Source organism: Modestobacter muralis, assembly GCF_010682105.1.
Taxonomy (GTDB): Bacteria; Actinomycetota; Actinomycetes; order Mycobacteriales; family Geodermatophilaceae; genus Modestobacter; species Modestobacter muralis.
Genome location: NZ_JAAGWH010000033.1, coordinates 57672 through 169294 on the forward strand (window position 1 = coordinate 57672; position 111623 = coordinate 169294).

Here is a 111623-nt window from a genome sequence, read left to right on the forward strand (position 1 = left end):
GCATCCCCGGGGTGCTGGCCGGGCGCAGCAGCCGGCCGTACTTGACTCTCCCGTCGAACTCCCCGAGGAGTCCGTGCTCGCGCCAGCCGAAGTCGCACCGGCCGACCAGCGTCCCGTCGGACCGGCGGACCTCGACCTGCAGGTCCGGGAGCGGCAGGCCGGCGTCCAGCATGAGCGCACGGCTACGGCTCTCACCCACGCTCTCGCTCCGCCGGTCAGCGGCCAGGACGACGCGGCGCGCCGACCGGCTGCCCCTGGTGCCGGCCGCGGCATCGAGTGCGGTGCGCAGCTCCTCGGGCGACGTCAGGTCGGCTGCCAGGGCAGCGTCCGCGACGGCCAGGGCGGCCGGGAAGGGAACGGCTCGGGCGATGTCCAGCACCGTCCGGGCGACGCTGGTGACCGCGGTCCCGTCGACCAGGACGACGTCGTGGGGTGCCAGACGAGCGACGTGTGACCGGAGCCTGCCCTCATCGCCACTGCGGGCCGGTGGCTGGCGGGTCACGTGCACCTGGCGGAGGGGCAGCCCCCAGAGCGGCAGGCCGTGCAGGACCGCGGCCGACGCGTGGCTGACCACGCCCGGGACCCGGAGCCCGGCGAGGGTCGCCCGGACCATCAGCTGGTGCCGCTGCCTGGGGTCCGGCTGAGCTGACCCGACCAGGTAGGCGCCGCGTTGCAGTACCGACCAGTCGCCCCGCCGTCGTCGCCGGCGGATCTCGTCGTCGACCAGACCGGCGTCGAGGGCCTGCCGGCGCAGGACGAGGAACGGGGGCTCGGCGGAGGGGCTCACCACCGCAGCCTCGCCGGACAGCCGGCGTAGCAGGCCCGCGGACGACGGTCTGTGGACGGCAGGTCGAGCTGTGGTCGGCGCATTGCTCGCCGTTCGTGTGCACTGCACGTGCTGCAGCGCGGGCAATGAGGCAGAAAGCCGTGCAGTGCGGCCGGCAGACGCGGAGCCGGCAGAGCGGGCGCGCGCGGGGGTGTCGGGTCAGGCGGTGCTGGCGGGTTCGCCGTCGGTCGGGGCGGCGGTGGGGTGGGTGTCCGTGCGGCTGGGCTTGACCGGGGGCGGCGGGGTGCTCGCCCAGCGCACCAGGGCGACCACCGCCCAGCCGGCGGCCAGACACCACGGCAGCCGGGTCACGACGTCGTCGGCGGTGAAGTCGCCGCGCAGTGCCAGCAGGAGGACCGGGACGGCCAGCACGAAGCCGGTCACCACGACGTCCGGCCGGAACGGGCTGATCATGCGTCCATCTCCTCCAGGCGCTCGCACAGCAGCGAGGCCCAGCGGTGGGCGGTGGCGCGGGCGCCGTCGACCAGCGCGACCGGCACGTCCACGTGACCGAGCACGGAGGCCGGGTCGGAGGTAGCGTCGGTGTCCTGCACGATCACGGCGTCGACGCGGGGCAGCGCCTCCAGCCACGGCACGAGGTCCTCGGGCTTGCGGGTGGAGTCCATGACCGCCCACACGGTGGCCGGGTTCCACACCGAGAGCATGTGCTCCAGCCACGGACCGCCGGAGGTCCGCAGCGGGGCGTCGACGGCGACGATGGTGACGGTGTCGGTCGTGACGGTGCGGCGGCGCTCGAGGGCGGTCTCCAGCGAGGTGATGCGGCTGGTGGCCTGGGCCATGCCGGCGAGCGCACCGGCGGCGGCCCACTGCACGTCCTCGGGCTCCAGGCGCAGCGACAGCGCGAGCGAGCGGGCCGCGGCGAAGGTCTCCGCGCCCGGGCCGACGACCATGATCACGTCGCCGGGCTCGGCCACCACGTAGGGCGCGGGGGCCAGGTGCTGGGTGAGCGTCCGGGTCAGCGCCGCGTAGACCCCGCGGGCGGCGGCGTCGGCGGAGAAGTCCGGGCCGAGCATGACGTCGGGGACGCCGAGGGTCAGCAGCTGGAGCTCGAGCTCCTCCGGGCCGGTCATCGCGAAGGGGGCCAGCGCGGTGGACGGCGCCGGGACCAGCCGGGTGACGGTGGCCAGCTTGGTGCCGGTCCCCTCCGCGGAGGGCCGGGCGGTCGCCGGACGGGACGCCGAGGCGATGGACACCGGGGCGATGGACACCGGGGCGGTCGCCTGGTGCGGACGGCCGGTCACCGCGGGCCGGGTGGCGGCGGGGACCGGGGGCCGGCCGCGGCGCACCGGGGGGACGCCGGGACGCCCCAGCAGCGCCGGGCGGTCCGAGCCGCCGGACGCCTGCGGCGGCATGAGGGACAGCCGCGGGAGGACCATGGTCGCGTCCAGGGGCAGCGGTGCCGGGTCGCTGGCGGTCCGGGCCAGCGTCACCGGGACGGCGGACCGCTGCTGCTCGGGCGTGTGGGCGTCCACGTGGCGGACCTCCTCGGCCGGGGACTCGTCGACGACGACGGCGTCCACGACCATGGTCTGGGCAGCGGCCACCTGGGCGGCGCGCTGGGCGACGCGGGCGTCGCTGGCGTAGGCGGTGCCGCGCTGGGCGGTGACCCGGTGGGAACCGGTGTCGTAGGCGCTGGGCACGGTGGTGGCGCAGGCCCACGGCTCGGGGACGTCGCGGACGCGGTCCTCGGCGAGGGCGTCGGGGAACCGGTGGCGCCCGCGGCCGGAACCGTTGGCCGCCAGCACCTCCTCGAGCAGGTCGGCGAGCTCCTGGTCGGCGGTGCGCACCGACTCGACCATCGACAGCGCCGGCAGCTCCGCCTCGACACGCGCGGCCAGGGCCGCCTCCACGCGAGCAGCCTGGATGCGCGCTGCCTCGACACGAGCGGCCTCGATGCGGACGGCCTCGGCGGCCTCCGCCTCGGCCCGCAGTCGGGCGGCCTCGACGCGCACGGCCTCGAGGTGAGCAGCTTCGAGGCGGACGGCCTCGATGCGGACGGCCTCGAGTCGGGCGGCCTGGATGCGGGCTGCCTCGATCCGGACGGCCTCGGCCTCGGCCTCACGGCGAGCTGCCTCGGCGGCCGCCTCGGCCTGGAGACGCGCCGCCTCGATGCGGGCGGCCTCGGCGGCCTCCGCTTCGGCCCGCAGCCGGGCGGCCTCGATGCGGACGGCCTCGGCACGCGCGGCCTCGATGCGGGCGGCCTCGGCGGCCTCCGCCTCGGCCTGGCGGCGAGCAGCCTCAGCAGCCTGGGCCTCGGCCTGGAGCCGGGCGGCCTCGAGACGCTCGGCCTCGACCCGGGCAGCCTCCAACCGAGCAGCCTCGACGCGGGCAGCTTCGACACGAGCGGCTTCGATGCGGGCGGCCTCGGCGGCCTCCGCCTCGGCCTGCACCCGTGCAGCCTCCAGACGCTCGGCCTCGACGCTCTCGGCCTCCAGGCGAGCAGCCTCGACCCGGGCAGCCTCCAGCCGGGCGGCCTCGAGCCGGGCGGCCTCGAGCCGGGCGGCCTCGATGCGGGCGGCCTCGGCGGCCTCCGCCTCGGCCTGCAGCCGGGCGGCCTCGACGCGGGCAGCCTCCAGCCGAGCAGCCTCGGCACGGGCGGCTTCGGCACGGGCGGCCTCGAGCCGGGCGGCCTCCTCGGCCTCGGCCTGCACCTGGGCAGCCTCCGCCGCGACGGCGGCAGCAGCGGCGGCCTCGGCGGCGGCGCGGGTCCGGGCGGCCTCGGTGCGGGCAGCGTCCACGCGGGCGGACTCCACGCGGGCGGACTCCATGGCAGCGGCCTGGGCCTGCTGGCGTGCGGCCTCGGCGGCGGCCTCGACCCGGGCAGCGGCGGTCCGGGCGGCCCCGGCAGCGGCTGCCTCGACGGCGGCGGCCTCGGCGAGGGCGGCGGACTCCTCGGCGGCCGCGGCCTCGGCGGCCACCTCCGCGGCTGCCTCGGCGGCGGCCTGGACGGGGCTGGAGGCCACCATCCGGGTGAGCGCGGCGGCGAAGGGGGAGGGGCGCGCGGGCTCCTCGACGGCCGGCTCGGCCGCCGCGCGCGGGGCGCGCAGCTCCTCGGCCGACAGCATCAGGCTCGCCTTGGCGGGGGCGAACGGCTTGGGCTCGGCGGCACCGCGCCGGCCGGCAGCGGCAGCGGCAGCGGCAGTCCGGCCCGGGGAGCGGGGTGCGGACCGGACCGGTGCCGGCTCGTCGATCCACTCGTCGACCCACTCGGGGGTGGCGGCGCGGGCGGCGGCGACGGCGCGGGCCGGGGTGGCGACCCGGTCGGTGGCGATCCGGTCGGCGGCGATCCGGTCGGCGGCGAGGGCGCGGGCGGTCACCGGGCGGCGGGCCGGCTCGGCCGGGGCGGCGGTGGCGCCGGCCCGGTCGTACAGCGCGACCTCCGGTGCCTGCGGGGCGGCCGCACCGAGCAGCTCGGCGAGCTCGGTCATCCGGTCGTCCAGGGACGGCGCGGCGGCCGGTCGGGGGGGGCGGGCGGCGGCCTGGGGCAGGCCGGACGCGGCGGGGGCACCGGCGTCCGTGGCCTTGGGGACCTCCACCTCGGCGATGAACCGCTCGTTGGTGAAGAAGCCGAACATCCCGCCGGAACGGATGCGACGCACCCCGACGACGCGGGCCGACGGCCCGAACTGCTCTCGCGCGGCGGCGATGGCCTCGTCACGCGTGGCGGCCTCAACGGACTGCGTAGGCACCGCTCACCACTCCCAGGGACTCGATCTGTGCTGTGCGGGACACCTCGTTGTAGGAGATGACCGACAGCCGGGGCAGGACCTGGCGGACCAGGCGGGACAGTGCAGCGCGGACCTGCGGGGAGCAGACCAGCACGGGGGAGAGGTTGAGCCGTTCGGCGTCCTCGAGGAGGTCGGTGCAGCCGCGGACCAGGACGTCGACGGTGTTGCCGTCGAGCGCCAGCACCTGACCGCCCTCGGTCTGCCGCACCGACTCCAGGAGCCGCTGCTCGAACGAGGGGTCCAGGGTGATCACGTGCAGCCGCTCGTCCTCGGTGACGTAGGGGTGGCTGATCGCCGCACCCAGCGCGTTGCGCACGGCCTCGACCAGGCCGTCGAGGTCGGTGGAGACCTTGGCCCGCAGCGAGAGCGCCTCGAAGATGCGCACCAGGTCGCGGATGGAGACGTTCTCCTCCAGCAGCGCCTGGAGCACCTGCTGCACCTGGCCGAGGCTGAGCAGCGCGGGGGTGAGCTCGTCGGCGACGGCCGGGTGCGAGCGGCGGACCATCTCCACCAGCACCTTGACGTCCTCGCGGCCCAGCAGGGCGGAGGCGTTCTGCCGGACGACCTCGGCGAGGTGCGTGGTGATGACCGAGGACCGGTCGACCACCGTCGCGCCGGCCATCTCGGCCTGCCGCTGCAGCTCGGCGGGCACCCACTTGGCGGCCAGCCCGAAGACCGGCTCGCGGGTGGCCTTGCCGGGCAGCCCGTCGAGGTGGTCGCCGATGGCGAGCACGGTGCCGGCGGGCGAGGAGCCCTTGGCCGCCGGGACGCCGTTGAGCCAGATCACGTACTGCGAGGCGGGCAGGTCGAGGTTGTCGCGGGTGCGGACCAGCGGGATGACCAGGCCGGTCTCCATGGCGACCTTGCGGCGCAGCGCCTTGACGCGGTCCAGCAGGTCACCGCCCCGGGCGGTGTCGACCAGCTCGACGAGGTCGAAGGCGACCTCGAGCTCCAGCGGGTCGACCCGCATGCGGTCGGCGATGGCCTCGGGGGAGTCCGGCTGCGCCTCGGCGGCCTCGGCCGCGTCGGGCGTGGCCTCGTCCTCGTCGGTCTCGGGCTTCTCCGTCAGCCTGCTGGCGGCGAGGAGGAAGACCCCGCCGATGAGCAGGAACGGCAGCTTGGGCAGGCCGGGGATCAGGACCAGTGCGATCGAGGCGATGCCGGCGATCCGCACCGGCTGCTTGTTGCGGCCCAGCTGGGCGAGCAGGTCGCTGCCCATGTCGCCCTGGGCTGCCGAGCGGGTGACGATCAGGCCGGTCGCGGTGGAGATGAGCAGCGCGGGGATCTGGGAGACCAGGCCGTCGCCGACGCTGAGCAGCGAGTAGGTGGAGACCGCCTCGCCGGGGGACATGCCCTTCTGCATGACCCCGATGGCGAACCCGCCGATCAGGTTGATCAGGGTCACGATGATGGCAGCGATGGCGTCGCCCTTGACGAACTTGCTGGCACCGTCCATCGAGCCGTAGAAGTCGGCCTCGGCGGTGACCTCGGTCCGGCGCCTGCGCGCCTGCGCCTCGTTGATCAGGCCGGCGTTGAGGTCGGCGTCGATGGCCATCTGCTTGCCGGGCATCGCGTCGAGGGTGAAGCGGGCCCCGACCTCGGCGACGCGGCCGGCACCGTTGGTGATGACGACGAACTGGATGATCGTCAGGATGATGAAGATGACCAGGCCGACGATCAGCGAGCCGCCGATCACGAAGTGACCGAAGGCCTCGATGACCTTGCCGGCGTAGCCGTCGCTGAGCACCAGGCGGGTGGAGGAGACGTTCAGCGCCAGCCGCAGCAGGGTGGCGATGAGCACCAGCGAGGGGAAGATCGCGAAGTCCAGCGGCCGCTTGATGTTCATCGACACCAGCAGGATCAGCAGCGACGCGGCGATGTTGAAGCCCAGGAGCAGGTCCAGGAGCGGGGCCGGCAGCGGGACGACGAGCATCAGCACGATCGACACGACGCCGACGGGCACGGCTGCCTTGGTCAGCTTGCCCACGAGACCTCGTTCCTGTGCGGATGGCGTTCCGGCGCTGAGGTGGTGCGCCGGTGCGCGCCTCAGGGACCTTCTCGGCAGCCGTGGGAACGGTCCGTACCGCTGTGCCGTGCGCGGGCAGCCCGCTGGCCCCGCTGGTCACATCCGCCCCCGGCGACGCAGCGGGAGGGTGTGGGCGGGGTGGGTGGGACCGGTGGGTTCAACGGCGGCGGCCCGCCTTGGGCAGGTCGGCGACGGCGGGGGCCTCGAAGCCGGGGCGGTGGATGCCGCCGCGCACCCCCTTGGCGGACAGGTGCATGACGAAGGCCAGCACCCGGGCGACGGCGGTGAACAGCTGGGCGGGCACCTCCTGGCCGATCTCGCAGGACCCGTGCAGGGCCCGGGCCAGCGGGATGTCCTGCACCATCGGCACCCGGCACTCCTCGGCCCGGGCGCGGAGCTTCGCCGCCACCTCGCCGGCGCCCTTGGCGACCACGCGGGGAGCGCCGCGGAGCGGGTCGTACTTTAGCGCCACCGCGACGTGCGTGGGGTTGACCAGCAGGACGTCGGCGTCGGCGACCTCGGACATCATCCGGTTGCGCGACATCGCCATCTGGGTCGCCCGTCGCTGGGCCTTCACGTGCGGGTCGCCCTCGGACTGCTTGTGCTCCTGCTTGATCTCGGCGTGGCTCATCTTGAGCTGCTTCATCATCTTCTTGCGGACGACGACGTAGTCGGCGATCGCGATGGCCAGGCCGGTGATGCCGACGACCCGGAACATCAGCACCGCCGAGTCGCCGAAGGTGCGGGTGACCTCCGACAGCGGGAGGGCGCCGGAGGCGGCGACCAGCTCCTGCGCCTTGTCGGAGGTGACGACGATGACGACGGTCAGCGCGATCGTCTTGATGATCGCCTTGGCCGCCTCCCACAGGCCCTGGGTGCCGAACATCCGCTTGATCCCCGGGAAGGGGTTCAGCTTCTTCAGCGTCGGCTTCATGCTCTTGGTCGCGAAGGTGACCCCGCCCTGGGCCGCCGAGGACAGCGTGCCGATCAGCATCATGGTCAGTGCCGTGGGCAGCAGGGCGAGCAGGAAGACGCTCAGCGCCTGGCCGAGCAGTGCCGAGATGGCGGCCGGCTCGGGGTTGCCGGCGATGGCGCCGATCTGGACGAACAGGGTCTGGACCTCGCCGAAGCCCCGCTCGACCATCATCGGCAGCAGCACGCTGGCCGCCGCCGTCCCCAGCCAGGTGCCCAGCTCCTGGGTGCGGGGGATCTGGCCTTCCTTGCGGGCCTTCTTGAGCTTCTCGGGTGTCGGCTTCTCTGTCTTCTCACCGCCCGGTCCGTCCTTGGACATCAGTCACCTCCTCTCAGGTGGTCGAGCACGTCAGCCGCTGCGCAGCGAGGTGATGGCCTCGAGCGCGGTGTCCATCAGGCCGTCGAGGGCGGGGGGCAGGAGCGGGAAGGTCAGCCCGAGCATGGTCAGGGTGATCATGATCTTGACCGGGAACCCGAGCGAGAAGATGTTCAGCGCGGGGGCGGCCTTGGACAGCAGCGCCAGGGCGACGTCGGCCAGCATCAGGACGGCGACCATCGGCCCGGCGATCTGCAGGGCGGCCAGGAACATCATCGAGAACGCGGTCAGCATCATCGGCCCGAGCTGTTCGGCCGGCAGCGAGCCGCCGAGGGGGAGCCCCTGGTAGGACGTGACGAACCCGCGCACCAGCAGCAGGTGCGCGCCGCTGGTGAACAGCAAGGTGATCGCCAGCAGGTAGTGCAGCCGGCCGATCACGCCGTGCGAGCTCAGCGACAGCGGGTCGTAGGCCGGTTGCAGCGAGAAGCCGCCGGTGACGTCGATGAGGTCACCGGCCAGCTGCACGGCGGTGAAGAACACCTGGACGATGAAGCCCAGCGCCGCGCCGATGACCGCCTCGGTGATCGCCGTGACGACCAGGAACCCGGCGGTCACCTCCGGCACGGTGCCGACGATGTGCGGGAAGGCGACCAGCGACAGCGCCAGGGCGAGCGCGGCCTTGGCCGGCTTGGGGATGCTGCCGGAGTTGAACGGCGGTGCCATGACGATGAACCCGGTGGCCCGCGCGCTGGCGAGCAGCAGCGCCGCAAGCGTGGCCGAGGGGACAGACAGGTCCATCGTGACCTCAGGTCCGGCCGAGCAACCGCGGCAGTGACTCGAACAGCTGGTTGGTGAAGGAGACCAGCTCCGCCAGCACCCAGTTGCCGGTCACCAGCAGCGCGATGGCCACCGCGATCATCTTCGGCACGAAGGAGAGGGTCGGTTCCTGGATCTGGGTGGCCGCCTGGAACAGCGAGATCATGAAGCCGACGAGCAACGCGGTCAGCAGGACCGGGGCAGCCACCTTGGCCCCGACGATCATGGTCTTCACGGCGATGTCGGTGACGTCCGCGTCGCTCATGCGTACGACCCCACCAGGGCCGTGGCGATCAGCGACCACCCGTCGACCACCACGAACAGCAGCAGCTTGAACGGCAGCGACACGACCGTCGGCGGGACCATCATCATGCCCATGGCCATCAGTGCGGCGCTGACCAGCATGTCCAGCACCAGGAACGGGATGAACACGACCAGCCCGATGATGAAGGCGCTCTTGAGCTCGGAGAACACGAACGCCGGCACCAGGGTCAGCATGCTCACCGACGCCTCGTCGGCCGGCTTCTCCTCACCCGACAGCCCGATCATCAGCGTGAGCTCGTCGTCGCGGGTGTTGTCCAGCAGGAAGGTCTTCAGCGGCGCCACACCGGTGTCGTAGGCGGCCGAGGCCGAGATGGAGCCGTCGAGGTAGGGCTGCACGGCGACCTCGTTGATGTCGCCGAACACCGGCCCCATCACGAAGATCGTCAGGAACAGCGCGATCCCGGTCAGCACCTGGTTCGGCGGCGAGGTGGGCAGGCCGAGCGCGTTGCGGGTCAGCGCCAGCACCACGAGGATCTTGGTGAACGAGGTCACCAGCAGCAGCGCGGACGGCGCGATCGACAGCACGGTGATCGCCAGGATCAGGGTGACCGCGCTGCTGGGGCTGTCCCCGCCGATCGAGATGTCCAGCCCGCCGCCGTCGACGACCGGGGCGACCGGAGCGCTCGGCGCCACCGGTGCCACCGGGGCGGCCAGGGCGGGTCCGGCGAGCATGAACAGGGCGCCGGTGACGGCCAGCATCAGCAGCGGCATCAGCCAGCCGAGGCGACGGAGGCGGTGGCCGGCGACCGGCATGCGCAGGGACGTGGCCATCAGTGACGCACCGTCCGCTCGCGCAGCTCCTGTACGACCGACGTCCAGGTGCCCTTGTCCAGGACCGAGCCGGCCAGCGCGCTCGGGCCCGAGGGCACCGGGATGCGCCGGGTCATCGGCACGGGCTCGCCGTCCGCGGTGACCTCGGCCGGCCCGAGTTGGGCGGCCAGCGCGGCCTGCAGCTCCTCGTCCTCGACCTCGGCCAGCAGGGTGACCTGCTCCTCGGTCGAGCCGACGACCAGCACCCGGCCGGCCACGCGCAGCACCGAGACGGTGCTGGCGCGGCCCATCCGCTGCCGGGCGACGACCTCGATGACGCCGGTGGCGCCGCCGAGTCCGCGCTTCTTCGCCAGCTTGCTCGCGTAGAGCAGGACCGCGGCGATGAAGCCGAGGCACAGCACCAGGCGGATCACCATCCAGGTCATGCGCCCGGCGCCCCGTACTCGCCGGAGTCGGTCACGATCTCGCTGATCCGCAGTCCGAAGTCCTCGTCGACGACGACGATCTCGCCGCGGGCGATGAGCGTGCCGTTGACCAGCAGGTCGGCCGGTGCGCCGGCGGCCCGGTCCAGCTCGATGACCTCACCGGGGTGCAGCGAGAGCAGCTCGGCGACCGTCATCCGGGTGCGGCCGATCTCGACGGTGACCTCCATGGCCACGTTGCGCAGCAGGTCCAGGCTGCCGCGCCGCTCGCGCGGGCGGGGCAGGGTGACCTGCAGGGCGAGGGTCGCGCAGATCTCGCTGCCCTGCAGCAGCGGGACGGCGAGGAAGACGCCCTTGTCGCGCAGGCCGTCCAGCGCCGGGACGACGTCCTCGACCCGCTCGGCGGCGACCCGGACCTTGCCCAGGGCCGCGGCGGCGGCCTCGAGCGCGGGGCGCAGCGCGGTCGCGACGTCCATGGCGCCGACGGGGGAGTTGGTCAGCGCGCTGACGATCTCCTCCGAGAGCACCAGCACGATGTCGCCGCTGACCTCACCGCCCAGTGCGGCGGTGACGGCCGCGCCGGGGGCCAGCGGCAGCGGGACCGCGTCCGGGTCGGCGACGGTGTCCCCGGCGCGCAGGTCCAGCTCGGCGGGCATGGCTGCCGCCGCGGCCTGCGCGGCGGCGGAGACCGCGGCGGCGATGGTGTCGGAGTCGGACGGGGTGGTGAAGGCGGTGGTCATCTGTGGTCCTGTTCGCCGGTGCCGGTCTCGGGGACGATCTCGGCGGCCAGACGGCGCCGGTGGTTGCTGGGGAGTGCCTGGGCGAAGACGACGTCGTTGGTCGTGACCTCCAGCGGGGTGTCCTGCGAGTGCCGGAGCAGCAGGACGTCGCCCTCGGCCAGCGACAGCAGGTCGCCGGAGGGCACCACGATCGGGTTGAACCGCACGCTGACGTCGACGGGCACGTCGTTGAGCCGCTCGGTCAGCGCCTCGAACGCGCGCTGCCGCTTGTGCCGCGCGGACTCCGACAGCTGCGGGGACGCCGCGTTGGTCAGCGCCGGCGCGAAGGCGGCGAAGGGGAGCACGAGGGTGGCCTCGGGCTCGCGCTCGCCGATGCGCAGGCTGTAGGTGCCGACCATGACCGTCTCGGACCCCGAGGCGGCCTGGGCCAGCTGGGGGTTGTACTCGACACCGTCGATGACCGGCTGCAGCGGCGTGATGTGCGCGAAGGCCTCGGCCAGCTCGCCGAGCAGGCGGTCGAGGAGGTGGCCGGTGATGGCGCTCTCCATGCCGGTCATCGGCCGGACGGGCTGCTCGCCCTCGCCGGACCCGCCGAGCATGTGGTCGACGATCGCCATCGCCGTCTCCAGCGGATAGGCCAGCAGGCCCTTGCCGGGCAGCGGCTCCAGGGTGAAGACGGCGAGGAAGTAGGACGGCGGCAGGGTGGCGATGTAGTCGTCGTAGGAGAACTGCTCGATGCCGACGAGCTCCATCCGGGCCCCGGTGCGCAGCATCGAGGTGAGGGTGGTGGTCGCCTGGCGGGCGAAGTTCTCCTGCGCGATCTGCAGGATGCGGACGTGCTCACGGGAGAGCTTCGTCGGGCGTCGGAAGTCGTACGTGCGCGGTACGCGACGGCGCGAGCGCCCCTGGCCCTCCGGGCTCCGGGGGGCAGGGACGCTGGGCGCGTCGGCCGCGATGTCGGACAGGCTCACGCATGTCCTCATCGGCGGGGCCCGGGGGGACCCTGACCGCCGGGGACCAGCCGGCGCCGGAGAACCGGCACCGGCTGGTACGGGAGCGCCCGGGTGGGGACGCTGGGGGTGGAGCGTCAGGAGAGGTGCGGGTCGGCCTCCTCGCAGGGTCCCGGCACGAGCCTGCGAGTGTCGGGGGGCGAGGAGGTCCTTCTACTGGGTGACGTACTCCGTGTACCAGAGCTCGTAGACATTCCCGTGGTAGGCCTCGATGACCGCCGCCTCGAAGGCGGCCTTCATCGCCTCCCGGTTGTTCTGCACGTCGGCCAGTGCGGCGCCGGAGAACTGCGAGATCGCGATGTCCATCGCCTTCGAGCCGTCCGGGGTGCCCCCTGCGCCGTGTCCGCCGGCGGCGGCCTCCTCGTCGTAGGCGAGGGAGAACTGCAGCGTGAAGCCGAGCTTCAGGTAGCTGCCCCCGGCGAGGTTGATCGCCACCGGGTCGACGGCGAGCACCACGGTGCCGGCCTCGGGGGCCGGCTCGGCCTCGGCCTCACCACTCCCGCTGAAGACGAAGAAGTACGCCGCTGCACCGATCGCCAGGACGGCGACCAGCGCGATGATCAGCAGCTTCTTCTTGCCGCCCTTCGCGCCCTCCTCGTCCGCGGGTTTGTCGTCCTTCTTGCTCTTGTCCTTGTTCATCCGTGTCCTCCCTCGGAGTCGGTGGTGCCCTGACCGGCGTCAGCGGTGGTGCCGTGACCGGCGTCTTCGGTGGTGCTGACCGTGGTGGCCTCCTGCGTGCCCGCGGCCGGTGCGGCGGCGCCGTCCTGCGCAGCAGCCTCCAGTCCGGGGAGCAGGGCGTTGGCCTCGGGCGAGGCGGTGGACGCCACGACGATGTCGACCCGCCGGTTGACGGTGACGAAGCTGGGGTCGCTGTCGGGGACGAGCGGCCGGGTGCTGCCGTACCCGGCTGCCGACATCCGGTCCTCGGCCACCCCGTCGGCCTCGGACAGGTGTCGCAGCACCGTCGTCGCTCGGATCGCCGAGAGTTCCCAGTTCGACGGCCATGGGCCGTCGTGGGTGACCGGCAGCGAGTTGGCGTGTCCCTCGACCCGCAGCGGGTTGGGCAGTGCGGACAGCTCCGGGGCCAGCGCGTCGAGCACCCTCTTGCCGGCCGGCAGCAGCACGGCGGACTCCGGGTCGAAGAGCACCGGGTCGGAGACCACCCGCACGACCAGGCCCCGCTCGTCGATGGCGAACTCTGCTGCGCCGGCCTGGCCGGCCGCGGCGACTGCGGCCTCCAGGATCTCGCGCGCCCTGGCCAACTGCTCGTAGGCGGCATTCGCCTCGGCAGCGGTCCGCTGCGCCTCCTGAGCGGCGGCCGCCTCGACCGCGGCCGCCTCGGCTGCGGTCTGCGCGGTGCCGTCGATCGCGGCCTCCTGCGCGACCTGGACCGGCTTGAGCGGGCTGTCGTTCTCCGTCGGCGCGTCGATGGCGGCACCGTCGTTGAGGATGGTGACCGGCGCGCCGTCTCCGGTGCGAGCGCCGTCGGCGAAGGCGTTGAACTTCGCGACGTCGATCGAGCTCATCGCGTAGAGCACCACGAACAGCACGAACAGCAGTGTCATCATGTCGAAGCCGGACACGAGCCACCGTTCGTGGTTCTCGTGCTCCTCGTGCTCCTCGTGCTTCTTGGCCCGGCCGCCGCCGTGGCCGCCGTGGGCGCTGCTCCTGCTGCTCTTGCTCATGCCGCGTCGCGTTCCTGCTCACTGGGCGGCACGAGCGAGGTGAGCTTGGCCCGGACGGTGCGCGGGCTGGTGCCGGCCTGGATCTCGGCGATGCCCTCGACCAGCAGCTCCATCTGTGCGGCCTGGAGCGCGCTGACGCGGAGGATCTTGGCGCCCATCGGCAGGAACCAGAAGTTGGCGGCCATGACGCCCCACAGCGTGGCGATGAACGCCGCGGAGACCTTGGGGCCGAGCGACTCGGGGTCCGACAGGCTGCCCATGACGTTCATCAGGCCGACGATGCAGCCCAGGATGCCGATGGTCGGCGCGTAGCCGCCCATGTTGTTCATGAACTTCGCGGCGACCTTGTCCTCGGTCTTCTTGGCCGTGATCTCGCCCTCGAGGATGGTGCGCAGGTCCTCGGGGTCGGTGCCGTCGATGCTCATCTGCAGGCCGCGCTTGAGGAACGGGGACTCGATCTTCTTGACCTCGGCCTCCAGCGCGAGCAGGCCCTCCTTGCGGGCCTTCTCGGCCAGGCTGACCAGGATCTGGATCTGCTCGGTCGTCGACGGGACCTTGCCCGGGATCAGCGCCATCTTGAACCACTGCGGCAGCTTCTTGAGGTCGGCCATCGTCTGGCTGGCCGCGGCCGCCCCGAAGGTCGCGACGATGACCAGGATGATCGCCGGCAGGAAGAGCAGTGCAGCGGGGCTGACGCCCTCCATCGTCATGAAGATGAAGAAGGCGATCAAGGAGATGACGAACCCGATCAGGGTGGCGGGGTCCATGGCTCAGCGCTCGTCTCGGCTCGGGAAGGGCACGACCGAGGCGTTCTCGGGGCCCCGCAGGTCGGTGGTCGGGTGCGGGCGGTGCTCACCGCGGTCCATCTGGAAGGCGACCGCCTGGATGCTCGCCCGGTAGTCGCGGACCTCCCGGACGACCTGGTCGACGGTCTCGGTGACGACGTACTTGGTGTCGTCCCGGAGCGTGACCACGGTGTCGGGGTGGCCCTCCACGCGCTGGATCAGCTCGGCGTTGAGCACGAAGTGCTCACCGTTGAGGCGCGTCAGACGGATCACGGGGGAGCTCCTGGGGTCGGGGGCGACGACTGCCGGTGCGGGCGTCGTCGCCGGCGCACTGGTGTCATCGGGCGGTGGTGCGGGGTGCTTGAGCGGGGCGGCCCGATCCCCCCGGTGGGGTGAGCGGGCCACCCTGGCCTGCCTCCGGAGGCCCGCGGCGAGCCGGCGGGCGGTGGGGAGGAGGCAGGCCGGACGTCAGCGCTTGAGCTGGACCAGGTCCTGCAGGATCTCGTCGGAGGTGGTGATGACGCGGCTGTTGGCCTGGAAGCCGCGCTGGGCGACGATCAGGCCGGTGAACTCCTCGGCCAGGTCGACGTTGGACATCTCCAGCGCGCCGGCGGACAGCGAGCCGCGCCCGCCGGTGCCGGCCGCCCCGATCAGCGGGTTGCCGGCGTTGCCGGCCGCGCGGAAGGAGCTGTTGCCGGCCTTCTCCAGCCCACCGGGGTTGGTGAAGGTGGCCAGGGCGAGCTTGCCGAGGGACTGCTTGAGCCCGTTGGAGTAGCTGCCCACGATCGTGCCGTCGTTGCTGAGGGAGTAGCCCTGCAGGACGCCCATCGCCGAGCCGCTGTCCTCGGTTGTCTTCGCCGCGGCGTCGTTCTTGCCGCCGAACTGGGTGAGCTTGGTCAGGTCGACGGTCACGTCACCGGCCGGGCCGGCCAGGGTGATGGGGGCCTGACCGGCGGGCAGCGTGCCGTCCGCGCCGAAGGTGATCGTGCCCGGGGCGGAGGTCATCGGCACCGGCGTGCCGGAGATGGCGTCGGCGAACTCCACCGACCAGGTGTTCGCGCCGGCCTGCTTGGTCATGGTGACGCTGACCGGGTGGGCGTTGCCCAGGTCGTCGTACACGCTGATCTGCGAGGTGACCGGGGTCGTCGACCCCGCCGCGGACAGGTTGCCGCCGATCGCGAAGCCCGTGGTGGCGACCGGCGCGAGCACCTGGCCGGAGGGGATCCGGAGGTCGCCGATCGGGCCGTTGACGTCGACGGTGCCGTCGGCGCCCGCCGTCCAGCCCTGCAGCTTGGCCCCGTCGGGGGTGACCAGGTTGCCGACGCCGTCCAGGTCGAAGGAGCCGGCGCGGGTGAAGAGGTCCTCGTTGCCCTGCTTGGTGACGAAGAAGCCGTCGCCGCTGATCATGAAGTCGCTGGCGCGGCCGGTGTTCTGGGTCGAGCCCTGACCGAAGTTGGTGGTGATGCCGGCGACCTTGACACCCAGGCCGACCTGCGCCGGGTTGGTGCCGGCGGTGTCACCCTGCGGCGAGGAGCCGTTGCGCAGCACCTGCGACAGGGTGTCCTCGAAGACGGTCTGGCTGCCCTTGAAGCCGACGGTGTTGACGTTGGCGATGTTGTTGCCGGCGACGTCGAGCTTGGTCTGGTGGGCGCGCAGGCCGGAGATGGCCGAGAACATGGAACGCAGCATGGGGAGGACTCCTCGCGATCGGTGATCGGTGTGTGGTCGGGCGCGACGGCGCCGGGGTCAGCTGGCGGGTGGCGTGGTGCTGGTCGCCGGCGTGCTCGCCGGGGGAGTGGTCGCAGGGGTGTCGACCTCGGCGACGGTGATCTCGGTGATCCGGCCCAGCGGGACCGCCTTGTCCCCGACGATCGCCCGGGGCTCGGTGCCGGCGGCGACGAGCACGGAGGAGACCGCGCCGGTGATGGTGGCCCCGGTGTCGTCGGTGTAGGCGACGTGCTTGCCGACCAGGGCACCGGCGCTCAGCGAGCGCTGCAGGGTGAGCAGCTCGGCGTTCTGCGAGGCGATCTCCTCCAGCTTCTCCACCTGGGTGAAGGTCGCCGTCTGGGCCATGAACTCGCTGCTGCTGGTCGGGTTGCTGGGGTCCTGGTAGCGCATCTGGGCGACCAGGAGCTTGAGGAAGGTGTCCTTGCCCATCTGGTCGGCGCGGTCGGCCGTGGGGCTGGCGGTCTGCGTCGGGGTGCCGACGGTGCCGGCGATCGGGGTGGTCATCGGGCGGCCTCCTGGTCAGACGCGGACGTCCACGCCGGACGACGTGGACGTGTCGGTGGTCGGGGTGCCGGTGGTCAGGTGCTCGGGGGCGGCGCCCCAGGCGCGGCCGCGCGGGGCCTGCTGGCCGGGCTGGCCGGAGCCCTGCTGGCCGGCGCGGGCGTCCAGCAGCTGTTGCTGGGCCGACCGTGAACCGGGACCGGCGTCGCCACTGGTGGTGTCCACCTCGAGGGAGCTGAGCGAGAGGCCGGCGCCCTCGAGGTCGCGGCGCAGGTCGGGCAGGGCGTCGAGCAGGGCGCGCCGGCTCGCGTCGTGCGCGCCCTGCAGCGTGAGGTCCAGCGTGCCGTCGCTGACGGTCACCGCGATGGTGACCGGACCCAGGTCGTCGGGGGTGACGACGACGGTCATCGTCTGGCTGCCGTCGGGGGCGCTGCGCAGCACGGCGAGGTGCCGGCCCAGCTGCTCGGCGACGGGCGGCTGCGGGACGGGGCTGGCGGTCGCCGCGGCGGCCTGTGCGGTGGACGCGGTCGGCGCCGCACCGCCCAGGGTGAACGCCGGGTCGGTGTCGATGGCGGCCGCGGGTGCCTCGGCCGCGGCTGCAGTCGGAGTCGCGGGCTCACCCGACGAGCCGTCGGGGGTGCCGGCGGAGGTGCCCGCCCAGGCCGGCGGCGGGAGCAGCAGCGGGGTCTGCCCGGCGGCCGGCGGGGCCGGCGCGGGAGCGGGCCCGGTGGCCGGGCCGGGGACGTCGGCCGGGGCCGGGTCGAGGACGACGGTGAGGCCGGTGAGCGCGGTCGCGGCGGTGGTCGCGGCGGTCGTGACGTCCGGTGCGGCGGCGGCCGGGAGACCGGCCGCGGGTGCTCCCGCGGCCGGGCCCGTCGACGGGGCCCCGGTGACGGGCAGCCCGTCGACCAGCGGGTCGGTGGCGGCGGCGGGCGCCGCGGCCGGGACGACGGCGGCGGTGAGGACCGCGGCCGGGTCGGCGGCGTCCCCGGCCGGCGCGGTGGCCACCGGGGTCGCGGCGGCCAGCAGCGCCCACAGGCCCGGCGGCAGCGGGACCGCCACGGCGGGCTCGGCCGCGGGCTCGGTGCCCTCCGCGGGCCGGTCGCCGTCCGCGGGCTCGGTGGTGGCCGCGTCGGTGGCGGTCGTGGGGGTCGTCACGTCGTCCCGGGCCGGCGTCCGGTCGGAGGCATCGGCCCGGGGCCGGTCGCTGCGCGGGCGGTTGCCGACGGCGTCGTCGGACCGGGTGTCGCGCGCGGTGTCGCGGGTGGTCTGGAGTGCGCTGCCGAGGGCGCTGGCGAAGGCCGGGGCGCTGTCCGGGGACGAGGACGCCGTGGGACGGGAGCCGGCGCGGCTCGTCGTCGGGACCGAGGGCAGTACCGAGGGTGCGGTCATGAGTAGGCCTCCGCGGCGCTGGTCACCTTCGTGACGTAGGACTGCGTCTCGTTGTACGGCGGGATGCCGCCGGCGCGTTGCACGGCGCCGGGACCGGCGTTGTAGGCGGCCAGGGCCAGCTCGGTCGAGCCGAACTGCTTGGTCAGGTCGCTCAGGTAGCGGGCGGCACCGTCGATCGAGGACGCCGGGTCGCCGGCGTCAACGCCCAGCCCCTTGGCTGTGGCGGGCATGAACTGCATCAGCCCGGTGGCGCCGGCAGAGGAGACGGCCGAGCTGTTGAAGCCGGACTCGATCTTCGCCACCGCGGCGAGCAGGGCGGGGGAGACCCCGTGCTTGGCGCCGGCCTGGGTGAACAGGTCGGCGTAGGGGACGCCGGCGAGACTGCTGCCGGAGGCGGCCGAGACCGGCGCGGCGCTCGCGCCGTCGGGCAACAGCCGCCGGATGACGATCGGGTTGCCCACGGACTGGACCTTGACCACCTCCCCGTCCTGAGGGGCGGCGATCATCTTGCCGCCGCCGATGTAGACGCCGACGTGGTCGATGCCAGGTCGGCTCGACGAGTAGTCGTTGAAGACCAGGTCGCCGGGCTGCGCCTCGGCGAGGGAGGCGACCGGGCGGCCGGCGGTGGCCTGCTGCGCGGCGGTGCGCGGCAGGTCGATGCCCAGGTCGGCGTACACCCGCTGGGTCAGTCCCGAGCAGTCCAGGCCGGAGGCGTCGGTACCCCCCCACTTGTAGGGGACGCCGAGGTACTTGGTCGCTGCGCCCACCACCTCCGCACCGGTCCCGGTGGCGCCGGCGCTGGCGCTGGCGCCGGTGGTGGCGGTGGTGGTCGTCGCGGTGCCGGCGGTGAGCCCGGCGGCGGTGGCGGCGCTGGTCCACGAGGTGGCGGGCGCAGCGGGTGCCGGCGGCAGGAAGCGGGCATGGATCTGGCTGATCCGGCTCTGGACCGAAGCTAGTCCGTCCACGTCTCCTCCTTCTTCTTCGTCCGGGTGCTGTGCGCGCCGGTGACCAGGTCGTCGATCGCCCGGGCCTCGGCCGCGTCGGCGGCTGTCTGCAGTGCGGACACGTGCCGCTCCCGCAGGCGTTCCAGGGCCTTCGTGCGCTGCGCGGCGGCTGTCCACCGTGCGCGCACCAGTTCGGCCTGCTCCGCCTGGGCGAGTGCGAGTGCCCGTGCAGCAGACACATCGGCAGCCGCGGCGGCCGATGCGACCATCGCGGCGATGAACGCACCGCCGGAGGGGTGCGCGGGCAGCGCTCGGGAGGTCAGGGCGACGGCGTCACGCTCGGCCCGCTCGGCCGCCTCGGCGGCCTCCTGGGCCGCCTGGGCGGCCGCGAGGGCGGCGGTCCGCTCCTCGGTGCGGCGCAGCCGCAGCACCGGCTCCAGGCGGAAGGCGGGCTGCTTCACGACGCGGTCCCGGGGTCGCCGGTGGTCCCGCGACGGGGGCTCATGCTGCGGTGGCGATGGCGTGCAGTCGGGCGAACGCCTCCGGCGGCGGGGTGGCGTCCTCGACGGACTGCCGCAGGAAGGCGTCGATCGCCGGCACCAGCCGGCGGGCGCGGTCCACGAGCGGGTCCGAGCCGGTCTGGTACGCGCCGATCTCGATGAGCTCCCGCACGTCGCGCAGGGCGGCCATCATCCGGCGCACCTCGCGGGCGTCGGTCATCTGTGCGCCCGGCACGATCGTGGTGGCCACGCGGCTGATCGACTCCAGGACGTCGATGGCCGGGAAGTGCCCCTGGGTGGCCAGCTTGCGGGTGAGCACCACGTGCCCGTCCAGGATCGAGCGGGCGGTGTCGGCGATCGGCTCGTTGTGGTCGTCGCCCTCCACCAGCACGGTGTAGAGCCCGGTGATCGACCCCGTGGTCGACGTCCCGGCCTTCTCCAGCAGCTTGGGCATCATCGCGAAGACGCTGGGCGGGTAGCCGCGGGTGGCCGGCGGCTCGCCCGCGGACAGGCCGACCTCGCGCTGGGCCATCGCGGTGCGGGTGATCGAGTCCATCATGAGCAGGACGTCGCGGCCCTGGTCGCGGAAGCCCTCGGCGATCCGGGTGGCCACGAACGCGGCCTTGAGCCGCACCAGCGGCGGCTCGTCGGAGGTGGCGACGACGACGACGGTGCGCGCCATGCCCTCGGGTCCCAGGTCCTCCTCGAGGAACTCCCGGACCTCCCGCCCGCGCTCGCCGATCAGCCCGATGACCCGGATGTCGGCGTCGGTGCCGCGGGTGATCTGGCTCATCAGCGTCGACTTGCCCACGCCGGAGCCGGCGAAGATGCCCAGGCGCTGGCCGCGCCCGATCGGGACCAGGGTGTCCAGTGCGCGGACCCCGGTGGCCAGCTGCCGGTCGACCCGGGCGCGGGTCAGCGCGTTGGGCGTCTCGCTGGTGAGGTCGACGAAGCGGGTGGCGCCGCCCAGGGGCGGTCCGCCGTCCATCGGCCGGCCCAGGCCGTCGAGCACGCGGCCGAGCAACTGCTCCCCGACGGGGACCTGCAGCGGCATGCCGGTGGCCCGGACGCGGGCGCCGGCGCGCACGCCGGACAGGTCACCCAGCGGCATGCAGGTCAGCCGGTCCCTGCTCAGGGCGACGACCTCGGCCAGCAGCGGCCGCGGCCCGGTGGCCACCTCCACGAGGTCACCGACCGCGGCGGCGACGCCCTCGACGGTCAGGGTGAGCCCCATCGCGCCGGTCACCATGCCGGTGAGCTGTGGTCGGGCGGCCGCGCGGGCGCGCGTCAGGATCTCGGCGGCGGTCACGGGCGGAGCACCTCGCGGACGCGCTGGAAGGCCGCCGACAGCTGGGCGTCGACCCGCTGGGTGCCGGCCTCGGCCAGCGCCCCGGCGCGCTCGACGGTCTCGTCGCCGACGACGGTGACCGAGCCGGGCAGCGCGGCGAGCGCCTCGGCGGGGACCTCGGCGAGGTCGTCGGGGTGCAGCCGCACGCGGACCGGCACGTCGGTGGGGCAGAGGACGAGGGCGCGGCGGACGGCGTCCAGGCCGGCGCTGTCGGCGAGGGTGACCTCGCGGCCGAGCAGGTCGCCGACGAGCAGCACGACCATGTCCAGCACGTCCTCGCGCAGGGAGTCCACGACCGGGACGGCGGTGGCGTCGAGGCGCTCGACCGCGGCGCCCATCGCGGCGGTGGCCGAGGCCAGGCGCCGCTCCCAGCGGGCCTGCACCGCAGCCAGCCGCTCCTCGGCGGCCTGCTCGGCGGCCCGGACGACGGCCTCGGCGGCGACCAGGCCCTCGGCGTGACCGGCGGCCCAGCCGGCGCGGCGGGCCTCCTCGCGCAGCTTGGCCAGCTGCTCGGCGTAGACCTCGCCCAGCCGCAGCCCGACGCGGGTGGTGGAGGCGGCGTCGGCGCGGGCGGCGTCGTCGGGGACGGGGACCGGGACCGGGGCGACCCGGACCGGCGGGACGGGCACCCGGGGTGCGGTGACCGGGGGGACCTCGCCGCGGGGGGCCGGCACCGGCTCGGCGGCCGGGGCCGGCGCGACGGCGCCGTCGGTCGCGCCGCGGGGGCCCGAGCGCCGGCCCCACGTCGGTGCGCCGTCCGCCCGCTGGTACGGGACGGCGTCGGCGGCCGAGGCCCCGCGCAGCAGCAACGTCTCACGCGACGAAGTCATCGTCCCCGCCACGCGAGATGGTCAGCACGCCCTGCTCCTCGAGCACGCGGATGACCGCGACGATCTTGGCCTGGGCCTCCTCGACGGTGCGGGTGCGCACCGGGCCGAGCAGCTCGATCTCCTCCAGGAGGTTCTCCCCGGCGCGCTCGGAGAGGTTGCGGACCACCTTGTCCCTGACGTCCTGCTTGACGCCCTTGAGCGCGGTGGCGAGGTCGTTGGCCTCGACGTCGCGCAGCACCAGCTGCAGCGACCGGTCGTCGATGGTGACGATGTCCTCGAAGACGAACATCTGGGAGCGGATGCGCTCGGCGAGCTCGGGGTCGCTCTTCTCCAGCCACTCCAGGATCGAGCGCTCGGTGGGCCGGGAGGAGCGGTTGATGATCTCGACCAGGGTCTCGACACCGCCGACGGTGGCCATGTCCTGGTAGGCCAGCAGTGACCCCATCCGGCGGCCGAGCTCCTCCTCGACCATCCTGACCATCTCCGGGGCGGTGCGGTCCATCATCGCGATCCGGTAGGCCACGTCGGCCTGCTGGTCCGGCGGGAAGCCCGACAGCACCTCGGCCGACTGCGGGGCCGGGAGGTGGGCGAGCACGAGGGCGACCACCTGCGGGTGCTCGTCCTTGAGGAAGGTGACCAGCTGGCGGACGTCGCTGTTGCGCAGCGAGGCGAAGGGCAGCTCGGTGTAGACGACGTTGAGCCGGGACAGGATGCCGTCGGCCCGCTCCTCGCCCAGCCCGGCGGCGAGCACCTCGCGGGCGAACTCGACGCCGCCGGTGCCGACGAAGCGGCGGGCGTTCATCAGCGTGTGGAACTCGGTCAGGACGTCGTCGACGTCCCCGCCGTCCACGCCCTGCAGCCGCATCAGCTCGCCGGTCAGCGTCTCGACCTCCGAGGGGCGCAGCTGCGCGAGGACGGCGCCGGCCTCCTCCTTGGACAGCTGGGCGAGGAACACCGCCGCCTTGCGCAGCCCGGGCAGCTCCCTGCGGGGGACCGCGATCTGTGCGGTCTGGGCCGGCACCCCGACGAGCTGTTCGACGCTGGCGATGCTCACTGGTCAGTCCTCCTGTCACCGGACGCCGTCGACGTCCCCTTCTTCATCGGCAGTCCGGGACGCAGACGGGCCGGGTCCTGTCGGACCCGGCCCGTCTGCGTCCGCTCTCACTTCGACTCGGCGAACCAGCCCCGCAGCATCGTGGCGACCTCGTCGGGACGGTCGCTGACCATCTCGGAGATCTCGCCGCGGACCTTCTCCCGCTGTGCGGCGGCCAGCTGGGCCGCGCGGTCGTCGAGCTCGGGGTCGCGGATGCTCTGGACCTGGAGGCGCTCGTAGTCCAGGGGCTCGTCCTCGAGCTCCTCGTACTCCTCGCGGTTGCGGCGGGAGCGGAGCCAGACGACGAGCACCAGCAGGGCGATGCCCAGCGCGATGCCGCCGGTCTTGATCATCGACCACATCTGGGCGGTCTTCTCCGCCTCGCGCTCGGCGGCGAGGTCGGCGGCGGCCTGCTCGGCGGCGGAGGTGTCGAAGGCCATCGTGGCCACCGTGATCGCGTCGCCACGGGCGATGTCCAGCCCGATGGCCGTGCTCACCAGGTCCTGCACCTGCTGCTGGTTCAGCCCGCCGGCCGCGGCGGAGTCCATGGCCACCGACACGGTCAGCCGCTGCACGTCGCCGGGGGCGTTCTGCACCGTCTCCACCGTCTTGTCGACGGGGTTGTTCGTGGTCGTCGACTCCTTCTTGTAGGCGGAGTCGCCGCCGGTCGTGCCGGCCGTGTCCTCGGCGCCCAGCACGCCACCGACGGCACCGCCGGTGCCGGTGTAGTCCTCGGTGGTCCGCGTCTCCGAGGTCGGGACGTTGTCCGGGTTGTACTGGTAGCTCTCCTTGGTGGTGTCGCGCTTGGAGAAGTCCAGGTCGGCCCGGACGGAGACCACGGACCTCCCAGGTCCGGCGACCCGGTCCAGGATCTGCTGCGCGTTGGCCGCCAGCCGCCCCTCGTAGCTCTGCTCGGCCTCGGCCTGGGCGTCGCCCACGCCACCGGTCACACCCTCGCCGGCGGCCGACAGCACGGCGCCGGTGGAGTCCGCGACGGTCACCGCGTCCGGGGCCATGCCCTGGATGCTGGAGGAGACCAGGTGGGTGACGGCGGTGATCTGCTCGCCGCCCAGCTTCGTGCCGGGGGCCAGGTCCAGCAGGACCGAGGCGGTGGGCTTGCCCTCGTCGGTGGCGAAGACGTCGTCCTTGGGCATCGCGACGTGCACGACCGCGGACCGCACGCCGTCCAGCGCCTTGAGGGTGGTCGACAACTCGCCCTCCAGCGCCCGCTGGTAGCTCACCTGCTGCTGGAACTCGCTGGTGGTGATGCCCTGCTTGTCCAGCAGCGCGTAGCCGGTCTCGTTGCCCTCGGGCAGGCCCTTGCCGCTCATCGCCAGGCGCAGGTCGTAGACCGCGTCCTGGGCGACCATGATCGTCCCGCCGCCGTCGGCCAGCTCGTAGGGCACGCCCTGGGCGGTGAGCTCCTCGACGATCGCCGAGGCGTCGGCCGAGGCCAGGTTGCTGAACAGCGGCGACAGGGTCGGCGCGGTGATCCAGCGCGTGAAGACGAAGCCACCGAGCAGCAGACCGGTCAGCAGCAGGCCGATCACGATCTTCTGCCCGACGCTGATCGTCGACAGCAGCGTCCTGACCCGGGTCAGCGGGCCGGCGAGGGCGGGAGGCATCAGACCGGCATCCTCATGATCTCGGTGAAGGCGGCGACGGCGGAGTTCTTCAGCGTGACCACGGTGTCGGTGGCGAGCCGGGCCTCAGTGCTGGCGATCATGTAGTCGTGGGCGTCCTGCAGGTCGCCAGTGGCCGCCTGCAGCGCCAGGGTGTCCACGTTGCCCTGCACGGCGTTGAGCTGGTCGATCTGGCCGGTCAGGATGTCGGCGAAGCCGCCGTCGCCGACGGCGGAGGTGGCCGACGGGCTCATCGAGACGCCGGTGACACCCGACGTCCCGTCGATGTTCGGCGTGGGCATCGCGGCGGTGAACGCGGGGATGGCGGAGATCGGCGAGGTCATGGTCAGCCCTTCCCGAGCTGCAGGGCCATCTGATAGGCCTCAGTGGCGCTCTTGATGGTGGCGAGGTTCGCCTGGTAGCCACGCTGGGCCATGAGCAGCTGGGTCATCTGGTCGCCGAGGTCGATGTCGGGGTACCGGACGTAGCCCTCGGCGTCGGCCATCGGGTTGTCCGGCTCGAACACCATCCGGCCCTCGGCCGAGCCGAGCTCGGTCCGCGCGACGCGGACGCCGCCCTCGCCGGAGCCGTAGTCGACCGCCTGGGCGACGACCATCCGCTCCTGGAAGGCGTCCTCCCCGGCCGGGTTGACGGTGTTGATGTTGGCGATGTTGTCCGAGACGGCGTCCATCCACTTGCGGTGGACGAACAGCGAGGACCCGGCGATGCCCAGGGTGTCGAAGGCGGCCACGTCACTGCGTCCGGAGTGCGGAGCGGAGGAGGGCGTACTTGCCGTCGAGGGCGCTGAGCGACAGCTGGTAGCGCAGGCCGGTCTCCGTGGCGATCACCGTCTCGGTGTCCAGGTTGACGTTGTTGCCGTCGGTGCGGGTCGGGTCCAGCGAACGGCTCGTCGCCGACCGGCCGACCACGGGGGTCTCGCCGTTGGCAATCTCGTTCTGCAGGGCCGACTCGAAGTCGACCCGGCCGGCCAGGAAGCCCGGCGTCTGGACGTTGGCGATGTTGTCGGCGGTCACGCGCTGACGCTGCTGGAGTCCGGTCAGGGACGCGTGCAGCGCAGTCATGGTCGAGTCGGTGATGATCACCGGGCGCTCGGCAGGGAGCGACGGAGCACGGGGGGTTCCTCCGGGTACGGCGGGACGCACGCCCAGGAGGTTCCTGGGAGTGAGGGGGCCGCCGATCCGTGGCGAGTGCTGCGTTGCGTTCCGTGCTCCTGCTCTCTCGGCAGGGCGGGCGCCGATCATGACCACATGCACCCGATCGGACGCTCGCAGTCACACAACGCACACGTCCCCCGGGGCAGAAGTGGCCACTTCTGCCCCGGGGGACGGGGGAGTTCGATGAGGCTGGTGTGACGGCCCCCTCCGGTCGTGCCCTGAGCCGGCGAAGGGCTCGTGGGAGGGGGTCCTTCTTCTACAGCGCGCGGTCGATGAAGGAGGCGACGGGGCGGGTCGGCGCGTAGGACATCCGGGCGGCGACGTCGCGCTGCTTCTGCGACTGGGTGATCCGCTCGACCAGGGCCTCGGCGACGGCCAACTGGTGCTGGAGCAGCCGGGCGGCGCGCTCGCGCAGGTCGTCGGGCAGCGGGCCCAGGTTGCTCGGCGGGATCCAGTCGGTGGACCGGCGGCCCCACGCGGCGATCTCCTCGGCCCGGCCGCGGGCCAGGGTCGCCTCGGCCTCGAAGACGTCGCCCTCGAGCGCGTCGAGGACGGCCGGCCAGTTCCGCGCCCCACCGCGGGCGACGGGGGAGTCCCCGGCCCGGTTGCGGGAGGCGTGGCCGGCGGTCACGCCGGGCTCGAGGCGAGGGAGGCCGCGGCCTCCCGCCACGCGTCGCGCAGCGGCTCGACGATCTTGCGGCAGTCGCCCACGCGGCGCAGGTCGCCCTTGACGTTGGCGCGCACCAGCTCACCGTGCAGCCAGGTGTAGAGCGCGGACAGGCGGGGACCGCCCTCCCACGAGTCGACCTGCAGGCTGGAGTGGAGTTCGAGCACGATGTCCTGGGCGTGCTGCAGCAGGGCGTTGCTCTGCTCGCGGTCGCCGGTGGCCAGGGCGGACTCGGCGCGCTCGAGGTCGAGGGCGAGCCGGTCGTAGAGCATGACCAGCAGGCGCTGGGGCGAGGCGGTGCTCACGGCATCGCCGAGGTAGCGGTTCCGCAGGGTGGCGGCACTCATCGGGTTTCCTCCGGGGGAGCGGTGGGTCAGGAGCTCTTCGACAGGGACGCGAGCTGGGAGGACAGCCAGGACGACTTGCTCTGCAGGGTGCCCAGAGCGGTCTCCATGGCGTTGAACCGTGCGGTGATGCTGGCCTCGCGCAGCTGCAGCCGGCGGTCCCAGTCCTCGATCTGGCTGGTCAGGCCCAGCGCCTCGTCGTCCTCGCCCTTGGCGCGCAGGACCAGGATGCCGGTGGTCGCGTTGCTGGCCTGCTTGGACAGCTCCAGCAGTCGCTGGGCGACCCCCTTGACGGCGGGGGTGACGGTGCCGTCGGGCGCGGTGACGGCGTCGGAGCCGTTGACCAGGGCCTGCGCCTTCGCCGGGTCGGCGGCGAGCGCGGCGGTGAACTTCTCGGAGTCGAAGGAGAACCGGCCGTCGCGGGTCAGCGAGATGCCCACCGACGACGTCGAGGCGCCGCCGATGGCCGTGGAGATGGTCGACAGCACCGAGCTGGTCAGCGAGCGCAGCGTGCTGTCGCCCTTGAGCGCGGCCTTGCTGCCGCTGCTGGTGTCGGTCTGGGCGGCGATCGCCGACAGGACGGCGTTCGCGGCGTCCACCATCGTCTTGACCGCGGTGGACACCGCCGTCGGGTCGCTGGCCACCGAGACGGTGGTCGTCGTCCCGGTGGTGTCGGCCTTGCCGACGGTGAAGGTGACGCCGGGGACGAGGTCGGTGAAGGTGTTGGTCGCGGACTTCGCGATCAGGCCTGGGCCGCCCAGGTCGAGGGTGGCGTCCTGGCCCTGCGCGAGGAGGGTGAAGCCGCCGGTCATGGCGCCGTCGGTCCGTGGGGTCTCGCTGACGGTGAAGACGCCGTCCTCGCCGCTGGTCGTGGAGGTCAGCTGCAGCCGAAACCGGTCCGCGGCCAGCTGCACCACGGTCGCCCTCACGCCGAGCCCGGCGGAGTTGATCGCGGAGGCGGCGTCGGTGAGGGTGCCGTCGGCGGGCAGGGACACCGTGGCGCTCTTGCCGGCGCCGTCGGTGATGGTCAGCGGCCAGCCGGGGCCTCCGGTGGCGGCCGCCGCGGTCCGCGAGCCCCACTCGCCGGAGGTGACCTCGGCGTGGGTCCTCGCGACGCTGAGGACCGAGAAGCTGACCTGAGAACCGGGCTGGGCGGTGGGGGAGGCGGTCGCGACGACGTCGGTGCTGGTGCTGCTGGCCTTGGCGGCGGCGAACGTGACCGACTTGGTGAGCGCCTCGGCCGCGCTGCGCAGCGCGTCGAACTTCGTGTTGACGGCGCGGTAGGCGGCGGCGTCGGCCTTGGTGTCGACCAGCTTGTTCTGCAGCAGCTTCTGCGGGTTCGCCTCGACCTGCATCAGCTGGCCGATCATCGTGTCGTAGTTGATGCCCGAGATCAGGCCCGTGCTCACGCTCATGCCGGCCATGTCGGTTCCTCTGCTCTCGGGCTCGCGGTGGTGACCTGCGGTGGAGGGAGTACGCCGATGAGGGGGGAGGCCGTGGGGCCTCCCCCCTCACCGGGTGGTGCTCAGGTGGTGCGGGTCGATCAGCCGCGCAGGAGCGACAGGAGGCTCTGCGTGGACTGGTTCGCCTGGGCCAGCATGGCCGTGCCGGCCTGGCTCAGGATCTGGGTCCGGGAGAAGTTGGTCATCTCCTGGGCCATGTCGGTGTCGCGGATGCGGCTCTCCGACGCCGACAGGTTCTCGACGGTGGCGTTCAGGTTGTTGATCTTGTGCTCGAGGCGGTTCTGGGTGGCACCCAGCTTGGCGCGCTCGGTGGAGACGGTGCCGATGGCGGTGTTGACGGCGGTGATGGCCGCCGAGGCGCCGGAGGCGGTGCCGACGGCCGAGGCGTTGACCGACAGGCCGGAGGCGCCCATGTTGCCGATGGACAGCGACAGGGTCTCGCCGGCGTTGGAGCCGACCTGGAAGTTCTTGGCCGTGTAGGTGCCGTTGAGCAGGTTGGTGCCGTTGAAGGTGGTCTTCGTGGCGATGTCGTCCAGCTCGGACTTGAGGGCGGTGAACTCCTCGTTGGCCTTCGCCTTGTCGGTGTCGGACAGCGAGCCGTCGTTGCTGGCCTGCACCGCGAGGTCACGCATGCGCTGCAGGATGGAGTGCGTCTCGGTCAGGGCGCCTTCTGCGGTCTGCACGACCGAGATGCCGTCCTGGGCGTTGCGGGAGGCGACCTTGAGGCCACCGATCTGCGAGCGGAGACCCTCGGAGATGGCCAGGCCGGCCGCGTCGTCGGCGGCCCGGTTGATCCGGAAGCCAGAGGACAGCTTCTCCAGGGACTTGCTCATCTGGCCGTCCGTCACCGACAGGTTGCGGTAAGCGTTCATGGCGGCGACGTTGGTGTTGACGCTGAGACCCATGGTGTTCCTCCGTGGAAGTGGGTTTTCTGGGTGGTACCCGCTGCATCCGTGCTGCGGGGCGTTGCCTCACCTGTAACGGCGGGTGCAGGGCGGTCCTTGAGCCGAAGCGGAGAAGTTTTCTCGGCTCCTCCCTCCGGGTCAGTCGGAGTCGAGGCGCGGGGGTGCGCGTGGTGCCACCCGGACCCGATCGTGCCGATACCCGGACCGATGTCTCCGGCGCCGCCTGGCGCGGGTCCGTCTCGACAGGCAGCAGCTGCGGCCGCCGTCGACGGACCGGAGCCTGATCCGTGGAGGACCCGTCGACGTGAACGTCCTGATGTGCACCACCGTCTTCACCGGCTCGAAGTACCACCGGATGACCGAACCCGCCCGGGCCGTGGTGGAGGCCGACCTCGGGATCGACGTCGAGGTCCGCCACGGGATCGCCACCACCATGGTCCAGCGCCCGGGCGAGGCCGAGCTCAGCGTCGGCTCGGTCGACGCCCGGGGCGCGGACGTCGTCGTGCTGCAGCTGCCCAAGACGGTGGCGATGCTGCAGGTGCTGCGGCTCCTGCAGGCCCAAGGCGTCGCCGTGGTGGTGGAGATGGACGACCTCTTCTCCGCGGTGCCCTACGGCCACGGCGGCCATGACTCACTGGTGCGCGGCGGCATGGCCAAGCTGGCGCTGGCCTGCGCCCGGGAGGCCGACCTGGTCACGGTGTCCACGCCCGCCCTGCTGCAGGAGTACGCCCCCCGTGGCCGGGGTGTGGTCGTGCCGAACGCCATCCCGCGCCGGATCGCCGCGCTGCCGCCGGCCTACGAACGGGAGCCGGAGACCGTGACCATCGGCTGGACCGGGGCGGTCTCCGTGCACCCCTACGACCTGCAGGTGATGGAGTCCGGTCTCCAGCAGGCGCTGGAGCGCACCCGCGGGCAGTCCAGGTTCCTCGTGCTGGGGCAGGCGGGGGAGTCGCGCACCCACCTCCGGCTGGCCGACGAGCCGGAGGTCCTCCCGTGGGTCCAGGACGTCGACGAGTACGCCGCGCTGGTGGGCGAGACGTTCGACATCGGCATCGCCCCGCTGCGTGACGACCGCTTCAACGCGTGCAAGAGCTGGCTGAAGGTCCTCGAGTACGCCGCCCGAGGGGTCTACTCCGTGCGGTCCCCGAGCGCGGAGTACGAGCGGCTCGGGTTGGGTCGGCGAGCGAAGGCCCCCCGCGACTGGGCGACCCTCCTCACCGCCGCCGTGAAGGACCCCGACCGGCGACGGGAGCTCGCCGAGGCCGACCGGACGGCGGTGCTGGCCGGCCACCTGACCGAGCACACCGCGTCCCGCTGGGCCGACGCCTGGCGGCAGGCCCGGGAGAACCGGACCCGCAGCCAGCGTCTCAGCGCCTGACGGCACGACGACGACGAAGGCCCTCTCGCCCGCACCGGGGGAGAGGGCCTTCGTCGTCGTCGTGCCCGGGCTGGATCCGGACGTGCGCGGGCCCCCGGCCGACGTCGCCGTCGGCCGGGGGCCCGGTGGTACGGGGTGCGGGGGCTCAGGCAGACTGCACGGCCGCGTCCCGCTCGGGGAGGATCCAGCGCTGCCGCGAGCGGGGCCGCGGCTGCGGCACGGTCGCAGCGGGCGGGGCTGCCGCGTCGCGGCCGGCCGACTGCCCGGTGGTCACCCGGTCGACGTAGGCCCGCTGCTGGTTGCGGGCCCGCACCCCGCCGGTGGGGGGCACGACGGTGCCGTCCCAGATCTCGCTCATGGCGGCGTGCAGCAGGGTCAGCGCCCGAGCCCGCATCTGCGAGACCCGCGACAGGGTGACCCCGAGGGAGTCCGCGATGTCGGTCAGCGACTCGTCACCGAAGAAGTTGCGCTCGACGACCTCGTCGAGGCGGTCGGGCAGTGCCCGGATCGCCTCGTGCAGGTGCCGGGCCCGCTCGCCGCGCAGCAGGGCGCGCTCGGGGGAGTCGCCGGTGTCGGGCAGGTCCAGGCTGCCGCCCTCGGTGCCGGTCTCGGCGTCGATGCTCACCATCACGGCCCGGTGCACGTCGATCTGCAGCGAGTCCAGCTCCGAGCGCGGGACGCCGAGGCTGGTGGCCAGTTCCTCCCGGGTCGGCGGCCGGCCCAGGGTGAGGGTGAGGGCGTCGGCGGCGGCGTCGGTGCGCCGCGCCGCGGCCCGCACCGACCGGCTCGCCCAGTCGCCGGAGCGGAGCTCGTCGAGGACGGCGCCCTGCAGGCGGGGGAGGGCGTAGGTGGCGAACGTGGCACCGGCGTCCGGGTCGAAGCGCCGGGCGACCTCGACCAGCGCGATGCTCGCGCAGGAGAGCAGGTCGTCCCGGCTCACGTGGCTGGGCAGGGAGATGCGGGAGGCCACCGCGTTCACCGCGAACTGAGCCAGCGGGAGATGGGTGGTCACCAGCGCGTCGACGTCGGTCGGTCGGCGGTCGAGCACGGCGGAGCGGGCTGGGGTCACGGCTCTGTCCTCGGCTGTCCCGGGCCTGGACGAGACCGGGCTGCGCCACATTTCTCCACCGGGCAGATCTCGACTTGACCACGCCCGGCGCGATGCCGATGCCACATCGACAGCGCCCGCCGGACCCGGTGGGCCCGGCCTGCACCAGGGCTGCACATGACCACGGAAGGCGGCCGGCATGGACCACCAGCACCTGTCGACGTTGCTCTGGCGGGAGCAGGAGCTGCTCGACCTCCTGCTCTTCAAGGCCGAGGAGAAGCAGTACCTGATCCTCACCGGCAAGAGCCGGTGGCTCGCGCGCATCGCCCACGAGATCGAGGTGGTCCTGGAGCAGCTGCGGACCCTCGAGGTGGAGCGCGCCGCGGCCACCGAGCAGATCGCCGGCCGGCTCGGCCTGGAGGCCAACCCATCGCTGCGCACCCTCGCGGACTGCGCGCCGGCCCCCTGGAACGACCTCTACGCCAAGCACCACGAGGCGCTGCTCGTGCTGGTCTCGGAGCTGCGCGGGCTGTCGGACGCCAACAAGGAGCTCATCGAGAGCGGCCTGGCGGTCATCAACGACGCGCTCGCGACCAGCCGGCCCGCCGCGTCGGCCGGCACGTACACGCAGTCCGGCCGGGCCTCCGGCAACGCCTACCGCTCGGTCACCCTGGACGGCTCCCTGTGACCACCGCCCGCCCCGCCGCGTCCCCCACCCGCCAGTCCCACCCCCGCGAGGAGTCGAAGTGAGCACCTTCTCGGGTCTCAACACCGCGACCACCGCCCTCTGGGCCCAGCAGCGCGGCCTGGACGTCACCGGGCAGAACATCGCCAACGTCAACACCCCCGGCTACACCCGGCAGCGCGCCGAGCTGCAGTCGGTGGGCGGCAACGTCGTCCCGGCGGTCTACGCCACCAGCAACCAGGTCGGCCAGGGCGTCGACGCCGACACCGTCATCCGGATCCGGGACGCCTTCCTGGAGGGGCGCGCGCAGCTGGAGAGCGGCGGCACCGCGCGGCTGACGGTCGCCGACGCCACCCTCGCCCAGGTGGAGCAGGCCTTCCGCGAGCCGGGCACGACCGGCATCCAGGCCAAGCTGACCGCCGTCTACACCGCCTGGCAGGACGTCGCCAACCACCCGAACGACAACACCAGCTCCGGTGCCCGCACCGCGGTCCTGCAGTCGACGGCCAGCCTCGTCGGCGAGCTGCGCACCACCAGCGCCACGCTGGACAAGCAGTGGACCCAGACGCGCGAGAGCCTGGCCGTGCTGTCCGAGGACGTCAACGCCACCGCCGCCTCGATCGCCGACCTCAACACCGCGATCAAGCGCGGCGTCCAGGCCGGCCTGCCGGTCAACGAGCTGGCGGACAAGCGCGACGGCCTGGTCCTCCAGCTGTCGGCCGCGATCGGCGCGACCTCCCGGCCCGGCGACGACGGCCAGGTCGACGTCGTCGTCGCCGGTGCGACGCTCGTCTCGGGCGGCACGTCCGTGGGTCTGGCGTTCCGGGGTGGGCTGGACCGGGCGGCCGCCACCACCGACCCGCCGCGTTTCGTCACGGACCCGGGCGGCACCACCGTGAACGTGGGCGGCACCGCCGGCGGCAAGACGGCCGCGCTCACCACGACGATCCCCAAGTACCTGACCCAGCTCGACCAGGTCGCCCAGCGGATCGCCGACGAGTTCAACACCGCCCAGACCGCCGGCTACGACCAGGCCGGCGTCCGTGGGCTGGCGGTCCTGGGCGGCCCCGGCGGGTCGGCCACGGTCACCGCGGCCACGATCGAGGTGCTGCTCAGCGACCCGGCGCAGCTCGCCGCGGCCACGGTCGGCCCCGGGCCGACCTCGGACGGCAGCAACGCCGCCGCGATCGGCAAGCTGCAGAACAAGGCGGGCGGGGCGATGAGCGCCTACCGGCAGCTGATCGTGGGCCTGGGCGTCGAGGCGTCGGTCGCCACCAGCAGCCTGGCCACCCAGGCCGTGGTCAGCAGCCAGGTGGACGCCGCCCGCGACTCGGTCTCCGGGGTCAACCTGGACGAGGAGATGACGAACATGATGCAGTTCCAGCACGCCTACTCCGCTGCCGCACGCATGATCACCACCATCGACGAGACGCTCGACGTGCTGATCAACCGCACCGGCCGCGTGGGGCTGTGACCTGATGCGGATCACCCAGCGCTCGATCGCGCTCACCAGCCTGCAGGGCCTCAACCGCAACATGGAGGCCATCGGCAAGCTGCAGCAGCAGCTGACGTCGGGGCGGTCGATCAACAAGCCCTCCGACGACCCGACCGGCACCAACACGGCCATGCAGACCCGCCAGGAGCTCGCCGGTGCCATGCAGCACGCGCGCAACATCTCCGACGGGATCAGCGTCCTCAACGCCACGGACTCGGTCCTGCAGAGCATGATCGCCCAGGTCCACACCGCCAAGGAGCGCGCGCTCAGCGGGACCAACAGCGGGTCGATGTCCGACGCCGGCCGCGCGGCCGTCGCCGCCGAGCTCACCGGCATCCGGGAGAGCCTGCTCGGCCAGGCCAACACGGTCGTGCAGGGTCACCCGCTGTTCGGCGGGGTCACCAGCGGCACGACCGCCTACGACGTGACCACCGGTGCCTACCAGGGCTTCCGGGCTCCCGCGGGCCCGGCGGACACCGCGGTCATGGTGACCCGGCAGGTGTCCGACGCCGAGGCCGTCCGCGTGGACATCACCGGGCCGGAGGCCTTCGGCGTCACCTCGGCGGCCGGCGTCACCCCGGCGACGCGGGACCTCTTCACGATCATCGGCGACCTGGCCGACAACGTGGTGAACGACCCGGCCGCGGTGGCCGCCGACCTCGACGCGCTGGACGCCGCGCTCAACTCGATGCTGACGGCCGCCACGGACATCGGCAGCCGGACCAACCGGATCGAGACGGCCAAGCAGGTCAACAGCGACCTCCAGCTGACGCTGACCACCCGCTCGGGCGAGATAGAGAACATCGACCTGGCCAAGACGATCATGAACCTGGAGATGCAGCGGACCGGCTACCAGGCCGCGCTGGGCGCCACGGCCAAGGCCATCCAGCCCACTCTGCTGGACTTCCTCCGCTGATCGCCGCCAGGGGCGCCCGTTTCGCGCCCGCCCCTGCCGAGAAGAGTGTCAGGACCGCACCACCCGGTGGTGCGGTCCTGCGTCCCGCCGCAGCGGCGGGGCATGCCACGGATGGCCCACACGAACCCATGGAGGGGTACCCATGCTCACTCTCACCCGCAGCGTCGGCGAGAGCATCCGGATCGGCGAGGACATCGAGGTCTATGTCGTCGAGGTGCGCGGCGGCACCGTGCGGCTGGGCTTCAAGGCCCCCCGCGAGGTCGCCATCCACCGCGAAGAGGTCTACCGCCAGATCGCCGAGGCGAACAGCCTGGCGGCCGAGGTGGCAGCCGACGCGCTGGGTGCCTTGGCAGCATTCGCACCATCCCTAGAGCGCTCGACTAGCAAAGAGTGACATAGCCGTGACCTGTTCCGCTCAATAGTCGTTCACCTCAGTTGTCACACTGGCACCAGGACGGCGAGTCTCGCCGTCGGACCGTCTCTGACTGCGCAACTCTTCCCCCACAGCGCCACCGCTACTGGGGGAGATCGACATGGCACTCAGCGCACTCGCACCGAACACGACCGCCGGCATCGACCTGCGGATCGACCCGTCTGCTGCCGACGGCCTGCGCCTCGTCGAGGCCGTCGGCAGCGACGTGGACGCGGTCGGCCCTGCCTGCGCGGAGTCCGCCGACACGACCTGGTCCGAGACCGTGGTCGTCCACGTCCAGCTGCGCCCCCGGCGCACGGGCACCCGCCGCTGCCTGGCCGCGCTCACCGCGCTGGCCGCCCGGCACGAGCAGGTCTCCTTCTCCCTGACCGGCCTGTCCGGCGACGACCGCGTCGTCCGGGTCACCGTCGGCGTCGAGCTCGGCCCGCGTGAGCTGATCGCCAAGTTCTCCGACGAGGCCCAGACCGCCTACGCCTTCGTCGACGGTCTCTTCACCGACCTCTACGACTTCATGCCGGTGTACGTCGCCGAGCCCAGCGCCGTCGAGCGCAGCGCCGCCGCCGGCGTCCTCGAGGCAGCCGTCGCCCCCCGCGCCGCCGACCCGCTCGCCGTCGCCCCCCGCGCTGTCGCCCCGCGCATCCCCTCGCCGCGCACGCCCGTCGGCGAGTCGCTGCGCCACGCCGTGCCCGTGCCCGCCTGATCGACCGCCTCCGGCGCGCCGCACCGGCTCGCGCCACCGGCTTCTGCACCCTCACCTCTTCCACCTGCACTTCCCCTCAGGAGGACCCGGTGTCCGATCTCGTCACCGCCCCGACCGCCGCCCCGACGACGTCCACCCGCCCCGCGGGGCTCGCCCCGGCGAGCGCCCCCGAGGAGCGCCGCACCCGCGAGCCGCTGGTCTTCGGTGGCGTGCCCGAGGCCGACGGCTGGCTGCTGGCCCCCATCACGCCGCGCGACCGGGTGCACTTCCGCACCGACCGGGAACTGCCGCTGGCCGAGTTCCGCGCCGCCTTCCCCGCCGACGTGACGGTCACCTACGACGAGGGGGACGGGCTCTACCGGGTCGACGGCACGCCGGGCACCGGTGACGAGATGGCCGCGACGACCCGCGCCTGGTGCGCCACCCACGGGTACGCCACCGTCGGGCTGCGCCCGGAGACCGGCGTCCGCCGCCGCGCCCCCCGTGACCTGCCCCCCGCCTTCCTCGACGGGCTGTGCCGCCACTACTGCCGGGTCAGCCTCAAGCGGCTGCAGCGGAACATGAGCACGATCCGCCTGCACCTGCCCGACAACGACGACGTCGACCAGCAGGTCGCCGAGTGGGTGCTGAAGGCGGTCTCCCAGTACGACGAGGCCAAGGGCGTGCCGTTCGGCGCGTTTCTCGCCACGCAGCTGTCCAAGTGGGTGCACGACCTCGGGCGCAACGCCTACGGGCGCACCGCGGCCGACACCGAGAACAAGCAGCAGAAGGCCATCGCCGCCTTCACCGCCGAGCACCAGCGCCGGCCCAGCGAGAAGGAACTGGCCGCCTACATGGGCCAGAGCGTCGCCACCCTGCGCCGCAACTCCCAGACCGTCGCCACCCTCAACGGGCTGCGCAACCTGCAGTCGCTGGACGGCGGGGCCGACGCGGTCGAGTTCGTCGTCCCCGACAGCGCCGAGGTGCCCGACGAGATCATGGGGGAGGCCGAGCAGACCCTGCTCTCCCACGCCCTCACCGCCGCCTGCGCGCCCGACCCGACGGCCCGCCGCGACCAGCGCGCCGCGCAGCCGAACGTGCTCGGCTGGGCCACCTGGTACCTGACCACCTGGGGTGGGCAGACCAAGACCCAGCTGTCGGCCGACCTCAACACCTCCGTGCGCAACATGAACGTCCACGCCGACCGCGCGGAGCAGGCGCTCAAGACACGCCTGTCCGAGCTCGGCGGCTGAAGAGTCGGGGGACCCCCTCCCTCCCCGGGAAGGGGGCCGCTCCAGCAGGTCACCTGCGCGCAGCGGCTCTGTGACGGAGGCCGCGTCAGTACGTCACCTGCGCCCCGGACCGCTTCGGCGGGCCGGGGCGCAGTCGTGTCGAGAGGTGCCGGGAAACTGGGTCGTTGCACGGGTCCAACCGGTGTCCGACCTGCCGATATCCATTCCGTGACCACGCCGGACCGCTACCGCCGCCCCGCGGGTCGGACCCGGACGACGGCCGGTCCACCCCGGTTGCCGATGCGTCCGGGCGACCGCCGGCCGGCGGTCCGGGCATGAGCGTCCCCCCGGCCGCCGCGCCCGAGCACGTCGTCCTCGTGCCGCACTGGCTGACCGCCGTCGACCGCGAGGAGGTCGAGCGCGCCGTCACCGAGGCCCTCGAGGTCGGTCCGGTCCACCCGGTCGCCGCCATCCACCTCGGCGACGTCCTCACCGAGCTGCACGTCGCCGCCGCGCGCGAGTTCGTGTGGCCCGCGCCGGTCGCCCGCGTCCGCCTGGCCACCGGCTGGGGCGCCGACGTCGTCCCCGTCCGGCTGTCGGCCCTCGAGCTGGCCAGCGTGCTGTCACTGCCCGGCCTCGAGCCGGTCACCCGGGCGGCGCTGACCGGGGGGCGCAGCGCGTGAGCGAGACGCTCTTCGGCGCACCCTCCGGGCTGTTCGCGCGGCTGAACCGCACCGAGGTGCGGGTGCCCGACGTCCGGGCCGCGCTCTCCCGGCTGACCCCGGCCGACCTCGACCCCGGACTCCGGTTCGACGTCTTCGAGGGCACCGGCACCGGCCCGATGGTCGTGCTCGAGGAGGCCGGACGACGCAGCCGCGTGCTCCTGGCCGAGCTCGCCACGCAGATGACCCGGTCCCGCGTCGCGGCCACCCCGGAGGGGGTCACCGCCGCGGTGGTCGCCTGGCTGGCCCGGCGCCCGGTGCCCGACGAGGTCGCCGTGGCCGCTGGCACGGCGCTGCTCGACTGGACCGACCCCGCGCAGACCGTGCTCGGCTGGCGGGTGACGGTCACCCGCGGCGCGCTCGTCGTCCCGTGGCGCCCCTCGCGGACCGCGTCGCTTCCGCTCGTGCACCAGGTGCGCTCGGCGGCACTGGGTCGTGCCGCCACGGTCGACGCCACGCTGCGCATGCAGGGCCCGGTCGGGCTGTGCACCGCCACCGACGCCCCCGGCCTGGACACCGCCGTCCTCGTCCGCCCCGAGGCGCTGCTGCAGGAGATGGCCGACCGCGGGCTCCGGCTCCGCGACGGGCACGTCGTCGTCAGCCCGGGCCGCCCGGTGGCCTGCGCCGAGGGCCCGGTGGCCCGCCGGCTGGCCGCCGAGGCGACCGAGTCCTGCGCCACGCTGCCCTGGCGGACCGTCGCCGACCTCGGCTGGGCCTGACCGACCGGTTCCCCGGCCGACCCGCCTGCGCTCAGGCGAGGCTGCCGTACTCCCAGTGCCACGGCTCCGGGTTCTCCCCGCGGGCCTGTGCCCAGTCCGGGTGCACCCAGCCGAAGCGGCCGGCGTTGAGCTGCATCCACGCCGTCTGCGCGGTGCCGAAGACGTTGACCCCGCCGCACAGGTCCACCGCGAGGCCCCACCCGTGGTTCGACGTCCCGGGGACGGCGGTGATCCGCGGCTTGCGCTCGTGCGCGTCGACCTGTGCGCCGAAGGAGCGGTAGGAGTCGGTGATGCACAGCGGCGTGCCGAAGGAGGTCTGGTAGGCCGCCGACATCGCGGTGTACGCGGCGGCCGCGTCGCAGCGCAGCCGTTGGGACGGGCCGATGCCGCACAGCTGGTCGGCCGGGATCCGGCCGTTGGACCAGCCGCCCCAGGCCGCCTCGGCCGGGCTGCCCGGGGCCGGCGGCGGTGCGCTGCAGGTCGCCGGGCCGCCGGCGGGCACCGGCAGCGGGGTGGGGGTCGCCGGCGGGACGGTGACCCGGACGGCGGTGCTCAGGTCGCCGACCTCGTGCACCGCGACCTGCCAGCGGTCGGCGGAGGCGGACAGCACGCTGGTGCCGCCCAGGTAGAGCCCGACGTCGTCCAGGCCGCTGCCGAAGCGCGTGCTGAACACCAGGTCACCGACCTGGAGCTGGCCGCTGGGCACCGGGGTGCCCTGCGCCCACTGCCCGGCCAGGTCCCCGGCCAGGCCGAGCCCGGCCTGGGTCCAGGCGGTCGCGGTGAGCCCGGCGCAGTCGTAGCCGTCGGGGCCGCTCTGGCCGGCCAGGTAGGGGCGGCCGAGCTGGGCGAAGGCGGCGCTCACCGCGGCGATCGTCTCCGTGGGCAGCACGGTGAGGGTCTGGCCGTCGGCGTAGGCGGTCGCCACCCCGGGCACCGGGGCGCCGGAGGCGTCGCGCAGCGGGGCAAGCCCGCGCGGCAGGTCGCCGGCGTCGGTCAGCGCGGCCGCGGTCGGCGGGGTGACGTCAGCGGCGACCAGCCGGTCGAGGTAGGACTGCCAGCCGGCGAGCGCGGTCGCGTTGCGCTCCTGCTGCTCGGCGGAGGCCGGGCTGGTCGACAGTGCGGCCCACTGCGCGCTGGTGCGCGGGTCGAGGGTGGCGACGAGGTCGCGCACCTCGTCCAGGACGGCGGCGGCACGGGTGCGGGCGTCGGCCGCGGCGTCCTCGGCCGCGGCGGCCTCGTCGGTGAACTGCGCGGCGTGGACGGCGGCCTGCGCGGCCCGGGCCACCTGGGCGTCCCGGTCGTCGGTGAGGTGCTCGACCAGGCCGGCGGCGTGCAGGACGTCGGCGGTGGCCCCGGGGGCGTCGACCGAGAGCCGGCCCACCGGCCAGCGCTGCTCGGCGGTGCGCTTGTAGGCGGCGGTGGCGTGGGTGCCGACGGCGGCGCGCGCGGTGGCCACGTCGGCCAGGGCGGCGGTGCCCGCGTCTCGGGCCTGCTGGGCGCGGGTGCTGGCGGCGGACGCCTCGGCCAGCGCGTCCCGGTAGCGGGCGGTCGCCTCGGCCACGGTGGTGGCGGTGCTGCGGGCGTCGTCGGTGGGCGCCTTCGGGACCTGGCCGGCCTCGGTGGGCGGCTGGGTGAGGGCGCCGAGCAGGAGCAGGACGGCGAGCGTGGCGCCGGTGAGCACGCCGAGCCGGTCGCGCCACCGCCGCAGCGCGCCGGGGGTGCGCCTCGGGGCGGGACGCCGGGCGGCGGGCCGGCGCGGGCCCGCGGCGCCGGCGGGACGCGGCCGGCCGGTGCCGGTGCGCGGCCGGGGTGCGCCGGCCCGGGGCGTCCCGGTGCGCGAGGCCGAGGTGCGGGCGGCGGGGGTGCGGGCGGCGGGGGTGCGGGGAGCCGAGGCGCGGGGGGCCGGCGTGCGGGTCGTGACGGCCGGGCGGGTGGTCGACGACGTCGTCCGGGGTCGCTGCGCGGTGACCTGCGCGCGTGGAGCGGTCACCGTCGTCCCCCGGGTCCGAGATCGGTCCGGGCGCCAGGTGGCGTCCGGTGTCTTGATCCCATCGACGGGGGCCGGGGGGCGGTGTAGGTCCCTCACCCCACGGGGGGACGCGACTCACCCCATCGGGGGAGAGAGGGACACGACGAGGCCCCGCCGTCCGGGTGGACGACGGGGCCTCGGGGCGTGCGGAGTGCTTATCGCTGCGACAGCTCCACGAACGAGCGCTCCGTGGGGCCGGTGTAGACCTGCCGCGGACGGCCGATCTTGGTGGCCGGGTCCTCGATCATCTCGCGCCACTGGGCGATCCACCCGGGCAGCCGGCCCAGGGCGAACAGCACGGTGAACATCTTGGTCGGGAAGCCCATGGCCCGGTAGATCAGGCCAGTGTAGAAGTCGACGTTCGGGTAGAGCTTGCGCTGGATGAAGTAGTCGTCGTTGAGGGCGATGTCCTCCAGCTGACGGGCCAGGTCGAGCAGCTCGTTGTTGCCGCCGAGCTTGTTCAGCACGGTGTCGGCGGTGGCCTTCACCAGGGCCGCGCGTGGGTCGTAGTTCTTGTAGACCCGGTGCCCGAACCCCATGAGCTTGACGCCGGGCTCCTTGTTCTTCACCCGGTCGACGAAGTGGCCGATGTCGCCGCCGTCGCGCTTGATCGCCTCGAGCATCTCCAGCACCGAGGAGTTGGCGCCGCCGTGCAGCGGGCCCGACAGGGCGTGGATGCCCGAGGAGATCGAGGCGAACATGTTCGCCTGCGCGGAGCCGACCAGCCGCACCGTGGAGGTGGAGCAGTTCTGCTCGTGGTCGGCGTGCAGCACGAAGAGCATGTCCAGGGCCTTGACCAGCTCCGGGTCGGCCTCGTACGGCTCGGCCGGGAACCCGAAGGTCATCCGCAGGAAGTTCTCCACCAGGCCCAGCGAGTTGTCCGGGTAGAGCATCGGCTGGCCGACGGACTTCTTGTACGCGTAGGCCGCGATCGTGGGCAGCTTGGCCAGCAGCCGCACGGTGGACAGCTCGACCTGGCGCTGGTCGAAGGGGTCCAGCGAGTCCTGGTAGAAGGTCGACAGCGCGCTGACGGCCGAGGAGAGCACCGGCATCGGGTGCGCGTCGCGGGGGAAGCCGTTGAAGAACCCCTTGAGGTCCTCGTGCAGCAGCGTGTGCCGGCGGATCCGGTCGTCGAACGCCGCCAGCTGGTCGGCCGTCGGGAGCTCGCCGTAGATCAGCAGGTAGGACACCTCGAGGAAGCTGGCCTTGCCGGCCAGCTGGTCGATCGGGTACCCGCGGTAGCGCAGGATGCCCGCGTCGCCGTCGATGTACGTGATCTCCGAGGTGCAGGAGGCGGTGTTCACGAAGCCGATGTCCAGGGCGACCTGGCCGGTCGTGGCCAGCAGCTTGCTGGTGTCGATGCCCTCGGACCCCTCCGTGGAGGGGATGACCCGCATGGGCAGTTCGCCGCCGGGCCAGCGCAGGGCGACGTCTGGGGTGCTCGCTGTCTCGCTCATCACGGCTGGACGCTACTCAGTTCTCCCCGTGGCGCGACAGGGCCCCGGCGCACGGACCCGGCGAGACCCTCGTCCCACCCACCCGGTGCGCCCTCCGGCCCGCCGGAGGAGACCCCCGGACAGGCCGGGGCCGGCGGACCGGCGGTCAGGACGCGGCGGAGGGGACGCCAGCGGGTTCCAGCGACCAGACTGCAGTGGCGAGGTCGGCGTGCCAGCGGCGGTCCGGCGGGGCGACCGCCAGCCACGGGGCACGCAGCAGCGTCGCCGGCGCGTCGCTGGGGACCAGCTCGACGTCGATGTCCGGTCCCTGGGCGAGCGCCTCCTCGAGGAGCGGCACGGCCTCCTCCAGGAGGTGCGGCGGCACGGCGATCACCAGCTTCTCCGCCACTCCGTCGGCGGCCACGCGACGCAGTGCCTCGACGGTCGCGGTGAGCTCCTCGGGCGCGAGGCTGGGCGCCGCCAGCGCGACCGGGTACGTGCGCGTCCAGACGTCGAGCTGTTGGGTGAACCGGTACCGGGCACCGGGTCCGTGAGCTCGTCTCCACAGCGGTCCCTGGGCGTCACCGGACCGGTCGGCTCCCAGCTCGACCAGCGCCGTCGTCGCGAGGAAGACCGTCTCCAGCGCCGGGCCGTGCTCCGGGGAGTCGACCATGCTGGCCAGCCGGGCGGCGGCCATCTGGAGGACCCGGCTGTAGGCCCGCCGGCGCTGCGCCGGGTCGCGGAGGAAGCCCTGTCGGATGCCCCAGTCGACCAGGCGGACCCAGTCACGCTCACCACGCGCCATGGCCCAGGGGTTCCAGGTGTTCTGCCCCGGGTGGAGGCGGAACCGGCTGAGGGTCCGTGGCGTGTAGAAGGCCGGCCCGCGGGCCAGCAGCTGGATCCACACCTTCACGTCGGTCACCACGTCGATCCGGCGGCCGTCGACCTCCCACAGCGTGTCCAGGTCGAGGGCGTCCCGGCGGAAGAGCGCGGTGGAGAACTCGCCGATGTCGTTGGTGCAGGTCTCCAGGACCGAGTCGCCCAGTTCGAGCCCGTCGATCGTGCCGGCCCGGTCCCGCAACGCCGGGAACTCGTGCCCGGGGACGGCCTTGCCGTTCTCGTCGATGAGGGAACGGCGGGAGAACGCCAGGGTCGCCTCGGGCGCGGACTGCATGCCCCGCACCAGCTCGCGGACGCAGTCGGTGGCCAGCACGTCGTCGTGCAGGAGGTACTTGACGTACTCACCGCGGGCCTCCCGCAGGAGCCCGGACAGGTTGTCGTACGCGCCGACGTTCGTCTCGTGCCGGATGACCCGGATGCGGTCGTCGGCGGCCGCGGCGGTCGCGACGATCTGCGCCGTCCCGTCGGTCGAGCCGTCGTCGCCGATGAGGATCTCCAGGGCGCGGTGGCTCTGCTCCCGAGCGGAGCGCAGGGCTGCCCGGAGGTGACGCTCCCCGTTGTAGGTGGGGATGAGGACGCTGACCGAGGGCTCGCTCACGTGCGGACTGCCTTCCTGTTCGGGTGGGGCGGCGGACGTCGTGGTCCCTCAGGCGCGGAAGGACCGCACCGCGTCGATGACCACGTCCTGGTCGTCAGGGCCGAGCGTGGGGCCCATCGGCAGGCTGAGGACCTCGGTGGCGAGCCGATCGGCCATCGGCAGGTGCAGCCCGGCCATCGGGGTGTCGGCAAAGGCGCGCTGACGGTGCGGCGGGACCGGGTAGTGCACCAGGGTCTCCACACCACGTGCGGCCAGGTGCTCCCGCAGCCGGGCACGGTGCGGGGTGCGCACGACGTACAGGTGCCAGACCGGGCTCGTCCCCGCCGACCGCTCGGGGAGCACCAGCTGGTCCAGCCCGGCCAGTCCCTCGTCGTAGCGTCGGGCCGCGGCCGCGCGACGGGCGTTGTGCTCGTCCAGCCGGCGGAGCTTGACCGACAGCAGCGCGGCCTGCACCTCGTCCAGCCGGCTGTTGTAGCCGACCTCGTCGTGCCGGTACTTCTCCGTCGAGCCGTAGTTCCGCAGCGAGCGGAGGCGCTCCGCGGTCGTCGGGTCGGGGGTGGTGACCGCGCCGCCGTCGCCGAGGGCGCCCAGGTTCTTCCCCGGGTAGAAGCTCCAGGCCGTGGCATGGGTCAGGCCACCCACCGGGCGGTCGCCGAGCCGGGCGCCGTGGGCCTGCGCTGCGTCGTCGAGCACGACCAGGTCGTGGGCGCGGGCGACCTGCAGGACCGGGGCCAGGTCGACGGGGTGTCCGTACAGGTGGACGGGGACCACGGCCCGCGTCCTGCTCGTGACCGCAGCCGCCAGCGCCTCGGGGTCCCAGTCGGCGTTCGCCGTCCGGACGTCGACCGGCACCGGGACCGCACCGACGTGCACCACCGCCAGCCAGGTCGCGATGAAGGTGTGCGAGGGCACGAGGACCTCGTCGCCCGGACCGACGCCCAGGGCACGCAGCCCGAGGGAGAGCGCGTCGAGTCCGTTGCCCACCCCGACGGCGGAGTGGGCGCCGACCGCAGCAGCCCAGGCGTCCTCGAAGGCGCACAGCTCCGGGCCCAGCAGCACCCGACCGCTGCGCATCACCCGCAGGGCCGCGTCCTCCAGTTCCGGCCCCATCTCCGCGTACAGCGCTCCGAGGTCCAGGAACGGGACGCGGCGCGTCACCGGGGTGACGCTCACGCGGTGCGCGCCGGGGTGCTCAGCTCACCCGATGCCTCGGCCGCCCGTCGTGCGGTGAGGAACTCGTCGTAGTCGCGGTAGTAGTCGTCCTCGGCGTAGACCTGGGAGGCGAGGACGAGGCAGACGCTGCCGGAGGAGAAGTTGCCGAGCTCCCGCCAGACCAGCCGGGGGACCAGCAGCCCGTGGTAGGAGCGGTTCAGGTGGAACCGCGCGGTCTCCGTGCCGTCGTCCACGACCACGTCGAAGCTGCCGGCCGCGGCCACGATCAGCTGCTGCAGCTCGCGGTGCCCGTGGCCGCCGCGGGACTCGCCACCCGGCACGTCGTAGAGGTAGTAGACGCGGGCGATCTCGAAGGGCACGTGGACGCCGCCCTCGAGGGACGTCAGGTTGCCCCGCGGGTCGGTGATCCGGGGCAGGTCGACGATCCTGCAGCCGGCGCCGCTGCCCTCCGGGCGTGGGTTCCAGTCCGTGGCGCGACGACCCGGGGCGGGGGAGCGGCGGTCCTGAGGAGTCACGCCCCGGGTCATCGGCAGTCGCCGCCGGTGCCCGGCACACCCGGGGGCCCTCGCGGGGCGGTGGAGAGCGCAGTGGCGCGTGGGACGGCGGGAGGCAGCGCTTCCGCGTGTCGGCCGCCGCGGTCGTCCATGGTGGGGACATGCCCTCCACGACCCTCGCGGACAGGACGACCCCCTTCCGCCTCGACCGCGACGTGCACCCGGCCCTGGTGTCGATGACCGACGCGCTGCGGGCCAACCACCGGTTCGCCGCCGACATCGCCGACCGGTGCGCGGCCCTGTTCGGGGCCCGCTGGGCCGACGAGTTCGAGCTGGTCGTGGCCGCGCTGTTCCCCACGCCGGAGGCGGTGGCCGCGGCGGTCAAGGGGTACGCCGCCTTCGCGATGCAGTCGATGCGGCTGCAGGCGGCGTTCGAGGTCGAGGGCCGGTACCGGCCCAAGACCCACGGCGAGGCGGCCAGCGAGGTCTACTTCAACGAGCAGCACATGATGCGGGAGTACCTGCCGGGTCTGCTCCTCTCCCACTTCCTGTGGCCGCACCACTACCGACAGGTCCAGTTCTTCGACTCGGCCTTCGTCGACGTCATGCGCATGGCCGGCGCGTCCTCCTTCGTCGAGGTCGGGACCGGGACCGGGCTGTACTCCGGGATGCTGCTGCGCCGTCTCCCGGCGGTGCGCGGGACCGGCTTCGACATCAGCCCGTCCTCGATCCGCTTCACGCAGGACCAGCTCGAGGCCCTGGGCGTCGGTCACCGGTACGAGGCGCAGCTGCGCGACGTCGTCGCCGACCCGCCCGGCCCCCTGGCCGAGTGGCTGGTGTGCGTGGAGGTGCTCGAGCACCTGGACGACCCGGTCGCCTTCCTCCGGGGGCTGCGGGCGACCATGGCCCCGGGGGGCAGGGCGTTCATCACGGCCGCGCTCAACGCCGCGCACGCCGACCACGTCCACCTCTACCGCAGCCACGACGACGTGCTCGCCCACCTGGTCGAGGCCGGGTTCACGCTGGAGCAGTCCTTCGTCGGTGCCGCCTACCGGCCGTCGGGACCCGGCGTTCCGGTCCCGCTGGCCGCGGCGTTCGTCGTCCACTGAGGTGGTGTCGAACGCCGTGACCGCCGGTCGGCGGGTGCTCCGCGGGGAGTTCGTCCAGCTCCGCCCGCTGGTGGTCGCCGATGCCGCGGTGACCCTCGGCTGGCGCCAGGCCGACCGGGCGCGCTTCCTCAACGCAGGCGCCCGCACGGTCGAGGAGCAGGCCGGCTGGATCGCCGCGCGCCCGGAGTCCGACCACGACTTCGTCATCGAGCTGACCGACGGCCGCCCCGTCGGGATGGTCTCGTTGACCGCCGTGGACCCGGTGAACCGGCGCGCGGAGCCGGGCCGGTTCCTGATCGGGGAGGAGACCGCGGTGCAGGGCGTCCCGGCCGCGGTGGAGGCCATGAGGCTGCTGTACGGACTGGCCTTCGACGAGCTCGACCTGGTCCGGGTGTGCGGCATCGTCGCCGCCGAGAACACCCGGATGGTCAAGTGGCAGAAGTTCCTGGGCATGCGCGAGGAGGGCCGGCTGCGCGACCACCTGTTCCTGGGTGGACGGTTCCAGGACGCCGTCTGCCTCGGCCTGCTGGTCGCCGACTACCGGACGACCACCCTGCCCCGCATGAACGCACTCATCGCCGCTGCCCGCAGCCGGTGAACGACACACGGAGGAACCACCCGATGCTCGATCACGCCGCCGTCCAGGACATCGTCCTGCGCGCCCTGGAGTCCCTCAACGACGAGCGGGCCGCCGACGACAGGTTCGTGGTCGGTCCGCAGACCCGGCTCTTCGGCGCCGACGCGGCGCTGGACTCGCTCGACCTGGTGTCGGTGATCGTCGACGTCGAGGAGGCCGTCTCGGCCGCGGCCGGCCGCACCGTCATGCTCACCGACGACCGCGCGATGAGCCAGGAGGTCTCGCCGTTCACCGACGTGGCCGCACTCACCGCCTACGTCCTGAGCCTCCCGGAGCTCGCGTGAGCGACGTGGGCCCGCCCTACGCGGGCAGGGTCGCCCTCGTCACGGGCAGCAGGCGCGGCATCGGCCGGATGATCGCCGAGCACGTCCTGGCCCACGGGGGACGGGTCGTCGGCTTCGCCCGGGGGGAGTCGACGATCGACCACCCCGACCACACCCACGTGCAGGTCGACGTCGCCGACCCCGCCTCCGTCCAGCGCGGGTTCGCCGAGCTCAAGCAGGTCACCGACGCGGTGCACATCGTGGTCAACAACGCGGCGGTGCTGACCTCCCAGTACTCGATGATCATGCCGCCGGCCGCCGCTGCGGCGATGGTCGACACCAACCTGCTGGGCGCCTTCATGGTCTCCCGCGAGGCGGCCAAGCTGATGCGCCGTTCGGGGTGGGGACGGATCGTGAACATCAGCTCCATGGCCGTCGGTCTGGAGCCGATCGGGGACTCGCTCTACGCAGCCTCCAAGGCGGGACTGACCACCATGGGCAACGTCATGGCCAAGGAGCTCGCGCCCCTCGGCGTCACCGTCAACACCCTCGGGGTCAGCGCGATCGCCACCGACATGCTCGCCCAGCTGCCCCAGGACAAGGTCGACGCGGTCGTCGCCGGGCTCCCGCTGCCCCGGTACGCCGAGCCGGACGACGTCCTGAACGTGCTGGACTTCTTCTGCTCCGAGCGCAGCTCCTACGTCACGGCCCAGACGGTCTACCTGGGCGGGGTGCACTGAGGTGGCCGGCGAGACGGCCGAGCGGGTCGGGGACTGGGGCGGCGGCGCCGTCTGGCGGGTGACGAGCGGGAGCTTCCCGTCCAACGCCTGGTTCTGCGAGGCCGACGTCCCCGGCGGCGGGGTGCTGATCGACCCCGGCCTGGACGGGGCGGCCATCGACGCGGCGTTGTCCGCGCACGGCCTCCGGCCCCACCAGGTGCTCTGCACGCACGGGCACTTCGACCACACCGCCGGGGCGTCGTGGTTCCAGACGCGGTACGGCTGCGAGGTGTTCCTCCACCGGGCGGACAGCCGGACGATGCGGTCCTCCAACTTCCTGCTGATGGCGCTGGGGATCCCGGAGCGGGTCACGGCTGCCGATGTCACGCTGGTGGACGACGGCTTCAGCGTGGACCTGCCCGGGGGACCGCTGCGGTTCCGCCACACCCCTGGTCACACGCCCGGGTCCTGCGTGCTCGAGCTGGGCCACGCCTGGTTCACCGGGGACACGCTCTACCGCCGGGGTGTCGGGTTGAACGCGCTCCCCGGCGAGGACCAGGACGCGCTGCGGGCCAGCGTGCGGGGCCTGTGGCCGCAGCTGACCGCCGGACGGCAGGTCTACCCGGGCCACGGCGACCCGGCCGACGGCGAGTCGGTGCGCACCGGCAACCAGGCCCTGGCCGCCTTCCTCGGGGCGGTCACCTCGTGACCGGCGCCGCCGGTGGCGTCGTCATCTCCGGGGTGGGGCACCACCTGCCCGAGCACGTCGAGGACAACGCCACGCTCTGCCAGGGCCTCGACGTCTCGCCCGAGTGGATCGTGGAGAAGACCGGCATCACCCAGCGCCACATCGCCGGGCCCGACGACTCGGCGTCCGACTTCGCCCTGCAGGCCGGCCGCCGGGCGCTGGAGATGGCGGGGGTCCGGGCCGACGAGGTCGACCTGGTCATCGCCTGCACCTTCTCCGGTGACTACCTGTTCCCCCCGCTGTCGGCGAAGGTCCAGCGGGACCTGGGGGCCACCGGCGCGCAGGTGTTCGACGTCCAGGCCAACTGCACCGGCTTCGTCACCGGGCTGACCATCGCCTCGGACCGGATGAGGGCCGACCCGACGGTCCGCCACGCCCTGGTCATCGGGGTGGAGATGCTCTCGCGGTACATCGACCGGCGCGACGTCAACACCGCCGTCTACCTCGCCGACGGCGCCGGCGCGGCCGTGCTCAGCCGCTCGGCCGACCCCGAGGACGGGATCCGGGCCTCGGCGTTCCACACCGACAGCTCGAACTTCGAGGCGGTCCGGATGCGGGGCGGCGGCTCCAGCTTCCCGCTGCAGGGGCGCTCCTTCGACCCCGCCGTCGACCTCATGGAGATGAACGGCATCGCCACCTGGAAGCAGGCGATCACCCACCTGCCGCGGGTGGTCCGCCAGGCGTGCGAGAAGAGCGGGGTGGAGCTGGCCTCGGTCGACTTCCTGCTGTTCCACCAGGCCAACCTGCGACTGATCGAGTACATCGTGCGGAAGCTGGGCTTCGACCTGTCCCGGACCCACACCAACGTCGAGCGCATCGGCAACACCGGGTCGGCGTCCCTGGCCATCGCGCTGAGCGAGGCCGTCCAGCGGGGCCTGCTCAGGAACGGGGACACCGTGGTGCTGGCCGCCGTCGGCGCCGGGTTCACCTTCGGCGCCTCCGTGTGGCGCTGGCAGCTGCCGTCCTCCGGAGGGGTGTGAGGTGTTCACCGACTACGCGGCGATCCACGTGGGGGACACCCGCTCCCTGGTCCGCACGATCACCGAGGCCGACGTGCGCCGGTTCGTCGAGATGACCGGCGACGACAACCCGCTGCACGTGGACCCGGCCTACGCCGAGACGACGACCTTCAAGGACGTCGTGGTGCACGGCATGCTCGGGGCCTCCTTCCTCTCGACGGTCATCGGCACGCAGCTGCCCGGGCCCGGCGCGCTGTGGATCTCCCAGAACACCGAGTTCCTGCTGCCGGTCCGCCTGGGTGACGAGCTCACCGTCAGCGTCACCGTCGTCGCCACGCACGACCGGGAGCGACTGCTCGACCTCGACACCCGGATCGTCAACCAGAACCAGCAGCTCGTGCTCAGCGGTCAGGGCCGGGTCAAGGTGCTCGCGCCACCGCGTCCGGTGGTCGAGTCCGCGCCGGACGGGCGGCCGCGGGTCGCCCTCGTCACCGGCGGCGCCGGGGGCATCGGCCGGGCCGTCTGCCGCCGGCTGGCCGCCGACGGCCACCACGTCGTCGTCAACTACCGGTCCCGAGCCGACCGGGCGGCCGACATCGCCGCCGAGATCACCGCGGGGGGCGCCGTCCGGGCGATCGCCGTCCGGGCCGACGTCGGGACCGACGCCGGTGCCCGGGCGCTGCACGAGGCCGCCGTCGGCGAGTTCGGCGCGGTGGACGTGCTGGTCAACAACGCCTCCCCGCGGATCAACCCCAAGCCGCTGGCCGCGCTGGAGTGGGCCGACGTGCAGGCCCAGCTCGACGTCCAGGTCCGGGGGGCCCTCGCGATGACCCGCGCCGTGGCACCGGCGATGGGCGAGCGCGGCTGGGGCCGGATCGTCAACGTCACCTCGCAGGTCGTCGACGGCCCGCCCTCGGTGACCTGGACCGGGTACGCGATGGCCAAGGGCGCGCTCGCGGTCTTCTCCCGGTACATGGCGGCCGAGCTCGGGCCGCGCGGCATCACGGTCAACTGCGTCGCCCCCGGCATGACCGAGACGGCGCTGATCGGCGACATCTCGGAGAAGGCGCAGCTGATGGCCGCGCGCCAGACGCCGCTGCGCCGGCTGGCCACCCCCGGTGACGTCGCCGCGGCGGTGGCCTGGCTGGTCTCCGACGGCGCCGCCTTCGTCACCGGGGACACGGTCGCCGTCAACGGCGGGTCGGCCATGCGATGAGCGACCCCGTCGACCCGAGGGCCGTGCTGGCGGCGCCGGGGAGCACGCTCGCCGCCGTCCTGCGGGCCGTGGAGGAGGTGGAGCAGCAGCCGCAGGAGCGCACCGTGCGGATCGGGATCTCCTCGGCGGTCACCGTCGACCTGCTGGGCACCTACCTCCGCCGGCACGGACTGCTGTCCGGCACCGCGGTGCAGGTGGTCCCCGGCAACCACGACGACCCGATCGGGGACGTCGAGCGGTTCCTCCACGAGGGGGTGCAGCACGTGGTGCTGGTGCCCTTCTTCGACGCGCTGCTCCCGGCCTTCGAGGCGCAGCTGCCCGGGCTGGCCCCGGCGGCGCTCGACGCGCTGGAGACCAGCGTCCGGACCCGCTACCGCCTCGCCCTGGAGGCCGCCCGCCCGCTGCCGTCGGTCCACCTGGTCACCTTCCACCGGATGGGCAGCCCGCTGGACGCCGGTGGCCGTGACGTCGTCGCCGCGGTCCTCGACCGGTTCGACGCCGCGCTGCGCGACGTGGCCGCCGGGTTCCCCAACACCCGCCTCGTCGACGGTGCGGACGTGGTCCGCACGGTGGGCCGCGACGCCGCCTTCGACCTGCGCTTCTGGTTCCGCGGGAAGGCCCCTTACACCGGGGCCTTCCTGGACGAGCTCGCCCGCCGGGTCACCGTCGCCGCCCGCGGTTTCGGGGCGCCCTTCCGCAAGGTGCTCGCCCTGGACTGCGACGGCACGCTGTGGGGCGGCGTCGTCGGCGAGGACTCGGTCGAGGGCATCGCACTGGGGCCGCACGACCACCCCGGGAACGTGTTCTGGCAGGTGCAGCACGAGATCGCTGCCCTCCGGCGCGCCGGCGTGCTGCTGTGCCTGGTCAGCAAGAACAACCCGGCCGACGTCGACGAGGTCCTCCGCGACCACCCGTCCACGGTGCTGCGCGACGAGGACTTCGTGGTCAAGAAGGTCGACTGGTCGGACAAGCCGGCCAACGTGCGCGCGCTGGCCGCGGAGCTCGGGCTGGGCCTGGACAGCATCGTGTTCCTCGACGACTCGCCCTTCGAGTGCGAGGCGATGCGCCAGCAGCTGCCCGTGGTCACCACCGTGCAGGTGCCGGCCCGGCTGTCGGACTACCCGCGGGTGGTCCGTGGGATCGGTGAGCTGTTCCTGGCCGGTGGCGTGACCGAGGAGAGCCGGGACAAGACCGAGCAGTACCGGCACCGTGCCCGCGCCGAGGAGCTGCAGGCCGCCTCGGTCGACCAGGAGACCTACCTGGCCTCGCTGCAGCTGACCGTGCAGGTGCGCCGGGACGACCCGGCCGATGCGGCCCGGATCAGCGAGCTGTCGCAGAAGTCGAACCAGTTCAACCTGACCACCCGCCGCTACGGCGTCTCGGAGGTCGAGCGGCTGATGGCCGACCCGGAGCACGCCGTCTACGCGCTGGTCGTGGGTGACGTGTTCGGCAGCGCCGGCCTGACCGGTGCCGTGGTGGTCCACCGCGACGGCGCAGCGGCGCGCGTCGAGAGCTTCTTCCTCAGCTGCCGGGTGCTGGGCCGGGGCATCGAGACCGCCGTGTGGCCCCGCGTCGTGGCCGACGCGGTCGCCGACAGGTGCACGAGCCTGCACGCGGACTTCCGCCCCACCCCCAAGAACGCCCAGGTGTCCGACTTCTGGGACCGTCTCGGCCTCTCCCTCGCGGCCGAGGCCGCCGACGGGTCCCGGTCGTACTGCATCGCGGTGGACGACTTCCACACCCCCACACCCGCATGGATCGAGATGAACTGCGTTGGATGAGAACGCCCTGAAGAACGTCATGTCGAGCGTGCTCCGCGTGCCCGCGGCGGACATCGGCCCCGACAGCAGCATGGACACCGTGACCGGCTGGGACTCCCTGCGTCACCTCACGCTCGTGCTCGCCCTCGAGGACGAGTTCGGTGTCCAGATCCCGGACGAGGAGGCGGGCTCGATCACCTCCTACCCGCTGATCAAGCTCGTCCTCACCGAGCTGCTCGAGGCGTGAGGCCCGTCGCGTGGACTGGCTGATCGAACGCTTCGCCGGCGCCCCGGAGCGCACCGCGTTCGTCCACGAGGGGCGGACGGTGACCTACGGCGAGGTGGTCACGGCGGTCGCCGGGTTCGACGCCCGGCTGGCCGAGGCCGGGGTGGCCCCGGGCAGCACCGTGGCCGTCGTGGGCGACTACTCGCCCGAGGTCTTCTGCGTGCTCCTGGCCCTGGCCGGCCGCCGGTGCGTGGTCGTCCCGCTGACCCGCGCCTCGGTGGTCGAGGAGCAGGTGGCGCTGCAGGTGTCCGGGTGCGACTGGTACGTCGAGTTCGACGACGACGGTGCGCTGGCCAGCATCGAGCGCCGCGACCTGCCCTCGGACAACCCGCTGCTGACGGAGTTCCGCACCCGCCGGGCGCCGGGGCTGGTGCTCTTCTCCTCCGGCACGTCGGGGGCGCCCAAGGGCATGCTGCACGACCTGGGCCGGGTCGCGGAGAAGTTCCGCCGGCAGCGCCGGCCGGTCGTCGCCGTCCCCTTCCTGATGCTGGACCACTTCGGCGGCATCAACACCCTGCTGGCCATCACCTCCAGCCTCGGCACCGTGGTGACCGTCGCCGACCGCTCGGTCACCGCGATCTGCTCGGCGATCGCCGAGCACCGCGTCCAGCTGCTCCCGGCCACCCCCTCGTTCCTGACCCTGCTGATGGCGTCGGGAGCCGACCGGGAGCACGACCTCTCCTCGCTGACCCGGATCACCTACGGCACCGAGGTCATGCCCCAGGCCACCCTCGACCGGGTCCGCGCGGCGTTCCCCGGCGTCGTCCTGCAGCAGACCTACGGGTTGTCGGAGGTGGGGGTGCTGCGGTCGGAGTCCCGGCCGGACGGCTCGCTGTGGATGCGGCTGGGCGGTGCGGGCTTCGAGACCAGGGTCGTCGACGGCGTCCTGCAGATCCGGTCGGAGTTCGCCATGGTGGGCTACCTGAACGCGCCGCCGGCCTTCGACGCCGAGGGGTGGTTCGACACGCACGACGAGGTCGAGGTCGACGGGGAGTGGTTCCGGGTCCTCGGCCGGGTGACCGACCTGGTCAACGTCGGCGGCCAGAAGGTCTACCCGGCGGAGGTCGAGGAGGTCGTGCTGGGCGTGGACAACGTCGCCGACGTCGCGGTCCACGGTGAGCGTCACGCGCTGCTCGGCCAGGTCGTCGTGGCCACGGTCGTGCTGGTGCAGCCCGAGCCGGTCGAGAGCGTCAAGAAGCGCGTCCGGCGGGCCTGCAGCGGGCAGCTGGCCGCCTACAAGGTGCCCGTGCGGGTCGTGCTCTCCGACGGGCCGCTGCACAGCGCCCGGCAGAAGAAGATCAGGCGCGTGCCGGCCTGACCACGGCCGGTGCCGCGGCGGGGACGGCGCACCGTCCCCGCCGCCGGGTCACGGGTGGGTCATGGACAGCACGTCGAGGGCGGCGTCCAGCTGCTCCTCGGTGAGCTTGCCCTGCTGTACGTAGCCGCGCTCCACGACGACCTGCCGGATCGTCTTCTGCTCCTTGAGCGACTGCTTGGCCACGATCGCCGCCTCCTCGTAGCCGATGTACTTGTTCAGCGGCGTGACGATCGAGGGCGAGGACTCCGCGTAGACGCGGCACTGCTCGACGTCGGCGGTGATGCCGTCGACGCAGCGGTCGGCCAGGATGCGGCTGACGTTGGCCAGCAGGCGGATCGACTCCAACAGGTTGCGGGCCATCAGCGGCAGGGTCACGTTGAGCTCGAAGACGCCGGTGGTGCCGGCGTAGGTGATCGCGGCGTCGTTGCCGATGACCTGGGCGCCCACCTGGATCACGGCCTCGGGGATCACCGGGTTGACCTTGCCCGGCATGATCGAGCTGCCCGGCTGCAGGTCGGGCAGGGCGATCTCGCCCAGGCCGGTGCGCGGGCCCGAGCCCATCCAGCGCAGGTCGTTGACGATCTTGATCAGCCCGACGGCGATGGTCTTGAGCTGGCCGGAGCCCTCGACCAGCGCGTCGCGGGAGCTCTGCGCCTCGAAGTGGTTGCGCGCCTCGGTCAGCGGGAGGCCCTGGTCGGCGGCCAGCCGCTCGATGATCGCGGCGGCGAAGCCGGGCGGGGTGTTGATGCCGGTGCCCACGGCCGTGCCGCCCAGCGGCAGCTCGCCGATCCGGGGGAGCGAGGACTGCAGCCGCTCGATGCCGTAACGGACGGCCGCCGCGTAGCCGCCGAACTCCTGGCCCAGGGTGACCGGGGTGGCGTCCATCAGGTGGGTGCGGCCGCTCTTGACGACGGTGGCGAACTCGGTGGCCTTGCGCTCGAGGGAGGCCGCCAGGTGCTCCAGCGCCGGCACCAGGTCGCGGACGATCGCGCCGGTGGTGGCCACGTGGATCGCCGAGGGGAAGACGTCGTTGGACGACTGCGAGGCGTTGACGTGGTCGTTGGGGTGCACCGGCGAGCCCAGGGCCTCGGTGGCCAGGGTCGCGATGACCTCGTTGGTGTTCATGTTGCTCGACGTGCCCGAGCCGGTCTGGAAGACGTCGATGGGGAAGTGGTCGTCCCAGTCGCCGCGGGCCACCGCGGCAGCGGCGGTGGAGACCGCCTCGGCGACGTCGCCGGGCAGGACGCCCAGCGAGGCGTTGACGCCGGCGGCCGCGCCCTTGATCGCGGCGAGCGCGGCGATCAGCTCGCGCTCGATGGGCGTGCCGGAGATGGGGAAGTTCTCCACGGCCCGCTGGGTCTGGGCCCGCCACTTCGCCCAGGCGGGCACGCGGACCTCGCCCATGGAGTCGTGCTCGATGCGGTAGTCCCCGCCGGCGGTCTCGGTGGCCACGCTGCGCTCCCGGTGTGGTGTGGATGGTGATGGTGCTGCGGGAGCGACCCTAGATCCCTCGGGGGGATGACGCGGCCCGGCCCCGTCGGCCCGGGGAGGCCGCGGGGCGCGCCGGCGGCCCTACGCTCCGCGCGACCCCGAGTTCCAGGAGTGACCGTGTCCGCTTCCACGCAGCCCCCGCCCGAGGGCGGCGCGTCCCCGTACCAGCAGCCGCCGGCCGGCGCCTGGACGCCGTCCTCCGGATGGACCCCGTCGTCCGGGTCGACGCCGTCCGGTGGGTGGGCGCCCGCTGCGGCGGCCCCCGAGCCGGTGCCTGGACGGGGGCGCGCGCGGGGCGTGGTGCTCGTGTTGGCGGGTGCGGCCGCCGGTGCGCTGGTGGCGGCCCTGGTCGGTGTCGTCCTCCTGCTGGCCGGCGCCCGCGAGGTGGTCGTGGAGGCCGGTGCCGTCGCCGGTGAGAACATCGCCTCGAGCATGTACGACGACATCGGCGTGTACGGCTACCAGTACGACGACGAGGAGGCGCTGGACCCCTACGGGATGCCCGCGCCCGAGCAGTTCCCCGCCGTCGAGCCGGGTGAGCTGGGCCCGGACCCGGTGCTCGACGCCTACGCGCAGGACTGCTTCGGCGGCGAGCTGCAGAGCTGCGACGACCTGTACTTCGAGGCGCCGCCGATGTCGGACTACGAGCAGTACGGCGGCACCTGTGGCGGCCGGGTGAAGATCGGTTCGGTCTACGCCTGCACCGAGCTCGACTGACCGGCGGAGGACCGGCCATGTCGCAGCCACCGGCCGCCCACCCCCACCCGGGGGAGCCCGGACACCCCTGGCCGGAGCCCCACGGCCGGCCCCCGTACGGGCAGCCCGTGTACGGCCAGCCCGCGTACGGGCCGCAGTACGGGCCGCAGTTCGGGCCACCACAGCCGTGGCCGCCCCACGCTGCCCCACCGCCGAATCGAACCGGCGTGCTCTGGTGCCTGGTCGCCGTGCTGGCCGCGGTCGTCCTGGTGCTGACCGTCCTGCTCGTCGTGCGCCCGGCCTCGGGCCCGGGACCGTTCTCCGCCCCGCCGGTGCCCGTGCCGGCCCCCGCGGCCACCCTCGCGCCCACCGGGCTGGGTGAGGACACGGACCTGGACCGGCTGGCGCAGCAGTGCTCCGACGGGCAGATGAACCCCTGTGACGACCTGTACCTGGAGTCCTTCCCCGGCTCGGACTACGAGGCGTACGGCGACACCTGCGCCGGCCGTCGCACGGCGGGGGAGGAGACCTTCTGCGCCGACGTCTTCTACGACACCTGAGTCGCCCCGCCGGGCGCACCGGTCGGGCAGGATCGGCCCCATGACGGACGACGCGGCCGAGGGGACCGACGCGGCGCCGGTGCCGACCGTCCGCGCCTCCGACCAGGAGCGCGAGGCCGTGGTGACCAGGCTGCAGACCGCGGTCGGGGAGGGGCGCCTGGACCTCGGCGAGTTCGGCCAGCGCGCGGCCGCCGCCTACGCCGCCGCGACCACGGCCGAGCTGGACCAGCTGCTGGCCGACCTGCCCGCACCGGGCACGGGGCAGCCGCCGGTCGTCGAGGTCGTCGGCGAGCGCGGCCCGAGACGCCTGAGCACCGTGTTCGGCGACGTCCGGCTCAGCCCCACGACCGGCCCGCCGGAGCGGGCGAGCACCGTGTTCGGTGACGTCCGCATCGACCTGCGCGGGCTGCGCACCTCCGCCGACACGCTGCACCTGCAGCTGGGCACGGTCTTCGGCGACGTCGAGGTGATCGTCAGCGAGGGCGTCGACGCCGAGATCGAGGGCTGGACGGTCTTCGGCGACCGGCGGACCGAGCTCGCGCCGGTGCACCGGCTGCCCGGCACACCGCGGGTGCTGGTGCGGGGCTGGACGGTGTTCGGTGACCTGCGGCTGCGCAGCCTGGCGCCGGGGGAGTCGCCCAGCCGCTGGCGGGCACTGCTGGACCGGCTGGCCGCCCGCCGTCCCGACCTGCCGCCGCTGCCCTGAGCAGCGGGGGGTCGGGACGGCGGACCCTCAGCTCCCGGAGCCGAAGGGGACGGCGGCGTACTGCTCGAGCTTCTCCAGCGAGTGCAGGCTCTCGATCGAGCGGATCGTGCCCGACCGCGAGCGCATCACCAGCGACTGGGTCGTGCACCCGTCGGCGCGGTACCGCACGCCGCGCAGCAGCTCACCGTCGGTGATCCCGGTGGCGACGAAGTAGACGTCGCCGGTGACCAGGTCGTCGATGTGCAGCACCCGGTCGAGGTCGTGGCCGGCGTCCAGGGCCTTCTGCCGCTCGGCGTCGTCCCGCGGGCGGAGCCGGCCCTGCAGGGCGCCGCCGAGGCACTTGAGCGCGCAGGCGGCGATGATCCCCTCCGGGGTGCCGCCGACGCCCATCAGCAGGTCGATGCCGGTGCCCTCGCGGGCCGCGGCGATCGCCCCGGCGACGTCCCCGTCGGAGATGAAGGTGATCCGGGCGCCGGCGTCGCGCACCTCCTGGACCAGCTGCTCGTGCCGCGGCCGGTCGAGGATGCAGACGGTGACGTCCCGGGGGGCCACGCCCTTGGCCTTGGCGACCCGGCGGACGTTCTCCGCGACCGGCACGGTGATGTCGACGACGTCGGCGGCGGCCGGACCGGTGGCAATCTTGTCCATGTAGAAGACGGCCGAGGGGTCGTACATGGAGCCGCGGTAGGCCACGGCCAGCACCGAGATCGCGTTGGGCATGCCCTTGGCCATCAGCGTCGTGCCGTCGACCGGGTCGACCGCGACGTCGAAGGAGCCGCCCTGCCCGTCGCCGACCTCCTCGCCGTTGTAGAGCATCGGCGCCTCGTCCTTCTCGCCCTCGCCGATGACCACCACGCCGTGCATCCGGACGGTGCCGATCATCGCGCGCATGGCGTCGACGGCAGCGCCGTCCCCGCCGTTCTTGTCGCCGCGGCCGACCCAGCGGCCGGCGGCCATCGCCCCGGCCTCGGTGACCCGGACCAGTTCCATGGCGAGGTTGCGGTCCGGCGGCGGCCGGTCGGCCGGCCCCCGGTAGTCGGACGGTGCGGGCAGCGGGCCATCGGGGAGCGGCAGGGACACGAGACCTCCGGGAGGCTGCCCGGCGACGCTGTCGGCGCCGGGGTGAGCGGTGCTGCGATCCTAGGGGCATGACCGATCCCGGCCGGCCCGCCCAGCACCCCGGCGAGCAGGTCCCCGCCAGCCCCTCCGGTGCTGTCCCGGACAACACCTCCGGCGCCGTGCCGGTGAACGCCTCCGGCGCTGTGCCGGTGAACGCCTCCGGCGCTGTCCCGGTGGACGCCTCCGGCGCTGTCCCGGTGGACGCCTCCAGCGCGACGGCCGCCGGCGAGCCGGTGGCGCCCGAGCAGGCGGTCCAGGCGACGTCGGCGTCGATCAAGCGGATGCAGCGCTTCACCGCGGCCAACATGGTGCGGTCGCTGCTGCCGCTGATCGTGATCTGCCTGATCCTGGTGGTCTTCCCGACGCTGCGGCAGAACGCCAGCGACCCGGTCCGCGAGGTCGACCCGACCAGCTCCGAGCGCGCGACGGCCGAGCTGGCCGGTTACCCGCTGCTGGTGCCGCGCGGGCTGCCCGACGCGTGGCGGCCGACGAGCGTGCGCACCAACGCCGGGTCGGCCTCGGCCGGTGACCCGGTGACCCTGCAGATCGGCTGGTTCACCCCGGAGGAGGAGTACGCCTCCTACGTCGTCAGCGACGACCCGCGCGACCCTGCCCTGGACGACGTCCTCGCCGGGGCCACCGACGCCGGCACCGCGGAGATCGACGGGGAGACCTGGCAGCGACGCACCACCGACCGCGGGGAGACCGCCCTCACCCGGGCCGACGAGGGCGCGACCCTGCTGGTCACCGGCTCGGCCGGGGACGAGGAGCTGACCGCCCTCGCCGCCTCGCTGGAGCCCTACGCGCCCTGAGGCGTCAGTCCTCGGCGGGCGTTGCCGCGGCCAGGCGCTCGCGGGCGCGGTCCAGCCAGTGCTGGCAGACCTCGGCCAGCTGCTCGCCGCGTTCCCACAGCGCCAGCGACTCCTCGAGGGTCAGCCCACCGCTCTCCAGCCGGCGCACCACGTCGGCGAGCTCCTCGCGGGCCTGCTCGTAGGTCTGGGTCGGCTCGGCGGACGCGGGCTCGGGGGTGCTCACGGTGTCCCATCCTCCCCGGTGGCCGCCCGGTCGACGCGCACCGGCAGCCGACCCCCGGCGACGCGCACTTGCAGCTGCTCGTCGTCGCCCACCTCGGCGGGGTCGCGGACCAGGGCGCCGTCGGCCCGCTGCACCACCGCGTAGCCGCGCTCGAGGGTGGCCGCCGGCGACAGCGCGGTCACCTGCGCCCGGGCGTGCACCAGGTCCCGGTCGGCGACCTCGATGCGGTGGGTCAGCGTGCGGGTCGCGCGGGTGCGCAGCCCCTGGACGTCGTCGGCCCGGCCGGCCAGCAGGCGCTGCGGCTCGGCGAGCACCGGGCGGCTGCGCACCTGCTCCAACCAGCGCTCCTGCTGGTCCAGCCGGGTGCCCAGCAGGTGCCGGGCCCGGGCGCGCAGCCCCTCGACCAGCCGCCGCTGCTCGCCGATCTCGGGGACCACCCGGTGCGCGGCGTCGGTCGGGGTGGCGGCCCGGACGTCGGCGACGTGGTCGACCAGCGTGGTGTCGGTCTCGTGCCCGACGGCGGTGACCACCGGGGTGCGGGTGGCGGCGATGGCGCGCACCAGGCCCTCGTCGGAGAAGGGCAGCAGGTCCTCGACGGAGCCGCCGCCGCGGGCGATGACGATGACCTCGACGGCCGGGTCGGCGTCCAGCTTGCGCAGGCCGGCGATCACCGACTCCGCGGCGGTCGGGCCCTGGGTGGCGCAGTTGTGCACGGTGAACCGGACGGCGGGCCAGCGGCGGCGGGCGGTGACCAGCACGTCGCGCTCGGCGGCGCTCTCCCGGCCGGTGATCACACCGATGACGGCGGGGGCGAAGGGCAGCGGGCGCTTGCGGGCGGCGTCGAAGAGCCCCTCGGCGGCCAGCAGCCGGCGGATCCGCTCGATCCGGGCGAGCAGCTCACCCAGCCCCACGGCGCGGATCTCGGTGGCGCGCAGGGAGAAGGAGCCGCGGGCCACGTAGTAGTCGGGGCGGGCCCGCACGACCACCCGGGCGCCCTCGGTCAGCTCCAGCCCGGGCCGGTCGGCGACGTCCCGCGGGCAGGTGACCGGGATGGACAGGTCGGCGGCCGGGTCGCGCAGGGTGAGGAAGACGGTGGCGGCGTTGCCGCGGCGGGACAGCTGGGCGACCTGCCCCTCGACCCAGACCTCACCGAGCCGTCCGATCCACTCGGCCACCTTGCGGGACACCGTGCGCACCGGCCACGGCTGCTCCGGGGAGGAGGGACTGGTCACGGCAGCAAGGGTCCCACCCACCCCGCGTCGTGCGTCCGGGGTCCTGCCGTCACCGGAGGTAGCCGGGGGCGGCGGGGAGGCCGAAGAACTCCTCCAGCGTCGGGGTGCCGGTGCGCTGCAGCTCGGTGGCCAGCTCGACCCCCACGTACCGCACGTGCCAGGGCTCGTACCGGAAGCCGGTGACCTCGGTCCGGCCCTCCGGGTAGCGGACGACGTAGCCGTACTCGGCGGCGTGGGCGGCCACCCAGCGGCCCTCGTCGTTGGCGCCGAAGCACCGGTCGATGTCGCAGCCGCCGCCCCCGACGTCGGCCGCCAGCCCGGTCTGGTGCTCGCTGTGGCCGGGGCGGGCGACCTGGATCTCGGCCTGCGCCTCCCCGAAGCGCGCGACCTGAGCCCGGAACACGCCCACCTGGTAGTCGTAGGAGCGGTAGGCGCTCTGCACGGTGATCGTCAGCCCCTCCGCGGCGGCACCGGCGAGCATCGCCTGCATGGCCCCGGCGGCCTCGGCGCGCAGCTCGTACCCGCCGCCGACGGACACCAGGTCGGCCGGCGCGTGGTCGACCGGGGAGACGGGACGCGCCTTGTTGACCACGACCCAGGGGCTGGTCGGGTCGTCGAGGGAGAACCGGGTCCGGTCGAAGGCCGGTGCCACCGGCGCGCTGGAGGACGGCGTGGGCGTCGGTGTCGGGGTGGGTGTCGGGGTGGGCGTCGGTGGCGCCGGGACCGCGGCGGGCTGGGCGGCGGGTGTCGGCGGGGCCGCCGGGGAGCGCACCTGCTCGACCACCAGGACGGCACCGGCCACCAGGGCCACGACCAGCAGACCGAGCAGCGACCACAGGCGGGTGCGCCGTCGCCGGGGAGCGGGCACGCCGGAGCCGCCCCTGCCGTGGGTCACTGGTGCCTCCCGATCGGTGGCCGGCGTCGACTCACCGGACGGTGCCCGATCCTGGCAGGAGACCGGCCGGGCCGACCGCAGGTGGTGCGGTCGGCCCGGCGTCCGGGCGGCTCAGCCCCGGTCGGCGCTGAGCTTCTCCAGCCGGTTCTGCAGCAGCGTCACGTACGGCGCGCGGGCCCGGGTGGCGCGCTCGTAGTCGAGCAGGTCGGCCACCGTCTCGGCCGGGTAGGCCCGCAGGCGCCCGCGCATGGCCGGGATGCTGAAGGAGTCGTAGCCCTCGACCGGGCTGACCGGCGCCGGCTCACCCGGCGCCGCCTCGTCGGCCGGCTGCTCGACGGCCTCGTCCGCGCCGTCGGCGGTGGTGAGGACGTCGCCGTCACCGCTCCCGTCGGTGGGCGTGCTGTCGGGGAGCGCGGTGTCGGGGAGCGCGGTGTCGGAGGGCGCGGTGTCGCTGGACCCGGTGTCGGTCGACCCGGTCTCCGTGGGCGCGTCGGCCGGTGCCGAGTCGACCGCCGGGACGGCGGGGACGACCTCGGCAGCTGGGTCGAGCCCGGGCACGGTCTCGTCGGTCACGGTCTCGTCGGCCACCATCTCGTCGGCTACCGTCTCGCCCGACGTGGTCGAGTCCTCCGGGGGCGTCCCGCCGATGGCTGCGTCGGCGATCAGCTCCTCGGCGACCGCCGCACCGATGGACTCCTCGTCCTCGGCCAGCTCGGTGACCGCGTCGGCGGTCAGGTCCTCGAGCACCTCGTCCGGGACGGCGTCGGGCACCTCGGCGGCGACCTCGTCGGCCACCTCCGCGGCCAGCTCGTCGACGGCGGCGGTGATCGCGTCGGCCTCCGGGTCGGCGGGCAGCGCGGCGACCTCGGCGGGGGAGAGCTCGGCGTCGTCCTCGGCGATGGCCTCGATGAGCGCCTCGGCGGAGACCTCCGCGGGCGGGTCGTCGAGGGAGACCTCAGCGAGGTCGGCGTCGGCCAGCTCGTCGGCGAGCTCCTCGGCCACCAGCTGCTCGTCGACCAGGTCGGCGTCGGCCAGCTCCTCGGCGTCGAGCTCGGCGGCCTCCTCCGGGTCCTCCTCGACCAGGTCGAAGGGCGAGGTGCGCAGCGCGCCCGCCGCGGCAGCCGGAGCAGGGAGGTCGTCGTCGTCGTCGAAGGTGGCCAGGCCACCGCCGGAACCGCCGACGAGCCCGTCGATCAGTTCGTCGCCCCGGGCGACCAGCCCGGAGTACTCCTGCTGCAGCTTCAGCGAGGACTGCAGGGCCAGCCCGATGAGCCGCACCGGCAGCCCGGGCAGGGTCGCGGGCAGCTTGCGCGCCTCGTCCAGGACGGTGACGGCCAGTCCGGCGGCCGCACGGACCACTTCGGGGATCTCTCGAGCCATGCCCCCAGCGTGCCCCACCTGGGCTTCTGCGGCAGCACGACGAGACGCCCACCACTCGAACGTGCCGTCGCAGGGCCGGAGACGCACCTACGATGGGGGCATGGCTGAACCGCGCGGACGCGTCCTGCTGGCCGATCCCCGGGGCTACTGCGCCGGCGTCGACCGGGCGGTGATCGCGGTGGAGAAGGCGCTTGAGATCCACGGCGCGCCGGTCTACGTCCGCAAGCAGATCGTCCACAACAAGCACGTCGTGGCCACCCTCGAGCGCCGCGGCGCGGTGTTCGTCGACGAGACCGACCAGGTGCCCGAGGGCGCGGTCGTTGTCTTCAGCGCCCACGGGGTCTCCCCGGCGGTGAAGGAGCAGGCGAAGGAGCGGTCGCTGCTCACCATCGACGCGACCTGCCCGCTGGTCACCAAGGTGCACATGGAGGCCAAGCGGTTCGCCAAGGACGACTACGACATCCTGCTGATCGGCCACCGCGGGCACGAGGAGGTCGAGGGCACGATGGGCGAGGCCCCGGCCCACACCCAGCTCGTGGACGACGCCGAGGACATCGCCAACGTGCAGGTCCGCGACCCGGAGAAGGTCGTGTGGCTGTCCCAGACCACGCTGTCGGTCGACGAGACGCTGTCGAAGGTCGACTCGCTCAAGGCCCGGTTCCCCGGTCTGCAGAGCCCGCCCAGTGACGACATCTGCTACGCCACGCAGAACCGTCAGCAGGCCGTGAAGCAGATGGCCGGCGAGTGCGACCTGGTGCTGGTGGTCGGCTCGACGAACTCCTCGAACTCGGTGCGGCTGGTCGAGGTGGCGCTGGAGGCCGGCGCCCGCGCCTCGTACCTGGTCGACTTCGCCTCCGAGATCGACGAGGCATGGCTCGAGGGCGTGCAGACCGTGGGCCTGAGCAGCGGCGCCTCGGTGCCGGAGATCCTGGTCAGCGAGGTGCTCGACTGGCTGGCCGCGCGCGGTTTCCCGGACGTGGAGACGGTGAAGGCGGCCGAGGAGCGGCTGGTGTTCGCCCTGCCGCACGAGCTGAAGACCCGCCGCGCGACGCTGGCGGTCGACGAGAAGGCCTGACGACCCGGGCCCCGGACAGGGGCCAGGACGCAGGAAGGGCCGGCACCCCACGGGGTGCCGGCCCTTCCTGCGTGCGGGGAGGTCAGCGGCGGGCGACCAGCCGGAACAGGCCGACGACGACGGCGGCGGCGGTGGCCACGCCCATCGCGGGGAAGCCGCGGACGAGCAGGGTCGCCAGCGACGGCAGGCTCAGCGTCGCCGCGGGGGCCAGCGCCACGTTCACGACCGCCACCGCGACGTACACCAGCGGCGGGGCGACCAGGACGGTCAGCAGGTCGCGCCGGCGGGTGACCAGGGCGGCGACCACGGTGCTGGCGGTCAGCGCGACGACGGTGACCAGGCCGAGGCCGGAGCTGAGGAACGAGTCGATCGCGGCGGCGACCAGGGTGACCAGGAAGACCCCGAGGACGGCCAGGGCGCCGTGCACCCGCGGACCCGAGGCGGACTCGACGCGCCGGACGGGAGCCGAGGCGCCGGTGCGCCGTCCGTCGCGGGCACCCGGCGGCGGGGGAGCCGACGGGCGACGCTGCTCACCGGGGTGGCCCCGGCGGGAGTCGACGGGCACGGAGGGGCGGCCCTGCGGTGCGCGGGGACCGCGGTCGCGCGGCGACGGGCCCCCGGTGTCGCGCATGGAGTCGCCTCCGCTGCGCTGGGCGCTGCCCCCGGCACGGGGCGACGGGTAGCCGCGCCCCGAGACCTGACCGGCCTCGCTGCGTTCTGCACGCACGGCGTCCTCCCGCCTGGCACTGACAGTGACCGGAGCGATGGTGCACCTCCTCCTCGACGGCGGAGCACCACAGCGCACCACCGGGTCGGGCCACGGTATCGGCCCTCCCTGAGTAGACGCTGCACCTCGCCCGCTCGGCGGGTCAGATGTCGCCCATGTCGTCGACTGCCGGTGTGGGGATGTGCAGAACCGTGTCCCAACCGCCCCACCGACCCCGTGCGCCCGCCTGCCGCACGGTCCGGCAGACGGGGAGGAGGCGGACGTCACACCCCGCGCGCCACCGGCGGGGAGGGTCAGTCGCCGGTGCCCTGCCAGCTCGCGGCGTGCCGCGCGGGCGCCGGGACGGCGGGCAGCTCGGTGACCGGGACCGCCCGGCCGGCGATCGGGACGGAGACCGGGGGCAGCGGGCCGGAGGTGGTGTGCACCGGCAGCCCCGGCACCGACAGGCCCGGGATCGGGAGCTCCCCGGTGTGCCGGGCGGCGTCCGGTCCGGCGTCGTCCTCGCCGGTGTCGCCGTCGGACGCCGAGCGGAGCACGCGCACGGACCCCTCGACCGGCGTGGGCACCGGCACCGGGCTGCCCGCGACGCCGAGGTCGTCGAAGCGCCGGGTGGCGACGAGCACCGACCGCTCGTAGGAGCCGAGCGTCTCGTTGTAGCGGGTGAGCGTCGACCCCAGGGCCGAGCCCAGCCGGGTCAGGTGGCCCGACAGCGTGCTGAGCCGGGCGTGCACCGTGCGGCCGACCTCGAGCACCGCGGCCGCGTCCTGCGCGAGCCGCTCCTGCCGCCAGGAGTAGGCGACCGTGCGCAGCAGCGCGAGCAGCGTGCTGGGGGTGGCGATGATGACGTCGCGGGCGAAGCCGTGCTCCAGGAGCGCGGGCTCGGCCTCCAGCGCGGTGGTGAGGAACCCGTCGGAGGGGACGAAGAGCACGGTGAAGGGTGCCGACGAGCCGAACGCGCTCGGGTACTGCCGGGCGGCGAGCTCGTCGACGTGGGCGCGCAGCTGCCGGGCGTGGTCGGCGACCCGCTGGGCGCGCACGCCGGTGTCGGTGGCCTGCACCGCCTCGATGTAGCCGGTGAAGGGCGCCTTGGCGTCGACGATCACCTGGCGGCCGTCGGCGAGGGTGACCACCAGGTCGGGGCGCACCCGGGCGCCGTCGGGGGTGGTGCCGGGGGGCTGTTCGACGAAGTCGCAGTGCTCCATCAGCCCGGCGACCTCCACCACCCGGCGCAGCTGCAGCTCGCCCCAGCGGCCACGCACGTGCGGGGTGCGCAGCGCGGTGACCAGCGCGGCGGTCTCCTGGCGCAGCAGCGCCGAGGTCTGGCCGATCGTGCCGACCTGCTCGCGCAGCTCACCGTGTGCGGTGGCCCGGTCGCGCTCGATGCCGGCCAGGACCCGGTGCAGGTGGTCCAGCGACTCGTGCACCGGCTCGAGGGCGTCGGGCGCCGCGGTCGGCCGGCTGCGCAGCGCGACCACGCCCAGGGTGATGGCGATGCCGAGGAGTGCGCCGACGAGGAGCCCGAGCAGCAGGGAGGCGGCGTCCATGGCGACCAGGGTGCAACAGCGCCCCGACACTTCCGGGGAGCGCGCACCGGCGACATGGCCGAGAGTGCACCCCATGACCGAGCCGCTGGCCCAGCCCCGGGCCATCCACCACGTCCGCCTGACCGTCACCGACATCGGCCGGTCCAAGGAGTTCTACCGCCGGCTGCTCGGCGTCGACCCGGTCATCGACACCAGCGACCAGGCCGGTCAGCCCGGGGTGTCGGAGGACCCGGCGCGCTACTACGGCGGCTGCATCTTCCCGGTCGGCGACGGGCTGTTCGGCCTGCGCCCGGTCGCCGACGCCGGCGACCGGTTCGACTCGACCCGGGTCGGGCTGGACCACGTCAGCCTCACCGTGGGCTCGCGCGCGGAGCTGGTCGCCGCCGCGGCCCGGCTGGACGCCGCCGGGGTCGAGCACGGGGAGGTCATCGACTTCGCCGACTCGGGCCTGTCCATCCTGTCGCTGCAGGACCCCGACGACATCAACCTGGAGCTCGTCGCGCCGGCGTCCTGACGCCTCAGCTGCCGGCGTGCGCGGCCTCGTGGTCGAGCAGCCAGCGCTTGACCGGCGTCCCCCAGCGGAAGCCGCCGAGCCCGCCGCCGGTGGCCAGCACCCGGTGGCAGGGGACGAAGAGCGCGGCGGCGTTGCGCGCGCACGCCCCGGCAGCGGCACGCACCGCCGCCGGGCGCCCGCAGCGGGCGGCGAACCCGGCGTAGGTGTCGGGCTCGCCCGGCGGCACGGTGCGCAGCACCTCCCACGCGTCGGTCAGGAACGGCCCGGAGCGCTGCTGCACCGGCACCGCGTCGATGGCCGTGAGGTCGCCGTCGGCGAAGGCGGTGACCACGTCGAGCACGGGCAGCGTGTCCGCGCTCTCCAGGCCGTCGGGCCGCAGCGACCGGTGCACGACGGGCAGCAGGTCGCCGACGTCGTCGGTCCAGCCGCTGGCCAGCACGACGTCCCCGCCGTCCGGCCCGGTGGTGACGACGACGGTGAAGGGCCCGGGCGGGGTGCTCACGGTGGCGTAGCGGGCTGTGCTCATCGAGGTGCGGCTCACGACAGGCTCCGATCGACGGGACGGGTGAAGAAGGACGGCACGGCGAGCGCCCACAGGTGCATCACCGCGTAGGAGCGCCACGGCTGCCAGCGGGCGGCAGCGTCGGCGTCGGAGCTGCCGAGCGTGGCCAGACTGCGGCGCAGGGCCAGGTCGCCGGGCAGCCAGACGTCGGGGTCGGCCAGCCCGCGCATTGCCACCAGCGCCGCCGTCCAGGGGCCGATCCCGCGCAGGGCCAGCAGCGACCGGCGGGCCTCGTCCCGGTCGGCACCGGGGCCCAGCGACACGGTGCCGTCGGCCAGCGCGGTGGCCAGCGTCCCGACGGCCGCCCGCCGGGCACCGGTCAGCCCGACGTCGGACAGGTCGGCCGCGGCGAGGTCGGCGGCGCGGGGGAAGGCGTGGGTGAGGGTGCCGACCGGCTCCGGCAGCGGCCGCCCGGCCAGCGGGAGCAGCCGGGCGGTGAGGGTGCGGGCCCCGGCGACGGACACCTGCTGCCCCAGCACCGCGCGCACGGCGACCTCGTCGGCGTCCACCCCGGTGGGCACCCGACGGCCGGGCGCGCCGGCGACCAGGTCGGCCAGCGCCGGGTCGGTGCCGAGCACGGCGTCGACCGCGGCCGGGTCGGCGTCGAGGTCCAGCAGTCGCCGGCAGCGGGCCACGGCCACCCCGAGGTCGCGCAGCTCGGCCAGCTGCAGCCGGGCGGTGACCGAGGCGCCGGCGCCGGGGGAGAGCCGGACGACGGCCGGCCCGTGCGGCAGGTCGAGCACCCGGGAGAACGTCGTCCCGTCCCACTCCTCCAGGCCGGGGACCGCGTGCGCGCCCAGGAACAGCAGCACCTCGTCGGCGGCGAAGGGGGCGCGGGCGGCCAGCCGCAGGGTCAGCCAGCCCGGGGCGCCGCCCTCGGTGCGCGGGGTCGCCGGGCGGAGCCCCGACGGCGTCGTCCCGAAGACCGACCGCACGGTGTCGTTGAACTGCCGGATGCTGGCGAAGCCGGCGGCGAAGGCCACGTCGGCCATCGGCAGCCGGGTGGTCTCGATCAGCAGCCGTGCGGTCTGGGCGCGCTGCGCCCGGGCGAGGGCCAGCGGCCCGACGCCGAGCTCGCCGGTGAGCAGCCGGTTGAGCTGGCGCTCGGAGTACCCCAGCCGCGCCGCGAGCCCGCCCACCCCGCTGCGCTCGACCTCGCCGTCGGCGACCAGCCGCATGGCGCGGGCGACGACGTCGGCGCGCACGTCCCACTCCGGTGAGCCCGGGACGGCGTCGGGCCGGCACCGGCGGCAGGCGCGGAAACCGGCCGCCTGGGCCGCGGCCGCGGTCCGGTGGAAGGTGACGTTGTGCTCCAGCGGGGTGCGCGCCGGGCACGAGGGCCGGCAGTAGATGCCCGTGCTGCGCACCGCGGTCACGAACCACCCGTCGAAGCGCGGGTCGCGGCCGGCGACGGCGCGGTAGCAGCGCTCCGCGTCCAGCGCAGGCGTCGTCATGACCCGAGCATGGCACCGCGGCGCCACCCCGACTGGCGGCTTTCGGACGCGACGATGACGCCCCGGCGTCCATCGACCGGTGGACGGCGGACCCCCGGATCGGCGGTCCCGCCGGGCGCCGGGCGCGGACAGGCTCAGGGCATGACGACGACAGAGGTGGCCCGGCCGCCGGTGCGGACCGGGGACACACCGGCCGTGACGGTCCGCGGGCTGGTCAAGGCCTACGGCGGGACGACGGTGCTCGACGGGCTCGACCTGGAGGTGCGGCGCGGGGAGTGCTTCGCGCTGCTCGGTCCCAACGGGGCGGGCAAGACCACCACCATCGAGGTGCTCGAGGGCGTGCTGCGCCGCGACGCCGGGGAGGTGTCGGTGCTGGGGGAGGACCCGGCGACCGCCGGCCGGGCCTGGCGGGCCCGCCTGGGGGTGGTCAGCCAGGGCGAGGGCGCCGGTCAGGCGCTCAGCGTCCGGGAGACCCTCGTCCACTTCGCCCGGTACACCTCGACCCCGTGTCCGGTCGACGAGCTGCTCGCCGCCGTCGGCCTGACCGAGCAGGCAGACACCCGGGTGGGCAGCCTCTCCGGCGGCCAGCGGCGCCGGCTCGCCGTGGCCCTCGGCGTCCAGGGCCGGCCGGAGCTGGTGTTCCTCGACGAGCCGACGACCGGCATGGACCCGGTCGCCCGGCGGCAGTTCTGGCAGCTGGTGCGCGACCTGCGCGCCGACGGGACGACGGTGCTGCTCACCACCCACTACCTGGACGAGGCCGCCGAGCTCGCCGACCGGGTGGGCGTCGTCGCCGGGGGGCGGCTGGTCGAGGTCGCCCCGCCGGCCGAGCTGGGTGCCGCGCTGCGCCGGGAGGCCACCGTGCGCTGGCGGGAGCCCGGCGGCTGGCGCGAGGTGCGCACCGAGCAGCCCGCCGGCGTCCTGCGCGACCTGCTCGCCGCACACCCGTGCGGCGAGGTGCCCGACCTGTCCGTCACCCGCCCCGGCCTCGAGGACGTCTACCTCGCCCTGGTCGGCGCCACCTCCGGAGGAGACCCCCGATGACCAGCACCCTGACCCCCGCCCGGCCGGCGCCGCCCTCGACCGCCCGGATCGCGCAGGCCCGGGTCGGCCTGGAGCTGCGGCTGTTCGCCCGTGAGCGCCAGCAGGTGGTGTTCTCCTTCGCCTACCCGCTGGTGATGATGGTGATCTTCGCGTCCGTGCTGGGCGGCGACGAGCGCCCCGGCGACGTCCCCTTCGCCCAGTACTTCCTGGCCGGGATCGCGGCCACCGGGATCATGCTGAGCAGCTTCCAGGCCGTCGGGACGGCGATCTCCGCCGAGCGCGAGGCCGGTCTGCTGGGCCGGCTGCAGCTGCTGGGCACCCCGCCGGCGGCCTACTTCGCGGGCAAGGCGGGCCAGGTGCTGGTGACCACGGCGGTGCAGCTGGCACTGCTCCTGCCGCTGGCCCGCTACGCCTACGACGTCCCGATGCCGGCCGACCTGGGGCACTGGCTCACGTTCCTGTGGGTCGCCGCGCTGGGCGCGCTGGCCGGCACGGTGCTCGGCATCGCGGTGTCGGCGCTGCCCGGCAGCGCGTCGTCGGTCACCACGACCGTCTCGGGCTTCGCGATCGTGCTGCAGTTCTTCTCCGGGGTCTTCTTCGGCTTCACCGAGCTGCCCGGCTGGATGCAGCAGGTGGCGGCGCTGTTCCCGCTGAAGTGGCTGACCCAGGGGATGCGCTCGGCGTTCCTGCCCGAGCAGGCCGGCGCGTTCGAGGTCGCCGGCGGGTGGGAGCACGGCCGGACCGCCCTGGTGCTGGTCGCATGGGTGATCATCGGCGTCATGGTGTGTGCGAGGACCTTCCGCTGGCGTCGGGCCGCCGGGTGAGGTCCCGGGTCCGGGTCGCCGCCGTCCCCACGTGGGGGGACGGCGGTGCCCCGCTGTCCGAGCGGGGCTGGCGGACGGCCGTGCGGGTCTGGCACGTCGCGTTCGCCGCGATGGTCGGGACGGCGCTGGTGCGGGCGGTCGCGGTCGTGGACGCCGACGGCGGGCCGCGGCCGCTGCTGGTCGGTGCGCTGCTCGCGCTGGTGGTGGGCTGGGTGGTGCTGGGCACGCCGGCGCTGACCAGGCGCGACTCCACGCGGGCGACGGCGTACCTCGCGCTGCTGGTGCTGGTGATCGGCGTCGTCGCCTGGATCGAGCCCTCGCTGCTGTTCCTGATGTTCCTGGCCTACCCGCAGGTGTGGTTCGTCGTCCCGACCGTCCCGGCGGGCGTGGTGTGGACGGTGGTGCTGGCCGCCGCCAGCACCACCGGGCCGTTCGTCGCCTGGGCGCGCGGCGACGAACCGCTGTGGGGGCCGGGGGAGACCCTGGTCGGGATGGTGTTCAGCCTGGCGATGGGGCTGTGGGTGCACAGCCTGCTGGCCACCAGCCAGGAGCGGGCCGACCTGATCGAGCAGCTGGAGGCGACCCGCGCCGAGCTGGCCGAGGCCCACCACCAGCAGGGCGCGCTGGCCGAGCGGGAGCGGCTGGCCCGGAGGTGCACGACACCCTCGCCCAGGGCTTCACGAGCATCGTGGTGCTGGCCCAGACCGCCACGGGGCAACTGCCCGGCAGCCCTGGTGCGGCGGCGGAGCGGGTGGCGCTGATCGAGGAGGTGGCCCGGGAGAACCTCGCCGAGGCGCGCGCGATGGTGGCCGCGCTCGCGCCGGTGGCGCTGGACTCCGCGACGCTGGTGGAGGCCCTGGAGCGGCTGACCGAGCGCTTCGGCCGGGAGACGGGCCTGGCCACCCGGCTGGACACCGCCGCACTCGGCTCGCCGGACCAGGGGCTGAGCCGCAGTCAGGAGATCGTGCTGCTGCGCGGCGCCCAGGAGGCGCTGACCAACGTCCGCCGGCACGCCGCGGCCAGCGCGGTGGTGCTGCGGGTCAGCCGGGTCGGGGACGTCGTGGCAGTGCACGTGGAGGACGACGGCGTGGGCTTCGACCCGGCCGGGGCCCCGGGCATCGGGCTGGCCGGGCTGCGGGACCGAGCCGAGGAGGCCGGCGGCGCGGTCGACGTCGCGTCCGAGCCGGGCCGGGGCACCCGGGTCACCGTCCGGGTGCCGGTCCGATGACGCGCGCGGACGACGGTCGAGCGAGCATCGCAGCGAGCGCCAGCGAGCGAGGAGCGGAACGAGACCGGAGTCGAGCCGTGGTGACGGTGCTGGTCGTCGACGACCACCCGGTGGTGCGCGGTGGCCTGGTCGGCTGGCTCGCCGCCCAGCCCGACCTGGACGTCGTCGGGGAGGCAGGGGACGGGCTGGAGGCGCTGGCCGCGGTGGCCGAGCACGCGCCGGACGTCGTCCTGATGGACCTGCGGATGCCGCGGATGGACGGCGTGGCGGCGACCGGCCGGATCACCGCCGCGCACCCCGGTGTCCGGGTGTTGGTGCTGACCACCTACGACACCGACGCCGACATCGTGCGGGCGGTGGAGGCCGGCGCGGCCGGCTACCTGCTCAAGGACACCCCGCTGCCCCAGCTGGCCGACGCCGTGCGGGCCGCGGCCCGCGGGGAGACGGTGCTGGCCCCGCCGGTGGCGGCGAAGCTGATGTCCCGGATGCGCGGGCCGTCGGTGGAGGCCCCGACCGCCCGGGAGCTGCAGGTGCTCGGCGGGGTGGCCCGCGGGCTGACCAACGCCGAGATCGGCCGGGAGCTGTTCATCGGCGAGGCGACGGTGAAGACCCACCTGGTGCGGGTGTTCGCCAAGCTCGGCGTCGACGACCGCACACGGGCGGTCATGGTCGCCGTCGAGCGCGGCCTGCTGTCGGGCCCGGGGTCCGCCGGCGCCGACTGACCAGTTGGCGTCGGCCGCCACGGCGCGCCGTCCCGTGTCGGCGGCAGCAACTGCACGGTCGGGCGGCGTCCGGCTGTGCCTGCGCCCGTAAGCTCGTCTCTCGTGAGTCTCACCATCGGCATCGTCGGCCTGCCCAACGTCGGCAAGTCGACGCTGTTCAACGCCCTGACCAAGAACGACGTGCTCGCGGCGAACTACCCGTTCGCCACGATCGAGCCCAACGTCGGGGTGGTGGGCGTGCCCGACCCGCGGCTGGCGAAGCTCGCCGAGGTCTTCGACTCGAAGAAGACCGTCCCGGCCACCGTGTCGTTCGTCGACATCGCCGGGATCGTGCGCGGCGCCAGCGAGGGGCAGGGGCTGGGCAACAAGTTCCTGGCCAACATCCGCGAGAGCGATGCGATCTGCCAGGTGATCCGGGTGTTCAGCGACCCCGACGTCGTGCACGTCGAGGGCAAGGTCGACCCGGCCGACGACATCGAGACGATCAACACCGAGCTCGTCCTGGCCGACATGCAGACGCTGGAGAAGGCGATCCCGCGGCTGGAGAAGGAGTCGCGCAAGGACAAGGAGCGCAAGGTCCTGCACGACGCCGCCGTCGCCGCGCAGGAGGTGCTGAACTCCGGGACGACGCTGTTCGCCGCCGGGGTCGACCCCGAGCCGCTGCGCGAGCTGACGCTGCTGACGACCAAGCCGTTCCTGTACGTGTTCAACGTCGACGCCGACGAGCTGGGCAACGACGAGACCCTCGACGAGCTGCGGGCGCTGGTCGCCCCCGCCGAGGCGATCTTCCTCGACGCGCAGACCGAGTCCGAGCTGATCGAGCTGCCCGACGACGAGGCCGCCGAGCTGCTGGCCTCCATCGGTCAGGACGAGCCGGGCCTGGACCAGCTGGCCCGTGTCGGCTTCCGCACCCTCGGGCTGCAGACCTACCTGACCGCCGGGCCGCAGGAGTCGCGCGCCTGGACGATCCCGGTCGGCGCCACCGCGCCCGAGGCCGCCGGCGTCATCCACACCGACTTCCAGCGCGGCTTCATCAAGGCCGAGATCGTCGGCTTCGACCAGCTCATCGAGGCCGGCTCCATGGCCGTGGCCAAGACCAAGGGCTGGGTGCGCATCGAGGGCAAGGAGTACGTCATGGCCGACGGCGACGTCGTGGAGTTCCGCTTCAACGTCTAGGTCACCACCATCGGTCCTGGTCGCAGCGACGCGGCCGAGAGCGATGGCACGGTGATGGCACTCCACGCCTTCGCCGACTGCTGCAGCATCCGCTGCGACGCTACGACGGCCGTCGGCGCCGCCTGAGACCGAGGGCGGGCCCGCCGCGTGACCGGTTGGCCTGGCCCTCACTCGCATAATTGTCAAGTCGAACTGGGTGTGAGTTGAGCTCATCGGCGCGTCTGCACGGCCCGCAGTGGTCGACTACTGACAGCAAGCGCCGTCCGGAGCGGTAACTATAAATGCAACGCTGTGATTCATAGTGAAACCCCGCTAAGCTATAGATGCGTCCCCGGCTTCTATACCCCTAGCGAGGCACTTGTGGACATCGAAGCGTTCCGTCGCTCGCCAGCCGGCAGGCTCGACCCGGTCAGCGGGTTCGATGAGTACCTCAAGCGGCCGTTCAGCCACTTTGCCTTCACCCCGCACCCCCTGCCCGAGTCGATCCCCCTCGAGGAGGCGACCTACCAGGCGCTCTCCGTGGCTGACCGCGAGGTGGGACGGCTCGACGCGGCGGCCGAGCGGCTGCCCAACCCGCAGCTGCTCATCCGGCCGGCTCTGATCTCTGAGGCGGTGAGCACCAGTGCCCTCGAGGGCACCCACGCGCCCCTCCTGGAGGTGCTGGAGGCTGACTTCGTTGAGGAGAAGCGGCAGAGCTCTGAGGTCCGCGAGATCCGCAACTACGTCACCGCGGCGGAGACCGGGCTCAAGCGCATCGAAGAGCTGCCTGTGTGCTTGCGCCTGCTGAGCGAGCTGCAGAGCATCCTGGTGCGGGGGACGCGCGGAGACAGGTTCGACGCGGGTCAGTTGCGCGAGCAGCAGGTGTACATCGGGGAGCGGTCCGCCGGGATGGAGCGCAGCCGGTTCGTGCCCCCGCCGCCGGGTGCGCCGCTCCAGGACGGCATCTCGGCATGGGAGAAGTGGGTCAACGCCCAGGACAGCATCCCGCTGCTCGTCAAGGCTGCCATGGCTCACTACCAGTTCGAGACCCTGCACCCGTTCTCGGACGGCAACGGGCGCATCGGCCGACTGGCGATCGTCCTGCAGTTGATCGAGGGCGAGGCGCTGCGCTACCCCATCCTCAACCTTTCGCCGTGGATCGAGCCACGGAAGGAGCAGTACAAGGATCTGCTGCTCAAGTGCAGTGTCACCGGCGAGTTCGACGAGTGGATCCGCTTCTTCGCTGAAGCGGTGACTCATCAGGCCCGTGACGCCGTCACGAGGATCGAGGTGCTCACTCAGATTCGGGCGGACATGCTCGAGGCCTTGCGTCAGGACAAGGCCAAGGGTGTCGTCCTGGACATCGTCGAGGACCTCATCGGGTGGCCGGTCATCACCGTGACGCAGGCGGCCGCCCTGCACAACGTCACCTACCCGCCGGCGAACTCGGCCATCCAGCGACTGCAGCGCCTCGGCTTCGTCGAGGAGATGACGGGACGCTCCTACGGGCGGGTTTACGCCTGCCCGGCCGTCATGCGGGCGGTCGAGCAAGAACTACCCGAGGCGGCGTAGCCCTTCCCCGCTGACCGTCGGGCGCCCCGCCCAGCTCAGCTGAGCGAGGCGCCGGACTATTAGTCGGTTTGCGCGGCGCGTCGAGCGGCGATGAGTTGCTCACGTTCTTCGATCGACGGCCGCCGGCCACATGCGCCTCCTCTGTGGCCGTTCGCGGCGACAAGGAGTTCCGGCGGACGATCGCAGCAGCCAGCGCCTTGCCGGCCGCTGCGATCGCCTCGTCACGTGTCGGTTGCCGCTGAGTCACTTGAGCTCGGCCAGAAGGTCGAGGCACTACGCAGGCGGTGCCTCGATCAAGTGCCATCCGCGCTCGGCGGTGTAGGCGACCGCGGCCCGCCCCGGGTCGACGCTCAACGGCGCCGGACCGTCGTCGACCAGGTGCAGGTGCTGGCTCGCTGTCCGCCGAGGCACGCCGAGGCGCACCAGGTCGCTGTGCACGGTCGAAGCGCCACGCCCAACCGCTCAGCCACCCGCAGGATGGACAGTCCATTGTTGTATAGCTCCGCCCCCTGACTGGCCCGCCCAGACGACGGCTGCTGCGCGGGCGCCGCCCCGGTCACTGACCGGCCCCGTCGAGCCGGTCGAAACACCTCAAAAGCGCCGCGGCCAGCTTGCGGCCCTCAGCGCTGTCGGGGATCTCGGCCCCGATCCATGCCAGGTGGATGATCGTGTTCCGTGGTCGGACGACGATGCCCGCGGCCGTCGGCTTCAGGAGGTCGCTCTGCACGATCTCGACGGTCACCGGGCCGACCTCTCCGCCGGACCAGACGCTGGCCTGAGTGGGTGAGGTCCAGCTGTGGTGGACGGCCGTGTCGCCGAGCTCGACGTGGCGGTGCGAGATATGGCTGGCCTGTGCCCAGCCTGGACGGGGCATCAGTCCCGCGATCACCGGGCCCAGCTGGCCGCCGTCGCGCAGAAGGTGCTCCGAGGCTCCAGCGGCGATCGAGTATCTCAGTGGTGTCGTTTTGGGGAGTCTTTCGGCTGGTGCCGCTAGCGTTCTCCGTTAAGGTCCTTGCCCTCCTGAAGGGGTGGGGATCTGGGGCCCGTCCGGTGTTGTCCGCACCGGCCGAGCCTGTCTCGTCTCAGCTGGGCGGCGGAGACGTGTCTGGGGGCGCCGCCATCGGCGGCAGCGGGGTCACGCGGTCGACGTACTGGCCAGCGCATGGCACACCGATGGCACGACACGTCGTCAGGCGTGGTGAGTCAGCAAGAGTGGTCGAGAGGCATCGGCCCAGCTCAGGCCCGAGCGCGACATCAACCTGCTGGCTGTTGGCTCCCTAGCAGCGGTCAGGGCGCTGTAGGCGAGCCCGCCGATGAGCAGCCCGGTGGCCAGGGGCGCGATTGTTGCTGCACGCTGGATCGGGAGCCCGGCGGGCCCTAGCGTTCATGCGGTGCCCAGCCTGCTCCGTGTCCATCGGGACTTTCGGCTCCTGTGGGCGGGCGACACCGTCAGCGCCGTCGGCGATGCCGTCACCTTCGTCGCGTTCCCCCTCGTTGCCCTTGAGACGCTGGGGGCGAGCACAGCAACCGCGGCACTGCTGAGCGGTGTGCCGTCGGTGCCGATGTTGGTGCTCGGGCTCCCGATCGGTGCATGGGTGGACCGGTTACCTCGTCGGCCGATGTTCGTTGCCAGCACGATGGCCGCCGGGGCCGCGGTCGCCAGCGTGCCTCTGGCCGCGGTGCTCGGGGTTCTGTCGATGGCCCAGCTGGTACTCGTCGCCCTGGTCATGGGGACGGCGCAGGTGGTCTCGCAGACCGCAGCAGGCGCCCTGCTGCCCGAGGTCGTGCCGCGCGATCGGCTCGTCGAGGCCAACGGTGCCCTGCAGGTCAGCGGGTCGGCCGCGCAGATCGGCGGCCCCAGCCTGGGCGGGCTGCTGGTGCAGGTGCTGGGCGCTGCCGGTGCGCTCGTGGCAGACGCGATCAGCTTCGTCCTCGCCGGGCTGGTCGTTCTCGCGGTGCGCAGCCGGTCCGCCGTCCGGGTCCGGGAGTCCCGCCGCCGGGGATCGCTGTGGCGGGAGATCGCCCTCGGTCTGCGGCACGTGTTGGCCGATCCGGTGCTGCGGGTGCTCATGGTCAACGCTGCGATCGCCAACCTGGCGCTGAGCGCGGTGTTCGCCCTTCTCGTCCCCTTCCTGAGCCGTACGGTCGGCCTGGCACCCGGCCTGCTCGGCCTGCTGCTCGGCATCGGCACCGGAGGCGGACTGGTCGGCGCCGCGCTGGCCGGCCGGCTCGCCCGGCGACTGGGGACGGCACGGCTGGTGCTCAGGTCGGTGCTGCTTGCGGCACCCTTCGGGCTGCTCATGCCGCTGGCGGCGCCCGGTTGGCGGCTGGCGTCGTTCGTCGCTGGGCTGTTCGTCGTGTGCGTGGGGTTGGGCCTCTACAACGTCACGGTCGTCAGTTACCGGCAGGCGGCGACGCCGCCGGAACTCCTCGGGCGGGTGACATCGGCGATGCGCGTGGTCCAGCAGGGCGTGATGCCCCTCGGCGCACTGATGGCCGCCGGTCTCACTCTCGCCCTCGGCGCTCGGGGCGCCCTGGCCGTATCGGTCGCGATCGACCTGATACCCGGCCTGGTCCTGCTTGCCAGCCCGGTGCGGCGGCTGCGGGAGCTCCCCGTACCTGACGATGATCGAGGCCTGGTGCTGGAGAAGCAGGTCCCGCCTGCGGGCGGGGCCAGCAAGCTGCCGACGATGCACGAGCCGACGAGTTGACGGCCACCCCTGTCAGGCGTGCGGCTCTGGTCCTCGTTGTGAGCCGGAATCCGTAGGACCGCATCCGGGCGGATTCGGTCAGCACGGTGGGCATGGGACGACCTGGCACGGTGGACGCCTCGGACGTCTCCCCGGATCGAACAGCTGGTGGCGTTCAGTCGCCTACTCGGGCAGGCTGGCTGCAGAGGCAGGCGTGTCTGCGGCTGCCTTGCGAGGTTGCGGGTTCACGTCCCGTCGGCTCCACTTCTCGGGGTCGTAGCTCAATCTGGTAGAGCGCGCAGTACCCCTGTTCGGCTGAGCCGAGCAGGGGTGCTGTGTTCTGCGGAACGATCCTTCTCGGCCAGTGAGTACCAACGCGACCACATGGCGGAGCAGCAGCTCAGTGTCTTGTTCAGATGATCATCGTCGACGTCCCGATTCACCGTCTGACCCGTCGGGCGCGTCAGGGCCGCTCGGTCCTGCGCGGGTCGAACTCGGCCCACCAGCGGCTCACGGGCTTCGGGACGCCGGAGCCGAGCAGCACGCTGCCGAGCGCGGTGCGGAACGCCTGGCTGCGGCGGGCTGCCCGGTCCGCGTCGGGCAGGACGGCCAGCCCGTGTCCGCTGTGCGACAGCAGGTGCTCCATGGGCCCGGCGCCGATCATGGCGAGCAGGTCTGCGTCGCCCGCCGCGCTCTCCGCGAGGACGACCAGCGCTTCGACGACGCCGGGCGTCCTGTCGTCACATGCGACGTGCATGAAGTCGGTGGCGCCTCCCCACTCGTGCGACCGCCACTCGGTCGCCCAGTCCGCGGCCCACGCCTCGACGCTGGGCCAGCGGATCTCCGTCCTCTCGAATCGGTCGATGAGCCGACACGACCCGTCGGGGTCGAAGAACGCCTCGGTCACCAGCACGCTCGTCAGTCCGGGGGAGTCCGGCGTGCGGCGGGATCCATTTCCGGCACAGGGGCGTTGGCCTTCAGTAGAGGACGGCCGGCGCCGATGTGTCCAAGGCACGAGGACGCCAGGACCCTGGACCATCAGCCCGGCCGCGTGAACGAGGAGGACCCGTGAACTACCTGCGCCAGCTCCAGTCCGAGCGACCCGTGGTGTTCTGGGTCGTGCTGCTGGTGGGCTTCTTCGTCGCCTTCCAGCTGCTGATCTTCCTCGCCACGCTGATCATCGGGCCGTTCGGCTTGCCGTCCTGGGTCCCGCTGGTGGTCGTCGTCGGCGGCTTGGTCCTGGTGGCCCGCCGCCAGCAGCGTTAGGGCTCGAGCAGGTCAGCCCTGCTCCCGGCCGGGTAGCGGAGCGCCGTTCAGGAAGGCCTCGTAGACGTCCCGGACGTCGTCGTCCACCTGAGGGACGACGGTGCTGTAGCGGGTGTCCGAGCGATCCCGGTGTGGGCCGGACAGCCAGAACTCCTCGTCGGTGTCGACGTCGTAGAAGTTGGCATCGAACATGCCCGCGGCCCGGCGCAGGGTCCGGTCGCGCCAGTACGCGGTCTGCCAACTGGACGTGAACCGGACGGAGCTGATCCAGCACGGACCGCGGTCGATGTCGTGACCGGACTTGAGCTGGACGAACATCACGCGCTCCGGCACGTTCGACTCCTCAGGTCGGCGGGGGCCAGGACGGGCCGTTGCTCGCCCCTCACGGGCAGGGGCGCCAGGTGTCGCCGTCCTTCTCCAGCGGCAGCACCGTGGTGGTGTCCAGCCCGCTCGTCGTCTCGAACACCAGGCGCGCCTCGCCGGAGGTCCGGCCGTTGCTGCTGACCACGTTGATGCCCTCCAGCCGGTAGCCGGTGACGTCGGGCGACGAGTACTCCTGCGCCAGGGCGTCCGCGGTGACCACCGACCGGTCGCTCTCGCAGAGCTGGCCCTGGGCGTCGTCCCACCGTCCCTCGACCAGCGCGGTGGCGTAGTCCTCGGCGGCGGTCCGCGCCGGGCCGAGCGTGCCGAGGAACGCGCGGACGCCGAACCAGACCGCCACGCCGAGGCAGACGAGCGCGAGCACCCCGATCGGCAGCCCGATGGTGAGCCACCGGGACCGCCGGCGCGGGGGAGCGGGCTGGTACGGGTGGGCCGGCGGGGCCCACGGTTCCTGCGGGTACGTTATCGGGCTCGTTCCTCTCGGCACGGCACCGGCTGTTGCCGGCACCGGCGGGCAGCATGGCGGTCCACGGCGCCCGAGGGAAGCCCGTCGCCGTCCGGACCTCGCCCGGGTGCGACGCGATGGGGCAGGATCGGCCTCGTCGTCCGACTCACCGGGAGCCCCTGTCGTGACCGTCCCACCCGCACACCAGCCCCAGGCCGCCATGGTCGTCCCGCTGTTCTTCATCCGGCAGCGGATCACGGTGATGGTCAACCGCTACGAGGTCCTCGCCGCCAACCCCGACGGCACCGAGGGTCCGCTGATGGCCCTGGCCGAGCAGAAGCGGATGAAGCTGAAGGAGGAGGTGGTCTTCTACGCCGACGAGAGCAAGAGCCGCCGGGTGTTCTCCTTCAAGGCCCGCCAGGTGCTGGACGTCAGCGCGCAGCACGACGTGTTCGACGAGTACGGCGCCCCGCTGGGCATGTTCAGCAAGGAGTTCGGCGCCAGCCTGCTGCGCTCGACCTGGAAGCTGAGCGCGCCGGGCGTCGACGCGGTCGGGCAGGAGCGCAAGCTGTCGATCGCCCTGCTGCGCCGGTTCTGGGACCTGATCCCCTACATCGGCGACATCTGGGTGCCCTTCGTCTTCCACTTCGACTTCCTCGACCAGAAGACCGGGGCGCCGGTGCTCACCAGCGAGCGGAAGATGGCCATCCGGGACCGCTACACCGTCACCGTCCCCGACCCGCGGCTGGACTTCCGCGTCGCGGCCTCCATGGCCGTCGCCCTGGACGCCCTGCAGAGCCGCTAGTCCGCAGCGGCCCAGTCGATCCGCTCGGCCAGGGCGGTCAGCCGGGCGCCGAACACCGGGTCGAGCGAGCCGGCCCAGGCGACGCGGCCGAGGACGTGGTCCCGGAAGGTGTCCGGGTCCCGGCCGCGCGTCTGGCCGGCCCACCCGTGGGTCGCGCAGTTGTGCAGCAGCGCCCGCAGCGCGTCGCGTTCCCGGCGGGGGAGCGCGGGGTGCACGTTGACCACGGCGCCGAGCACCGACTGGCGACGCCCCGCACCGACCGCGGACGTCTTGGCCGCGTTCACCCGGAAGCCCTCGTCGGCCACCACCTCGGCGACCAGCGCGGCGAACCGGTCGCCGCCGACCGACCTCCCGCCGCTGAAGGTCAGGTCGTCGACGTAGCGGGTGTAGCGGGCGCCGGAGGAGGCAGCCAGGGCGGACAGCCGCCGGTCCAGGCGGAAGCAGACCAGGTTCGCCAGCGCCGGGGACGTCGGGGCCCCCTGGGGCAGGTGCGCGACGGCGAGCCGGCGGCCCAGTCGGTGGTGCCGGTCCCGCGCGTCGACGTCGGGAGGGACCGGCAGCGCCCGCCACACCTGCGCCGGGACGACGGTGGTGACGAGTCCGGTGACCACGTGCGCGACCGGCTCGGGCAGCCCGGCCGGGCCCAGCAGCAGCCCGTGCACGCGCCCGGCGGGGATCCCGGCGAAGAACGCCTCCAGGTCCATCCGCAGGACGACGGCGGACCCGGTGTGCGGCGCCACCGCGGTGCGCACCGACCGTCCGGGCACGCACCCGTGCGCGGCCTCGTGCACGGGCACCGGCGCCAGCACGTGCCGCAGCAGCCGGCGCTGGGCCTCCTTGAGCCGGGGCTTCGGGGCGGCGAGCAGCCGGACGCCGTGCGGGCGGTCGACGGCGTGCCAGCGGTAGTGCCGCAGCGCCTCGCCCGCCGTGCGCTCCAGCCCCCGGGTGTCGGCGAACCAGGCGAGCTCGCCGGCGTCGAGGTCCAGCAGCCGGGCCACCGCGGCCTGGTCGGGCAGGTCGGTGACCGGGTACCGCTCCCAGGCCAGCGCGGTCGGGACCGGATTACGGCGCACGACCCGGGGGAGCGGGAGGGAGGCGTGACCGCGGGCGAAGCCCTGCGTCGCCCGGACGACGCGGGACAGCTCGCGGGGCCGGTCGACCGGTGGGCGCGGGTGGACGGTCTGCACTTCGCCGACCATCGTGCCGACCCAGGTCTGCGCGCGCGCCATGCCCAGGGAGACGGCGACCCGCCGGACCATCTCCCTGCGGCGCCACGGACCGGCCAGCAACGCGTCGGCGATCCCCGACGCGGTCGCGGCGAGCCGCCGCTCGGTGCTCACCGGGTGGTGCGGGGTGCGCGACGGGGAGACCAGCCAGTCCCTGGGGGACGTGCCACTGGGTGCGCGGAGCGCACGGCATGGCTCATGACGCTGTGCCTGACCTCTTCACGGGTCCCCGGGGTTGCCCCGGGGTGACCGGACGCTGCCGGTCGTCCTGGCCCCCCGTCGCGCACCGGGACACCGTAGGGGCTCCAGCGACCCCGCGACTACAGGTACCGGCTCTCCAGTTCGGTGAAGAAGGACTTGGCCAGGGCGGTGAACTCCGCCTCCCGGACGGCGATCTCGTCGCCCACCCGGAGCCGGAGCACCGAGCGGCCGGCGTCGTAGCGGATGTGCCGGTCGGCCAGCAGGGTGCTGCCCTGGGACAGGGACTCGGCGACCAGCCGCACCTCGGCGCAGGCCGCGCCGTCGGTGGTCCCCGGTCCGTGGTCGGGGAACCAGCCGTCCAGCACGACGACGAGGTCGTTGAAGAAGACCGGTTCGAACTCGTGGACGGCGCCGGGGTCGTCGCCGGCGGCCAGTCGCCGAAAGGCGGCGACCCGGTCGTCGACGGCGGCGCGGCGCTCGTCGATGCGGTGCAGTGCGCAGGTGCTCTGGGACAACATGGCGACTCCTCGTGAGAGAACGCCCCGTGGCTGCCGAGGGTGCGATCCAGGGTGACACCGGTCACCCCGGAGCGCACCAGGTCCGGGCGTGCGCTCGGTGCCGGGACGGCGAGTCGCGCCCGACCGGCCGGACGAGGAGCGGGGGAAGCCTCACGCCGTCCGGGGCGTTGCAGCCGTCAACCGACGTGAAAGGCACCTCATGCGCATCCCGCTGTCCGTCCTCGACCTCGCCCCGATCGCCCGCGGGGAGACCGTCAGCAGCAGCATCGCCGCCAGCGTCGCCCTCGCCCAGCGCGCGGAGGAGCACGGCTACCGCCGGGTCTGGTACGCCGAGCACCACAACATGCCCAGCATCGCGTCCTCGGCGACCAGCGTGCTGATCTCCCACGTGGGTGCCCACACCAGCACCATCCGGCTCGGCTCGGGTGGGGTCATGCTGCCCAACCACTCGCCGCTGACCATCGCCGAGCAGTTCGGCACCCTCGACGCGATGTACCCGGGCCGGATCGACCTGGGACTGGGCCGCGCGCCCGGTTCGGACCAGAACACGATGTACGCGCTGCGCCGCGACCCGGCCTCGGCCGAGTCCTTCCCGCAGGACGTGCTGGAGCTGCAGGCCTACCTGGCGGGGCAGACCCGCGTCCCCGGCGTCGACGCCGTCCCGGGCAAGGGCTCGCGCGTCCCCCTGTACATCCTCGGGTCCTCGACCTTCGGTGCCCACCTGGCCGCTGCGCTCGGGCTGCCGTACGCCTTCGCCAGCCACTTCGCGCCGCAGTCGCTGGAGGCCGCGGTGGCGGCCTACCGGCGTGAGTTCAAGCCCTCCGCCCAGCTGGAGGAGCCGCACGTGATCGCCGGCGTGAACGTGATCGCCGCCGACACCGAGGCCCGGGCGCAGGAGAACTTCCAGGCGATGCGCCGCACCATGGCCATCGGGCTGTTCGGCCGCGGCCGGGACTTCACCGACGCCGAGGCCGACATGCTGCTGGAGCAGGGGGCCGGGCACCACATCGACTCGATGTTCACCCACGCCGCCGTCGGCACGCCTCCGCAGGTCGCCGACCACCTGGAGCGATTCGTGAAGACGGCGGACGCCGACGAGCTGATCGTCGCCCACCAGGCCCCGACGACCGAGGACCGGCTCCGCTCGGTCACGCTGACCGCCGAGGCGCTGGACTCCGTCCCCGCCTGAACGCACGCGACAGCCCCCACCGCAGTTGCGGTGGGGGCTGTCGCGTGTCCGGGGTCCTTCCTCAGGCGCTGGGGCGGGCCCCGCCGATGAAGCCACCCCACCGCATGGAGGTCTCGCGGATGCGGGAGCCGCTCTGCGGGGCCTCCAGGATCCGGTCGTTGCCCAGGTAGATGGCGACGTGGTGGATGGTCGAGGCGTTGGCCGTGTTGGTGGCCCAGAAGACCAGGTCGCCGCGCTGCAGGTCGGATCGGGAGACCTTCGGCAGGACCTTGTACTGGGCGCTGCTGTTGCGCGGGATGGCGATGCCGGCCTGGGCGTAGGCGTAGCGGGTCAGGCCCGAGCAGTCGAAGCCCACGATCCCGGCGTCGATGCCCCAGCCCATGCTGGGACCGGTCAGCGAGCCGCCGCCCCAGGAGTAGATGACGCCGACGTGCTGGCGGGCCGCGGCGATCGCGGTCTCGACCGCGGAGGAGTGGCCCGCACCGGCGGCGGGACCGACCGCGACGGGGACGCTCTGGGTGGGGGCCTTGACCGTCTGCGTGGTGCCGCGCGGGGTGGCGGCACGCGGGGCGGGTGCCGCGGCGGCGCGCTGCGCGGCGGCGGTCCGCTCGGCCTCGGCTCGCGCGGCGGCGGCGCGGGCGGCGGCGGCCTGCTCGGCGGCGAAGCGCTCGGCCTCCGCGCGGGCGGCCTGCAGCCCCTCGAGGCTCTGTCGGGCCTGCGCCAGCTGCTGCTCGACGGCGGCCTGCTGGTCGGCCAGGGCGCCGGCCTGGGCGCGGGCGCTGGCCCCGTACTCCTCGGCGACGGCCAGGGCGTCGGCGGCGTCCTGCTTCAGGGCGGCGGCCTCGGCCAGCGCGGCTTCCGCCTGCTCCCGGGTGGCCCGGGCCTGCTCCTCGGCGGCGGTGACCCGCACGACGACGTCGCCCTGGTGGGCGCCGGCTGCCTCCAGGAGCGCGGCCCGCTCCATCATCTGCGCCGGGCCGTCGGCGGTGGTGAGCGCCTCGAGGGTGGGGGAGGTGCTGCCCTGCTGGTAGCTCTGCCGGGCGAAGGTGGCGACGTCGGCCCCGGCGACCTCGAGGTCGCGGGCGGCGGCGTCGGCCGTGGCGGTGGCGGCGGTGGCGACGACCTCGGCGGCCTCGTGCTCGGTCTGCTTGCCCTGGGAGGCGTCCAGCGCGCTGGCCGACTGCTCGCGGGCGGAGTCGACGCTGGCCTGCGCACCGGCGAGCGCGGCGGTGATCGCCTCGACCTGCTGGGCGGCGGTCTGCGTCTGCTGCTGCGCGGCGTCGATCTGGGCGTCGGAGGGGTTGGTGGGGGCAGCCGCGGCGATGCCGGGGGCGACCACCAGGCTGAGCGCCGCCACGACGGCCACTCCGGCCAGGCGCCGCACCGGACGTCCGCCGGTCGGTCGCTGGGTCGATGCCGTGGTGCCCATGTCCCGTTCCCTCCATCGTGTCCCGTCGCCCGAGCGGGCGACCTGGTACAGAGGTCGGCGCACGCCGAGGGGGTCGTGAGCAACGACGCAGAGTGACGTGGTCACCGCGCCCGACAGTCGACATGGCGACCGGTGAGGATGGGGGCATGAACGTCTTCACCGACTACGCCGAGACGCACTGGGTCCCGATCAACGCCGAGATGGTCACGGTGCAGACCGTCGACGCCGCGGGACGGCGGCAGACGCACGTCCTGTCGGTCCCGGAGGCCCTCGCGCAGTTCAAGGTGAGGTACCCGTTCGTCGACGACGCGCAGGCCGCGGCACTGTTCGCCCAGGGCGGCTGACCCGGCACGCGGTGGGGGAGGCCCGGATCACGGCACAGCGGCACCATCCGGGTCGTTGTACGCAGCGTGACGTTCCGCTTCCTCGTCCTCGGTGACTCCCTCGCCTACGGCACCGGTGCCGCGAGCCCGCAGGACACCCTCGGTTCCCGGCTGACCCGCGTGCTGCGCGAGTCCGGGCGGGCCACCGAGCTGTCCGTGCTGGCGGTCCCCGGCGCCACCTCCCTCGGTCTGGCCGAGCAGCTCGACCGGGCGGCCGCGGTCGACGCCGATCTGGCCCTGCTCGTCATCGGCGCCAACGACCTCACCCACCAGGTGCCCGCCGACCGCTCGGCCGCCGCACTGGGCAGCGCCGTGCGGACGCTGCGCGAGCGCGGCACCGCGGTGCTCGTCGTCCCGACGCCGGACCTGTCCTCGGTGGCCTGGGTGCCCCCGGCCTTCCGGGCCGTCGTCGCCGGGATCTGCGACCAGCTGCGGGCCCGCCAGACCCGGGCCGTGGAGGCCGCCGGCGGGGTCGTCGCACCGGTCGGGCCCGGGCTCGCCACCCGGTTCAGCGCCGACCCGACGCTGTTCTCCGCCGACCGCTTCCATTCCTCCTCGGCCGGCTACGCGCTGGTTGCCGAGGCGCTCGCCCCGCACCTGCTCCAGCTGGCGGCCACCCGCCGGGACGCCGCCGCCTAGACCGCGTCCCGGGGTGGCATCCGGCAGGCCGGCGTCCCCCCGGGCAGCCGGTGGCGGTTGGCCGCGACGAGCCGGTAGACCGGTGGCGCGACCCAGCGCAGCGGCGGCAGCGAGATCAGCACGCCGAGCACCGACAGCGGCAGCCCGGCGGCGCGCAGCAGCCGGGCGACCGCGGCCGCGCCGCCGGAGATCGTGCCGTCGCCGTCGACCCACAGCAGCTCCTGCTGCGCGCGCTCCGCGGTGGTGCCGAGGGCCGCCAGGTCGGCGAACTGCCAGGCCACCACGGTGACGTCGGCGGGGGGCACGCGGCGGGCGACGCCGACGGCGCTGGTGCAGAAGGCGCAGTCGCCGTCGAAGACGAGCGTGGGGGTGGGCACGCCCCCATCGTCCCCGGTTCAGCCGATGTCGACGGTGAGCGCCCGGTGGTCCGACAGTGGCAGCGCCGGCGCCGACGTCGCGGTGACCGGGCCGAGCTCCCCGCGCAGCAGCACGTGGTCCAGCTGCTGGTCCGGGGTGTCCACGGGGAAGGTGAGCCCGTGGGTCAGCGGCGTCCACCCGGTCACCCGCGCCGGCGTCGGCGGGGTCATGTTCAGGTCGCCCATCAGCACCAGCGGCCCGGGGAACGTCGTCAGGTCGCGCTGCAGCCGGCGCAGCTGCCGCCGGTTCCACCCGGGCACGAACGACAGGTGGGTGTTCACCACGGTCAGCTCGCCGGTCGGCGTCTCGACCACCGCGACGACGGCGGCCCGCGGCTCCTCGTGCACCACGATCACCTTGCGCGGCCCGGGCAGCCACAGCGGGAAGCGGAACGGGATCGGCGAGAGCCGGACGACCTGCCAGGAGCGCACCGGGTACCGCGACAGCAGGGCGATGCCGTACGCCGCCGTCCCCGGCTGCTCGCGCCCGGTGGCGGCCATCCAGGTGGCGCCCGGCGTGCCGGAGATGGCGGCCACGAAGCGGTGCGCGACCGCGCCCATCGCCTCGGCGGCGACGGCGGTGAGGTCGGCGTGGTTCGACCGCTCCTGCCCCCGGTCCACCTCCTGCAGGGCGAGGACGTCGGCGTCCAGGTGCCGGACGGCCGCGGCGAAGCGGTCGACGTCGACCCGGTCGTCGGCGGGGGAGCGGCCGTGCAGGATGTTGAAGGTCGCGAGGCGCACGGGTGACCGACTACCCGCCCGGGTAGGCGCACACCCGATCTGCCCATGGACCTGAGGAGACCGCGTGCCTGCCGACCGGGACGCCCTGCGCGGGGCACTCAAGCGCACCGCCTCCGCCCTCAAGCACGACGGCGTCCCGTTCGCCCTGGCCGGCGGGTACGCACTGTGGGCCCACGGGGCGCCGGAGTCGGAGAACGACGTCGACTTCGTGGTGGCCGAGGGCGACGTCGAGAAGGCGGCCGCCGTGCTGGACGCCGCGGGGTTCGAGGTGGTCCGCCCGCCCGAGGACTGGCTGTTCAAGGCGTGCACCGACGGCGTCGTGGTCGACCTGCTGCACCGGGTCGTCGGTGAGCCGGTGACCGCCGACCTGCTCGCCCGCTCCGACGAGATGGACCTGCTGGGCGTCCGCCTCCCGGTGCTGCAGGCCACCGACCTGCTCAGCAGCAAGCTGCGCGCGATGACCGAGCACTACTGCGACGTCGGCGCCCTGCTGCCGCACGTGCGGGCGGTGCGCGAGCAGGTCGACTGGACGCGGCTGCGCAGCGAGACCGCGGGCAACGACTTCGCGGTGGCGTTCCTGTTCCTGGCCGACCGGCTGGGCATCACCTCCGCCTGACGCAGCACGGGGCCGGCACCCCCGAGGGAGTGCCGGCCCGTGCTGCGGAGCGGGGGTTCCTCAGCTGGTCGGGACCGCGCCGGCGCGCAGGGCGCCGAGCAGGTCGTGGTTCAGCCGGGAGATGGTCTCCATGGAGATGCCCTTGGGGCAGACCGCGGAGCACTCGCCGATGTTGCTGCAGCCGCCGAAGTCTTCGGCGTCCTGCTGGGCGACCATCTTCAGGACCCGGGTGTCGCGCTCGGGCTGGCCCTGCGGCATGAGCCCGAGGTGGGCGACCTTGGCGGCGGTGAAGAGCATCGCCGAGCCGTTCGGGCAGGCGGCGACGCAGGCGCCGCAGCCGATGCAGGTGGCGGCGTCGAACGCGGCGTCGGAGTCGCCCTTGGGCACCGGGGTCGCGTGTGCGTCCGGGGCCGTGCCGGTGGGGGCGCTGATGAACCCGGCGGCGGAGATGATCCGGTCGAAGGCCGACCGGTCGACCGCGAGGTCCTTGACCACCGGGAAGCCACCGGAGCGCCACGGCTCGATGTCCAGCACGTCGCCGTCCTTGAAGGACCGCATGTGCAGCTGGCAGACCGCCGTCTGCTCCGGGCCGTGGGCGATGCCGTCGATCATCACGCCGCACGAGCCGCAGATGCCCTCACGGCAGTCGTGGTCGAAGGCGATCGGGTCGTCGTCGCTGAGGATCAGCTTCTCGTTGAGCACGTCGAGCATCTCGAGGAAGGACATGTCGGGCGAGACGTCGGTGACGTGGTAGGTCACCATCTTGCCCTTCTTGGTCCGGTCCCGCTGACGCCAGATGTTGAGGGTCAGGCTCATGGTGCGGGTCTCTGTGCTGGTCACTTGTAGCTCCGCTGTGCGAGGTGGACTGTCTCGTACTCGAGGGCCTCTCGGTGCAGCACCGGGGCGACGTCCTCAGGGGTGTACTCCCAGGCCGCGACGTAGGCGAAGTTCTCGTCGTCGCGCAGCGCCTCACCCTCAGGCGTCTGGCTCTCGGCCCGGAAGTGGCCACCGCAGCTCTCGTTGCGGTGCAGTGCGTCGACGCACATCAGCTCGGCGAGCTCGATGAAGTCCGCGACGCGGCCGGCGTGCTCCAGGTTCTGGTTGTAGATGCCCTGCTCACCGGACACCTTGACGTTGGTCCAGAACTCCCGGCGGATCTCCGGGATGCGGTCCAGCGCCTTGCGCAGGCCCTCCTCCGACCGCTCCATGCCGCAGTAGTCCCACATGAGCTTGCCGAGCTCACGGTGGAAGGAGGCGACGGTGCGGGTGCCGTTGATCGACAGCAGCTTCTCCGTCTGCGCGCGCACCGACTGCTCGGCCTCGACCGCCGCCGGGTGGCTGGCGTCGACCTTGGGGAACGGGCCGTCGGCGAGGTAGTCGTTGATGGTGTTCGGCAGCACGAAGTAGCCGTCGGCCAGGCCCTGCATCAGCGCGCTGGCGCCGAGCCGGTTGGCGCCGTGGTCGGAGAAGTTGGCCTCACCGATCACGAACAGGCCGGGGATGGTCGACTGCAGGTCGTAGTCGACCCACAGCCCGCCCATCGTGTAGTGCACGGCCGGGTAGATCCGCATACCGGTCTCGTAGGCGTCCTCACCGGTGATCCGGTTGTACATGTCGAAGAGGTTGCCGTACTTGGCCTCGATGGCCTTGCGGCCGACCCGCTCGATGGCGTCGGCGAAGTCCAGGTAGACACCCAGTCCGCCCGGGCCCACACCGCGGCCCTCGTCGGTGACGTTCTTGGCCTGGCGCGAGGCGATGTCGCGGGGCACCAGGTTGCCGAACGCCGGGTAGATGCGCTCGAGGTAGTAGTCGCGCTCGTCCTCGGGGATCTGCCGCGGGTCGCGGGTGTCGCCGCGCTCCTTGGGCACCCAGACGCGGCCGTCGTTGCGCAGCGACTCGCTCATCAGCGTGAGCTTGGACTGGTAGTCCCCGCTCACCGGGATGCAGGTCGGGTGGATCTGCGTGTAGCAGGGGTTGGCGAAGAGCGCGCCCCGCTTGTGCGCCCGCCAGGCGGCGGTGACGTTGGAGCCCTTGGCGTTCGTCGACAGGTAGAACACGTTGCTGTACCCGCCGGAGGCCAGCACCACGGCGTCGGCCATGTGCGTGCTGATCTCACCGGTGATCAGGTGCCGGACGACGATGCCGCGGGCCTTGCCGTCGACGACGACCAGGTCGAGCATCTCCGTGCGCGGGTGCTGCTCGACGTTGCCCAGCCCGATCTGCCGCTCCAGGGCCTGGTAGGCGCCGTAGAGGAGCTGCTGGCCGGTCTGGCCACGGGCGTAGAAGGTGCGCGAGACCTGCGCGCCACCGAAGGAGCGGTTGTCGAGCAGACCGCCGTACTCGCGGGCGAAGGGCACGCCCTGGGCGACGCACTGGTCGATGATCGCGCCGCTGACCTCGGCGAGGCGGTGCACGTTGTCCTCGCGGGAGCGGAAGTCGCCGCCCTTGACCGTGTCGTAGAAGAGCCGGTGCACGCTGTCGCCGTCGTTGCGGTAGTTCTTGGCGGCGTTGATCCCGCCCTGGGCGGCGACGCTGTGCGCACGCCGGGGGCTGTCCTGGAACCAGAAGTTCTTGACCCGGTAGCCGGCCTCGGCCAGCGTCGCGGCGGCGGAGCCGCCGGCCAGGCCGGTGCCGACGATGATGACCGAGAGACGGCGGCGGTTGGCCGGGTTGACCAGCCGGGCCCGGAACTTGCGCTCGTTCCACCGGTCGTTGATCGGGACGTCGCGGGGTGCCTTGGTGTCGGCGATCGGCTCGCCGACGGTGAACAGCTCGAGTGTCATGGCTGGGGCTCCTGTCTCAGTCGATCAAACCGAAGGCGATGGACAGCGGCACGATCAGGAAGCCCACGGTGATGAGCCCGGAGATGCCGTACGCGATGCCGTTCACGGCGCGCTCGCGCTTCTTGTTCGTCTGCCCGAGGGTCTGGGTGGCGGCGAAGATGCCGTGCCGCAGGTGCCAGCCGAGGATCAGTATCGAGGCGACGTAGAAGAGCGTGATCGGGATGTTGGAGAAGCTGGCGACCAACCGGTCGTAGGGCGTCGTCCCCGTGCCGGCCGGGTTCACCACGCCGAAGGTGAGGTCGAGGATGTGCCAGATGATGAACAGCGCCAGGATCACGCCGCCCCAGCGGACGGTGCGCGAGGCGAAGCTCTGCTGCACCCGCTTCTTGGTCACGTAGGCCACCGGGCGGGCGCGGCGCGCCTGGCGCCACAGCGAGATGGCCGCCCAGAAGTGCGCGATCACCGACGCGAGCAGGACCAGCCGGATGATCCACAGCAGGGTCTGCTCCGGCACGGCGGGCTCGCCGATCGTGCGGATCCAGTGGGAGTAGCCGTTGAACTCCTCGGCTCCGCCGAAGGCGTGGAGGTTGCCGACCATGTGGGCCAGCAAGTAGAGGATCATGATGATCCCGCTGACCGCCATGACGGTCTTCTTCACGACCGAGTTGTTGAAACGCCCGGTCTTCGGGGCCCTGCGCTGGGCCGGTTGCGTCGTCACTGTCGCCACGACGCCACGGTAGGCCCACTCCACACGTGACACCCAGGTGAACCCGCCGTGACGGTCGTCATGTAAGGGCGTACTACGTCCGGCAGCGGGGCAACACCGCGTGCCGGCCGGGCTGTTCCCCGCCCCGGTGCCGTTGGACGCCCGCCCGCGCCGTGGAGGAAGATCGGCCCGCCCCGATCCGTGCAGTGCCCCGAGAGGACGACGCCGTGCCCGGACCCACCCGTGGTTTCCTCGGCCGCCGCCGCAGCGCCGGCGACCCCCGGCTGCCACCCGGCCAGTACGACGCCGGCTCCGACTGGCCGGTGCTGACCGCCGAGCCCACGCCGCGGATCACCCCCGAGACCTGGTCGATCACCGTCGACGGCGCCGTGGAGAACCCGACCACCTGGACCTGGGACGAGGCGCACGCGCTCCCGGGTGCGGAGTACAACGGCGACATCCACTGCGTGACCACGTGGTCGAAGTTCGACACCCACTTCGCCGGCGTCAGCGTCGACTCGCTCCTGGAGATCGCGAAGCCGAAGCCGGAGGGCCGGTTCGTCATGGAGACGGCGAAGACCGGCTACACGACCAACCTGCCGATCTCCGACGTCACCGGCGGCAAGGCGTGGCTGGTGTGGGAGTTCGACGGCAAGCCGCTCGCGGTCGAGCACGGCGGCCCGGTGCGGATGCTGGTGCCGCACCTGTACTTCTGGAAGAGCACCAAGTGGATCAGCCGGATCACGGTCCTGGAGCGCGACCAGCCGGGCTTCTGGGAGCAGAACGGCTACCACGACCGCGGCGACCCGTGGAAGCAGCAGCGCTACCAGGGCGACGCGTGAAGGACCTCGCTGCCCCCCGCCACTCGCAGGCTCGCGGCGGGACCCTGCACCGAGGCCGGGAGGCCCCGCTCCTGGTCGTGGGGCTGTGAGCGCACCGGCCGGCGGCTGGACGACCGCAACGGTGGCCGGCGTCCGCCGGCCGATCGCCCGGTCGGTGGAGCTGCGCCTGGACGTGCACGACCGCGTCGACCACCTGCCCGGCCAGCACTACGTCGTCCGGCTGACCGCCGAGGACGGCTACACCGCGCAGCGGTCCTACTCGGTGGCCTCGCCGCCGGGCGACCCGCTGGTGGAGCTGTTCGTCGAGCGGCTGGACGACGGTGAGGTGTCGACCTACCTCGCCGACGTCGTCGAGCCCGGTGACGAGCTGGAGGTGCGCGGGCCGATCGGCGGCTGGTTCGTCTGGGACGGCGTCACGCCCGCGCTGCTGGTCGGCGGCGGCTCCGGCGTCGTCCCGCTGGTGGCGATGGTGCGGCACGCCCGCGACATCGGGCGGCTGGACCTGCTGCGGGTCGCGGTCTCGGCCCGCACGCTGGCCGCGCTGCCCTACGCCGACGAGCTGGCCGAGGCCGGCGCGCAGATCGTGCTGACCCGCGAGGCGCGTGGGATTCGGCCGGCGTCCCGGCTGGGCGGGATGGACCTCTTCCCGCTGGTCGAGCCGGGGCAGACGGTGTTCGTGTGCGGCTCGACGGGCTTCGCCACGACGGCCACCCAGCTGCTGGTCGAGCTCGGCGTGCCCGCGACGGTGATCCGGGTGGAGCAGTTCGGCCCCTCCGCGCTGGAGCTGCCCAAGCGCTGAGCACACCCCTCGTCAGGATCCGGTAAGGGCAGGCTAACCTCTGCTCGTCCGTCGTTGATCTTGAGGAGCCTGCCCGTGTCCCGCCCGTCCCGCCTCGCCGTCCCCCTCGCCGCGCTGGCGCTCGCCACCGGGCTCTCCGCCTGCGGTGGCAGCTCCGACGAGGCGGCGGCCGCACCGTCGGCCGCCGCCTCGTCGTCCTCGACGGCCTTCCCGGTCAGCATCGAGAACAAGTTCGGCACTACCGAGATCCCGGCCGAGCCGCAGCGGGTGGTCACCGTCGGCTTCAACGACGAGGACTTCGTCCTCGCCCTGGGCGTGGTCCCGGTCGGCGTGCGGGACCTCATCGGGGACTACGACGCCCCGGCGCGGCCGTGGGCGCAGGAGCAGCTCGGCGGGGCGGAGATCCCGACCGTCGGCGGCACGGAGCTCGACATCGAGGCCATCGCCGCGCTGGACCCCGACCTGATCGTCGGCGTGTACTCCTACATCGACCAGGCGGTGTACGACCAGCTGTCGAAGATCGCGCCGACCCTCGCCCAGACCGACGAGCACGCCGACGGCGCCACCCCGTGGCAGGAGCAGACGCTGCTCACCGGTGAGGCGCTGGGCCGCGAGGAGCAGGCCCAGCAGCTCGTCGACGACGTCGAGGGCCGGTTCGACGAGGCGGTCAGCGCCCACCCCGACTTCGCCGGCAAGCAGCTCACCGTCGACCTGACCGGCGTGGGCTCGGGCCACTACGCCCTCGGCGCCGACGACCTGCGCACCCAGTTCTTCACCGGCCTCGGCTTCACCGTCCCCGAGGCCAGCACCGACGTCAGCCAGGAGCGGATGGACCTGCTCGACACCGACGTCCTCGCGGTCAACGGCTACGACCAGGCCGCGGCCGAGGCCGACCCGCTGCTGTCCGCCCTCGACGTCGTCACCTCCGGCCGCACCGTGCTGCTGGGCGGCTACGACGGCGACGTCTCCGCCGCGCTCGGCTTCGGCAGCCCGCTGTCGCTGCCCTACCTGCTCGAGGAGGTCGTGCCGGCGCTCGCCGCCGCCGCCGACGGCGACCCGGCCACGACGGTCACCCCGCTCAGCTGAGCGGCCGCCCCGTCCCGCGGCCGGTGACCGGCACCGGGACGGGGCGCAGCCGGCCACCGGGTTGCCCCGCCGTGCGCCGGGTAGGCGGTGATCGTGACTGACGCCCGGGAGCAGAGCGCGGAGTCCGGCGACGGTTCACGTCCGGGAGTGGGGGCGGACCCGGCGCGGAACGCGGAGGTCGCCGAGACCCCGGTCGAGGAGACCGTCACCCGCGCCATCGACGAGGGGCGCCGGCGCATCTCCCGGCGCACCTGGCCGCTGCTGGCCACCGGGCTGCTCGGCGGCATCGACGTCGGGACCGGCGTGCTGGCGCTGCTCTTCGTGGAGCACGAGACGCACAGCAAGCTGCTGGCCGGGCTGGCCTTCTCGATCGGCTTCATCGCGCTCACCCTGGCCCGCAGCGAGCTGTTCACCGAGGACTTCCTGGTCCCGGTGGTCACCGTGATCGCCAGGCAGGCCCGGTTCCGGATGCTGATGCGTCTGTGGGTGGGCACCCTGGTGGCCAACCTGGTGGGCGGGTGGCTGTTCACCTGGCTGCTGATGGCGGGTTTCCCGCAGTTCGCCGAGACGGCCGTCGAGGCCGGCAGCTTCTACGTCGACCTCGGGCTGGGGGTGAAGGCCTTCGCTCTGGCCGTGATCGGCGGCGTGGTCATCACCTTGATGACCTGGATGCAGCACTCCACCGACTCCACCGGCATCCGGCTGGTCCCGGCGGTGACCGCGGGCTTCCTGCTGGCCGGCGCGCAGCTCAACCACGTGGTCGTCAACTCGCTGTTGATGTTCACGGCGCTGCACACCGGGGACGCGCCCTTCGGCTACGTGCAGTGGGCACAGACCGCCGGGCTGGCCGCGGCGGGCAACGTCGTCGGCGGCGTCGTGCTGGTCACCCTGCTGCGGCTGTTCCAGTCACCGCACACCATCGCCGAGGAACGGGCCAACCCGGCCCTCGGCGTCGCCGTCGGCGACGACCGGCGCGAGGACTGACGAAGGACCCCCTCGCCCCCCACCACTCGCAGGCTCGCGGCGGGGCCCCGCGAGGGGGCCTCCCCCCCACTCGCGAGCTCGCGGCGGGCTCTGTGAGGGGGCCGCGTCACGAGCCCCGTCGTGCGGCCTTCCTGACGGCGGCGACGTAGCGGTCCAGCGCGAGGGTCTGCACGCGCCGGCTGACCGGTGCGCCCAGCCGGGCCAGCGGGGTCGCCAGCCGGGAGAAGGCCCGCAGCTCGTAGACGACCTCGCCGTCGGGGCGCAGCCGGACGACGAAGGACTCCTCGCCGCTCTCCGGGTGCCCGGGCAGTGTGCCGTAGGCGAAGCCGCGGCGGTCGGGCTCGTCGACGACCCAGACCACCCGGCACGGGATGTCCAGCCCCAGCCGCGGCAGCCCAGCGGTCATCAGGACGACGGTGCCGACGGTGCTGGCCGGCCCGTCGGCGCGGATCCGCAGCCCGGCGCCGCGCTGGGCGTCCCAGCGGAACACCGCCGCGGCTGCCCGCTCGAACGCCCCCCGCCCGGAGCCCACCACGTGGTCGCGCTCGACCAGGCCGTACCCGGTGGGCAGCGCGCCGTCGCGGGTGCCGCCCACCTCGTCGTAGGTGAAGGGGGCGTCGGTGTACTGCGCGACGGTGGCGCGGCGGAGGAGTCCCACCGGCCCAGTCTGCGCGCGGTGAGCCGGTAGGGTCGCGGGCACTGTGCTCGCCGCCGTCTCCGCCACCCGCTACGTCACCCCGCTCCGCGAGGGTGGCTCGCTGCCCGGCCTGATGGAGGCCGACGACCTGGGCACCTACGTGGTCAAGTGGCGGGCGGCCGGCCAGGGCGTGAAGGTGCTCGCCGCCGAGGTCATCTGCGGTGAGCTGGCCCGCCGGCTGTCGTTGCCGGTGCCCGCGCTGGTCACCGTCGACGTCGTCCCCGAGCTCGCGGTGGGGGAGCCGGACTACGAGGTGCAGGAGCTGCTGCGCAACTCCGCCGGGACGAACCTGGGCATGGACTACCTGCCCGGGGCGCTGGACTTCGAGGCCGGTGCGGCGCAGGTCGACCCGGAGCTGGCCGGGCGGGTGCTGTGGTTCGACGCCCTCATCGGCAACGTCGACCGCTCGTGGCGCAACCCGAACATGCTGTTCTGGCACCGCCGGCTGCAGCTCATCGACCACGGCGCCGCGCTGACCTTCCACCACCACTGGCCCGGCGCCGCGGCTGCGGTGGCCCGCGCCTATGACGCGGTCCAGCACGCGCTGATCGAGTGCGCGCCCGACGTCCCGGCCGCCGACGCCGCGCTCGGCCGGCTGGTCACCCGCCCGCTGCTCACCGACGTGCTCGCCCAGGTCCCCGACGCGTGGCTGGAGGGTCCGAGCCCGGACGACGCCCCCGACGCCGTCCGCGCGCGCTACGTCGACCAGCTGCTGGCCCGGCTCGACGCCCGGGCCTCCTGGCTGCCCGGGGTGGTCGCCGCGGCAGCCGCCGGGGGCGCCGGCCGGGGGAGTGCCCCGCGTGGGCAGAACCGGCCGTCCTGGCTGGGGCCGCCGCCGCCGGAGGGCGTGACGCAGCGGTGAGGGAGACCTTCGAGTACGCCGTGCTCCGGGTGGTGCCGCGGGTCGAGCGGGGGGAGTCGCTGAACGCCGGCGTCCTCGTCTACTGCCGGCAGCGCGACTACCTCGGCTCCCGGGTGCACCTGGACGTCGACCGGCTGCGGGCCCTCGACCCGACCGCCGACCCGGTCGCGATCACCGCCGCGCTGCAGGCCTCGGCCGACGTCTGCTCGGCCGAGGTCGGCGTGGGCGCTGCCGGCCGGGAGATGCTGGGCTCACGGTTCCGCTGGCTCACCGCGCCGCGCAGCACCGTCGTCCAGCCCGGCCCGGTGCACACCGGCCTGACCGCCGACCCCGACGCCGAGGTCGACCGCCTGCTGCAGCTGCTCGTCCTGCCCGTCACCGACTGAGCCGGCCCGCACCGCTCAGGTGCAGAACTCGTTGCCCTCCGGGTCGGTCAGCACGGCCCAGGAGGTGCCCATGCCCGACCGGTTCTCGACGAAGGCCGCGCCCAGGGCGGTGAGCCGGTCGACGGCTGCGGCGATCCGCTCCCGCTGCTCGGCGGGCGGCACCGACGGCCCGCCGCCGGCCTGCAGGTCGATGTGCACCCGGTTCTTGACCGTCTTGGGCTCGGGAACCCGCTGGAAGAACAGCCTCGGCTGGGCCGGGTCGGTGCTCTCCACGGCGGAGGCGGAGTTCCACTGGTCCTCCGGCACGCCGCGGGCGGCCAGCCAGCTGGGCCAGTCGGCCGCGCCGTCGGGTGGACCGGGCACGCGGTAGCCGCGGTCGGCCAGCGCGGCGGCCCAGAAGGCGGCCAGCCGCCCGGGGTCCTGGGCGTCGAAGACGATCTGCACGGGTCGCATGCGGGGCAGTGTGCCGCTGGACACCGACAGGACGGGAGGTGTCGGACGCCTCCGGTAGGACTCCGCGCATGGAGATCTCCGCGGTGAGCGTGAGCGCCACCGACCTGCGCCGGGCCGTCGCCTTCTACGAGCTGCTCGGCTTCACCTTCCCGCCCGTCGAGGACGGTGAGCAGCACGTGGAGACCGCGCCCGGCCGGGGCGCCCAGTTGATGATCGACTCGGTCGAGATGCTCACCGAGCTGCTGGGGGAGGCGCCACGGCCGGGTACCGGCTCGGCGTTCGCCGTCCGGTGCGCCGACCCGGCCGAGGTCGACGCGGTGGCAGCCCGGGTCGCCACCGCGGGGCACACCGTGCTGATGGAGCCGTGGGACGCGCCCTGGGGCCAGCGCTACGCCACGGTCGCCGACCCCGACGGGTACGCGGTCGACCTCTACGCCCCGTCGAGCCCGACGGACTGAGCGGCGAGCAGTTCGTCGGCCCGGCGGGCGAACTCGACGTCGAGCTCGGTGACCGCGTCGACGGAGTGGGTCAGCAGGTGCACGGTGAGGGTGCCGTAGCTGATCTCGACGTCGGGGTGGTGGTCGAGGGCGTCGGCGACATCGGCCAGCGCCAGCACGTGCGCGGCGGCGGCGCGGAAGTCGATGCCCTGGGTCCGGCGGTGGATGCCGTGCACGTCACCGGTCCAGTCGTGCAGCTCCGTCAGTGCGTCGGCGAGGTCCTCGGGCGTCAGCGGGGTGCGTGCCATGCCCCGATCCTGCCGTCTCGGCCTCGTCCCAGGGTCCTTCGACCTTCCTCAGGTGTGGAGCCCGCACTCCACCTTGTTCTTTCCGGCCCAGCGGCCGGCGCGGGGGTCCTCGCCGGGGGCGACGGGGCGGGTGCACGGCGCGCAGCCGATGGAGGCGTACCCGATCTCGGCCAGCGGGTTGACCGGCACCTGGTGTTCGGTGATGTAGGCGTCCACGTCGTCCTGGGTCCAGGCGGCGAGCGGGTTGACCTTCACCATGCCGCGCTTGGCGTCCCAGTCGACGACCTTGGTGCCGGTGCGGCTGGCCGACTCGTCGCGGCGCACGCCGGAGCCCCAGGCGGTGTAGCCGGCGAGCGCGGCGGCCAGCGGCTGCACCTTGCGCAGGGAGCAGCACAGGTCGGGGTCGCGCTCGTACAGCCGCGGGCCGTGCTCGGCGTCCTGCTCGGCCACGGTCTGGCTGGGCATGATGCTGTGCACGGTGATCGGCAGGACGCTGCTGATCCAGTCGCGGGTGCCGATGGTCTCGGCGAAGTGGTAGCCGGTCTCCAGGAACACCACGTTCACCCCGGGGACGGCGCGGCCGGCCAGGTGCGCCAGCAGCCCGTCGGCCATCGAGGAGGTGATGGCGAAGGAGTCGCCGAACGTCTCCCCGGCCCAGGTGAGCACGGCCAGCGCCTGCTCGACCGGGTCGGCGATGCCCTCGAACCGGGCGTCGGCCTGCGCGGCGAGCTCGGGCGTCGGTGTCGCGATCGCAGTCGTCATGGGCGCTGGACCCCCGTTCCGGTCAGGTGGACGGTGAAGCTCCGCAGGCAGGCGCCGCAGCGCCAGCCGTCCGGGTCCTCGCCGTGCGGGATCAGGTCTTCCTCCCCGCAGTACGGGCAGTGGAACACCGGCAGCTGCCGGGTCCTTCCCGGCGGGGTCTGGCTCACCGCAGCCAGTCGTCCTCGGCCCGGGCCACGTAGGCGGCGAACCGCTCGCCCTCGGTGCGCCGCTCCGTGAACCCGCGCAGCACCCGCTCGCAGTAGTCCGCGGTCTCGTCCTTGGTGATCTTGTGGGCGCGCAGCTTGCGGCCGAAGGTCGCCTCGATGCCGAGGTGGCCGCCCAGGTGCACCTGGAACCCCTCGACGCTCTCGCCGGCGGCGTTGGTGACGATCATGCCCTTGAAGCCGATGTCGGCGGTCTGGAACCGGGCGCAGGCGTTGGGGCAGCCGTTGACGTTGATCGCGATCGGCTCGTCGAAGTCCGGCAGCCGGGCCTCGAGCTCGGTGAACAGCTCCTGGGCGTGGGCCTTGGTCTCCACGATCGCGAGCTTGCAGAACTCCAGGCCGGTGCAGGCCATGGTGCCGCGGCGGAACGCACTGGGGCGCACCTGCAGGTCCAGGGCGTCCAGCTCGGCGATCAGCGGCTCCACCTGGTCGTCGGCGACGTCGAGGATCGCCAGCTTCTGCTGCGCCGTCGTCCGGATGCGGCCCTGCGCGTAGCGGTCGGCCAGCTCGGCGACCTGGGTGAGCAGGGTGCCGCTGACCCGGCCGGTGCGCAGGGCGAAGCCCAGCACGTTGCGGCCGTCGCGCTGCTTGGAGACGCCGACGTGGTCGCGCTGGTCGTGCGCGGCCGGTGCGGGGGCCGGGCCGTCGGGCAGCGGCTCGTGCAGGTACTCGTCCTGCAGCACCTGGCGGAACTTCTCCGGGCCCCAGTCGGCGAGCAGGAACTTCAGCCGGGCCTGGGTCCGCGAGCGGCGGTAGCCGTAGTCACGGAACACCGAGCAGACCCCGGCCCACACGTCAGAGACCTGGTCGGGGCGGACGAAGACGCCGAGCCGCACGGCCAGCTTCGGGTTGGTGGACAGCCCGCCGCCCACCCACACGTCGTAGCCGGCCTCACCGTCGGCGTTCACGACGCCGACGAAGGAGAGGTCGTTGATCTCGTGGCCGGTGCAGTGGTCGACGCAGCCGGACATCGAGGTCTTGAACTTGCGCGGCAGGTTGGAGAACTCCGGGCTGCCCACGTACTGCTCGACCGTCTCGGCGATCACGCCGGTGGCGTCGATGACCTCGTCCGCGAGCACCCCGGCCAGCGGGCAGTTGAGCATGGTGCGCGGGGTGTCACCGCACGCCTCCATGGTCGACAGGCCCACGGACTCCAGGCGGTCCCAGATCTCCGGGACGTCCTCGATGCGGATCCAGTGGTACTGGATGTTCTGCCGGTCGGTGACGTCGGCGACGTCCCGGCCGAAGTCGGTGCTGATCGAGGCGAGCACGCGGAGCTGGTCCGACGACAGCTGCCCGCCGTCGATGCGGGCGCGCAGCATGAAGTAGCGGTCCTCGAGCTCCTCGGGCTCCAGCACGGCGGTCTTGCCGCCGGGGATGCCCTGCGCGCGCTGGGTGTACAGCCCGAACCAGCGCATCCGGCCCCGCAGGTCACCGGGGTCGATGGAGTCGAAGCCGGCCTTGGAGTAGATGTCGATGATCCGCTGGCGCACCTCGAGCCCGTCGGAGTCCTTCTTCATCCGCTCGTTCGGGTTCAGCGGCTCGCGGTAGCCGAGCGCCCACTGGCCCTGTCCACGGACGGGCCGGTTGCTGCTGCGGGTGGGGGAGGACACGTCAGGAGTCTCCATCTGCGCTGCGCACGGGACGTGCGCCACGCGGCCGGGGGAGTGCAGCGAGGAGGGCTGCAGAGAACAGAGCCGGGGTCAGCGCGCGGCGCGACAGGCGGCGCTGCAGACGCGCGCCAGGTCGATGTGCAGGCGCGCCACGAGGGGAACGCCGCAGTCCGTCACGACCCGATCGTCCCACACCCCGGCCCGGCGCCGGTCAGCGCGCGGCGAGCAGCGCCCGGACGGCCGGCAGCAGGGGCCGGTCGGCGGGGATCCAGTCCAGCGCCTCCAGCTCGTCGGCGGGCAGCCAGCGCAGCTCGGAGTGCTCGTGGGCGACCAGCTCGCCGCCGGTGACCCGGCCCGACCACACCCGCAGCGTCGAGGCACCCGGCGCGCCGCCGGCCACCACGCCGTCCAGCGGGACCTCGCCGAGGAAGGACCCCGGTGTGATGAGGACGCCCAGCTCCTCCCGGCACTCCCGGACCAGCGCCGACAGGTCGGACTCGCCGCGCTCCACCTTGCCGCCGGGGAACTCCCACAGCCCGGCCAGCCCGCCGGTGCCGCGCTGGGCCACCAGCACCCGGCGCCGGTCGTCGACCAGCGCCGCGCCCACCACCTGGGTCACGTCCAGCGCCCGCCGGGCGGCCGCAGCGGCGTGGGCGTCGGCATGGGCGGCCATGGCCCGGGCGAACCGACGCCGCCCGAGCGGACCGCGGGGGACCCCGTCGACCAGCTCGTGCACGAGCGTGCCGGCGGCGGTGGCCTCGAAGGTGCGGGTGTGCACCACGCGCCGGCCGCGGGAGGACGCCGTGTACTCGTCGCGCCAGGGTCGCTCGGACACCACCTCGGTCAGCGGGTGGGCCCAGGGGCGCCCCAGCGCGCGGGCGACGTCGAAGGCGACGGTGAGCGGGGCGTCCACCAGAGTGGTGAACCGCAGCTGCGACACGGGGGTCAGCTTCCCAGACACGGCAGGATGGGCTGCGTGCGCATCTCTGCCCGGGTCGACTACGCGGTGCGGGCAGCCGTCGAGCTGGCCGCCGTCGCCCCCGATTCCCTCACCTCCGACCGGATCGCGCAGGCGCAGGGCATCCCGGCGCGCTTCCTGCAGGCCATCCTCGGCGACCTGCAGCACGCCCGGCTGGTCACCAGCCAGCGCGGCCGCGAGGGCGGGTACCGGCTGGCGCTGCCGCCGTCGGAGGTCTCCATCGCCCGGGTGATGCGCGTCGAGCAGGGCTTCCTCGCCGAGGTGCACGGCCAGCGCCCGGAGGACGTCGAGTACCCCGGGGCCGCGGCGCCGCTGTCCTCGGTCTGGGTCGCCGCGCGGGAGGCCTACCGCCGGGTGCTGGAGAACGTCACCCTGGCCGACGTCGTCGCCGGCCGGATGCCCCCGGAGGTCGCCGAGATGATCGAGCTCGACAGCGCCTGGCGCTCCTTCGGCGTCGTCGCCGACCAGGACTGACCTCGCTCAGCCGGCGGCGTTGCCGGTCACGTTCCAGTCGGCCAGCCGCAGCGCGGGGACCGCGACCCGGTTGTGGCCCATCGGCCCCATCAGCCGGGTGGGCTGCCCCTCGACCACGGAGCCGACCGTGACCGCGCCCGGCGCCAGCGCCTCCAGGTAGGACTGGGTGAACCGCAGCGTGCTCACCGCGGCCACCACCTGACCGCCCTCGACCAGCCAGACGCCGTTGCGGGTCAGCCCCGTCCACACCGACCGCTTGGGGTCGACGGCGCGGGTGTACCAGAGGTCGCTGACCAGCAGCCCACGGTCCAACCCCGCGACCAGCTCGTCGACCGTGCCGCCGGCACCGGCCGACAGCGCCGGGTCACCGGCCACCGGGCCCCACGTCGAGCCGACGTCCGAGCCGTGCCCGGACGACGTCCGCCCCAGGGCAGCGGCCACCCGCCGGTCGGTGGTCAGGCCCACCGGGACGCCGTCGCGCACCAGCTCGGTGCGCCCGGTCGGCGTCCCCTCGCTGTCGAACGGCAGCCCGACGCCGGTGTGCGGGTCGTCGACCAGGGTGACCGCGGGGTCGAACTGCTGCTCGCCCAGCCGCAGCCCCGACGTCCCGTCGACGACGGCCTTGCCGTTGAACTGACCCGACACCAGCCCGGCGACCAGGTCGGTCACCGCGGCCGCCTCCAGCACCACCGGGTACACGCCCGGGTCCACGGGGACGCCGTCCACGCCGGCGCGGGCCTTCGTCGCGGCCCGGGCACCGAGGGCGGCACAGTCGAGGTCGGCCAGCCGCCCGGTCATCGCGCGGGCCACGCCGTCGGCGCCGCTGAGCCGGGCGATGCCGTCGCCGGTCGCCGAGGTGGTCGCGCCGCGCAGGTGCCGGCCGGCGGTGTCGGCCAGCACGGTGGTCAGCGACGCGGTCTGCACGAAGCCCGCGGTGCTCAGCCCGCCGGCGGCCTCGACGAACGCGGCCACGCCGGCCGCGCGCTCGGCGGGGGATGCCTCGGCGGTCGCCGGGTCGAACGAGCCGGCCGACGTCAGCGGCGCGGGTGTGCCGAGTCCCGGCCAGTCCGGGTCGCGGGGCCGCAGTCGCGCCGCGGCCAGGGTCGCGGCGACCAGGTCGGCGAGCGCGCCGGGGCGGCTGCGGGTGGTCGCTGCCGTCGCCGTCCGGCCGCCGTCCACGGTCAGCTGCAGGTGCACCGTGACCCGCTCGTCGGCGACGTTCTGGTGGATCGCGGAGTCGGCGAACCGGGTCAGCGCGAGCGCGGCCTGCTCGACGCGCACGGTCGCCTGCGCGTCCGGCCCGGCCTGCGCGCGGACCTGGTCGAGGACCGCCGTGGCGAGCCCGTCGAGGTCGGCGGTCACCCGCGCACCCCCACCCGGACGCCGGAGAAGCGGGCCGGCGCGGCGCCGTGCCCGGTGTGCCCGACCTGGCCGGGTTGTCCCTTGCCGCAGTTGGGCGTGCCCCACGCCCGCCACTCGCCGGGTGCCGCGCCGCCGAGCATGTCCAGCGACTGCCAGAACCGCGGACCGATGCCGGTGTAGGAGGGGTTCTTCAGCATCCGTCCGCGCTGCCCGTCCTTGACCTCCCAGCCGATCTCGCAGCCGAACTGGAAGTTGAGCCGCCGGTCGTCGATCGACCAGGAGCGGTTGTGCTCCATCAGCACCCCGCCGTCGGTGGCGGCCACCATCTCCTCCAGCGTGTGCGGCCCGGGCTCCAGGCCGACGTTGGTCATCCGCACCATGGGCAGCCGCGCCCAGCCGTCGGCGCGCACGGAGCCGGCGTAGGGGAGCCCCGCCACCGCGGCCGAGTCGCGCCCGGCCAGCACGCCGACCCAGATCCCGTCGCGGACGGCGTCCCGCGCGGTCGCCGGGGTGCCCTCGTCGTCGAAGCCGAAGGAGCCCAGCGCGCCGGGGATGGTCGGGTCGATGGTGATGTTCATCAGCTCCGAGCCGAAGCGCAGCGAGCCCAGCTGGGACAGGTCCAGCCAGGATGTGCCGGCGAAGGCGGCCTCCCAGCCGAGGATGCGGTCGAGCTCGATGGCGTGCCCCACCGACTCGTGGACCTGCAGCGACATCTGCTCCCCGCCCAGGATCAGCGTGGTGTCCCCGGAGGGGCACTGCGGCGCGGTGAGCAGCTCCTGGCACTCCGCGGCGATCCGGTCGGCGTGCGCGGGCAGGTCGATCTCGCGCACCAGCTCCCAGCCCCGGGTGCCGTACTGGCCGCGGAAGGCGGGGTACGACCGGCGCTGGGTCTCCCCGTCGCCCAGGGTCAGACAGTGCATGCCCGCGCCGGTCTCGACGACGTGCTGGCCGATCCGGGCACCCTCGCTGGAGACGAACGCGGTGCGGGTGTCCCAGGCCTGGTGGAGCGCCTCGGCGACCGCCACGCCCGCCGCCTTCATCGTCGCGGTGACCCCGGTGAGGAGCGCGGCCTTCTCCGCTAGCGGGACGGCGAAGGGGTCCTCGAGGCACTCGCTGGACCAGCCGCCCTGCACCGCCGGGACGCCGACCAGCTCCATCGGCGGGCCGGGCACGGCGGCCGAGGCCCGCGCGATGGCGGTGGCCCGGGCGCCGGTGGCCCGCGCCTCGGCGTCCCCGGCCGGGTCGCCGAGAGCGGCGAAGCCCCACGAGCTGCCGACCAGGGCGCGGACGCCCAGCCCGACCGAGGCCGTCTGGTCCAGCGTCCGGACGTCGCCGTCGCGGGCGGTCATCGACTCGTGCCGGCGGTCCACCACTCGCGCGTCGGCGTAGCGCGCACCCGCGGCGAGCGCGGCCTGCACGGCGGCGGTGGCCGCGTCGAAGGCGGCGGCCTCCACGGCAGCGGGGGTGGCGCCGATCTCGTTAGCGGAGCTCATCATCGCCGTCCATCCTGCGCCCCGGTGGGTGGGTGCACAAGGCCTGGCGGCAGGCCCCCGGACGCACGAGAGCGCCGTCCCCGGCGTTCCGGGGACGGCGCTCTCGGCAGGCGGTCTCAGCGACCGCCGTGGCTCACTTGAAGACGTCCTTGACCTTCTCGCCGGCCTGCTTGACGTTGCCGGCGGCCTGGTCCTTCTGGCCCTCGGCCTGCAGGTCGCGGTTGTCGGTCGCGTCGCCCACGGCCTCCTTGCCCTGGCCGGACAGCTCCTGGGCCTTGTTCTTCATCTTGTCCACGGCGCTCATGCGTCCTCCTCGGGCTGGGCGGTTGTCGACACCTGACTACCCCCGGACCGACGCGCGCACACCCCGCCGGACGCCGCGCCGGGAGGTCTGCCGGGACACGCGCGGCGCGGCCGGTGGGGCCCGCTGTGCGCCGTGCGTGTCCGTCGTGTTTCGGGCTCTGGACGGGTTCGTGAGCCGAGGTCACAAAAAGGTGACGGTCGTGGACTCACTCTTCCGGGTCTGCCTAGTGTTCGCCCGTCGCCCCTGTCCGACAGCGTTCCGAAAGCTGTACGACAGGTGGCGTTCATGCGAGTCCAGCCCAGTCCGCCCGGCGATCCCGGGTCGGTCAGACCTGAACGTCCCCCCGCGGTCCCGCGGGTCGAGGAGGCAGTCGAACGTGAAGTTGAGCAAGCGCAGTGCAGTGCTCATCGCGACCGGGCTCACCGGTGCGATGGCGCTGACGGCCTGTGGTGGCGGCGACGACAGTGAGAGCAGCGGCGGTGGTGGCGAGGCCAGCGGTGGCCGCGTCGTCTACGGCGAGGCGACGGACTTCCCGGAGAACCTGTTCCCGTTCATCGCGGCGGGCAACGCCACGTCGACCCAGACCGTCATCGGTCGGGTCCTCCCGTCGGCGTTCAACGTCGACGCCGACCTGAACGTCACCTGGGACGAGAACGTCCTGGCCGAGGAGCCGACGCTCGACCAGAGCACCGGCCAGCAGGTGAACGTCTACAAGATCAACCCGGCCGCGGTGTGGAGCGACGACACCCCGATCAGCGCCGACGACTTCGAGTTCACCTGGGAGGCCAACCGCAGTGCGGACCCGGCCGACGGTGGCTGCGAGAGCGTCCTGTCGACCAACGGCTACGCCAACATCGCCTCGGTCGAGGGTTCCGACGACGGCAAGACCGTCACGGTCACCTACGAGGAGCCCTACGCCGACTGGCAGTCCCTGTTCAGCACCTTCCTCCCGGCCCACCTGATGGCCAACGAGGACGCGGCTGCACGCTGTGAGACCACCACCGCCGGCTGGGCGATCGCCGACGGCATCGTGGGCGACATCTCCGCGGGTCCGTGGCAGGTCAAGAAGGAGAGCATCGACGTGGGCAACCAGGTCGTCGTGCTCACCCCGAACCCCAAGTGGTGGGGCGAGGCCCCTGCTCTGGACCAGCTGGTCATCCAGAACATCGGCAACGACCCCACGACCGCCGTCCAGGGTCTGCAGAACCAGGAGCTGGGCGTCATCTACCCCCAGCCGCAGCTCGACCTGGTCGACCAAGTCGAGGGCCTCGAGCCGAACGTCACGTCGGCCATCACCTTCGGTCTGTCGTTCGAGCACCTGGACTTCAACACCTCTGACGTCCACCTGTCCGACGCCAACGTCCGCAAGGCGTTCGCCATGGCGCTGGACCGCGAGGAGATCGTGGCCCAGACCGTCGGCCAGTTCTCGGACGACGCCCAGGTGCTCGACAACCGTCTGTACGTGAACAACCAGCCGGAGTACGCGGACAACGCTCCGGAGGAGTTCAAGACCAAGAGCACCGACCAGGCCAAGCAGCTCATCGAGCAGGCCGGATACACGCTGGGCACGGACGGCGTCTACACGCACCCGACCAAGGGCCGGCTGTCCATCAAGATCGACACGACGGTGAACAATCCGCTGCGGCAGACCACGATCGAGGTCATGATCCCGCAGCTGAAGGAGGCCGGCATCGAGGCCAGCTTCAACGCGAACCCGGACATCTTCGCCGGTGCCGACAAGCCGACCAGCCTCGAGGCCGGTGGCTTCCAGGCCGCGCTGTTCGCCTGGGTGTCGACCCCGTTCGTGTCGTCCAACCAGTCGATCTACTACTCGCCGGCCAACGGTCTGGGGCAGAACTACTCCCGCGCCGGGACCCCGGAGATCGACGAGCTGCTGTCCCAGATGGTGTCCGACCCGGACCCGGCCGGGGCTGCGGCCAAGGCCAACCAGGTCGACACCGCCCTCTGGGACCAGCTGGCCACCCTGCCGCTGTACCAGAAGCCGACCTTCATCGCGCACCAGGCGAACATCGAGAACGTCCAGGACAACTCGAGCCAGGCTGGTCCGCTGTGGAACTCGGAGTCGTGGGCCCTGGCCCAGTGACCCACCCCCGGCGCCACTCCCCGAGTGGCGCCGGGTGACCGGCTGAACCGCCGGTCGCACCGGTCGGTCCCGACCGGCTCCTCGCACGATCCGCAGCCCCCGGAGCTCACGGCCCGGGGGCTGCGGTGTGCCTGCCCCACGGATGTCGTCCGTGCGTCGTCCCGGTGTCCGCGTCATTGCCCTCGTGGCGTCGCTCCCGGCCGCGGTGACACCCCTCTCGAACTCGTCCCACGAGGCAACCTCCGTGCCGGAGGACCTCGGCTCCCGGCGTAAGGTGCACTGATGTTCTTCTTCGTGGTGCGGCGCCTGATCGCGTCCGTGCTCGTGCTGCTGGCCAGCTCGTTGCTGGTCTTCGCACTCTGCGCAGCGAGCTTCGACCCGCTGGCCCAGTTCCGGCAGCGTCAGCCCCCGCCCACCCAGGCGTACCTGGACAACGTGGCGGAAGGGCTGGGCCTGAACGACCCGTTCTTCGTGCGCTACTGGCGCTGGCTGTCCGGCATCCTCACGGGCGACTTCGGCAACACGATCAACGGCACGCCGGTCGCCGACCAGCTGGTCGGCCGCATCGCCGTCACCGGCCGGATGATCGTCCTGGCCATGGTGCTGGCCATCGTGCTGGCGATCGTCGTCGGCGTGATCGGCGCCGTCCGTCAGTACCGGGCCTCGGACTACGCCTTCACGTTCCTGGCGTACCTCCTGATCGCCCTGCCGACCTTCTGGTTCGCCGCCCTGCTGAAGGAGTTCGTGGCCGGCGGCATCAACGACCTCGTCGGGGACCAGGTGCTCTACACCATCGGCGAGCAGACGCCCGGCATCGAGCTCTACGCCAGCGGCTCGGAGATCTGGAGCGACCGGCTGGGCCACCTGGTGCTCCCGACGGTGAGTCTCGCCCTGCTCTCGTTCGCCGCCTGGAGCCGGTTCCAGCGCTCGGCCATGCTGGACGTGCTCGGTTCGGACTACATGCGGCTGGCCCGAGCCAAGGGCCTGACGTACCGGCGGACGGTCGTCAAGCACGGCCTCCGGAACGCCCTCATCCCGCTGACCACCGTCGTGGCGCTCGGCATCGGCACGCTGTTCGGCGGTGCTGTCATCACCGAGCAGGTGTTCGTCTGGAACGGCATGGGGCGCTACCTGTTGGAGAGCGGCATCCGGGACAACGACATCAACGTCGTGCTGGGCTGGCTGTTGATCAGTGCCTTCTTCGTCGTGCTGTTCAACCTGATCGCCGACGTCCTGTACGCGGTCCTCGACCCCCGCATCCGCCTGTCCTGACGGCGCCCGACCGGCCTCCCGGCACGAGAGAGAGAAGAACAGACATGGCGTCCACCCAGGGCACCACGGCGACCGCAGGGTCGGTGCTGCCCGCTGAGCCGGGCAGTCCGGTCGGTGGCGGGGTCGACCGCGAGTTCGGTGTCGAGGCCCGAAGTCAGCGTCAGCAGATCCTCCGCCGCTTCCTGCACAACAAGGTGGGGATGACCGGGCTGGTCATCTTCGTCCTGATGTGCCTCTTCGGCTTCGTCGGCCCGCTGCTCTACGGCGCCGAGTACGCCACGCAGAACCGGAACGCCCAGTCGGTGGGTCCGGGGGAGCAGGGGTACCCGTTCGGCAGCGACGAGATCGGCCGCGACCTGCTGGCCGGCCTCATGCAGGGCGTGCAGCGGTCGCTGTTCATCGTCCTGCTCTTCGTCGTCATCGCGCTGCCGATCGGCCTGCTGGTGGGAGCGCTGGCCGGTTACTTCGGCAAGTGGATCGACTCGCTCCTCATGCGCTTCGTCGACCTGGTCCTCACCGTGCCGCTGCTCGTCGTCCTGATCGTCGTGGCCAGCAACTTCCCCAACTCCCGCACCCCTCTGGGCGTCGGCATCATCCTGGGCCTGTTCGGCTGGCTCGACCTGGCCCGCATCGTGCGCAGCCAGTTCCTCTCGCTCCGCGAGAAGGAGTACGTCGAGGCCGCGCACGCCATGGGTGCCTCGAACTCACGGATCATCTTCAAGCACCTGATCCCGAACGCGCTGGGTTCGCTGATCGTGTGGACGACGCTCGCCGCGGCCACCGCGATCATCCTCGAGGCGTCGCTGACCTACCTGGGCTTCGGTGTCAACGGGGCCAACCAGACGTCGCTGGGCCGCCTGGTGTCCGACGGGGTCCAGGCGGCCGCGACCCGCCCTTGGCTCTTCTACTTCCCGGGCATCACCCTGCTGGTCATCGTGCTGTCGATCAACCTGATCGGCGACGGGATCCGGGATGCCTTCGACCCCTCCGGCCGCCGCGTGCGGGCCTGACAGACAGTGACGGAGACCCCCATGTCCACCCCCGGGTCCACCGGCGCCACCGCCGTCTCCTCCTCGGGGACGCTGAGCCAGGCGCCGGGCAAGCAGAGCCGCAACACCAGCCTGGCCGGCTTCGACGCCTCCGCGCCGCTGCTGCAGGTCACCGACCTCAACGTCCGCTTCCCGACCGAGGACGGCCTGGTCCACGCCGTCCGTGGCGTGGACTACACGCTGCGCTCCGGTGAGGTGCTCGGCATCGTCGGTGAGTCCGGCTCCGGCAAGTCCGTCACCTCGCTCGCCGTCATGGGGCTGCTGCCCGGTGCCGCACGGGTCACCGGCTCGGTCAAGTACCGCGGCCAGGAGCTGCTCGGCCAGAACGACCGCAGCCTGTCGCGGGTCCGCGGCAAGGGCGTGTCGATGATCTTCCAGGACCCGATGACGTCCCTGGACCCGGTCTACAAGATCGGGGCGCAGATCCAGGAGACGCTGCGCGTCCACGACCGGTCGCTGTCCTCCAAGGCCGCCGAGGCCCGCGCGGTCGACCTGCTGGAGCTCGTCGGCATCCCCAACGCCGCCGAGCGGGTGCACTCGTACCCGCACGAGTTCTCCGGCGGCATGCGCCAGCGCGTGGTCATCGCCATCGCCATGGCCAACCAGCCCGAGGTGATCATCGCCGACGAGCCGACCACCGCCCTGGACGTCACCGTGCAGGCCCAGATCCTCGAGGTGCTGCAGACCGCGCTGAGCGAGACCGGCGCCGCGATGGTCATGATCACCCACGACCTCGGTGTCGTCGCTGGCATCGCCGACCGCGTGCTGGTCATGTACGCCGGCCGCCCGGTGGAGATCGGAAGTGTCGAGGACATCTACTACGAGCCCCGGATGCCCTACACGCTCGGGCTGCTGGGCTCCCTGCCCCGCGTGGACTCCAGCACCCGCGAGCGGCTCACCCCGATCACCGGGTCCCCGCCCTCGCTGCTCAACATGCCGCCCGGCTGCCCGTTCGCGCCGCGCTGCCCCCTGCACATCGCCGAGTGCGACGAGGCCGAGCCCGAGCGCTTCCAGGTGGGTCCGGGCCACACCGCGGCCTGCATCCGCACCGAGCAGGTCGCCGGTGCCCACGGCGACGCCGCCGAGGTGTTCAGCGAGACCGCCGAGGACTCGGTGCTGGCCGCCGACGCCATGCCGGCCGACCTCGCGACCGCCGAGGGCGGCCGGGACGCCGCCGCACCGGCCACCCCGCCGGGCGACCAGATCGAGCCCGGTGCCGGGGTGCCCGGTGGCACCGGCAGCCTGGTCAGCTCCCCGA

General features: G+C 73.4%; 120 protein-coding genes (2 of these 120 cut by a window edge). 51 read left to right on the forward strand and 69 right to left on the reverse strand.

Going from position 1 to position 111623, the window contains the following annotated elements:
• The 31 genes from GCU67_RS12010 to GCU67_RS12160 form a co-directional block, all read right to left on the reverse strand.
• Positions 1-787: the 5' portion of a hypothetical protein gene (locus GCU67_RS12010; RefSeq protein ID WP_163611453.1), read on the reverse strand. 98 nt of this gene lie to the left of the window's left edge; the window shows 787 of its 885 coding nt (coding positions 1-787); its start codon is at positions 785-787; its stop codon lies beyond the left edge, outside the window.
• 198 nt (positions 788-985) lie between these two features.
• Positions 986-1240: a hypothetical protein gene (locus GCU67_RS12015; protein WP_163611454.1), complete on the reverse strand. Its 255-nt coding sequence runs from the start codon at positions 1238-1240 to the stop codon at positions 986-988.
• A complete protein-coding gene (locus tag GCU67_RS12020) occupies positions 1237-4536 on the reverse strand; it encodes a hypothetical protein (RefSeq protein WP_163611455.1) in 3300 nt (1099 codons plus the stop codon). Before GCU67_RS12020 ends, GCU67_RS12015 begins: the two co-directional genes overlap by 4 nt.
• On the reverse strand, positions 4517-6562 hold the full coding sequence (flhA, locus tag GCU67_RS12025) for a flagellar biosynthesis protein FlhA (RefSeq protein ID WP_163611456.1): 2046 nt from the start codon (positions 6560-6562) through the stop codon (positions 4517-4519). Before flhA ends, GCU67_RS12020 begins: the two co-directional genes overlap by 20 nt.
• Positions 6563-6758: 196 nt before the next feature.
• On the reverse strand, positions 6759-7892 hold the full coding sequence (locus GCU67_RS12030) for an EscU/YscU/HrcU family type III secretion system export apparatus switch protein (RefSeq protein ID WP_163611457.1): 1134 nt from the start codon (positions 7890-7892) through the stop codon (positions 6759-6761).
• A gap of 30 nt (positions 7893-7922) precedes the next feature.
• Positions 7923-8687, reverse strand: a complete 765-nt coding sequence (gene fliR / locus GCU67_RS12035; protein WP_163611458.1) for a flagellar biosynthetic protein FliR — start codon at positions 8685-8687, stop codon at positions 7923-7925.
• 7 nt (positions 8688-8694) lie between these two features.
• Entirely contained in the window at positions 8695-8970 is a 276-nt protein-coding gene (gene fliQ / locus GCU67_RS12040; RefSeq protein WP_163611459.1) for a flagellar biosynthesis protein FliQ, read from the reverse strand.
• Positions 8967-9800 (reverse strand): flagellar type III secretion system pore protein FliP, encoded by an 834-nt coding sequence (gene fliP, locus GCU67_RS12045; RefSeq protein ID WP_246215016.1) that lies wholly within the window; start codon positions 9798-9800, stop codon positions 8967-8969. The genes fliQ and fliP overlap by 4 nt, the downstream gene beginning before the upstream one ends.
• The gene (locus GCU67_RS12050) at positions 9800-10225 is read right to left on the reverse strand and encodes a FliO/MopB family protein (RefSeq protein WP_163611460.1); all 426 of its coding nucleotides are present in this window, start codon (positions 10223-10225) and stop codon (positions 9800-9802) included. The genes fliP and GCU67_RS12050 overlap by 1 nt, the downstream gene beginning before the upstream one ends.
• A complete protein-coding gene (fliN, locus tag GCU67_RS12055; RefSeq protein WP_163611461.1) occupies positions 10222-10962 on the reverse strand; it encodes a flagellar motor switch protein FliN in 741 nt (246 codons plus the stop codon). The genes GCU67_RS12050 and fliN overlap by 4 nt, the downstream gene beginning before the upstream one ends.
• Complete coding sequence (locus GCU67_RS12060; protein ID WP_163611462.1) at positions 10959-11933, reverse strand: FliM/FliN family flagellar motor switch protein; 975 nt, start codon at positions 11931-11933, stop codon at positions 10959-10961. Before GCU67_RS12060 ends, fliN begins: the two co-directional genes overlap by 4 nt.
• Before the next feature lie 192 nt (positions 11934-12125).
• Complete coding sequence (locus tag GCU67_RS12065) at positions 12126-12611, reverse strand: flagellar basal body-associated FliL family protein (protein WP_163611463.1); 486 nt, start codon at positions 12609-12611, stop codon at positions 12126-12128.
• Entirely contained in the window at positions 12608-13657 is a 1050-nt protein-coding gene (locus GCU67_RS12070) for an OmpA/MotB family protein (protein WP_163611464.1), read from the reverse strand. The genes GCU67_RS12065 and GCU67_RS12070 overlap by 4 nt, the downstream gene beginning before the upstream one ends.
• A complete protein-coding gene (locus tag GCU67_RS12075; RefSeq protein WP_163611465.1) occupies positions 13654-14424 on the reverse strand; it encodes a motility protein A in 771 nt (256 codons plus the stop codon). Before GCU67_RS12075 ends, GCU67_RS12070 begins: the two co-directional genes overlap by 4 nt.
• A gap of 3 nt (positions 14425-14427) precedes the next feature.
• The gene (locus GCU67_RS12080; RefSeq protein ID WP_163611466.1) at positions 14428-14715 is read right to left on the reverse strand and encodes a flagellar FlbD family protein; all 288 of its coding nucleotides are present in this window, start codon (positions 14713-14715) and stop codon (positions 14428-14430) included.
• Between the two features lie 195 nt (positions 14716-14910).
• Complete coding sequence (locus GCU67_RS12085) at positions 14911-16131, reverse strand: flagellar hook protein FlgE (RefSeq protein WP_163611467.1); 1221 nt, start codon at positions 16129-16131, stop codon at positions 14911-14913.
• A 57-nt stretch (positions 16132-16188) separates the two neighbouring features.
• Positions 16189-16674 (reverse strand): flagellar hook assembly protein FlgD, encoded by a 486-nt coding sequence (locus GCU67_RS12090; RefSeq protein WP_163611468.1) that lies wholly within the window; start codon positions 16672-16674, stop codon positions 16189-16191.
• A gap of 15 nt (positions 16675-16689) precedes the next feature.
• Positions 16690-18063, reverse strand: coding sequence for a flagellar hook-length control protein FliK (locus tag GCU67_RS12095; RefSeq protein ID WP_163611469.1), 1374 nt, complete (start codon positions 18061-18063; stop codon positions 16690-16692).
• Positions 18060-19028, reverse strand: a complete 969-nt coding sequence (locus tag GCU67_RS12100; RefSeq protein WP_163611470.1) for a transglycosylase SLT domain-containing protein — start codon at positions 19026-19028, stop codon at positions 18060-18062. The genes GCU67_RS12095 and GCU67_RS12100 overlap by 4 nt, the downstream gene beginning before the upstream one ends.
• Entirely contained in the window at positions 19016-19468 is a 453-nt protein-coding gene (locus GCU67_RS12105; RefSeq protein WP_163611471.1) for a flagellar export protein FliJ, read from the reverse strand. Before GCU67_RS12105 ends, GCU67_RS12100 begins: the two co-directional genes overlap by 13 nt.
• 40 nt (positions 19469-19508) lie before the next feature.
• Positions 19509-20816 carry a FliI/YscN family ATPase gene (locus tag GCU67_RS12110; RefSeq protein ID WP_338104960.1) on the reverse strand — a complete coding sequence of 436 codons (1308 nt, stop codon included), beginning with the start codon at positions 20814-20816 and terminating at the stop codon, positions 19509-19511.
• Positions 20813-21685: a FliH/SctL family protein gene (locus tag GCU67_RS12115; RefSeq protein WP_163611472.1), complete on the reverse strand. Its 873-nt coding sequence runs from the start codon at positions 21683-21685 to the stop codon at positions 20813-20815. The genes GCU67_RS12110 and GCU67_RS12115 overlap by 4 nt, the downstream gene beginning before the upstream one ends.
• On the reverse strand, positions 21669-22739 hold the full coding sequence (fliG, locus tag GCU67_RS12120) for a flagellar motor switch protein FliG (RefSeq protein WP_163611473.1): 1071 nt from the start codon (positions 22737-22739) through the stop codon (positions 21669-21671). The genes GCU67_RS12115 and fliG overlap by 17 nt, the downstream gene beginning before the upstream one ends.
• 107 nt (positions 22740-22846) lie before the next feature.
• Complete coding sequence (gene fliF / locus GCU67_RS12125; protein WP_163611474.1) at positions 22847-24403, reverse strand: flagellar basal-body MS-ring/collar protein FliF; 1557 nt, start codon at positions 24401-24403, stop codon at positions 22847-22849.
• Positions 24403-24744, reverse strand: coding sequence for a flagellar hook-basal body complex protein FliE (fliE, locus tag GCU67_RS12130; protein ID WP_163611475.1), 342 nt, complete (start codon positions 24742-24744; stop codon positions 24403-24405). The genes fliF and fliE overlap by 1 nt, the downstream gene beginning before the upstream one ends.
• Positions 24745-24746: 2 nt before the next feature.
• Positions 24747-25151, reverse strand: a complete 405-nt coding sequence (locus GCU67_RS12135; protein WP_338104961.1) for a flagellar basal body rod protein FlgC — start codon at positions 25149-25151, stop codon at positions 24747-24749.
• Between the two features lies 1 nt (position 25152).
• The gene (flgB, locus tag GCU67_RS12140; protein WP_163611476.1) at positions 25153-25482 is read right to left on the reverse strand and encodes a flagellar basal body rod protein FlgB; all 330 of its coding nucleotides are present in this window, start codon (positions 25480-25482) and stop codon (positions 25153-25155) included.
• Positions 25483-25831: 349 nt separating this feature from the next.
• Positions 25832-26206 (reverse strand): hypothetical protein, encoded by a 375-nt coding sequence (locus tag GCU67_RS12145; RefSeq protein ID WP_163611477.1) that lies wholly within the window; start codon positions 26204-26206, stop codon positions 25832-25834.
• Positions 26203-26589 (reverse strand): flagellar export chaperone FliS, encoded by a 387-nt coding sequence (gene fliS, locus GCU67_RS12150; RefSeq protein ID WP_163611478.1) that lies wholly within the window; start codon positions 26587-26589, stop codon positions 26203-26205. The genes GCU67_RS12145 and fliS overlap by 4 nt, the downstream gene beginning before the upstream one ends.
• A 26-nt stretch (positions 26590-26615) precedes the next feature.
• Positions 26616-28001, reverse strand: a complete 1386-nt coding sequence (fliD, locus tag GCU67_RS12155) for a flagellar filament capping protein FliD (protein ID WP_163611479.1) — start codon at positions 27999-28001, stop codon at positions 26616-26618.
• Positions 28002-28129: 128 nt separating this feature from the next.
• Positions 28130-28954, reverse strand: a complete 825-nt coding sequence (locus tag GCU67_RS12160; RefSeq protein WP_163611480.1) for a flagellin N-terminal helical domain-containing protein — start codon at positions 28952-28954, stop codon at positions 28130-28132.
• A 304-nt stretch (positions 28955-29258) separates the two neighbouring features.
• On the opposite strand from GCU67_RS12160, the gene GCU67_RS12165 reads away from it, so the two are divergent.
• Complete coding sequence (locus tag GCU67_RS12165) at positions 29259-30332, forward strand: glycosyltransferase family protein (protein ID WP_163611481.1); 1074 nt, start codon at positions 29259-29261, stop codon at positions 30330-30332.
• Positions 30333-30477: 145 nt separating this feature from the next.
• On the opposite strand, the gene GCU67_RS12170 is transcribed toward GCU67_RS12165, so the two are convergent.
• Positions 30478-31401, reverse strand: a complete 924-nt coding sequence (locus GCU67_RS12170) for a sigma-70 family RNA polymerase sigma factor (protein ID WP_338104962.1) — start codon at positions 31399-31401, stop codon at positions 30478-30480.
• A gap of 178 nt (positions 31402-31579) precedes the next feature.
• Here GCU67_RS12170 and GCU67_RS12175 point away from each other — a divergent pair, with 178 nt between their 5' ends.
• From GCU67_RS12175 to GCU67_RS12210, 8 genes are all read left to right on the forward strand, one after another.
• Entirely contained in the window at positions 31580-32068 is a 489-nt protein-coding gene (locus GCU67_RS12175; RefSeq protein ID WP_163611483.1) for a flagellar protein FlgN, read from the forward strand.
• 58 nt (positions 32069-32126) lie between these two features.
• Positions 32127-33539 (forward strand): flagellar hook-associated protein FlgK, encoded by a 1413-nt coding sequence (flgK, locus tag GCU67_RS12180; RefSeq protein WP_163611484.1) that lies wholly within the window; start codon positions 32127-32129, stop codon positions 33537-33539.
• 4 nt (positions 33540-33543) lie between these two features.
• Positions 33544-34476: a flagellar hook-associated protein FlgL gene (gene flgL, locus GCU67_RS12185; protein ID WP_163611485.1), complete on the forward strand. Its 933-nt coding sequence runs from the start codon at positions 33544-33546 to the stop codon at positions 34474-34476.
• 142 nt (positions 34477-34618) lie between these two features.
• The gene (gene csrA, locus GCU67_RS22445; RefSeq protein ID WP_163611486.1) at positions 34619-34870 is read left to right on the forward strand and encodes a carbon storage regulator CsrA; all 252 of its coding nucleotides are present in this window, start codon (positions 34619-34621) and stop codon (positions 34868-34870) included.
• Positions 34871-35009: 139 nt separating this feature from the next.
• Positions 35010-35609 carry a hypothetical protein gene (locus GCU67_RS21350; protein ID WP_211661243.1) on the forward strand — a complete coding sequence of 200 codons (600 nt, stop codon included), beginning with the start codon at positions 35010-35012 and terminating at the stop codon, positions 35607-35609.
• 89 nt (positions 35610-35698) lie between these two features.
• Positions 35699-36841: a sigma-70 family RNA polymerase sigma factor gene (locus GCU67_RS12200; RefSeq protein ID WP_338104963.1), complete on the forward strand. Its 1143-nt coding sequence runs from the start codon at positions 35699-35701 to the stop codon at positions 36839-36841.
• Positions 36842-37155: 314 nt separating this feature from the next.
• Positions 37156-37503 carry a hypothetical protein gene (locus GCU67_RS12205; protein ID WP_163611487.1) on the forward strand — a complete coding sequence of 116 codons (348 nt, stop codon included), beginning with the start codon at positions 37156-37158 and terminating at the stop codon, positions 37501-37503.
• Positions 37500-38261 (forward strand): hypothetical protein, encoded by a 762-nt coding sequence (locus tag GCU67_RS12210; protein WP_163611488.1) that lies wholly within the window; start codon positions 37500-37502, stop codon positions 38259-38261. The genes GCU67_RS12205 and GCU67_RS12210 overlap by 4 nt, the downstream gene beginning before the upstream one ends.
• Positions 38262-38292: 31 nt before the next feature.
• Here the strand turns inward: GCU67_RS12210 and GCU67_RS22830 are convergent, their stop codons facing one another.
• The 5 genes from GCU67_RS22830 to GCU67_RS12235 all read right to left on the reverse strand — a co-directional run bounded on the left by GCU67_RS22830 (position 38293) and on the right by GCU67_RS12235 (position 44912).
• Complete coding sequence (locus tag GCU67_RS22830; RefSeq protein ID WP_163611489.1) at positions 38293-40251, reverse strand: NlpC/P60 family protein; 1959 nt, start codon at positions 40249-40251, stop codon at positions 38293-38295.
• Between the two features lie 194 nt (positions 40252-40445).
• The gene (locus GCU67_RS12220) at positions 40446-41747 is read right to left on the reverse strand and encodes a citrate synthase (protein ID WP_163611490.1); all 1302 of its coding nucleotides are present in this window, start codon (positions 41745-41747) and stop codon (positions 40446-40448) included.
• A 145-nt stretch (positions 41748-41892) separates the two neighbouring features.
• Entirely contained in the window at positions 41893-43224 is a 1332-nt protein-coding gene (locus GCU67_RS12225; RefSeq protein ID WP_163611491.1) for a glycosyltransferase, read from the reverse strand.
• A 48-nt stretch (positions 43225-43272) separates the two neighbouring features.
• A complete protein-coding gene (locus GCU67_RS12230; RefSeq protein ID WP_338104964.1) occupies positions 43273-44382 on the reverse strand; it encodes a DegT/DnrJ/EryC1/StrS family aminotransferase in 1110 nt (369 codons plus the stop codon).
• An 11-nt stretch (positions 44383-44393) separates the two neighbouring features.
• Complete coding sequence (locus tag GCU67_RS12235; RefSeq protein ID WP_338104965.1) at positions 44394-44912, reverse strand: sugar 3,4-ketoisomerase; 519 nt, start codon at positions 44910-44912, stop codon at positions 44394-44396.
• A 140-nt stretch (positions 44913-45052) separates the two neighbouring features.
• Here GCU67_RS12235 and GCU67_RS12240 point away from each other — a divergent pair, with 140 nt between their 5' ends.
• Genes GCU67_RS12240 through GCU67_RS12285 form a run of 10 tightly spaced genes read left to right on the forward strand, consistent with a single transcriptional unit; the run spans position 45053 to position 53906 of the window.
• On the forward strand, positions 45053-46000 hold the full coding sequence (locus tag GCU67_RS12240; protein ID WP_163611493.1) for a class I SAM-dependent methyltransferase: 948 nt from the start codon (positions 45053-45055) through the stop codon (positions 45998-46000).
• A gap of 4 nt (positions 46001-46004) precedes the next feature.
• Positions 46005-46598 carry a GNAT family N-acetyltransferase gene (locus tag GCU67_RS12245; RefSeq protein ID WP_170311049.1) on the forward strand — a complete coding sequence of 198 codons (594 nt, stop codon included), beginning with the start codon at positions 46005-46007 and terminating at the stop codon, positions 46596-46598.
• Between the two features lie 23 nt (positions 46599-46621).
• Complete coding sequence (locus GCU67_RS12250) at positions 46622-46921, forward strand: hypothetical protein (protein ID WP_163611494.1); 300 nt, start codon at positions 46622-46624, stop codon at positions 46919-46921.
• On the forward strand, positions 46918-47640 hold the full coding sequence (locus tag GCU67_RS12255; RefSeq protein ID WP_211661244.1) for an SDR family NAD(P)-dependent oxidoreductase: 723 nt from the start codon (positions 46918-46920) through the stop codon (positions 47638-47640). Before GCU67_RS12250 ends, GCU67_RS12255 begins: the two co-directional genes overlap by 4 nt.
• Position 47641: 1 nt before the next feature.
• On the forward strand, positions 47642-48328 hold the full coding sequence (locus GCU67_RS12260; RefSeq protein WP_163611495.1) for an MBL fold metallo-hydrolase: 687 nt from the start codon (positions 47642-47644) through the stop codon (positions 48326-48328).
• Positions 48325-49347 (forward strand): 3-oxoacyl-ACP synthase III family protein, encoded by a 1023-nt coding sequence (locus GCU67_RS12265; RefSeq protein WP_211661245.1) that lies wholly within the window; start codon positions 48325-48327, stop codon positions 49345-49347. The genes GCU67_RS12260 and GCU67_RS12265 overlap by 4 nt, the downstream gene beginning before the upstream one ends.
• 1 nt (position 49348) lies before the next feature.
• Positions 49349-50542, forward strand: coding sequence for an SDR family oxidoreductase (locus tag GCU67_RS12270; protein ID WP_163611496.1), 1194 nt, complete (start codon positions 49349-49351; stop codon positions 50540-50542).
• Entirely contained in the window at positions 50539-52323 is a 1785-nt protein-coding gene (locus tag GCU67_RS12275; RefSeq protein WP_163611497.1) for an HAD-IIIC family phosphatase, read from the forward strand. Before GCU67_RS12270 ends, GCU67_RS12275 begins: the two co-directional genes overlap by 4 nt.
• Complete coding sequence (locus GCU67_RS22450; protein ID WP_211661246.1) at positions 52316-52549, forward strand: acyl carrier protein; 234 nt, start codon at positions 52316-52318, stop codon at positions 52547-52549. The genes GCU67_RS12275 and GCU67_RS22450 overlap by 8 nt, the downstream gene beginning before the upstream one ends.
• Before the next feature lie 10 nt (positions 52550-52559).
• A complete protein-coding gene (locus tag GCU67_RS12285; protein WP_163611498.1) occupies positions 52560-53906 on the forward strand; it encodes an AMP-binding protein in 1347 nt (448 codons plus the stop codon).
• A gap of 48 nt (positions 53907-53954) precedes the next feature.
• Here the strand turns inward: GCU67_RS12285 and GCU67_RS12290 are convergent, their stop codons facing one another.
• Entirely contained in the window at positions 53955-55358 is a 1404-nt protein-coding gene (locus tag GCU67_RS12290) for an aspartate ammonia-lyase (protein WP_163611499.1), read from the reverse strand.
• Between the two features lie 156 nt (positions 55359-55514).
• Here GCU67_RS12290 and GCU67_RS12295 point away from each other — a divergent pair, with 156 nt between their 5' ends.
• From GCU67_RS12295 to GCU67_RS12305, 3 genes are all read left to right on the forward strand, one after another.
• Complete coding sequence (locus tag GCU67_RS12295) at positions 55515-56114, forward strand: hypothetical protein (RefSeq protein ID WP_163611500.1); 600 nt, start codon at positions 55515-55517, stop codon at positions 56112-56114.
• Positions 56115-56320: 206 nt separating this feature from the next.
• Positions 56321-56653: a hypothetical protein gene (locus tag GCU67_RS12300; RefSeq protein WP_163611501.1), complete on the forward strand. Its 333-nt coding sequence runs from the start codon at positions 56321-56323 to the stop codon at positions 56651-56653.
• A gap of 40 nt (positions 56654-56693) precedes the next feature.
• The gene (locus GCU67_RS12305; RefSeq protein WP_163611502.1) at positions 56694-57359 is read left to right on the forward strand and encodes a DUF1707 SHOCT-like domain-containing protein; all 666 of its coding nucleotides are present in this window, start codon (positions 56694-56696) and stop codon (positions 57357-57359) included.
• Between the two features lie 27 nt (positions 57360-57386).
• On the opposite strand, the gene glpX is transcribed toward GCU67_RS12305, so the two are convergent.
• Positions 57387-58439 carry a class II fructose-bisphosphatase gene (glpX, locus tag GCU67_RS12310; protein ID WP_163611503.1) on the reverse strand — a complete coding sequence of 351 codons (1053 nt, stop codon included), beginning with the start codon at positions 58437-58439 and terminating at the stop codon, positions 57387-57389.
• Positions 58440-58507: 68 nt separating this feature from the next.
• Between glpX and GCU67_RS12315 the strand changes: the two genes are divergently transcribed.
• The gene (locus GCU67_RS12315; RefSeq protein WP_246215017.1) at positions 58508-59290 is read left to right on the forward strand and encodes a DUF4245 domain-containing protein; all 783 of its coding nucleotides are present in this window, start codon (positions 58508-58510) and stop codon (positions 59288-59290) included.
• 4 nt (positions 59291-59294) lie between these two features.
• Here the strand turns inward: GCU67_RS12315 and GCU67_RS21915 are convergent, their stop codons facing one another.
• The 4 genes from GCU67_RS21915 to GCU67_RS12335 all read right to left on the reverse strand — a co-directional run bounded on the left by GCU67_RS21915 (position 59295) and on the right by GCU67_RS12335 (position 63020).
• A complete protein-coding gene (locus GCU67_RS21915; protein WP_163611504.1) occupies positions 59295-59513 on the reverse strand; it encodes an exodeoxyribonuclease VII small subunit in 219 nt (72 codons plus the stop codon).
• Positions 59510-60745 carry an exodeoxyribonuclease VII large subunit gene (xseA, locus tag GCU67_RS12325; RefSeq protein ID WP_163611505.1) on the reverse strand — a complete coding sequence of 412 codons (1236 nt, stop codon included), beginning with the start codon at positions 60743-60745 and terminating at the stop codon, positions 59510-59512. Before xseA ends, GCU67_RS21915 begins: the two co-directional genes overlap by 4 nt.
• A gap of 49 nt (positions 60746-60794) precedes the next feature.
• Positions 60795-61640, reverse strand: coding sequence for a D-alanyl-D-alanine carboxypeptidase family protein (locus GCU67_RS22835; RefSeq protein ID WP_163611506.1), 846 nt, complete (start codon positions 61638-61640; stop codon positions 60795-60797).
• A 111-nt stretch (positions 61641-61751) separates the two neighbouring features.
• A complete protein-coding gene (locus GCU67_RS12335; protein ID WP_163611507.1) occupies positions 61752-63020 on the reverse strand; it encodes a hypothetical protein in 1269 nt (422 codons plus the stop codon).
• A gap of 100 nt (positions 63021-63120) precedes the next feature.
• Here GCU67_RS12335 and GCU67_RS12340 point away from each other — a divergent pair, with 100 nt between their 5' ends.
• Positions 63121-64095 carry a 4-hydroxy-3-methylbut-2-enyl diphosphate reductase gene (locus GCU67_RS12340; protein ID WP_163611508.1) on the forward strand — a complete coding sequence of 325 codons (975 nt, stop codon included), beginning with the start codon at positions 63121-63123 and terminating at the stop codon, positions 64093-64095.
• Positions 64096-64177: 82 nt separating this feature from the next.
• On the opposite strand, the gene GCU67_RS12345 is transcribed toward GCU67_RS12340, so the two are convergent.
• Together GCU67_RS12345 and GCU67_RS12350 are read right to left on the reverse strand one after the other, a co-directional pair.
• Positions 64178-64726, reverse strand: coding sequence for a DUF6542 domain-containing protein (locus GCU67_RS12345; RefSeq protein WP_163611509.1), 549 nt, complete (start codon positions 64724-64726; stop codon positions 64178-64180).
• Between the two features lie 389 nt (positions 64727-65115).
• On the reverse strand, positions 65116-66366 hold the full coding sequence (locus GCU67_RS12350; protein ID WP_246215018.1) for a DNA recombination protein RmuC: 1251 nt from the start codon (positions 66364-66366) through the stop codon (positions 65116-65118).
• 73 nt (positions 66367-66439) lie between these two features.
• Here GCU67_RS12350 and GCU67_RS12355 point away from each other — a divergent pair, with 73 nt between their 5' ends.
• Positions 66440-66880 (forward strand): VOC family protein, encoded by a 441-nt coding sequence (locus GCU67_RS12355; protein WP_163611510.1) that lies wholly within the window; start codon positions 66440-66442, stop codon positions 66878-66880.
• Positions 66881-66884: 4 nt separating this feature from the next.
• On the opposite strand, the gene GCU67_RS12360 is transcribed toward GCU67_RS12355, so the two are convergent.
• Complete coding sequence (locus tag GCU67_RS12360) at positions 66885-67421, reverse strand: methylated-DNA--[protein]-cysteine S-methyltransferase (protein ID WP_338104966.1); 537 nt, start codon at positions 67419-67421, stop codon at positions 66885-66887.
• Complete coding sequence (locus GCU67_RS12365) at positions 67418-68896, reverse strand: AlkA N-terminal domain-containing protein (protein ID WP_163611511.1); 1479 nt, start codon at positions 68894-68896, stop codon at positions 67418-67420. Before GCU67_RS12365 ends, GCU67_RS12360 begins: the two co-directional genes overlap by 4 nt.
• 141 nt (positions 68897-69037) lie before the next feature.
• On the opposite strand from GCU67_RS12365, the gene GCU67_RS12370 reads away from it, so the two are divergent.
• From GCU67_RS12370 to GCU67_RS12395, 7 genes are all read left to right on the forward strand, one after another.
• Positions 69038-69940, forward strand: coding sequence for an ABC transporter ATP-binding protein (locus GCU67_RS12370; RefSeq protein ID WP_163611512.1), 903 nt, complete (start codon positions 69038-69040; stop codon positions 69938-69940).
• Positions 69937-70764, forward strand: coding sequence for an ABC transporter permease (locus tag GCU67_RS12375; RefSeq protein ID WP_163611513.1), 828 nt, complete (start codon positions 69937-69939; stop codon positions 70762-70764). The genes GCU67_RS12370 and GCU67_RS12375 overlap by 4 nt, the downstream gene beginning before the upstream one ends.
• Positions 70761-71525 (forward strand): hypothetical protein, encoded by a 765-nt coding sequence (locus GCU67_RS21925; RefSeq protein WP_246215019.1) that lies wholly within the window; start codon positions 70761-70763, stop codon positions 71523-71525. Before GCU67_RS12375 ends, GCU67_RS21925 begins: the two co-directional genes overlap by 4 nt.
• Positions 71456-71992, forward strand: coding sequence for a sensor histidine kinase (locus GCU67_RS21930; RefSeq protein WP_338104979.1), 537 nt, complete (start codon positions 71456-71458; stop codon positions 71990-71992). Before GCU67_RS21925 ends, GCU67_RS21930 begins: the two co-directional genes overlap by 70 nt.
• 80 nt (positions 71993-72072) lie before the next feature.
• Entirely contained in the window at positions 72073-72714 is a 642-nt protein-coding gene (locus GCU67_RS12385) for a response regulator (protein WP_460695173.1), read from the forward strand.
• Positions 72715-72816: 102 nt separating this feature from the next.
• A complete protein-coding gene (ychF, locus tag GCU67_RS12390) occupies positions 72817-73890 on the forward strand; it encodes a redox-regulated ATPase YchF (RefSeq protein ID WP_163611515.1) in 1074 nt (357 codons plus the stop codon).
• A gap of 360 nt (positions 73891-74250) precedes the next feature.
• Entirely contained in the window at positions 74251-75441 is a 1191-nt protein-coding gene (locus tag GCU67_RS12395; RefSeq protein WP_163611516.1) for a Fic/DOC family N-terminal domain-containing protein, read from the forward strand.
• 556 nt (positions 75442-75997) lie between these two features.
• On the opposite strand, the gene GCU67_RS12400 is transcribed toward GCU67_RS12395, so the two are convergent.
• Positions 75998-76330 carry a hypothetical protein gene (locus GCU67_RS12400; RefSeq protein ID WP_163611517.1) on the reverse strand — a complete coding sequence of 111 codons (333 nt, stop codon included), beginning with the start codon at positions 76328-76330 and terminating at the stop codon, positions 75998-76000.
• A gap of 424 nt (positions 76331-76754) precedes the next feature.
• Between GCU67_RS12400 and GCU67_RS12405 the strand changes: the two genes are divergently transcribed.
• The gene (locus tag GCU67_RS12405) at positions 76755-78152 is read left to right on the forward strand and encodes an MFS transporter (protein ID WP_163621131.1); all 1398 of its coding nucleotides are present in this window, start codon (positions 76755-76757) and stop codon (positions 78150-78152) included.
• A 442-nt stretch (positions 78153-78594) separates the two neighbouring features.
• Here GCU67_RS12405 and GCU67_RS12410 read toward each other — a convergent pair whose 3' ends face one another.
• Positions 78595-79038: a hypothetical protein gene (locus GCU67_RS12410; protein ID WP_163611519.1), complete on the reverse strand. Its 444-nt coding sequence runs from the start codon at positions 79036-79038 to the stop codon at positions 78595-78597.
• Positions 79039-79199: 161 nt separating this feature from the next.
• Between GCU67_RS12410 and GCU67_RS12415 the strand changes: the two genes are divergently transcribed.
• The gene (locus GCU67_RS12415) at positions 79200-79397 is read left to right on the forward strand and encodes a hypothetical protein (RefSeq protein ID WP_163611520.1); all 198 of its coding nucleotides are present in this window, start codon (positions 79200-79202) and stop codon (positions 79395-79397) included.
• Between the two features lie 12 nt (positions 79398-79409).
• Here the strand turns inward: GCU67_RS12415 and GCU67_RS12420 are convergent, their stop codons facing one another.
• Together GCU67_RS12420 and GCU67_RS12425 are read right to left on the reverse strand one after the other, a co-directional pair.
• Positions 79410-79730, reverse strand: a complete 321-nt coding sequence (locus GCU67_RS12420) for a hypothetical protein (RefSeq protein ID WP_211661247.1) — start codon at positions 79728-79730, stop codon at positions 79410-79412.
• A gap of 49 nt (positions 79731-79779) precedes the next feature.
• Positions 79780-80286 (reverse strand): hypothetical protein, encoded by a 507-nt coding sequence (locus GCU67_RS12425; protein ID WP_163611521.1) that lies wholly within the window; start codon positions 80284-80286, stop codon positions 79780-79782.
• A 121-nt stretch (positions 80287-80407) separates the two neighbouring features.
• On the opposite strand from GCU67_RS12425, the gene GCU67_RS12430 reads away from it, so the two are divergent.
• Complete coding sequence (locus tag GCU67_RS12430) at positions 80408-81028, forward strand: LURP-one-related family protein (RefSeq protein WP_163611522.1); 621 nt, start codon at positions 80408-80410, stop codon at positions 81026-81028.
• Here GCU67_RS12430 and GCU67_RS22840 read toward each other — a convergent pair.
• Positions 81025-82368 carry a reverse transcriptase family protein gene (locus GCU67_RS22840; protein WP_211661248.1) on the reverse strand — a complete coding sequence of 448 codons (1344 nt, stop codon included), beginning with the start codon at positions 82366-82368 and terminating at the stop codon, positions 81025-81027. The two genes, GCU67_RS12430 and GCU67_RS22840, sit on opposite strands and share 4 nt — an antisense overlap.
• A 206-nt stretch (positions 82369-82574) precedes the next feature.
• Positions 82575-82973: a hypothetical protein gene (locus GCU67_RS12440; protein WP_163611523.1), complete on the reverse strand. Its 399-nt coding sequence runs from the start codon at positions 82971-82973 to the stop codon at positions 82575-82577.
• A 199-nt stretch (positions 82974-83172) separates the two neighbouring features.
• On the opposite strand from GCU67_RS12440, the gene GCU67_RS12445 reads away from it, so the two are divergent.
• Positions 83173-84162 (forward strand): LLM class flavin-dependent oxidoreductase, encoded by a 990-nt coding sequence (locus GCU67_RS12445; protein WP_163611524.1) that lies wholly within the window; start codon positions 83173-83175, stop codon positions 84160-84162.
• A 61-nt stretch (positions 84163-84223) separates the two neighbouring features.
• Here GCU67_RS12445 and GCU67_RS22455 read toward each other — a convergent pair whose 3' ends face one another.
• A complete protein-coding gene (locus GCU67_RS22455; protein ID WP_211661249.1) occupies positions 84224-85546 on the reverse strand; it encodes a C40 family peptidase in 1323 nt (440 codons plus the stop codon).
• A 191-nt stretch (positions 85547-85737) separates the two neighbouring features.
• Here GCU67_RS22455 and GCU67_RS12455 point away from each other — a divergent pair, with 191 nt between their 5' ends.
• Positions 85738-85935, forward strand: coding sequence for a hypothetical protein (locus GCU67_RS12455; RefSeq protein ID WP_163611526.1), 198 nt, complete (start codon positions 85738-85740; stop codon positions 85933-85935).
• Between the two features lie 66 nt (positions 85936-86001).
• Positions 86002-86613 carry a GDSL-type esterase/lipase family protein gene (locus GCU67_RS12460; RefSeq protein ID WP_163611527.1) on the forward strand — a complete coding sequence of 204 codons (612 nt, stop codon included), beginning with the start codon at positions 86002-86004 and terminating at the stop codon, positions 86611-86613.
• On the opposite strand, the gene GCU67_RS12465 is transcribed toward GCU67_RS12460, so the two are convergent.
• Positions 86610-86990, reverse strand: a complete 381-nt coding sequence (locus tag GCU67_RS12465) for a DCC1-like thiol-disulfide oxidoreductase family protein (RefSeq protein ID WP_163611528.1) — start codon at positions 86988-86990, stop codon at positions 86610-86612. The two genes, GCU67_RS12460 and GCU67_RS12465, sit on opposite strands and share 4 nt — an antisense overlap.
• Before the next feature lie 18 nt (positions 86991-87008).
• Positions 87009-87770: an endonuclease/exonuclease/phosphatase family protein gene (locus GCU67_RS12470; protein ID WP_163611529.1), complete on the reverse strand. Its 762-nt coding sequence runs from the start codon at positions 87768-87770 to the stop codon at positions 87009-87011.
• 64 nt (positions 87771-87834) lie between these two features.
• Here GCU67_RS12470 and GCU67_RS12475 point away from each other — a divergent pair, with 64 nt between their 5' ends.
• Complete coding sequence (locus GCU67_RS12475) at positions 87835-88386, forward strand: nucleotidyltransferase family protein (protein WP_163611530.1); 552 nt, start codon at positions 87835-87837, stop codon at positions 88384-88386.
• A 60-nt stretch (positions 88387-88446) separates the two neighbouring features.
• Here the strand turns inward: GCU67_RS12475 and GCU67_RS12480 are convergent, their stop codons facing one another.
• Genes GCU67_RS12480 through GCU67_RS12490 form a run of 3 tightly spaced genes read right to left on the reverse strand, consistent with a single transcriptional unit; the run spans position 88447 to position 91896 of the window.
• Positions 88447-89226, reverse strand: a complete 780-nt coding sequence (locus tag GCU67_RS12480) for a succinate dehydrogenase/fumarate reductase iron-sulfur subunit (RefSeq protein WP_338104969.1) — start codon at positions 89224-89226, stop codon at positions 88447-88449.
• Positions 89223-91169, reverse strand: coding sequence for a fumarate reductase/succinate dehydrogenase flavoprotein subunit (locus tag GCU67_RS12485; RefSeq protein ID WP_163611531.1), 1947 nt, complete (start codon positions 91167-91169; stop codon positions 89223-89225). Before GCU67_RS12485 ends, GCU67_RS12480 begins: the two co-directional genes overlap by 4 nt.
• Positions 91170-91185: 16 nt before the next feature.
• On the reverse strand, positions 91186-91896 hold the full coding sequence (locus tag GCU67_RS12490; RefSeq protein ID WP_163611532.1) for a succinate dehydrogenase/fumarate reductase transmembrane subunit: 711 nt from the start codon (positions 91894-91896) through the stop codon (positions 91186-91188).
• 206 nt (positions 91897-92102) lie between these two features.
• On the opposite strand from GCU67_RS12490, the gene GCU67_RS12495 reads away from it, so the two are divergent.
• The 4 genes from GCU67_RS12495 (at position 92103) to GCU67_RS12510 (ending at position 95586) form a co-directional block, all read left to right on the forward strand.
• On the forward strand, positions 92103-92717 hold the full coding sequence (locus GCU67_RS12495) for a molybdopterin-dependent oxidoreductase (RefSeq protein WP_163611533.1): 615 nt from the start codon (positions 92103-92105) through the stop codon (positions 92715-92717).
• A gap of 85 nt (positions 92718-92802) precedes the next feature.
• Complete coding sequence (locus GCU67_RS12500) at positions 92803-93516, forward strand: FAD-binding oxidoreductase (protein WP_163611534.1); 714 nt, start codon at positions 92803-92805, stop codon at positions 93514-93516.
• Positions 93517-93591: 75 nt separating this feature from the next.
• Positions 93592-94602, forward strand: coding sequence for an ABC transporter substrate-binding protein (locus GCU67_RS12505; protein ID WP_163611535.1), 1011 nt, complete (start codon positions 93592-93594; stop codon positions 94600-94602).
• 93 nt (positions 94603-94695) lie between these two features.
• Positions 94696-95586, forward strand: a complete 891-nt coding sequence (locus tag GCU67_RS12510) for a formate/nitrite transporter family protein (RefSeq protein WP_338104970.1) — start codon at positions 94696-94698, stop codon at positions 95584-95586.
• A 106-nt stretch (positions 95587-95692) separates the two neighbouring features.
• On the opposite strand, the gene GCU67_RS12515 is transcribed toward GCU67_RS12510, so the two are convergent.
• Complete coding sequence (locus GCU67_RS12515; RefSeq protein WP_163611536.1) at positions 95693-96244, reverse strand: DUF1990 family protein; 552 nt, start codon at positions 96242-96244, stop codon at positions 95693-95695.
• A 43-nt stretch (positions 96245-96287) separates the two neighbouring features.
• Here GCU67_RS12515 and GCU67_RS12520 point away from each other — a divergent pair, with 43 nt between their 5' ends.
• Both GCU67_RS12520 and GCU67_RS12525 read left to right on the forward strand, forming a co-directional pair.
• Positions 96288-97145, forward strand: a complete 858-nt coding sequence (locus GCU67_RS12520) for a HipA family kinase (RefSeq protein WP_163611537.1) — start codon at positions 96288-96290, stop codon at positions 97143-97145.
• Positions 97142-97531, forward strand: coding sequence for a DUF3037 domain-containing protein (locus GCU67_RS12525; protein ID WP_338104971.1), 390 nt, complete (start codon positions 97142-97144; stop codon positions 97529-97531). Before GCU67_RS12520 ends, GCU67_RS12525 begins: the two co-directional genes overlap by 4 nt.
• 15 nt (positions 97532-97546) lie before the next feature.
• Here the strand turns inward: GCU67_RS12525 and GCU67_RS12530 are convergent, their stop codons facing one another.
• Positions 97547-97984, reverse strand: a complete 438-nt coding sequence (locus tag GCU67_RS12530; RefSeq protein ID WP_163611538.1) for a VOC family protein — start codon at positions 97982-97984, stop codon at positions 97547-97549.
• Positions 97985-98052: 68 nt separating this feature from the next.
• Here GCU67_RS12530 and GCU67_RS12535 point away from each other — a divergent pair, with 68 nt between their 5' ends.
• Complete coding sequence (locus tag GCU67_RS12535; RefSeq protein ID WP_163611539.1) at positions 98053-98442, forward strand: VOC family protein; 390 nt, start codon at positions 98053-98055, stop codon at positions 98440-98442.
• Here the strand turns inward: GCU67_RS12535 and GCU67_RS12540 are convergent.
• The 5 genes from GCU67_RS12540 to GCU67_RS21360 form a co-directional block, all read right to left on the reverse strand.
• Complete coding sequence (locus GCU67_RS12540; protein ID WP_163611540.1) at positions 98415-98729, reverse strand: 4a-hydroxytetrahydrobiopterin dehydratase; 315 nt, start codon at positions 98727-98729, stop codon at positions 98415-98417. The genes GCU67_RS12535 and GCU67_RS12540 overlap by 28 nt on opposite strands.
• Before the next feature lie 48 nt (positions 98730-98777).
• Entirely contained in the window at positions 98778-99491 is a 714-nt protein-coding gene (locus GCU67_RS12545; RefSeq protein WP_163611541.1) for a phosphoadenylyl-sulfate reductase, read from the reverse strand.
• Complete coding sequence (locus GCU67_RS21355; RefSeq protein ID WP_163611542.1) at positions 99488-99658, reverse strand: Insertion element protein; 171 nt, start codon at positions 99656-99658, stop codon at positions 99488-99490. The genes GCU67_RS12545 and GCU67_RS21355 overlap by 4 nt, the downstream gene beginning before the upstream one ends.
• A complete protein-coding gene (locus tag GCU67_RS12550; protein WP_338104972.1) occupies positions 99655-101328 on the reverse strand; it encodes a nitrite/sulfite reductase in 1674 nt (557 codons plus the stop codon). The genes GCU67_RS21355 and GCU67_RS12550 overlap by 4 nt, the downstream gene beginning before the upstream one ends.
• Positions 101329-101539: 211 nt before the next feature.
• Positions 101540-102268: an NUDIX domain-containing protein gene (locus GCU67_RS21360; protein ID WP_163611544.1), complete on the reverse strand. Its 729-nt coding sequence runs from the start codon at positions 102266-102268 to the stop codon at positions 101540-101542.
• Positions 102269-102295: 27 nt separating this feature from the next.
• Between GCU67_RS21360 and GCU67_RS12560 the strand changes: the two genes are divergently transcribed.
• Complete coding sequence (locus GCU67_RS12560) at positions 102296-102781, forward strand: RrF2 family transcriptional regulator (RefSeq protein WP_211661250.1); 486 nt, start codon at positions 102296-102298, stop codon at positions 102779-102781.
• A 6-nt stretch (positions 102782-102787) separates the two neighbouring features.
• Here GCU67_RS12560 and GCU67_RS22845 read toward each other — a convergent pair whose 3' ends face one another.
• From GCU67_RS22845 to GCU67_RS12575, 3 genes are all read right to left on the reverse strand, one after another.
• Complete coding sequence (locus GCU67_RS22845; RefSeq protein ID WP_163611546.1) at positions 102788-104143, reverse strand: metallopeptidase TldD-related protein; 1356 nt, start codon at positions 104141-104143, stop codon at positions 102788-102790.
• Entirely contained in the window at positions 104140-105639 is a 1500-nt protein-coding gene (locus tag GCU67_RS12570; protein ID WP_246215021.1) for a TldD/PmbA family protein, read from the reverse strand. Before GCU67_RS12570 ends, GCU67_RS22845 begins: the two co-directional genes overlap by 4 nt.
• Positions 105640-105769: 130 nt before the next feature.
• Positions 105770-105940 carry a CsbD family protein gene (locus tag GCU67_RS12575; protein ID WP_163611547.1) on the reverse strand — a complete coding sequence of 57 codons (171 nt, stop codon included), beginning with the start codon at positions 105938-105940 and terminating at the stop codon, positions 105770-105772.
• A 376-nt stretch (positions 105941-106316) separates the two neighbouring features.
• Here GCU67_RS12575 and GCU67_RS12580 point away from each other — a divergent pair, with 376 nt between their 5' ends.
• From GCU67_RS12580 to GCU67_RS12595, 4 genes are all read left to right on the forward strand, one after another.
• Complete coding sequence (locus GCU67_RS12580; protein WP_163611548.1) at positions 106317-108044, forward strand: ABC transporter substrate-binding protein; 1728 nt, start codon at positions 106317-106319, stop codon at positions 108042-108044.
• A gap of 282 nt (positions 108045-108326) precedes the next feature.
• Positions 108327-109316, forward strand: a complete 990-nt coding sequence (locus GCU67_RS12585; protein ID WP_163611549.1) for an ABC transporter permease — start codon at positions 108327-108329, stop codon at positions 109314-109316.
• 44 nt (positions 109317-109360) lie between these two features.
• Positions 109361-110326 (forward strand): ABC transporter permease, encoded by a 966-nt coding sequence (locus GCU67_RS12590; protein WP_163611550.1) that lies wholly within the window; start codon positions 109361-109363, stop codon positions 110324-110326.
• A gap of 21 nt (positions 110327-110347) precedes the next feature.
• Positions 110348-111623: the 5' portion of an ABC transporter ATP-binding protein gene (locus GCU67_RS12595; protein ID WP_163611551.1), read on the forward strand. It continues 29 nt past the right edge of the window; only the first 1276 of its 1305 coding nucleotides appear in the window; its start codon is at positions 110348-110350; its stop codon lies beyond the right edge, outside the window.

Excerpts from the sequence above, each read along its gene's own strand:
- GCU67_RS12015 (WP_163611454.1), bottom strand. The coding sequence starts at position 1,240 with ATGATCAGCCCGTTCCGGCCGGACGTCGTGGTGACCGGCTTCGTGCTG.
- GCU67_RS12030 (WP_163611457.1), bottom strand. The coding sequence starts at position 7,892 with ATGTCCAAGGACGGACCGGGCGGTGAGAAGACAGAGAAGCCGACACCC.
- fliR (WP_163611458.1), bottom strand. The coding sequence starts at position 8,687 with ATGGACCTGTCTGTCCCCTCGGCCACGCTTGCGGCGCTGCTGCTCGCC.
- fliQ (WP_163611459.1), bottom strand. The coding sequence starts at position 8,970 with ATGAGCGACGCGGACGTCACCGACATCGCCGTGAAGACCATGATCGTC.
- fliP (WP_246215016.1), bottom strand. The coding sequence starts at position 9,800 with ATGGCCACGTCCCTGCGCATGCCGGTCGCCGGCCACCGCCTCCGTCGC.
- GCU67_RS12050 (WP_163611460.1), bottom strand. The coding sequence starts at position 10,225 with ATGACCTGGATGGTGATCCGCCTGGTGCTGTGCCTCGGCTTCATCGCC.
- fliN (WP_163611461.1), bottom strand. The coding sequence starts at position 10,962 with ATGACCACCGCCTTCACCACCCCGTCCGACTCCGACACCATCGCCGCC.
- GCU67_RS12065 (WP_163611463.1), bottom strand. The coding sequence starts at position 12,611 with ATGAACAAGGACAAGAGCAAGAAGGACGACAAACCCGCGGACGAGGAG.
- GCU67_RS12070 (WP_163611464.1), bottom strand. The coding sequence starts at position 13,657 with ATGAGCAAGAGCAGCAGGAGCAGCGCCCACGGCGGCCACGGCGGCGGC.
- GCU67_RS12075 (WP_163611465.1), bottom strand. The coding sequence starts at position 14,424 with ATGGACCCCGCCACCCTGATCGGGTTCGTCATCTCCTTGATCGCCTTC.
- GCU67_RS12085 (WP_163611467.1), bottom strand. The coding sequence starts at position 16,131 with ATGCTGCGTTCCATGTTCTCGGCCATCTCCGGCCTGCGCGCCCACCAG.
- GCU67_RS12090 (WP_163611468.1), bottom strand. The coding sequence starts at position 16,674 with ATGACCACCCCGATCGCCGGCACCGTCGGCACCCCGACGCAGACCGCC.
- GCU67_RS12095 (WP_163611469.1), bottom strand. The coding sequence starts at position 18,063 with ATGACCGCACCCTCGGTACTGCCCTCGGTCCCGACGACGAGCCGCGCC.
- GCU67_RS12115 (WP_163611472.1), bottom strand. The coding sequence starts at position 21,685 with ATGACTTCGTCGCGTGAGACGTTGCTGCTGCGCGGGGCCTCGGCCGCC.
- fliF (WP_163611474.1), bottom strand. The coding sequence starts at position 24,403 with ATGCCTCCCGCCCTCGCCGGCCCGCTGACCCGGGTCAGGACGCTGCTG.
- fliE (WP_163611475.1), bottom strand. The coding sequence starts at position 24,744 with ATGACCTCGCCGATCTCCGCCATCCCCGCGTTCACCGCCGCGATGCCC.
- flgB (WP_163611476.1), bottom strand. The coding sequence starts at position 25,482 with ATGACTGCGCTGCACGCGTCCCTGACCGGACTCCAGCAGCGTCAGCGC.
- fliS (WP_163611478.1), bottom strand. The coding sequence starts at position 26,589 with ATGAGTGCCGCCACCCTGCGGAACCGCTACCTCGGCGATGCCGTGAGC.
- fliD (WP_163611479.1), bottom strand. The coding sequence starts at position 28,001 with ATGAGCGTGAGCACGGGCCTGATCTCGGGCATCAACTACGACACGATG.
- GCU67_RS12160 (WP_163611480.1), bottom strand. The coding sequence starts at position 28,954 with ATGGGTCTCAGCGTCAACACCAACGTCGCCGCCATGAACGCTTACCGC.
- GCU67_RS12175 (WP_163611483.1), top strand. The coding sequence starts at position 31,580 with ATGGACCACCAGCACCTGTCGACGTTGCTCTGGCGGGAGCAGGAGCTG.
- flgL (WP_163611485.1), top strand. The coding sequence starts at position 33,544 with ATGCGGATCACCCAGCGCTCGATCGCGCTCACCAGCCTGCAGGGCCTC.
- csrA (WP_163611486.1), top strand. The coding sequence starts at position 34,619 with ATGCTCACTCTCACCCGCAGCGTCGGCGAGAGCATCCGGATCGGCGAG.
- GCU67_RS21350 (WP_211661243.1), top strand. The coding sequence starts at position 35,010 with ATGGCACTCAGCGCACTCGCACCGAACACGACCGCCGGCATCGACCTG.
- GCU67_RS12205 (WP_163611487.1), top strand. The coding sequence starts at position 37,156 with ATGAGCGTCCCCCCGGCCGCCGCGCCCGAGCACGTCGTCCTCGTGCCG.
- GCU67_RS12220 (WP_163611490.1), bottom strand. The coding sequence starts at position 41,747 with ATGAGCGAGACAGCGAGCACCCCAGACGTCGCCCTGCGCTGGCCCGGC.
- GCU67_RS12240 (WP_163611493.1), top strand. The coding sequence starts at position 45,053 with ATGCCCTCCACGACCCTCGCGGACAGGACGACCCCCTTCCGCCTCGAC.
- GCU67_RS12250 (WP_163611494.1), top strand. The coding sequence starts at position 46,622 with ATGCTCGATCACGCCGCCGTCCAGGACATCGTCCTGCGCGCCCTGGAG.
- GCU67_RS12275 (WP_163611497.1), top strand. The coding sequence starts at position 50,539 with ATGAGCGACCCCGTCGACCCGAGGGCCGTGCTGGCGGCGCCGGGGAGC.
- GCU67_RS12305 (WP_163611502.1), top strand. The coding sequence starts at position 56,694 with ATGACGGACGACGCGGCCGAGGGGACCGACGCGGCGCCGGTGCCGACC.
- GCU67_RS12315 (WP_246215017.1), top strand. The coding sequence starts at position 58,508 with ATGACCGATCCCGGCCGGCCCGCCCAGCACCCCGGCGAGCAGGTCCCC.
- GCU67_RS12335 (WP_163611507.1), bottom strand. The coding sequence starts at position 63,020 with ATGGCTCGAGAGATCCCCGAAGTGGTCCGTGCGGCCGCCGGACTGGCC.
- GCU67_RS12340 (WP_163611508.1), top strand. The coding sequence starts at position 63,121 with ATGGCTGAACCGCGCGGACGCGTCCTGCTGGCCGATCCCCGGGGCTAC.
- GCU67_RS12345 (WP_163611509.1), bottom strand. The coding sequence starts at position 64,726 with ATGCGCGACACCGGGGGCCCGTCGCCGCGCGACCGCGGTCCCCGCGCA.
- GCU67_RS12350 (WP_246215018.1), bottom strand. The coding sequence starts at position 66,366 with ATGGACGCCGCCTCCCTGCTGCTCGGGCTCCTCGTCGGCGCACTCCTC.
- GCU67_RS12355 (WP_163611510.1), top strand. The coding sequence starts at position 66,440 with ATGACCGAGCCGCTGGCCCAGCCCCGGGCCATCCACCACGTCCGCCTG.
- GCU67_RS12365 (WP_163611511.1), bottom strand. The coding sequence starts at position 68,896 with ATGACGACGCCTGCGCTGGACGCGGAGCGCTGCTACCGCGCCGTCGCC.
- GCU67_RS12370 (WP_163611512.1), top strand. The coding sequence starts at position 69,038 with ATGACGACGACAGAGGTGGCCCGGCCGCCGGTGCGGACCGGGGACACA.
- GCU67_RS12375 (WP_163611513.1), top strand. The coding sequence starts at position 69,937 with ATGACCAGCACCCTGACCCCCGCCCGGCCGGCGCCGCCCTCGACCGCC.
- GCU67_RS12405 (WP_163621131.1), top strand. The coding sequence starts at position 76,755 with ATGAGCAGCCCGGTGGCCAGGGGCGCGATTGTTGCTGCACGCTGGATC.
- GCU67_RS12440 (WP_163611523.1), bottom strand. The coding sequence starts at position 82,973 with ATGTTGTCCCAGAGCACCTGCGCACTGCACCGCATCGACGAGCGCCGC.
- GCU67_RS12445 (WP_163611524.1), top strand. The coding sequence starts at position 83,173 with ATGCGCATCCCGCTGTCCGTCCTCGACCTCGCCCCGATCGCCCGCGGG.
- GCU67_RS12455 (WP_163611526.1), top strand. The coding sequence starts at position 85,738 with ATGAACGTCTTCACCGACTACGCCGAGACGCACTGGGTCCCGATCAAC.
- GCU67_RS12485 (WP_163611531.1), bottom strand. The coding sequence starts at position 91,169 with ATGACACTCGAGCTGTTCACCGTCGGCGAGCCGATCGCCGACACCAAG.
- GCU67_RS12530 (WP_163611538.1), bottom strand. The coding sequence starts at position 97,984 with ATGCGACCCGTGCAGATCGTCTTCGACGCCCAGGACCCCGGGCGGCTG.
- GCU67_RS12535 (WP_163611539.1), top strand. The coding sequence starts at position 98,053 with ATGGAGATCTCCGCGGTGAGCGTGAGCGCCACCGACCTGCGCCGGGCC.
- GCU67_RS12540 (WP_163611540.1), bottom strand. The coding sequence starts at position 98,729 with ATGGCACGCACCCCGCTGACGCCCGAGGACCTCGCCGACGCACTGACG.
- GCU67_RS12545 (WP_163611541.1), bottom strand. The coding sequence starts at position 99,491 with ATGACGACTGCGATCGCGACACCGACGCCCGAGCTCGCCGCGCAGGCC.
- GCU67_RS12560 (WP_211661250.1), top strand. The coding sequence starts at position 102,296 with ATGGGCTGCGTGCGCATCTCTGCCCGGGTCGACTACGCGGTGCGGGCA.
- GCU67_RS12570 (WP_246215021.1), bottom strand. The coding sequence starts at position 105,639 with ATGATGAGCTCCGCTAACGAGATCGGCGCCACCCCCGCTGCCGTGGAG.
- GCU67_RS12575 (WP_163611547.1), bottom strand. The coding sequence starts at position 105,940 with ATGAGCGCCGTGGACAAGATGAAGAACAAGGCCCAGGAGCTGTCCGGC.
- GCU67_RS12585 (WP_163611549.1), top strand. The coding sequence starts at position 108,327 with ATGTTCTTCTTCGTGGTGCGGCGCCTGATCGCGTCCGTGCTCGTGCTG.
- GCU67_RS12590 (WP_163611550.1), top strand. The coding sequence starts at position 109,361 with ATGGCGTCCACCCAGGGCACCACGGCGACCGCAGGGTCGGTGCTGCCC.